This is a genomic window from Wenyingzhuangia sp. IMCC45574 (assembly GCF_054182685.1).
Window position 1 is genome coordinate 3858388 of the sequence record NZ_CM135169.1, and the last position, 115343, is coordinate 3973730.

The 115343-nt window shown below is 32.9% G+C and carries 118 protein-coding genes, 2 tRNA genes and 1 pseudogene (1 of these 121 running past the window's edge); 47 read left to right on the forward strand and 74 right to left on the reverse strand.

Going from position 1 to position 115343, the window contains the following annotated elements; genetic code table 11:
* The 3 genes from ACXHHC_RS16440 to ACXHHC_RS16450 all read left to right on the forward strand — a co-directional run.
* Positions 1 to 333, forward strand: partial view of a DUF349 domain-containing protein gene (locus tag ACXHHC_RS16440; protein WP_458227452.1) — the end only. Its footprint begins 1383 nt before the window's first position; the window shows 333 of its 1716 coding nt (coding positions 1384–1716); its start codon lies beyond the left edge, outside the window; the stop codon is at positions 331 to 333.
* 69 nt (positions 334 to 402) lie between these two features.
* Positions 403 to 912, forward strand: coding sequence for a transposase (locus ACXHHC_RS16445; RefSeq protein WP_458227453.1), 510 nt, complete (start codon positions 403 to 405; stop codon positions 910 to 912).
* Between the two features lie 2 nt (positions 913 to 914).
* Positions 915 to 1745, forward strand: a complete 831-nt coding sequence (locus tag ACXHHC_RS16450) for an IS3 family transposase (protein WP_458229266.1) — start codon at positions 915 to 917, stop codon at positions 1743 to 1745.
* Between the two features lie 57 nt (positions 1746 to 1802).
* On the opposite strand, the gene ACXHHC_RS16455 is transcribed toward ACXHHC_RS16450, so the two are convergent.
* The 10 genes from ACXHHC_RS16455 to ACXHHC_RS16500 all read right to left on the reverse strand — a co-directional run bounded on the left by ACXHHC_RS16455 (position 1803) and on the right by ACXHHC_RS16500 (position 10247).
* A complete protein-coding gene (locus ACXHHC_RS16455) occupies positions 1803 to 2381 on the reverse strand; it encodes a Crp/Fnr family transcriptional regulator (protein ID WP_458227454.1) in 579 nt (192 codons plus the stop codon).
* A 67-nt stretch (positions 2382 to 2448) separates the two neighbouring features.
* Positions 2449 to 2766: a DUF6122 family protein gene (locus ACXHHC_RS16460; RefSeq protein ID WP_458227455.1), complete on the reverse strand. Its 318-nt coding sequence runs from the start codon at positions 2764 to 2766 to the stop codon at positions 2449 to 2451.
* Positions 2753 to 3388, reverse strand: a complete 636-nt coding sequence (locus tag ACXHHC_RS16465; protein WP_458227456.1) for a WbqC family protein — start codon at positions 3386 to 3388, stop codon at positions 2753 to 2755. The genes ACXHHC_RS16460 and ACXHHC_RS16465 overlap by 14 nt, the downstream gene beginning before the upstream one ends.
* Position 3389: 1 nt before the next feature.
* Positions 3390 to 4943, reverse strand: coding sequence for a signal peptidase I (gene lepB, locus ACXHHC_RS16470; RefSeq protein ID WP_458227457.1), 1554 nt, complete (start codon positions 4941 to 4943; stop codon positions 3390 to 3392).
* 23 nt (positions 4944 to 4966) lie between these two features.
* The gene (dapB, locus tag ACXHHC_RS16475) at positions 4967 to 5668 is read right to left on the reverse strand and encodes a 4-hydroxy-tetrahydrodipicolinate reductase (RefSeq protein ID WP_458227458.1); all 702 of its coding nucleotides are present in this window, start codon (positions 5666 to 5668) and stop codon (positions 4967 to 4969) included.
* Positions 5669 to 5670: 2 nt separating this feature from the next.
* On the reverse strand, positions 5671 to 6267 hold the full coding sequence (locus tag ACXHHC_RS16480; RefSeq protein WP_458227459.1) for a DUF5683 domain-containing protein: 597 nt from the start codon (positions 6265 to 6267) through the stop codon (positions 5671 to 5673).
* A complete protein-coding gene (locus ACXHHC_RS16485) occupies positions 6260 to 7156 on the reverse strand; it encodes a ParB/RepB/Spo0J family partition protein (protein ID WP_458227460.1) in 897 nt (298 codons plus the stop codon). The genes ACXHHC_RS16480 and ACXHHC_RS16485 overlap by 8 nt, the downstream gene beginning before the upstream one ends.
* Before the next feature lie 10 nt (positions 7157 to 7166).
* Positions 7167 to 7928 (reverse strand): ParA family protein, encoded by a 762-nt coding sequence (locus ACXHHC_RS16490; RefSeq protein ID WP_458227461.1) that lies wholly within the window; start codon positions 7926 to 7928, stop codon positions 7167 to 7169.
* Positions 7929 to 8062: 134 nt separating this feature from the next.
* Complete coding sequence (locus ACXHHC_RS16495; RefSeq protein WP_458227462.1) at positions 8063 to 9514, reverse strand: aminoacyl-histidine dipeptidase; 1452 nt, start codon at positions 9512 to 9514, stop codon at positions 8063 to 8065.
* Between the two features lie 103 nt (positions 9515 to 9617).
* Entirely contained in the window at positions 9618 to 10247 is a 630-nt protein-coding gene (locus tag ACXHHC_RS16500) for an NAD(P)H-dependent oxidoreductase (protein ID WP_458227463.1), read from the reverse strand.
* 50 nt (positions 10248 to 10297) lie between these two features.
* On the opposite strand from ACXHHC_RS16500, the gene ACXHHC_RS16505 reads away from it, so the two are divergent.
* The 4 genes from ACXHHC_RS16505 to ACXHHC_RS16520 all read left to right on the forward strand — a co-directional run bounded on the left by ACXHHC_RS16505 (position 10298) and on the right by ACXHHC_RS16520 (position 14645).
* On the forward strand, positions 10298 to 11599 hold the full coding sequence (locus ACXHHC_RS16505) for a DUF2851 family protein (RefSeq protein WP_458227464.1): 1302 nt from the start codon (positions 10298 to 10300) through the stop codon (positions 11597 to 11599).
* 74 nt (positions 11600 to 11673) lie between these two features.
* Positions 11674 to 13494 carry a helix-turn-helix domain-containing protein gene (locus tag ACXHHC_RS16510; RefSeq protein WP_458227465.1) on the forward strand — a complete coding sequence of 607 codons (1821 nt, stop codon included), beginning with the start codon at positions 11674 to 11676 and terminating at the stop codon, positions 13492 to 13494.
* 80 nt (positions 13495 to 13574) lie between these two features.
* Entirely contained in the window at positions 13575 to 13997 is a 423-nt protein-coding gene (locus ACXHHC_RS16515) for a hypothetical protein (RefSeq protein ID WP_458227466.1), read from the forward strand.
* A gap of 3 nt (positions 13998 to 14000) precedes the next feature.
* Complete coding sequence (locus ACXHHC_RS16520) at positions 14001 to 14645, forward strand: hypothetical protein (RefSeq protein WP_458227467.1); 645 nt, start codon at positions 14001 to 14003, stop codon at positions 14643 to 14645.
* 56 nt (positions 14646 to 14701) lie between these two features.
* Here the strand turns inward: ACXHHC_RS16520 and ACXHHC_RS16525 are convergent, their stop codons facing one another.
* From ACXHHC_RS16525 to fumC, 9 genes are all read right to left on the reverse strand, one after another.
* On the reverse strand, positions 14702 to 17164 hold the full coding sequence (locus ACXHHC_RS16525) for an alpha-ketoacid dehydrogenase subunit alpha/beta (RefSeq protein WP_458227468.1): 2463 nt from the start codon (positions 17162 to 17164) through the stop codon (positions 14702 to 14704).
* Between the two features lie 80 nt (positions 17165 to 17244).
* Complete coding sequence (locus ACXHHC_RS16530) at positions 17245 to 20049, reverse strand: M1 family aminopeptidase (RefSeq protein ID WP_458227469.1); 2805 nt, start codon at positions 20047 to 20049, stop codon at positions 17245 to 17247.
* Between the two features lie 2 nt (positions 20050 to 20051).
* Positions 20052 to 20777: an LOG family protein gene (locus ACXHHC_RS16535; RefSeq protein WP_458227470.1), complete on the reverse strand. Its 726-nt coding sequence runs from the start codon at positions 20775 to 20777 to the stop codon at positions 20052 to 20054.
* Between the two features lie 61 nt (positions 20778 to 20838).
* Complete coding sequence (locus tag ACXHHC_RS16540) at positions 20839 to 22794, reverse strand: amylo-alpha-1,6-glucosidase (protein ID WP_458227471.1); 1956 nt, start codon at positions 22792 to 22794, stop codon at positions 20839 to 20841.
* Between the two features lie 170 nt (positions 22795 to 22964).
* Positions 22965 to 25784, reverse strand: coding sequence for an excinuclease ABC subunit UvrA (gene uvrA / locus ACXHHC_RS16545; RefSeq protein WP_458227472.1), 2820 nt, complete (start codon positions 25782 to 25784; stop codon positions 22965 to 22967).
* A 140-nt stretch (positions 25785 to 25924) separates the two neighbouring features.
* Positions 25925 to 26224, reverse strand: a complete 300-nt coding sequence (locus ACXHHC_RS16550) for a hypothetical protein (RefSeq protein WP_458227473.1) — start codon at positions 26222 to 26224, stop codon at positions 25925 to 25927.
* 122 nt (positions 26225 to 26346) lie between these two features.
* On the reverse strand, positions 26347 to 27213 hold the full coding sequence (locus ACXHHC_RS16555; protein WP_458227474.1) for a glycosyl hydrolase: 867 nt from the start codon (positions 27211 to 27213) through the stop codon (positions 26347 to 26349).
* Positions 27214 to 27386: 173 nt separating this feature from the next.
* Positions 27387 to 28073, reverse strand: a complete 687-nt coding sequence (locus ACXHHC_RS16560; RefSeq protein WP_458227475.1) for a hypothetical protein — start codon at positions 28071 to 28073, stop codon at positions 27387 to 27389.
* Positions 28074 to 28157: 84 nt separating this feature from the next.
* Complete coding sequence (fumC, locus tag ACXHHC_RS16565; RefSeq protein WP_458227476.1) at positions 28158 to 29555, reverse strand: class II fumarate hydratase; 1398 nt, start codon at positions 29553 to 29555, stop codon at positions 28158 to 28160.
* Between the two features lie 193 nt (positions 29556 to 29748).
* On the opposite strand from fumC, the gene ACXHHC_RS16570 reads away from it, so the two are divergent.
* Complete coding sequence (locus ACXHHC_RS16570; RefSeq protein WP_458227477.1) at positions 29749 to 30417, forward strand: hypothetical protein; 669 nt, start codon at positions 29749 to 29751, stop codon at positions 30415 to 30417.
* A 71-nt stretch (positions 30418 to 30488) separates the two neighbouring features.
* Here ACXHHC_RS16570 and ACXHHC_RS16575 read toward each other — a convergent pair whose 3' ends face one another.
* The 4 genes from ACXHHC_RS16575 to pdhA all read right to left on the reverse strand — a co-directional run bounded on the left by ACXHHC_RS16575 (position 30489) and on the right by pdhA (position 36450).
* Positions 30489 to 31499 carry a TlpA family protein disulfide reductase gene (locus ACXHHC_RS16575; RefSeq protein WP_458227478.1) on the reverse strand — a complete coding sequence of 337 codons (1011 nt, stop codon included), beginning with the start codon at positions 31497 to 31499 and terminating at the stop codon, positions 30489 to 30491.
* Between the two features lie 61 nt (positions 31500 to 31560).
* Positions 31561 to 33669: a hypothetical protein gene (locus ACXHHC_RS16580; protein ID WP_458227479.1), complete on the reverse strand. Its 2109-nt coding sequence runs from the start codon at positions 33667 to 33669 to the stop codon at positions 31561 to 31563.
* A gap of 138 nt (positions 33670 to 33807) precedes the next feature.
* Positions 33808 to 35442, reverse strand: coding sequence for a 2-oxo acid dehydrogenase subunit E2 (locus tag ACXHHC_RS16585; protein WP_458227480.1), 1635 nt, complete (start codon positions 35440 to 35442; stop codon positions 33808 to 33810).
* Between the two features lie 12 nt (positions 35443 to 35454).
* A complete protein-coding gene (gene pdhA, locus ACXHHC_RS16590; protein WP_458227481.1) occupies positions 35455 to 36450 on the reverse strand; it encodes a pyruvate dehydrogenase (acetyl-transferring) E1 component subunit alpha in 996 nt (331 codons plus the stop codon).
* Between the two features lie 331 nt (positions 36451 to 36781).
* Between pdhA and ACXHHC_RS16595 the strand changes: the two genes are divergently transcribed.
* From ACXHHC_RS16595 to ACXHHC_RS16620, 6 genes are read left to right on the forward strand one after another with little or no spacing between them, the layout of a single operon-like run.
* On the forward strand, positions 36782 to 37396 hold the full coding sequence (locus ACXHHC_RS16595; protein WP_458227482.1) for a hypothetical protein: 615 nt from the start codon (positions 36782 to 36784) through the stop codon (positions 37394 to 37396).
* 2 nt (positions 37397 to 37398) lie between these two features.
* Positions 37399 to 37689: a winged helix-turn-helix domain-containing protein gene (locus tag ACXHHC_RS16600; protein WP_458227483.1), complete on the forward strand. Its 291-nt coding sequence runs from the start codon at positions 37399 to 37401 to the stop codon at positions 37687 to 37689.
* Between the two features lie 50 nt (positions 37690 to 37739).
* The gene (locus ACXHHC_RS16605; protein WP_458227484.1) at positions 37740 to 38234 is read left to right on the forward strand and encodes a Coq4 family protein; all 495 of its coding nucleotides are present in this window, start codon (positions 37740 to 37742) and stop codon (positions 38232 to 38234) included.
* Positions 38235 to 38239: 5 nt separating this feature from the next.
* Positions 38240 to 39595, forward strand: a complete 1356-nt coding sequence (gene creD / locus ACXHHC_RS16610) for a cell envelope integrity protein CreD (RefSeq protein ID WP_458227485.1) — start codon at positions 38240 to 38242, stop codon at positions 39593 to 39595.
* Positions 39580 to 39981: a ribosomal maturation YjgA family protein gene (locus ACXHHC_RS16615; protein WP_458227486.1), complete on the forward strand. Its 402-nt coding sequence runs from the start codon at positions 39580 to 39582 to the stop codon at positions 39979 to 39981. Before creD ends, ACXHHC_RS16615 begins: the two co-directional genes overlap by 16 nt.
* Positions 39971 to 40690 carry a hypothetical protein gene (locus tag ACXHHC_RS16620; RefSeq protein ID WP_458227487.1) on the forward strand — a complete coding sequence of 240 codons (720 nt, stop codon included), beginning with the start codon at positions 39971 to 39973 and terminating at the stop codon, positions 40688 to 40690. Before ACXHHC_RS16615 ends, ACXHHC_RS16620 begins: the two co-directional genes overlap by 11 nt.
* An 88-nt stretch (positions 40691 to 40778) precedes the next feature.
* Here the strand turns inward: ACXHHC_RS16620 and gcvP are convergent, their stop codons facing one another.
* Positions 40779 to 43628 (reverse strand): aminomethyl-transferring glycine dehydrogenase, encoded by a 2850-nt coding sequence (gcvP, locus tag ACXHHC_RS16625; protein WP_458227488.1) that lies wholly within the window; start codon positions 43626 to 43628, stop codon positions 40779 to 40781.
* A gap of 122 nt (positions 43629 to 43750) precedes the next feature.
* Between gcvP and ACXHHC_RS16630 the strand changes: the two genes are divergently transcribed.
* A complete protein-coding gene (locus tag ACXHHC_RS16630; RefSeq protein WP_458227489.1) occupies positions 43751 to 44560 on the forward strand; it encodes a hypothetical protein in 810 nt (269 codons plus the stop codon).
* Between the two features lie 24 nt (positions 44561 to 44584).
* Here the strand turns inward: ACXHHC_RS16630 and ACXHHC_RS16635 are convergent, their stop codons facing one another.
* From ACXHHC_RS16635 to rsfS, 11 genes are all read right to left on the reverse strand, one after another.
* Positions 44585 to 44920 carry a hypothetical protein gene (locus ACXHHC_RS16635; protein ID WP_458227490.1) on the reverse strand — a complete coding sequence of 112 codons (336 nt, stop codon included), beginning with the start codon at positions 44918 to 44920 and terminating at the stop codon, positions 44585 to 44587.
* Between the two features lie 426 nt (positions 44921 to 45346).
* The gene (locus ACXHHC_RS16640) at positions 45347 to 46162 is read right to left on the reverse strand and encodes a M23 family metallopeptidase (protein WP_458227491.1); all 816 of its coding nucleotides are present in this window, start codon (positions 46160 to 46162) and stop codon (positions 45347 to 45349) included.
* A gap of 66 nt (positions 46163 to 46228) precedes the next feature.
* The gene (locus ACXHHC_RS16645) at positions 46229 to 46723 is read right to left on the reverse strand and encodes a hypothetical protein (RefSeq protein WP_458227492.1); all 495 of its coding nucleotides are present in this window, start codon (positions 46721 to 46723) and stop codon (positions 46229 to 46231) included.
* A 49-nt stretch (positions 46724 to 46772) separates the two neighbouring features.
* On the reverse strand, positions 46773 to 47351 hold the full coding sequence (locus ACXHHC_RS16650; RefSeq protein WP_458227493.1) for a hypothetical protein: 579 nt from the start codon (positions 47349 to 47351) through the stop codon (positions 46773 to 46775).
* Positions 47352 to 47561: 210 nt separating this feature from the next.
* Positions 47562 to 48164: a YceI family protein gene (locus ACXHHC_RS16655; protein WP_458227494.1), complete on the reverse strand. Its 603-nt coding sequence runs from the start codon at positions 48162 to 48164 to the stop codon at positions 47562 to 47564.
* A gap of 74 nt (positions 48165 to 48238) precedes the next feature.
* A complete protein-coding gene (locus ACXHHC_RS16660) occupies positions 48239 to 48517 on the reverse strand; it encodes an acyl-CoA-binding protein (RefSeq protein ID WP_458227495.1) in 279 nt (92 codons plus the stop codon).
* A 15-nt stretch (positions 48518 to 48532) separates the two neighbouring features.
* Complete coding sequence (locus tag ACXHHC_RS16665) at positions 48533 to 49210, reverse strand: phosphatidylserine decarboxylase family protein (protein WP_458227496.1); 678 nt, start codon at positions 49208 to 49210, stop codon at positions 48533 to 48535.
* Between the two features lie 3 nt (positions 49211 to 49213).
* A complete protein-coding gene (locus tag ACXHHC_RS16670) occupies positions 49214 to 50038 on the reverse strand; it encodes a phosphatidate cytidylyltransferase (protein WP_458227497.1) in 825 nt (274 codons plus the stop codon).
* A 10-nt stretch (positions 50039 to 50048) separates the two neighbouring features.
* Positions 50049 to 50642, reverse strand: coding sequence for a hypothetical protein (locus ACXHHC_RS16675; protein ID WP_458227498.1), 594 nt, complete (start codon positions 50640 to 50642; stop codon positions 50049 to 50051).
* Between the two features lie 26 nt (positions 50643 to 50668).
* On the reverse strand, positions 50669 to 52648 hold the full coding sequence (gene ftsH, locus ACXHHC_RS16680; RefSeq protein WP_458227499.1) for an ATP-dependent zinc metalloprotease FtsH: 1980 nt from the start codon (positions 52646 to 52648) through the stop codon (positions 50669 to 50671).
* A gap of 33 nt (positions 52649 to 52681) precedes the next feature.
* Positions 52682 to 53044, reverse strand: coding sequence for a ribosome silencing factor (rsfS, locus tag ACXHHC_RS16685; RefSeq protein ID WP_458227500.1), 363 nt, complete (start codon positions 53042 to 53044; stop codon positions 52682 to 52684).
* A gap of 77 nt (positions 53045 to 53121) precedes the next feature.
* Here rsfS and ACXHHC_RS16690 point away from each other — a divergent pair, with 77 nt between their 5' ends.
* Positions 53122 to 53862, forward strand: coding sequence for a biotin--[acetyl-CoA-carboxylase] ligase (locus ACXHHC_RS16690; protein WP_458227501.1), 741 nt, complete (start codon positions 53122 to 53124; stop codon positions 53860 to 53862).
* On the opposite strand, the gene ACXHHC_RS16695 is transcribed toward ACXHHC_RS16690, so the two are convergent.
* Together ACXHHC_RS16695 and pyrE are read right to left on the reverse strand one after the other, a co-directional pair.
* The gene (locus tag ACXHHC_RS16695) at positions 53859 to 54248 is read right to left on the reverse strand and encodes an SRPBCC family protein (protein WP_458227502.1); all 390 of its coding nucleotides are present in this window, start codon (positions 54246 to 54248) and stop codon (positions 53859 to 53861) included. The two genes, ACXHHC_RS16690 and ACXHHC_RS16695, sit on opposite strands and share 4 nt — an antisense overlap.
* 85 nt (positions 54249 to 54333) lie before the next feature.
* Complete coding sequence (pyrE, locus tag ACXHHC_RS16700) at positions 54334 to 54984, reverse strand: orotate phosphoribosyltransferase (protein WP_458227503.1); 651 nt, start codon at positions 54982 to 54984, stop codon at positions 54334 to 54336.
* 7 nt (positions 54985 to 54991) lie between these two features.
* Between pyrE and ACXHHC_RS16705 the strand changes: the two genes are divergently transcribed.
* From ACXHHC_RS16705 to ACXHHC_RS16735, 7 genes are all read left to right on the forward strand, one after another.
* A complete protein-coding gene (locus ACXHHC_RS16705) occupies positions 54992 to 55588 on the forward strand; it encodes an NUDIX hydrolase (RefSeq protein WP_458227504.1) in 597 nt (198 codons plus the stop codon).
* A 56-nt stretch (positions 55589 to 55644) separates the two neighbouring features.
* Entirely contained in the window at positions 55645 to 57534 is a 1890-nt protein-coding gene (locus tag ACXHHC_RS16710; RefSeq protein ID WP_458227505.1) for a cytochrome c biogenesis protein CcdA, read from the forward strand.
* 61 nt (positions 57535 to 57595) lie between these two features.
* Entirely contained in the window at positions 57596 to 58249 is a 654-nt protein-coding gene (locus ACXHHC_RS16715; RefSeq protein WP_458227506.1) for a phosphatase PAP2 family protein, read from the forward strand.
* 19 nt (positions 58250 to 58268) lie between these two features.
* Entirely contained in the window at positions 58269 to 59861 is a 1593-nt protein-coding gene (locus ACXHHC_RS16720) for an ArnT family glycosyltransferase (RefSeq protein WP_458227507.1), read from the forward strand.
* A gap of 8 nt (positions 59862 to 59869) precedes the next feature.
* Positions 59870 to 61540, forward strand: coding sequence for an ArnT family glycosyltransferase (locus ACXHHC_RS16725; protein WP_458227508.1), 1671 nt, complete (start codon positions 59870 to 59872; stop codon positions 61538 to 61540).
* A gap of 95 nt (positions 61541 to 61635) precedes the next feature.
* Positions 61636 to 62589 carry a glycosyltransferase family 2 protein gene (locus ACXHHC_RS16730; protein WP_458227509.1) on the forward strand — a complete coding sequence of 318 codons (954 nt, stop codon included), beginning with the start codon at positions 61636 to 61638 and terminating at the stop codon, positions 62587 to 62589.
* Positions 62570 to 63454 (forward strand): lysylphosphatidylglycerol synthase transmembrane domain-containing protein, encoded by an 885-nt coding sequence (locus ACXHHC_RS16735; protein WP_458227510.1) that lies wholly within the window; start codon positions 62570 to 62572, stop codon positions 63452 to 63454. Before ACXHHC_RS16730 ends, ACXHHC_RS16735 begins: the two co-directional genes overlap by 20 nt.
* On the opposite strand, the gene ACXHHC_RS16740 is transcribed toward ACXHHC_RS16735, so the two are convergent.
* Positions 63451 to 64098, reverse strand: coding sequence for a hypothetical protein (locus tag ACXHHC_RS16740; RefSeq protein ID WP_458227511.1), 648 nt, complete (start codon positions 64096 to 64098; stop codon positions 63451 to 63453). The two genes, ACXHHC_RS16735 and ACXHHC_RS16740, sit on opposite strands and share 4 nt — an antisense overlap.
* Before the next feature lie 11 nt (positions 64099 to 64109).
* Positions 64110 to 64712 carry a hypothetical protein gene (locus ACXHHC_RS16745; RefSeq protein ID WP_458227512.1) on the reverse strand — a complete coding sequence of 201 codons (603 nt, stop codon included), beginning with the start codon at positions 64710 to 64712 and terminating at the stop codon, positions 64110 to 64112.
* 276 nt (positions 64713 to 64988) lie between these two features.
* Here ACXHHC_RS16745 and rpsA point away from each other — a divergent pair, with 276 nt between their 5' ends.
* Together rpsA and ACXHHC_RS16755 are read left to right on the forward strand one after the other, a co-directional pair.
* Positions 64989 to 66809 (forward strand): 30S ribosomal protein S1, encoded by a 1821-nt coding sequence (gene rpsA / locus ACXHHC_RS16750; protein WP_458227513.1) that lies wholly within the window; start codon positions 64989 to 64991, stop codon positions 66807 to 66809.
* Positions 66810 to 66924: 115 nt separating this feature from the next.
* A complete protein-coding gene (locus ACXHHC_RS16755; RefSeq protein ID WP_458227514.1) occupies positions 66925 to 67776 on the forward strand; it encodes an N-acetylglucosamine kinase in 852 nt (283 codons plus the stop codon).
* A gap of 38 nt (positions 67777 to 67814) precedes the next feature.
* Here ACXHHC_RS16755 and ACXHHC_RS16760 read toward each other — a convergent pair whose 3' ends face one another.
* From ACXHHC_RS16760 to ACXHHC_RS16775, 4 genes are all read right to left on the reverse strand, one after another.
* Entirely contained in the window at positions 67815 to 68618 is an 804-nt protein-coding gene (locus tag ACXHHC_RS16760) for a hypothetical protein (RefSeq protein WP_458227515.1), read from the reverse strand.
* A gap of 138 nt (positions 68619 to 68756) precedes the next feature.
* Positions 68757 to 70016, reverse strand: coding sequence for a UDP-N-acetylmuramoyl-tripeptide--D-alanyl-D-alanine ligase (locus tag ACXHHC_RS16765; RefSeq protein WP_458227516.1), 1260 nt, complete (start codon positions 70014 to 70016; stop codon positions 68757 to 68759).
* Positions 70017 to 70024: 8 nt separating this feature from the next.
* A complete protein-coding gene (locus ACXHHC_RS16770; RefSeq protein ID WP_458227517.1) occupies positions 70025 to 70732 on the reverse strand; it encodes a 16S rRNA (uracil(1498)-N(3))-methyltransferase in 708 nt (235 codons plus the stop codon).
* Between the two features lie 5 nt (positions 70733 to 70737).
* Positions 70738 to 71934, reverse strand: coding sequence for a hypothetical protein (locus ACXHHC_RS16775; RefSeq protein ID WP_458227518.1), 1197 nt, complete (start codon positions 71932 to 71934; stop codon positions 70738 to 70740).
* 176 nt (positions 71935 to 72110) lie between these two features.
* Between ACXHHC_RS16775 and ACXHHC_RS16780 the strand changes: the two genes are divergently transcribed.
* The 12 genes from ACXHHC_RS16780 (at position 72111) to rplI (ending at position 83787) form a co-directional block, all read left to right on the forward strand.
* Positions 72111 to 72293, forward strand: coding sequence for a DUF4834 family protein (locus ACXHHC_RS16780; protein WP_458227519.1), 183 nt, complete (start codon positions 72111 to 72113; stop codon positions 72291 to 72293).
* A gap of 18 nt (positions 72294 to 72311) precedes the next feature.
* Positions 72312 to 74738 (forward strand): YfhO family protein, encoded by a 2427-nt coding sequence (locus tag ACXHHC_RS16785; RefSeq protein ID WP_458227520.1) that lies wholly within the window; start codon positions 72312 to 72314, stop codon positions 74736 to 74738.
* Positions 74731 to 75249: a methyltransferase gene (locus tag ACXHHC_RS16790; protein ID WP_458227521.1), complete on the forward strand. Its 519-nt coding sequence runs from the start codon at positions 74731 to 74733 to the stop codon at positions 75247 to 75249. The genes ACXHHC_RS16785 and ACXHHC_RS16790 overlap by 8 nt, the downstream gene beginning before the upstream one ends.
* Before the next feature lie 2 nt (positions 75250 to 75251).
* The gene (gene wecB / locus ACXHHC_RS16795; RefSeq protein ID WP_458227522.1) at positions 75252 to 76340 is read left to right on the forward strand and encodes a non-hydrolyzing UDP-N-acetylglucosamine 2-epimerase; all 1089 of its coding nucleotides are present in this window, start codon (positions 75252 to 75254) and stop codon (positions 76338 to 76340) included.
* Complete coding sequence (locus tag ACXHHC_RS16800; RefSeq protein ID WP_458227523.1) at positions 76337 to 77545, forward strand: glycosyltransferase family 4 protein; 1209 nt, start codon at positions 76337 to 76339, stop codon at positions 77543 to 77545. Before wecB (ACXHHC_RS16795) ends, ACXHHC_RS16800 begins: the two co-directional genes overlap by 4 nt.
* Before the next feature lie 59 nt (positions 77546 to 77604).
* Entirely contained in the window at positions 77605 to 78606 is a 1002-nt protein-coding gene (locus ACXHHC_RS16805; RefSeq protein WP_458227524.1) for a LamG domain-containing protein, read from the forward strand.
* Between the two features lie 76 nt (positions 78607 to 78682).
* Positions 78683 to 79936 (forward strand): glycosyltransferase family 4 protein, encoded by a 1254-nt coding sequence (locus ACXHHC_RS16810; protein WP_458227525.1) that lies wholly within the window; start codon positions 78683 to 78685, stop codon positions 79934 to 79936.
* Between the two features lies 1 nt (position 79937).
* A complete protein-coding gene (wecB, locus tag ACXHHC_RS16815) occupies positions 79938 to 81020 on the forward strand; it encodes a non-hydrolyzing UDP-N-acetylglucosamine 2-epimerase (RefSeq protein WP_458227526.1) in 1083 nt (360 codons plus the stop codon).
* Positions 81021 to 81131: 111 nt separating this feature from the next.
* Entirely contained in the window at positions 81132 to 82607 is a 1476-nt protein-coding gene (locus ACXHHC_RS16820) for a lipopolysaccharide biosynthesis protein (protein ID WP_458227527.1), read from the forward strand.
* A gap of 76 nt (positions 82608 to 82683) precedes the next feature.
* On the forward strand, positions 82684 to 83022 hold the full coding sequence (gene rpsF, locus ACXHHC_RS16825; protein WP_458227528.1) for a 30S ribosomal protein S6: 339 nt from the start codon (positions 82684 to 82686) through the stop codon (positions 83020 to 83022).
* A 2-nt stretch (positions 83023 to 83024) separates the two neighbouring features.
* Positions 83025 to 83321, forward strand: coding sequence for a 30S ribosomal protein S18 (gene rpsR, locus ACXHHC_RS16830; protein WP_458227529.1), 297 nt, complete (start codon positions 83025 to 83027; stop codon positions 83319 to 83321).
* Between the two features lie 13 nt (positions 83322 to 83334).
* Positions 83335 to 83787: a 50S ribosomal protein L9 gene (gene rplI, locus ACXHHC_RS16835; RefSeq protein WP_458227530.1), complete on the forward strand. Its 453-nt coding sequence runs from the start codon at positions 83335 to 83337 to the stop codon at positions 83785 to 83787.
* A 50-nt stretch (positions 83788 to 83837) separates the two neighbouring features.
* Here the strand turns inward: rplI and ACXHHC_RS16840 are convergent, their stop codons facing one another.
* On the reverse strand, positions 83838 to 84650 hold the full coding sequence (locus ACXHHC_RS16840) for a transglutaminase domain-containing protein (protein ID WP_458227531.1): 813 nt from the start codon (positions 84648 to 84650) through the stop codon (positions 83838 to 83840).
* Positions 84651 to 84975: 325 nt separating this feature from the next.
* Between ACXHHC_RS16840 and ACXHHC_RS16845 the strand changes: the two genes are divergently transcribed.
* From ACXHHC_RS16845 to ACXHHC_RS16865, 5 genes are all read left to right on the forward strand, one after another.
* Entirely contained in the window at positions 84976 to 85449 is a 474-nt protein-coding gene (locus ACXHHC_RS16845) for a DUF6495 family protein (RefSeq protein WP_458227532.1), read from the forward strand.
* A gap of 110 nt (positions 85450 to 85559) precedes the next feature.
* The gene (locus tag ACXHHC_RS16850; protein ID WP_458227533.1) at positions 85560 to 86231 is read left to right on the forward strand and encodes a TrmH family RNA methyltransferase; all 672 of its coding nucleotides are present in this window, start codon (positions 85560 to 85562) and stop codon (positions 86229 to 86231) included.
* Positions 86232 to 86289: 58 nt separating this feature from the next.
* Positions 86290 to 87129, forward strand: a complete 840-nt coding sequence (locus ACXHHC_RS16855; RefSeq protein WP_458227534.1) for a YHYH protein — start codon at positions 86290 to 86292, stop codon at positions 87127 to 87129.
* 17 nt (positions 87130 to 87146) lie between these two features.
* Entirely contained in the window at positions 87147 to 87728 is a 582-nt protein-coding gene (locus ACXHHC_RS16860; protein ID WP_458227535.1) for a toxin-antitoxin system YwqK family antitoxin, read from the forward strand.
* Positions 87709 to 88371, forward strand: a complete 663-nt coding sequence (locus ACXHHC_RS16865) for an SCO family protein (protein ID WP_458227536.1) — start codon at positions 87709 to 87711, stop codon at positions 88369 to 88371. The genes ACXHHC_RS16860 and ACXHHC_RS16865 overlap by 20 nt, the downstream gene beginning before the upstream one ends.
* A 19-nt stretch (positions 88372 to 88390) precedes the next feature.
* On the opposite strand, the gene ACXHHC_RS16870 is transcribed toward ACXHHC_RS16865, so the two are convergent.
* Genes ACXHHC_RS16870 through ACXHHC_RS16880 form a run of 3 tightly spaced genes read right to left on the reverse strand, consistent with a single transcriptional unit; the run spans position 88391 to position 90013 of the window.
* A complete protein-coding gene (locus ACXHHC_RS16870) occupies positions 88391 to 88687 on the reverse strand; it encodes a hypothetical protein (RefSeq protein ID WP_458227537.1) in 297 nt (98 codons plus the stop codon).
* Between the two features lie 9 nt (positions 88688 to 88696).
* Positions 88697 to 89572, reverse strand: coding sequence for an aldose 1-epimerase family protein (locus ACXHHC_RS16875; RefSeq protein WP_458227538.1), 876 nt, complete (start codon positions 89570 to 89572; stop codon positions 88697 to 88699).
* A 9-nt stretch (positions 89573 to 89581) separates the two neighbouring features.
* Positions 89582 to 90013, reverse strand: a complete 432-nt coding sequence (locus ACXHHC_RS16880) for a DUF4258 domain-containing protein (protein ID WP_458227539.1) — start codon at positions 90011 to 90013, stop codon at positions 89582 to 89584.
* A gap of 242 nt (positions 90014 to 90255) precedes the next feature.
* Here ACXHHC_RS16880 and ACXHHC_RS16885 point away from each other — a divergent pair, with 242 nt between their 5' ends.
* The gene (locus ACXHHC_RS16885) at positions 90256 to 93054 is read left to right on the forward strand and encodes a VPS10 domain-containing protein (protein WP_458227540.1); all 2799 of its coding nucleotides are present in this window, start codon (positions 90256 to 90258) and stop codon (positions 93052 to 93054) included.
* 322 nt (positions 93055 to 93376) lie between these two features.
* On the opposite strand, the gene ACXHHC_RS16890 is transcribed toward ACXHHC_RS16885, so the two are convergent.
* The 3 genes from ACXHHC_RS16890 to ACXHHC_RS16900 form a co-directional block, all read right to left on the reverse strand.
* Complete coding sequence (locus ACXHHC_RS16890; RefSeq protein WP_458227541.1) at positions 93377 to 93751, reverse strand: VOC family protein; 375 nt, start codon at positions 93749 to 93751, stop codon at positions 93377 to 93379.
* An 87-nt stretch (positions 93752 to 93838) separates the two neighbouring features.
* Positions 93839 to 94654, reverse strand: coding sequence for a DUF6597 domain-containing transcriptional factor (locus tag ACXHHC_RS16895; RefSeq protein WP_458227542.1), 816 nt, complete (start codon positions 94652 to 94654; stop codon positions 93839 to 93841).
* A 50-nt stretch (positions 94655 to 94704) separates the two neighbouring features.
* The gene (locus ACXHHC_RS16900) at positions 94705 to 95523 is read right to left on the reverse strand and encodes a sulfurtransferase (RefSeq protein ID WP_458227543.1); all 819 of its coding nucleotides are present in this window, start codon (positions 95521 to 95523) and stop codon (positions 94705 to 94707) included.
* Positions 95524 to 95720: 197 nt separating this feature from the next.
* Between ACXHHC_RS16900 and ACXHHC_RS16905 the strand changes: the two genes are divergently transcribed.
* On the forward strand, positions 95721 to 97277 hold the full coding sequence (locus tag ACXHHC_RS16905) for an IS1182 family transposase (protein WP_458227544.1): 1557 nt from the start codon (positions 95721 to 95723) through the stop codon (positions 97275 to 97277).
* A gap of 297 nt (positions 97278 to 97574) precedes the next feature.
* Here the strand turns inward: ACXHHC_RS16905 and ACXHHC_RS16910 are convergent, their stop codons facing one another.
* The 6 genes from ACXHHC_RS16910 to ACXHHC_RS16935 form a co-directional block, all read right to left on the reverse strand.
* The gene (locus tag ACXHHC_RS16910) at positions 97575 to 98030 is read right to left on the reverse strand and encodes a GNAT family N-acetyltransferase (protein ID WP_458227545.1); all 456 of its coding nucleotides are present in this window, start codon (positions 98028 to 98030) and stop codon (positions 97575 to 97577) included.
* 3 nt (positions 98031 to 98033) lie between these two features.
* Complete coding sequence (locus ACXHHC_RS16915) at positions 98034 to 98510, reverse strand: hypothetical protein (RefSeq protein ID WP_458227546.1); 477 nt, start codon at positions 98508 to 98510, stop codon at positions 98034 to 98036.
* A 36-nt stretch (positions 98511 to 98546) separates the two neighbouring features.
* Entirely contained in the window at positions 98547 to 99209 is a 663-nt protein-coding gene (locus ACXHHC_RS16920) for a hypothetical protein (RefSeq protein WP_458227547.1), read from the reverse strand.
* The gene (locus ACXHHC_RS16925; RefSeq protein ID WP_458227548.1) at positions 99193 to 99687 is read right to left on the reverse strand and encodes an RNA polymerase sigma factor; all 495 of its coding nucleotides are present in this window, start codon (positions 99685 to 99687) and stop codon (positions 99193 to 99195) included. The genes ACXHHC_RS16920 and ACXHHC_RS16925 overlap by 17 nt, the downstream gene beginning before the upstream one ends.
* A gap of 74 nt (positions 99688 to 99761) precedes the next feature.
* Complete coding sequence (locus tag ACXHHC_RS16930) at positions 99762 to 101162, reverse strand: alpha/beta hydrolase family protein (RefSeq protein WP_458227549.1); 1401 nt, start codon at positions 101160 to 101162, stop codon at positions 99762 to 99764.
* Between the two features lie 283 nt (positions 101163 to 101445).
* Positions 101446 to 102090, reverse strand: coding sequence for a hypothetical protein (locus tag ACXHHC_RS16935; RefSeq protein WP_458227550.1), 645 nt, complete (start codon positions 102088 to 102090; stop codon positions 101446 to 101448).
* A gap of 179 nt (positions 102091 to 102269) precedes the next feature.
* On the opposite strand from ACXHHC_RS16935, the gene ACXHHC_RS16940 reads away from it, so the two are divergent.
* Entirely contained in the window at positions 102270 to 103901 is a 1632-nt protein-coding gene (locus tag ACXHHC_RS16940) for a hypothetical protein (protein ID WP_458227551.1), read from the forward strand.
* A 165-nt stretch (positions 103902 to 104066) separates the two neighbouring features.
* On the opposite strand, the gene ACXHHC_RS16945 is transcribed toward ACXHHC_RS16940, so the two are convergent.
* The 16 genes and pseudogenes from ACXHHC_RS16945 to ACXHHC_RS17020 all read right to left on the reverse strand — a co-directional run bounded on the left by ACXHHC_RS16945 (position 104067) and on the right by ACXHHC_RS17020 (position 113026).
* Complete coding sequence (locus ACXHHC_RS16945) at positions 104067 to 104501, reverse strand: DUF1330 domain-containing protein (protein WP_458227552.1); 435 nt, start codon at positions 104499 to 104501, stop codon at positions 104067 to 104069.
* Between the two features lie 327 nt (positions 104502 to 104828).
* Entirely contained in the window at positions 104829 to 105293 is a 465-nt protein-coding gene (locus ACXHHC_RS16950; protein ID WP_458227553.1) for a hypothetical protein, read from the reverse strand.
* Between the two features lie 28 nt (positions 105294 to 105321).
* Complete coding sequence (locus tag ACXHHC_RS16955) at positions 105322 to 105969, reverse strand: class I SAM-dependent methyltransferase (protein WP_458227554.1); 648 nt, start codon at positions 105967 to 105969, stop codon at positions 105322 to 105324.
* Between the two features lie 8 nt (positions 105970 to 105977).
* Complete coding sequence (locus ACXHHC_RS16960) at positions 105978 to 106370, reverse strand: VOC family protein (RefSeq protein ID WP_458227555.1); 393 nt, start codon at positions 106368 to 106370, stop codon at positions 105978 to 105980.
* A gap of 139 nt (positions 106371 to 106509) precedes the next feature.
* Positions 106510 to 107289: an AraC family transcriptional regulator gene (locus tag ACXHHC_RS16965; RefSeq protein WP_458227556.1), complete on the reverse strand. Its 780-nt coding sequence runs from the start codon at positions 107287 to 107289 to the stop codon at positions 106510 to 106512.
* Between the two features lie 39 nt (positions 107290 to 107328).
* The gene (locus ACXHHC_RS16970) at positions 107329 to 107835 is read right to left on the reverse strand and encodes a cupin domain-containing protein (protein ID WP_458227557.1); all 507 of its coding nucleotides are present in this window, start codon (positions 107833 to 107835) and stop codon (positions 107329 to 107331) included.
* A gap of 3 nt (positions 107836 to 107838) precedes the next feature.
* Positions 107839 to 108456 carry an FMN-dependent NADH-azoreductase gene (locus tag ACXHHC_RS16975; protein ID WP_458227558.1) on the reverse strand — a complete coding sequence of 206 codons (618 nt, stop codon included), beginning with the start codon at positions 108454 to 108456 and terminating at the stop codon, positions 107839 to 107841.
* Between the two features lie 58 nt (positions 108457 to 108514).
* Positions 108515 to 109345: a sigma-70 family RNA polymerase sigma factor gene (locus ACXHHC_RS16980; protein ID WP_458227559.1), complete on the reverse strand. Its 831-nt coding sequence runs from the start codon at positions 109343 to 109345 to the stop codon at positions 108515 to 108517.
* A gap of 65 nt (positions 109346 to 109410) precedes the next feature.
* Positions 109411 to 109716, reverse strand: coding sequence for a hypothetical protein (locus tag ACXHHC_RS16985; RefSeq protein ID WP_458227560.1), 306 nt, complete (start codon positions 109714 to 109716; stop codon positions 109411 to 109413).
* Positions 109717 to 109801: 85 nt separating this feature from the next.
* Complete coding sequence (locus ACXHHC_RS16990) at positions 109802 to 110020, reverse strand: hypothetical protein (RefSeq protein WP_458227561.1); 219 nt, start codon at positions 110018 to 110020, stop codon at positions 109802 to 109804.
* An 18-nt stretch (positions 110021 to 110038) separates the two neighbouring features.
* Positions 110039 to 110248: pseudogene (locus ACXHHC_RS16995) on the reverse strand (Crp/Fnr family transcriptional regulator); the annotation flags it as partial.
* A gap of 260 nt (positions 110249 to 110508) precedes the next feature.
* Positions 110509 to 111696 (reverse strand): alanine dehydrogenase, encoded by a 1188-nt coding sequence (locus ACXHHC_RS17000; RefSeq protein WP_458227562.1) that lies wholly within the window; start codon positions 111694 to 111696, stop codon positions 110509 to 110511.
* Between the two features lie 28 nt (positions 111697 to 111724).
* Positions 111725 to 112129, reverse strand: coding sequence for a tRNA (adenosine(37)-N6)-threonylcarbamoyltransferase complex ATPase subunit type 1 TsaE (tsaE, locus tag ACXHHC_RS17005; RefSeq protein ID WP_458227563.1), 405 nt, complete (start codon positions 112127 to 112129; stop codon positions 111725 to 111727).
* An 11-nt stretch (positions 112130 to 112140) separates the two neighbouring features.
* On the reverse strand, positions 112141 to 112539 hold the full coding sequence (locus ACXHHC_RS17010) for a hypothetical protein (RefSeq protein ID WP_458227564.1): 399 nt from the start codon (positions 112537 to 112539) through the stop codon (positions 112141 to 112143).
* 46 nt (positions 112540 to 112585) lie between these two features.
* A tRNA-Leu gene (locus ACXHHC_RS17015) sits at positions 112586 to 112668 on the reverse strand.
* 285 nt (positions 112669 to 112953) lie between these two features.
* Positions 112954 to 113026 (reverse strand) — tRNA-Lys (locus ACXHHC_RS17020).
* A gap of 95 nt (positions 113027 to 113121) precedes the next feature.
* On the opposite strand from ACXHHC_RS17020, the gene ACXHHC_RS17025 reads away from it, so the two are divergent.
* Positions 113122 to 113634 (forward strand): shikimate kinase, encoded by a 513-nt coding sequence (locus tag ACXHHC_RS17025; RefSeq protein ID WP_458227565.1) that lies wholly within the window; start codon positions 113122 to 113124, stop codon positions 113632 to 113634.
* Here the strand turns inward: ACXHHC_RS17025 and ACXHHC_RS17030 are convergent.
* Positions 113631 to 114131 carry a phosphoribosyltransferase family protein gene (locus ACXHHC_RS17030; RefSeq protein ID WP_458227566.1) on the reverse strand — a complete coding sequence of 167 codons (501 nt, stop codon included), beginning with the start codon at positions 114129 to 114131 and terminating at the stop codon, positions 113631 to 113633. The two genes, ACXHHC_RS17025 and ACXHHC_RS17030, sit on opposite strands and share 4 nt — an antisense overlap.
* A gap of 13 nt (positions 114132 to 114144) precedes the next feature.
* Positions 114145 to 114531 (reverse strand): RNA-binding S4 domain-containing protein, encoded by a 387-nt coding sequence (locus ACXHHC_RS17035; protein ID WP_458227567.1) that lies wholly within the window; start codon positions 114529 to 114531, stop codon positions 114145 to 114147.
* Between the two features lie 76 nt (positions 114532 to 114607).
* Here ACXHHC_RS17035 and ACXHHC_RS17040 point away from each other — a divergent pair, with 76 nt between their 5' ends.
* A complete protein-coding gene (locus ACXHHC_RS17040) occupies positions 114608 to 115267 on the forward strand; it encodes a hypothetical protein (RefSeq protein WP_458227568.1) in 660 nt (219 codons plus the stop codon).
* The last annotated feature ends 76 nt before the right edge of the window (positions 115268 to 115343 follow it).

Sequence of the window (115343 nt, forward strand, 5' to 3'; positions counted from 1 at the left end):
AATAAAGTAGATCAAGACATTCAACAAACAATAGCTAAGGCGATAGCGTTACCAGAAGACAAGGTAAAAGCCGGATTCGTAACGTATCAGTTAAAATTAGCTTATTGGAAATCTATTGATAGTAAGAAATTATACGACGAGTATGATAACTTAAGAAAAGAGGTAGATGGTGCTACTAAAGATTTAAAGCAGTTAGAAAACAACTTAGGTTTCTTTTCCAACAGTAAAAAATCGAATCCTTTGTTAGACACCGTAATGAAGTCTATAGAGAGCGAGAAAGTAAAGCTACAATTGGCTAAACAAAAAATGAAATATTTTAGATCTATCCAATAAGGAGCATAAAAAAAGAGAAGTTAAAATAGAGTGCCCCCAAAATGTTAGACACAATTTGGGGGTATTTTTATGTCTAGAAAAGTAAAGTACACATTTGAATTTAAACGTAAATGTGTTTTGTTGTTTTTTAAAGAACATCAATCAGTTATTAGTATTTGTAAAGAATTAAAGATTCATCATTCTATTGTTTACCATTGGTGTCAGCAGTATGAGAAAGATGGTCTACAAGGATTATTACCAAAACAAACAAAGCATTACTCTCCATCTTTTAAACTAAATGTATTACAGACTATAGATAGAGACAATCTCTCTATGGCTGAAGCTAGTTTAATTTTTAATATCGGAGGAGATTCTGTAATACATAATTGGAGGGTACGCTATAATTCTTTAGGTTTGGAGGGTCTACAAGATAAGCCTAAAGGTAGACCTATTGGTATGAAGACTAAACATACAAGAAGTAAATCTAAACCATTAACTAAAGAAGAAGAACTTTTAAAAGAGAATCAATCTTTAAAAGCAGAACTTGATTTGCTAAAAAAGTTACATGCCTTAGCTCAAACCAGAGAGAAAAAGCAATAGCCATAGATGGGTTAAGGCATAAACATGATTTATCACTATTGTTAAAGCATGCGAATATGGCTAGAAGTAGCTTCTATTATCATTTGCAAAAAAGTAGAGAGCCTGACAAATATGAACTTATTAAAAAGTTAATTACTCAGATTTATCATCAAAACAAAGGAAGATATGGTTATAGAAGGATCACCTTAGAGTTAAATAATCAAGGAATAATGATCAATCATAAGACAGTATTTAGACTAATGAAATCTATGAAGTTAAAGTCTCTAGTCAGAATAAAAAAATATCGTTCTTATAGAGGGAGTCAGGGAAAAATAGCTCCTAATATTCTCCAACGAAATTTTAAGGCATTAAAACCTAATCAAAAGTGGGCTACAGATATTACAGAATTTAAAGTTCTGGGTGAAAAACTATATTTATCACCAATTATAGACTTATATAACAGAGAAATTATAAGTTATCATATCTCTAGAAGCCCTAACTTCAAACAAATAACAACCATGCTTGACAAAGCTTTTAAAAAGCATAAGCTTAATAAAACCTTACTGCATTCTGACCAAGGGTGGCAATATCAAATGAAGAGATATCAGACTTTATTGAAAAAAAACAATATCATTCAAAGTATGTCTAGAAAAGGAAATTGTTTAGATAATGCTATTATTGAGAACTTCTTTGGAACTTTGAAATCAGAACTATTTTACCTTAAAAAATGGAACTCAATTAATCAACTGGAAAAGGAAATTAAAGAATATATTAGCTATTATAATGAGCAGAGAATCTCATCGATTTTAAATGGAATGAGCCCGATAAAATATCGAGCTCAGTTCTATAAGTAATTTTTAACCGTCCAACTTTTGGGGGCTAGTCCAAAAACTTCTCTTTTTTTTTTATGGTTATTCTTTTAATAATTTCTTTCTAATTCTACTCAACTGAATAGGTGTAATTCCTAAGTGAGAGGCAATATGATATTGCGGAATTAGCTGATCGATGTTCTTAATTTTCTTTCTTAAATCTAAATATCTTTGTGTAGCATTTTTAGACAACAAATCAATTAAGTTTTCTTCTAGTTTTGTGTATTCTACTTCTAATGTTCTATACATAAACTCGCTAAACTCTCTACTGTCGAGTCTTAGTTTTGCTAAATCATCTTCTTTACACTCAACAATTAACGCATCTGTTAAACATTGACAAGCAATTTTTGCTGGTGATCTGTCTATTGCAGATTTAAGTGAGGTTGCTAAGTTACCGCTAGCACAAATACTTTTGTTAATCTCTAATGATTCAGGGGAGTCTTTCATGTAGGTTCTAGTTACCCCGTCAAGGATAAAGAAAATACGATCGTTAACCGCTCCAAGTTCACAAAGGTGATCTCCTGATTTGTAGGAAACAACTTGAGAAATACTTAGCAGTTTTTGGAAAGTATCATTAGACAGAGGGTATATATCTTTAATGAAATTAATGAGTATTTCCATAAGTTAATAAATGTAATTTTAGTTTTAATTTTCTTTATAAAAGTAAACTAAAGAAACGAAATATTGCTTACATAAGCAAGCAATCTATAAAATCCGTTAACATATGCAATAAAAGTCCAATAGCTATTAACCTCGTTTTTTTAGGAAATAAAAAGATAAAATATAGACAAACAGCAAAGTAGCTATGTAGAGGGTGAAAATTAATACTGCACCTATTTGGAACAAAAATATTTGGATACGCTAACAAATGATCCAAATCTACCAACATTGTAGCCAATAAAATAAGGTAATACTTCTTCCATTGCGCTTTATTGTAAAGGTATGCAATAAAGATAGGAGCAATTAAATGTAAACTATAGTGGAGCGTAAGTTTAAAAAGCTCCATTAGACAGGTCTATTTTTTCTAAATAAATTGCTGCTGCAGGGCCTTCCATAAAAAGCAGGTCAAGAATACTTAAATTGGTCATAAACCCATGTTTGTCATCAAAAACTTGGGTGTATGTAGGGAAGTTTAAAAGCGGTTCTTTTTTGGTGTTGGTAAGCTTTCTAAAATCTGTAATAGTGGAGTATTCTCTGTTGTAGATTTCAGTAGTTGTAGTTTTTTTTGTTTCTAATAAAGCATCCATAACAAAGTTATGACATGCTGTATGGAGTTCTCCTAGAGTTTTGTATTGGGTTGTAAAAATGCTGCTTAAATCATCCTGATAGAATTCAAAGAAAGGAGAAGATCTATAGGCTGATTGTAAACTTTTTAAATGTTGACTTTGCCAGTCTTCTGCATAACTAATTTGGGTTTTAGTTGTTAAAACCTTTGTTCCTTTTTTATGTAGTACGGGTACATTTAATAAAAGTTTTCCGTTTGCTGCAAATACGTAACACCTGCTTCTATAGGTTTGTTTTTCAAAGTTGTCCATTACTTCAAACAAAATAGAATCAGATTGTAAAATAGCTGCATAATGTGCTATAGGAGCAAAGTATGCAGGTATTAAAACTATATTTTTTTGCATTTTACTTATGCTTTCTTTTATCTAAAAATGCTTTTACAATGTAATAAAGAGCCAATGCTATTACAAAGTATAATAAATAAGATCTTGGTTCTCCGCTACCGTGAACAGTAGTAAACATTCTTTCCCAACGAATCTTTTTATTGATAGCTGTTTCATTCTGATCTATACTTAACCATATAAATACAGGTTTTCCAACTACATGGTCAAAAGGAGTGTATCCCCAGTAACGAGCATCTAAAGAACGTTGACGGTTGTCTCCCATCATCCAAAAGTAATCTTGTTTAAATGTATAAGAGTTCGTTTCTACACCGTTAATGTAATATTTTCCATTCTCTTCTTTAAAATTATTTCCTTCATATTCTGCAATAATTCTTTTGTAAAAAGGAAGAGACTTTTCGTTTAATTCTACTACGTCTCCTTCTGCAGGAATATAAATAGGTCCAAAGTTATCTTGGCTCCAAGCGTATTGCGGATCGTGAGGAAAGATTGCAGGATCAAAAATACCTTTAGGATCTATGCTTCTTTTGATAGATACCACCTTAGGATCTTTTTTCATTAACAAGGCATGTTCTTTATCTAAATTGATAAAGTACTTGTTGTTCGCTCTGTCTATAATAGATGCTTCATCAGGATTTACATTATAACCATGAATAATTTCATCGGCTGTAAAAGGTCTGTTGGTATCTACGTAATAATTAAATTGAGGCTTTGCTCTATCTGGTAAAACAGTTTTCTTTCCGTTAATGTAAATGTATCCATTTCTTACTTCTAGGCTATCTCCTGGAATACCTACACAACGTTTTACATAGTTGGTACGTTTGTCTATAGGCTTGTAGGTAAATTTCCCTGAGTTGTCGTTCCACATAGTCGCTAACGAGTCTGATGGCCAAGTAAAAACAACAATTTCATTTCGTTTTACCTTTTGTAGTCCAGGCAATCTAAAGTATGGCAATTCAATTCCCTTTACATAAGATGGAAGCGGAGTTCCTGGAATAGAATCGTGTACCATAGGTAGTGCTACGGGAGAAATAGGAGTTTTAGCCCCGTAATGGAATTTACTAACGAATAAAAAATCACCAATAAGTAACGATTTCTCTAAAGAAGAAGTTGGTATGGTAAACGGTTGCATTACATAGGTATGCACAAGCGTAGCCGCAGCAATAGCAAAAGTAATAGAGCTTACCCATTCACCAGTTTTACTTGGTGGTTTGGTACTTCTGTTTTCGTTGTATTTAAGCTGGTCGAAAATTACATAGTTTAAATAAAAGTTGTAAAAACCTAAAGATAAAATGGCAAGCCATGTATCTTTGGTATCAAATTTTCTAAAACTACGAGCAATCTCTACCCAAATTACCGGAAAGATTAATAAGTTGATAATAGGGATGAATAATAATAAAACCCACCATTTTGGTCTTTTTATAATACTCATTAATATTACAGCGTTGTAAACAGGAATCGCTGCTTCCCATGCTTTTCTTCCTGCTTTTTGATATAGTTTCCAAGTACCTGCAAAATGCAATACTTGAACAATCAAAATAAATACAATCCAGTTCATTTGTAAATTCTTTTATGTAGTAATTAGATTCCTAGTACGTCTCTCATAGAGAAAACACCCTTCTTTCCGATGATCCACTCAGCAGCAATTACAGCTCCTAAAGCAAACCCCTGACGGTTGTGCGCAGTATGTTTAATCTCAATACTGTCAACTTCGGATGTGTAGTCTACAACATGTGTGCCAGGTACTTCTGGGCTACGAATTGCTTTGATAGGAATGTTAACATCCTCGGTAGCTTTGTCTACTTCCCAACCGTTGTATTTTGTATGCTCAATTACACCTTCTGCTAAAGTAATAGCGGTTCCACTAGGTTCGTCTAATTTTTGTTTGTGATGTATTTCTTCCATCGTAACGTTGTACTGAGAAAGATTTTTCATCATTTTCGCCAAGTGCTGATTCAATTCAAAAAAGATATTTACACCCAAACTATAATTAGATGCATAAATAAAAGCACCTTCTTTTTCTTTACTTAAAGCGACCATATTGTCGTATTGGTCTAGCCAACCAGTTGTTCCAGATACAATAGGAACCTGATTGTTTAAACAGTTGGTAATGTTACCAACGGCAGCATTTGGAATACTAAAATCAATAGCTACATCAGCCAAATTAATATCGTACTCTTTTGTGTTTTCATCTACAATAACAGTAATTTCATGCCCTCTACTTACAGCTATTTTTTCAATAGTCTGTCCCATTTTTCCGTATCCTAATAATGCTATTTTCATAATTAAAAATTAAGGTTTAAAGACAACCCTACATAGTTTTGATTGCTAAACTGATCGTTCATCAATTTAGGGTCAAAAGTAATTGTGTCTGATATATTGAATTGCAACAAATGTGCATCTATACTGGCTTCTAATATTTGCAAGGCATACAAACCTACAAATGTTAAAAGGGAAGTATCTCTATTTCTTCTTAAAACTTGTTGTGCGTTTTCTAAACTGGCATCAGAGAATCTTCCTACAAATTCATCTGGTTTTCCAGCTTTTCTTAATTTAAAAGCTCTTCTATATCTTTTGTACGAAGTGTTATTAATAGAATAATAGTAAATACTACTCGCCAAAGCTCCATATACAATAGGAATTTTCCAATAACGTTTGTTATATGCTTGTCCTAACCCTGGAACAACAGCAGAGTAAAAAGCTGCTTTTGCAGGAGATAATGGATTAAAACTATCGGTATCTTCTAGAAAACTATTATTGTCCTCTGCTTCGGTTTTTAATTCTTTCTTTTGCTTCTCTTTTTTATCTTTTTGTTGATCTTGAGCAAAATTAGATTGAAAACTTAGTACAGTTAAGATTAATATAAAAAAACGCTTATTCACCTAGATTAAGTATTGCTTTGATTTGGTTAAACTCTTCTTCCGATGCAAAAGAAATAGCAATTTTACCTTTTCCTTTGTCGTTAGAAGTTATAGCAACTTTCTGGCCAAAAAATTGATTGAAGGCTTGTTGGTTGCTTTTAACAAAATCTGGTGTAACGTTCGCTGGTTTTGCAGGTTCAACTTTATCAGCTTTCATTTGTGCTACTAAAGCTTCTGTTTGCCTTACAGACAATCCGTCTTTAAGGATTCTCTCGTAAACCTCTACTTGTTTGTTGTTGTTTTCTAAGTTAATGATGGCTCTACCGTGTCCCATAGAAACAAAACCATCTCTCATTCCTATCTGAATGATTGGGTCTAGCTTTAACAAACGCAAGTAATTGGTGATGGTAGAACGTTTTTTTCCTACTCTATCTCCTAATTCCTCTTGTGTTAATTGAATCTCGTCAATTAAACGTTGATAAGATAGGGCAACCTCTATAGGGTCTAAGTTTTTACGTTGAATGTTTTCGACCAAGGCCATTTCTAGCATTTCTTGATCGTTTGCAATACGTATATATGCAGGAACAGTTGTATTTCCAATTAATTTAGAAGCACGGAATCTTCGTTCCCCAGAGACTAGTTGAAATTTATCTCCAACTCTACGTACTGTAATAGGCTGAATTACACCTAAAACTTTAATAGAATCGGCTAATTCGTTTAAAGCCTCTTCTCCAAAGTGTGTTCTAGGCTGAAAAGGATTAACCTCTATCTGATCGAGGTTCAGTTCGATTATATTTCCAACAATTTCAGTTGCTTTTTCATCATTGGCAGAGCTAACACTCATATCATTTTCTTTCAGCAATGCCGATAGTCCTCTACCTAAAGCCTGTTTTTTAGTTGCTTTTGCCATATACTATTTTTTAGTTCTTCGTAACTAACTCGTTCGCCAAGTTTAAGTAGTTTAAAGCTCCTTTACTTCTAGCATCATACGCAATAATGCTTTCTCCATAACTTGGTGCTTCACTTAAACGCGTGTTACGTTGTATAATGGTTTTAAAAACCATATCGTTAAAGTGTGTTCTTACTTCTTCTACCACTTGGTTAGACAATCTCAAACGAGAATCGTACATAGTTAATAAAAGTCCTTCAATATCCAAAGCAGGATTATGAATTTTTTGCACACTCTTAATCGTATTTAATAATTTTCCTAGACCTTCTAACGCAAAATATTCACATTGTATAGGAATAATAACCGCATCTGCAGCAGTTAATGCATTTAGGGTAATTAAACCTAAAGAAGGAGCACAATCAATTAAGATATAATCGTAATTCTCTTTTATAGGAGCTAAAATCTCTTTTAGCATGTATTCTCTTCTTACTTTGTCTACCAATTCTATCTCAATAGCAACCAAATCAATATGGGCAGGGATTAAATCAACATTTGGAGAGCTAGTTTCTACAATAGTTTCTTGAGCAGTACATGTATGCTCTAAAATTTCATAAGTTCCTTTTTCTACAGTGTCAATGTCAATTCCTAATCCAGAAGTAGCATTTGCTTGAGGGTCAGCATCAATCAATAATACCTTTTTTTCTAAAACCCCTAAAGAAGCTGCTAAATTTACAGAAGTAGTTGTTTTTCCAACTCCCCCTTTTTGATTAGCAATGGCAATTATTTTTCCCATGAATTTTGCTGTTTGTGATGTGCGTAAAAGTACAATTATTTGTCTGTTAAATAAAGTTAAGATATCAACAATTCTTACGCTTTACTTTAATTCTTTTTTTCAAATTGTTAACAACTTTTGTTGTAGCTGTTTACTTAATTTTTTTCGGGGATGTTTTTTAAAATTTCTACTAAATAAGCCCAGAATTTTTGCGAAGATGATATACTTGCTTTTTCATCGGGAGAATGTGCTCCTCTAATTGTAGGGCCAAAAGAGACCATTTCCATTGCAGGGTACGGTTCGCCTATAATTCCGCATTCTAAACCTGCATGACAGGCATTTACATGTGGGGCTTGGTTAAAGAGTTGCTTGTAAATTTGAGTCATAGTTTGTATGATTTCTGCGGTAGGTTTGGGTTGCCAACCTGGGTATGATCCGCTAGTTTCTACATAAAAACCACCTAATTCAAAAGTACTGGTTAGTTTCTGTACCAAGTCTTTCTTTTCAGTTTCTATAGAAGAACGAGTTAAGCAAGCAATTTCTATAGTTCCGTTTTCTGCTTTTACAGAGGCTAGGTTGTTAGAGGTTGCTACTAAGTCTGTAATATTAGCATCCATAGTATACACTCCGTTATGGCAACTATAGACCGTTTGTAAAAACCTATGTTGGTCTATAGGAGACAAACAGGTTTCTTTTGGAGCTTCTACAGCCAAACCAAATGTAAGGTTTGGTTCTTTAACACTCCATTCGTTTCTAATTTCTTCGGCAATAACCTCACAAGCATCAGAAAACTCCATTTCAATACTTGGAGAAACAATTGCTACTGCTTCCCTTGGGATGGCATTTCTCAAGTTTCCTCCGTTAAAAGAAATCAACTGAAAATTTACTTTCTTTTGTAGTTGGTATAAAAAGCGAGCTAAAATTAAATTGGCATTTCCAAATCCTTTATGAATATCCATTCCAGAATGACCTCCTTGCAGCCCATTTAAGGTTACCTTAAAAAATCCTTGATTGGTTGGAACAGGAAAAGGTGAGTACTGTTTAACTGCAGTAAGGTCTATACCTCCAGCACATCCAATGGTAATTTCATCGTCCTCTTCGGTATCTAAATTCAGTAAAATATCTCCAGAAATAAAGCCTGGTTCTAATTCAAAAGCTCCGGTCATTCCCGTTTCTTCATCAATGGTAAACAACGCTTCAATTTCAGGATGTTCAACCGTTTTACTGGCTAAAACTCCCATAATGGCAGCCACTCCCAAACCGTTATCTGCACCCAAAGTTGTTCCTTTTGCTTTTACCCAGTCACCATCTACGTACATTTCAATTCCTTGTGTTTCGAAATTAAAATTAGTGTCGTTGTTTTTTTGATGTACCATGTCTAAGTGAGCTTGTAAGGTCACTTTTTTACGGTTCTCTAATCCAGCGGTAGCGGGTTTTTTAATTAAAACATTTAACGCTTTGTCTTGTAAGCTTTCTAGGCCTAAATCTTTACCAAACTTGACCATAAAATCAGAAATGGCTTGTTCTTTTTTAGAAGCTCTAGGGATTGCGTTTATCAAACTAAAATGAGCCCAAATTTCTTTAGGCTTAATGTCTTGTAATATCATTTTTTAGGTATCAGGTCTCAGGTATTGGATGCTATGTATAAGATAGAACACCTTGAGGGAATATTGTGTAATGGTCTAATAACTAGTTTGTAAAAACCAAATGCTACATCTCTATAATAGATTCAGACAATGGTTTTCTAACTTTCTTTTCTTTAGACATATAGTCGTCTTCTGCTCTGTAACCAACAGGTAATACTAGAACCGATTTTAATCCTTTTTTGTCGAGTCCTAAAACTTCATCGTACTTGGCAGGAATAAAACCTTCCATAGGACAAGCATCAATTTTTTCTAGAGCACAAACGTTTAGTAAGTTTCCTAATGCTATGTATGCTTGTTTAGAGAACGATTTGTGTTTTTCCTCATCAGATTTGGTATCGAATTCTTTAATTAAAAAGTCTCTAAAAGGCTGAATTACTTCTTCTGGAGTGTTTCTAACCTCTTGTACTAAGTCAAAATATTTTTTCACATCTTTTCCATCAAATTTTACAGGATGACAGATGACTAATAAATGAGAAGCATCTACCACTTGTTTTTGATTAAACGTGTGTGCTACCAATTGTTCTCTTAATTCTTGTGTATTTACAATTACTAAATTTATGGCTTGCAAACCGTAAGATGTAGCGGTTAAATTAAAAGCTTCTTTTAGTAATTGAATTTGTTGTGGGGTTAATTTTTTAGAGGAATCAAATTTTTTAGTCGCATATCGCCACTGTAAACTTTCTATAATATTCATGTTTGTTTCTATATTTCATTACAAAAATAAGTTATTTATTTCTTAACTTAATGAGTTTAAATCTCAGATTCTCAAATGCTATGAAAGAGTCTTTTTTACATTGGGTATGGCAGCAGCAGTTGTTAGAAACTCAAAAGTTAACAACGGTTCATAAAGAAAAATTACAGGTTCTTAATGTAGGAGTTTTAAATACGCTACAAGGACCCGACTTTGGCAATGCGTTAATTAAAATTAATGGTCAAAAGTGGGCAGGAAACATCGAAATTCATGTAAAATCTTCCGATTGGTATGCGCATCAACATCAAAAAGATGAAAATTACCAAAACGTAATTTTACATGTAGTTTATGAAGACGATGTAGAGGTGTATGATAAACATAACAATGTGATTCCAACACTAGAGTTAAAGCATATTATACAGCCTAACGTATTAAACAATTATGAAAGCCTGATGCAAAATACCCGACAATGGATTTTTTGCGAGGATGCTTTAAAAAATATAGACAGCTTCTTGTTAGATAATTGGTTGGAAAGAGTCTATGTAGAACGTTTGGAACGTAAAATAAAAGAAGTAGAGGTTACGTATCAGCAAACAGGTAAAGATTGGGAAGCTACCTTGTTTTTATATTTAGCAAAATACTTTGGAGGAAATTTAAATGGAGAATTATTCTTAGATGCTTTTTCTCAGGTTGATTTTTCTATCCTAAGAAAAGAAATGGCAAACAATACCTTGGATGCAATGTTGTTTGGTTTGGCTGGTTTGTTAGAAGAGGATGGAATAGAGGATGCTTATTATCTGCAGTTAAAAAGAACGTTTGTATATCAAAAACAGAAATATCAATTAGAGGATTTACTAGTTCCTAATGTGCATTTTTATGGATGTCGTCCTCCAAATTTCCCCACTATAAGATTGGCTCAGTTGGTTGCTCTGTATCAGAATAAAAAGAAATTATTTGCCGAGATGTTACAGTTAGGAGCAGAGACAGATCTGTATAAAGATATTTTATCTGTATCTGTTAACGATTACTGGCAAGAACATTATAATTTTTATAAAACATCTAAAAAATCACCAAAGAGGATAAGCAAAGATTTTACCGATTTACTGTTGATAAACGTAATGATCCCAATTCTATTTCTGTACGCTAAAACTTTAGGGACTAAAGAAGCTTATTTGTTAGAGCTAATGTACGATGTAAAACCAGAGAGAAATACCATTGTAACCAAATTTAAAGAACTGGGCGTAAGGGTAACTTCTGCTTTGCACAGCCAATCTTTGCTAACGTTAAAAAAAGAGTACTGCGAAAAAGAACGTTGTGCAGAATGTGCTATTGGAATAGCTTGTTTAAAAGGTTGATTTAATAGGGAGAAAGGCTAGGAGTAGCTAAAAATGAATAAATTTGTTACTATCAATAGTGTAATAAATTTGCAATGCAAGAATATACAGGAAATATAAACTCTCAAAAATCTATTGTAGTACTTCCGTTTGTAAATATGAGTACAGATGCTGATAACGAATATTTTAGCGATGGAATTACAGAGGAAATTATTAATGCATTAACCACCATAAAAGGTCTTAAAGTAATTGCCAGAACTTCTTCTTTTGCTTACAAAGGAAAAAACATTGATGTTCGTGAAATTGGAAAACAACTAAACGTAAGTACTGTTTTAGAGGGAAGTGTTCGTAAATCGGGAGACAGAATTAGAATTACTGCCCAGTTGATACATACTGAGGAGGGCATTCATATTTGGTCTCAGAACTTTGATAGAGTGTTGCAAGATGTTTTTGAATTACAAGATGAGATAAGTTTATTAATTGCCGATAAAATAAGAGAGAATTTTGGGCATTTTGAGATAAAAGAGCATTTAATATCTGCTCCTACTAACAATATAGAGGCTTATAATTTATATTTAAAAGGTAGGTATTATCACTTAAAATGGAATGCCGAGGATTTGTTAAAGGGAGTAGATTACTACGAACAGAGTATTGATTTAGATCCTTCTTTTGCTTTGCCTTATTTTGGAGCGGGATTGTGTTACGGGATTAATGCATCATGGGGCTTTTGTTCCTATGATGAGGGTATTGAAAAAGCTGAGTTTTATCTGCAAAAAGGATTGGAAAAAAACAAAGATTCTTATTTAGGTCACTTTGCACAAGCCACTGTTTATTTATGGGGGAAATGGAATTACAAATTGGCATATGAGCATTTGTCTAGGTCTTTAGTATTAAATCCGTCTTTTACAGAGGCCGAAGAGGCAATGGCAGAGTTGTATACATTTGTAGGTGATTTAGATAGTGCATTAAAACATGCAGATGCTATTATTGGTCAAAGTCCATTATCGCCGAATCATTATTTTACAAAGGCGAATATTTATTACTTAAAAGGTGCATATCAACAAGCTTTAGATATTTTTAAAATAGCCTTGCAGTTAGATCCTACTTTTGCTTTGGCTATTGAAGTATCTTCTTTGTGTTACATACAGTTAGGAAACGATGCTGCTTTTGTGAAGTTTTTATCAGAGAATCCTCAGCTAGAAAAAGTTAAAGAGTGTAGGCGTTTGTATCAACTTCAAAATCCAAACAATCAGATAGATGCGTTGTTGGGTGATAGTTTGGAGGTTTATATTAAAGACGAACATCCTTCTTTAGTTGCTTGGAATTTGTATTTAAATGTTTACCTAGGGAATTATACAGTAGCGTTGGATATGTTAGAGCGTGGTTGTGCAAAAAAAGTAGGACAATTTATAAATTTTAGAAACGATCCTTTTTTAAAACCACTGCATAAGAACAAGCGTTTTAAAAATTTAATACGTACTGTTTTTACTGATGCTATGTTGCCTAAAAATATAATGGTAAAAGAGCTAAGCCCTAAAAGTGGTGCTAAAATTGTGTTCGATCCGTCTGAAGCAAAAGAATATTTACAAAGATTAAAAGTCCTTTTTGAAGAACAAGAGTTGTATTTAAACGCTTCTATTTCGTTAAAAGATGTTGCATCAGAAGTTCGTTTGCATCCTAATAAATTATCGTGGTTGTTAAACGAGTACGTAGGTAAAAACTTTAATGAGTATATCAATTCGTTTAGAGTTGAAGCTTTTAAAACAAGAGCTTTAAATCCGTCCAATAGTCATTTAACCTTATTGGGGCTTGCATACGAGAGTGGTTTCAATTCTAAATCGGTGTTCAATTCTTTTTTTAGCAAAACTCAGGGTACTACTCCAAGTGTATGGTTAAAACTGAATAAAGAAAAATAAAAAGTCCTAGTTTACATTTTAGGACGTTTGCCATGTTGTTAAGATTTATTTTTGATGAATAAAAATGAAATAGAGATGATATGGTACAATGTGCTTTTTTAGGAATGAGTTTGTTAACAGGAGAGTTGATAGCTGCAAAAATCTTGCTGTTTATCTTTTGTTTGTTAGTAGTATTCCATATGCTGGTAATGCTGGGAGTTATTTCGTATAAAATTGTTTGGGGAGGGAGAATAAAGTCCAAAGCCCAGTTATATGTTATGGAGCTGCTGTCTATTTTAGTGTTGCTATTGTGTGTTTTCTTATTGAGTTTAAAGCTAGGAATCTTCGTTTTTAAAGGGAGTGATTTTATTGTGAGTATAGGTTTGTGGAGTCTTTTAGGAATCTTTGTATTAAATACATTTGGGAATTTAATGGCGAAAACGAAATTGGAGAAATATCTATTTGGGAGCTTAACGTTTATGATTAGTGTCTTATTGCTGTGTGTAATTTTTAATTTTTTTTAAGTGATGAATAAAAATAAAATTGGAGGAATTGCTTCTTTAGTAGAGGCTGTCTTATATATTCTTGGCTTTGTGTTTATTTTTTCCATGTTAAAACCAATGGTAGATGGAAGTCTACAAGAACAAGATAGGCTGGTGTTTGTATTGGAGAATAAAATTTTAATTCAGATTTGGAACTTGTTAATTTATGTTGTTTTTGGTTTGGTACTGATACCGTTAACAATAGTCATTAAAGAGCAATTTCAAAACTCAAATTATTATGGACCGAATGTCATTTCTGTATTAGGTTTTATTTGGTCTGGATTGGTGATTGCAAGTGGTATGGTTGCCAATGTGGGATTAAGTTCGGTTGAAGCTATTTTCAATCAGCATGCAGAACAGGCTTTAATTGTATGGAAGACGATTGAAATTATTCAGAATGGTATTGGTGGTGGAGTAGAGGTAGTAGGTGGTTTTTGGGTGTTGTTAATTAGTGTTTTAGGATTTAAGCAACAGGTTTTTTCTAAAGGACTTAATTCTGTAGGATTGGTTGTTGGGCTAGCCGGAGTGCTTACTGCTATTCCCGGATTGCAAGAATTAGGAGCTGTATTTGGACTGACCCAAATAGTATGGTTTATTTGGTTGGGAGTGGTATTCTTAAAAGCTGAATAAAAACAAACAAGCCAGATTCAATAAGAATCTGGCTTGTTTGTTTTTTATAGAGTTTCCTAATATAGTTTTGGAAACTTTTTAGGATTTACTTCATGAAATACATTGTATACACCTTCAAAAACATCGTCGTGAGAAGGTTTTGAGAAATAATCTCCATCACTACCATAAGCCGGCCTGTGTTCTTGTGCCGAAATACAAATAGGTTTGCTATCTAAGTATTTGTATGCATTTTGTTCATCAATTACCTTTTGTAAAATATAAGCCGAAGCTCCTCCAGGTACATCTTCGTCTATTACTACCAAACGATTTGTTTTAGCAACACTTGTACTAATATGATGGTCTAAGTCAAAAGGCATTAAACTTTGCACATCAATTACTTCTGCGCTGATTCCTGCCTGAGCCAATTCTTTTTGTGCTACTTCCATAACAATCTTTAAAGTAGAACCGTAAGAAACTAAAGTAACATCTGTACCTTCTTTAATGGTTTCTGCATATCCTATAGGAGTTAAGAACTCCCCTAAGTTATTAGGTTTTTCTTCTTTTAAACGATAACCATTTAGGTTTTCAATAACCACAGCAGGCTCATCCGTTTGTAGTAAAGTGTTATAGAATCCAGCGGCCTTTGTCATGTTTCTAGGAACCAATAAGTGCATTCCTCTTAAACAGCTTAATATTAAAGCCATTGGAGAACCAGAATGCCATATACCTTCTAGTCTATGACCTCTTGTTCTAACAATTAATGGAGCTGTTTGCTTACCGTAAGTTCTGTAACGTAAACAAGCCAAATCATCACTTAATGTCTGAACAGCATATAGAATATAGTCTAAGTATTGAATTTCGGCTATTGGGCGTAAACCACGCAAAGCCATACCAATTCCTTGTCCCATAATGGTTGCTTCTCTAATTCCAGTATCTGCAACACGTAATTCTCCAAATTTATCTTGTAAACCTTCCAATCCTTGGTTTACATCTCCAATTTTACCAGCATCTTCTCCAAAAATGAATAAGTTAGGATGCTTTTCTAAAAGAGCTTCAAAGTTGTCTCTAATAATAATTCTTGCATCAACAATTTCTTTCTCATCATTGTATGTAGGTAATTTTTCTGCAATAGTAGCTGCACCCTTACCAAAGTCGTTTAATAACTTAGAACTGTATTTTTCCTGAGCTATTGGTAAGTTTACTTGTAGCCATTTTTGCAATAAAGCTTTACTAGGAATATTTTCTTCTCTAATATAGCTTAATACTTTTCTGGCGGTACTGTATATTTCTTTTCGGTGAACCTGAATTTCTTTAAGAGATGCTAAGTCGTTTCTAAGTTTAATGATAAAGTTCTTATTGATACTTTCTTCGCAAACTTTGTCTAACACAGTAATTAAACTGTTTTCTTCCTTTTTTAATGGGGCAATAAACGCTTCCCAGGCAGCTCTTTTTCCTTTTAAAACTTCACTTTTAGCTTTCTTCTCAAGAGCAATTAATTCACTCTCGTTATCTACTAAGCGTAAATCACCATTCTCGCTTTGTAAATCGAAATCTAAAATCCATTCACGCATTTTTTTAACACAGTCAAAGTCTTTTTCCCATTGCAAACGCTCTTTACTCTTGTAACGTTCATGAGAACCAGAAGTTGAGTGCCCCTGAGGTTGAGTTACTTCACTTACGTGAATCATTACAGGTACATGCTCATTACGGGCAATATCAGAAGCTTTAGAATAAGCATCAATTAACCCAGAATAATCCCAACCTTTTACAGCGAAAATTTCTATTCCTTTATTTTGTTGGTCTCTTTGGAATCCTTTTAAAACCTCCGAGATGTTTTCTTTTGTAGTATGGTGTTTTTGGTGTACAGAGATTCCGTATTCATCGTCCCAAATACTTGCAACCATAGGAATTTGTAATACACCCGCAGCATTTATTGCTTCAAAAAAATGCCCTTCACTGGTGCTTGCATTTCCAATAGTTCCCCAAGCAACTTCGTTTCCTTTGATACTAAATTTCTCGTAGCCTTCTTGAACCGTTTTTTCTTGACGGTATAACTTAGAAGCGTAAGCCAAACCTACCAAACGAGGCATTTGTGCAGCTGTACAAGAAACATCAGAAGCTGTATTGTATTGTTTTGTTAAATTTTTCCATTCCCCATTTTCATCTATACTGTGAGAAGCAAAGTGTCCTCCCATTTGTCTTCCAGCCGCAAACGGTTCGTGGTTAATGTCTGTGTGAGCATACAAACCAGCAAAGAATTGTTGCGGAGTAAGTTCTCCTAAAGCAAACATAAAAGTTTGATCTCTATAGTAACCAGAACGCCAATCACCTTTTTCAAAAGCTTTAGCCATGGCTATTTGGGGAAGTTCTTTTCCGTCTCCAAAGATTCCAAATTTAGCTTTACCAGTTAAAACTTCTTTTCTACCTATTAAACTACATTCTCTACTTAGTACAGCAATGTAGTAGTCGTTTAAAATTTCTTTTTTAAACTGTAGAAAAGTTAACTCGTGTTCGTCTTGAGAATCTAATGTCATTGGCATATAGCAAAAATTAGGGTTGCACAAAGTTAACTAATTATAGTGGGAATCTAAAACCATGTTAATTTACTTGGAATTTGAGCCTAGAAAAGTTGCTGTTTTAAAAATCGAATTAAGGGTTGTGGTTTTAAAGTAACTACAAATCTTGTTGATTGCCAGTAGTTTGTGTTTTTGTGTACCCATCCTTCTTTGTTGTAGATTGGTAAGTAAAGTTCAAATAATTCTGGTACAAAACTTAAACGAATTCCTCCTTCGTAATCAAAAAAAGCTGATTTACCTCTGTTTTTAAGCAGCGAAACATTCTGAAAAGTCTCAATCCATCTCCAGATTCCAATACTAGTGTTTATACTTGTTAACCAGTGGTTTGCAAAACCTGGGTCGTTTTGAGTAACAAAACCTCCTTGGGCTTTAAAATATTGTTGACTTAGTATACCACTTGTTTCAGATCTACCTAAGTAAGGTAGTTCAAACAGATAATCGTTAGGCGTGTGTTGGTTGTAACTAAAGTAGTTGCCTTGGGTATTGTTTCTAAGAAAAATACCTCCAAAGAATCTAACATCTATCGGTCTTTTGTTGTCGGTTAAATGCCTGTACCTAAAGTCTAAATTTAACTTGGTGAATTTGGTTGCAATTTCAGTGTTTGCATTCAATTTAAAGTCGTTAATAAGCTTATTTTGTCTGTAGAAATAATCCAATTTAAACAGGTGGTATTTGTTTTCGTCAGAGTTTGTTACATCATCTGGAACTTCTTTGTCAATGGTTACAAAGTTTGCACGTATTTGATTGTTTCCAAGTGCTCTTAAGTCTTTTTGTTTAAAGCTAACAGATACAAAAGGAGAAATTACATTGTAATTTAAGCCTTGGTCGTAATGGTAATTACTACCACTAATACCTATACTAGCCTCGTAGATATTAGACTTTTCTGGATAGATTGTATAGTCAAAAGAAGCTCCCCCAGTTAAACTTTTACTTTGGGTACTAAAAGTAGGTTTAATAGTGTATTCAAAATTCTTATGTATGTAGGCTTTGTTCTGAAAACTAAGCCCTAAAATAACTCCATCGTAATAATTGTACGATCCTTCGGGTTTAAGAAAAAGTTGGTGTTTTCTTGGGTTGTTAAGGTCTTTTAAAAGTTTTACCTGTAAAGGACGTTCGAACAACTTAGCTTCTTTGTTTTTCCAGTTGTTTCTATTGTTAATTTCTGGATACAAACCTTCGTAATTTAAGACCACTTTATCTAAGCTGTCGTTTGCTATTTGTATGGTCTTTTTGTCTTTAAAGCCATCTATCCAAGTTTTGCTTTTAATTTCTTTCCCTTTTAAACCATAGATTAGGACAGGTGTTTTTATGCTTCTGTTATTTTTTATCGTAATGCGGACACTATCTTTTAGGAAATCTGCTTTTACAATTTTGTGATCTATTTTTTTATTGGTTGCTAGCCATTCCTCTTTAAACCATGAAATATCTTTAGCACTATTTTTTTGTAGTAGCTTAAGAAATTCATTAGCAGAGGTCTCTTTGTGAAGGTTGTTGGTTAAAAATTGTGAAACGCTCTCTGCTAGATTTTTTTTACCAACATAAGCTTCTAGATATAAAAAGCCCAATCCGGCTTTGTATGGAGAAATAACTTTTTTGTTAAAATTAGACAAGTTCTCTAGCGGAGTTTTTAAGCTTTGATCTAGGTTTTCTCTTGCTGTGATCTGATGAACGATTGAAAATTTATCGATGAAATCTTTTTTGGCAATATTCATGCTTTTAATTCCCCAAATGTTAGACAATCTCCCTATAATTTTAACTTTAGGGTAGTAGGTTTCCAAATATTTTTTAAATAGATATACTTCTAGTCCTTCTACAAACCAATAATCCTTTCTTTTATTTACAGCTAACGTTTGAGAGATGTACTCTGTAGTTAATGCTTTAAAAAATTCTGCTTCCCATTTAAATTGATCGGAATAGGGGTGTAGCCAATTGGGTAGTAACTTTAATTCGTATATGGGATTTTGATTGTATTTATGTTTTTCTACCAATAGTTGATTTCTTGGAAATACGCCTAAATGCCTTTTTAAGAAAAAAAGCATTTTTTGGGTAGCAATTTTTTGCTGAGAAATCTCAATTTTAGGACTGATAAAATTGGTGTTGATTTCTATAGGGTAAGTAGGAATGCTTAGGTAAGATCTTAGAAACGTAATGGTTAAATCTGCCTGAGTAGCATCCGTAGCTCTTAAAATGTACACGTTATGTGCATCGTGTTCTTCTTTTTTAGAATTTAAGTCGCTGTATATTTTATAACCAATAGGAGTTTTAAAAACAATTTTAAAATCTGTTGGTTTTATGTGTTGATAGTCTAGGTTTTTATGCGTGTTTACTCCTAGGTCTTTCTGATTTTCGGCTGGGGATATGAACCAATCTTTAAGGTAATAATCAATCCCTTTGTATCCGTGCCCAGTAAATTTTTCATTGGGAAGTTTTACGGTGTAATCTATATCTATACGTACACTTTCATTAGGAAGAAGAGGTGTTGTTAATACTGCTAGAATTAGATCTTGTTTTTTCTTTGGAGTTTCAAAAACCGTGGTTTTGTTATTAATAGTAAGATGGTTAATAGTACTAAAACCTTTGTCACTGTCTTTAGAAAAGTAAAAATCAGTTTTATAATCTTCTAACAACCTTTTGGCTAGGGGAGTAGCGTTGTCTTTGTAGCTATTGGACCAGTTTCTTAGTATTATTTTAGATAAGGTATCTTGTGTTTTATTATGGAAAAGAATCTCTTGGTTAATTTTTAAATAATTTCCATCAGGAAACAATTCGGCATTTATGGTCAAATGATTTTTCTGACCATAAACACCCAATGTGCATAGGATTATGATAAACTGAAAATAATTTTTCAAGGTTAAAAGTTAGGCTTAAGTTTATACTTGTTGTAGAAGTTGTTTAAGTGCTCTAGAGCCTCATCTGCGGTATCAACCAACCTAAATAAATTTAAATCCTCTGGACTAACGGTTTTGTACTCTTCTAACAAACGATCTTTAATCCAATCTAATAAGCCAGCCCAATAAGATTTACCAACCAATATAATAGGGAATCGTCCTATCTTTTTTGTTTGAATCAGTGTAATGGCTTCAAATAATTCATCTAACGTACCAAAACCACCAGGCATTACTACAAAACCTTGAGAATATTTTACAAACATAACTTTGCGGACAAAAAAGTAGTCAAAATCTACCGATTTGTCTCTGTCTATCCAAGGGTTGTTGTTTTGTTCAAAAGGTAATTCAATATTTAGTCCCACCGAAGTTCCTCTACCTCTGTTGGCACCTTTATTACCTGCTTCCATAATACCAGGACCTCCTCCTGTAATTACTCCAAAACCACTTTGAGTAAGTTTGTAAGCAATTTCTTCGGCTAGTTTATAGTACTTATGATCTGGTTTTGTTCTTGCTGAACCAAAAATACTAACGCAAGGTCCTATTTTAGCCATGGTTTCAAAACCATTTACCATCTCGGACATTATTTTAAATACTGCCCAAGAGTCATTGGTTTTAATTTCGTTCCAGCCTTTTTGTTTAAACTTATTGTATATTTTTTGCTCTTCTTCATGAAGTTCCTTTTCTGTCATATATCTTAGAGATTGAATAGTTGTTTCTTACATATTCAATATACAAAAATTGTGCAAAAAATTACGATAGTTCGTATAATTTATGGTCGCTATATAATTTAATGATGGCAGCAACCGACCAAGCTTGATGTATACACCCTCTTCCCTCTAATGGATGGTCTCCATCAAAGATTTCGGAGATGGTATGTAAACCATCACGATGGTAAAAATGTTCTTGTAATGGTTTTAGTGTATTTAGTACTTTTTTCTTAGCTCCATCTGTATATTTTTGAGTTTTTAAATAGGCTTCAAAATAATCCATTAAAATAAATGTCCACACCGTTCCCTGGTGATATGCTAAATCTCTTTGCAATTGATCTCCACCATAACTGCCTTTATAGTCCTTGTTGTTTTGATCTAGAGTTTTAAGACCATATGGAGTCAACAGTTTGTCTTTTACCATTTTAACCAGTTTTTTCTCTTCTTTTTGGGTAAGTAGTGAAAAAGGGAGACTTACTACATATATTTGATTCGATCTAAAACTACTGTCAATACCTTTTGTAAGATCAACAACATCGTTTAAATATCCTTCTGCATTGATGAAATATTTTCTAAAGTTGGTTAAAAACTTTCTTTTGGTGATTGTTGCTTCTCGCTTTACTTTTATTTTTAAAACATTGGCAAAAGTCTCGTAAATACATAGTGCATTGTACCATAGCGCATTAATTTCTATAGGGCAACCTCTTCTAGGGGTAACTACATGTCCGTTTACCAAAGCATCCATCCAAGTAAGTTGAACCCCTTCTTGTCCTCCCGATAAAAAACCTTCTGGAGTTACATGAATATGGTAGCGAGTTCCGTTTACATGTTTTAGAATAATTTTCTCTAAGGTTTTAATATATTTTTGAATGAACTCAATATCATCAAATTTTAGGTAATATTCGTACATAGCCACAAATAGCCAAAGTGTTGCATCTATAGTGTTATACTCTACCTCTTGATCTGTAAAATCGGGAAAGCGGTTTGGTAACATTCCCTGATCTACATATTTTAAAAAAGTGGAAAGTAACGATTTAGAAGCTTTTTTGTTTCCAGTAGCTATGGTTAGCCCTCTCATGGCAATCATGGTATCTCTACCCCAGTCTGTAAACCAATGGTACCCTGCTATAATACTCTTAGATTTTGTGGAACCTCTTTTTACTAAAAACTGATCACCAGCAACCAATAAATCGTTGTAAAAGGTGTCTTTAACTTTTTTGTTTTGAATTCCTTTTAAGTGTCTTTTGTTGTTTAGTTCTAAGTTGTCAATATTTTTACCTACCATTTTTTCGTCGGTAGTAAAGCTTATTTTAATTTTTTGCCCAGGAGCCATTATCAATTTGGTGTAGCCAATTCTATACAGGTCTTCTTCACCGTTTTCTCCTCTAAATTTTTCCTTGCGCAATTGAAAGTCTTTATACCAAGATTTTTCTTCTATAAATTCCCCCTCGGACCAATCCCAATAAGCGTTTAAATTGTCATAAAGTTCAACTTTTAGATGCTGGTCTTTTTTTTCGTAGTTAAATTCGTTTTTACTTGCTTTAAAATTACTGTGATAATCTTTACATTCCCACAATGGATGCAGTTCTAGAATAAAAGGAATGTTTCCCGTGTTTTCGTAGGTAAGTACGGTTGTGTTGCTGTTTTGCACCATGAAAAGTTGTTTTTGCAACTTCCAATTTTGATTGGTGTATTGCCAAGTAGCAACAGGTCTACGGGTAAAGTCTGTTAAATACAATTGTCCTTGTGGGTGGATAGAATTGTTTGGGTACTCGTTAACCGATAAATCGGTATAAGTTCCATTTGTAAAAATACGTTCTTCTATTTTTCCTACAATTATTTTTCTGTCTGTAGGAGGGTTTAAAGAAGCAACTAATAAACCATGATATTTTCTAGTATTGGCTCCTGTAATGGTTGAGGATGCATAACCACCAAGTCCATTAGTTTCAATCCATTCAAGATCTAATAATTCATTAATGTCTTTTTCTTTTGGGTTCATAGTCAATGTAATTCGTAGTAATTTTTGTTGATTTTTTTCTTTAGCTAAAAAATATCTTATGTTATTTTTTATGGAGGCTAAATATATTAATTACTTTGACTTATGTTTAACTTTTGTTAATGTTTTTTATTAAGAATTAATGTTGATAACTTAAAATGGGAACTGCTTTTTTACAGTTCTTTTTTCAAAAATCTAGCAGTGTGACTTTTTTTGTTTTTACTAACTTCTTCTGGGGTACCAGTACAAACTATTTTACCTCCATTTTTTCCACCTTCGGGACCTATGTCTATAATGTGGTCTGCTAGTTTAATTACATCCATATTGTGTTCTATAACAAGAACTGAGTTTCCTTTATCTACCAGTTTTTGAATTACTTGCATAAGTACTCTAATGTCTTCAAAGTGCAAACCTGTTGTAGGTTCGTCTAGAATGTAAAAGGTATTTCCGGTATCTCTTTTAGAAAGTTCTGCAGCTAATTTAATTCGTTGTGCTTCACCACCAGACAATGTTGTAGATTGTTGTCCAAGGGTAATATATCCTAAACCAACTTCTTTAATGGTTTTTAATTTTCTGTGGATTTTTGGAATGTTTTCAAAGAAATCAACCGCTTGGTTGATGGTCATTTCTAATACATCTGAAATAGATTTTCCTTTGTAGCGAATTTCTAGAGTTTCTCTGTTAAAACGTTTTCCTTGGCAAGTTTCACATTCTACATGTACATCTGGTAAAAAGTTCATCTCAATTACACGCATTCCACCACCTTCACAGGTTTCACAACGACCTCCTTTTACGTTAAAAGAAAAACGACCAGGTTTGTAACCTCTAATCATTGCTTCGGGAGTTTGGGCAAATAAACTTCTTATTTCATCAAACGTTTTTGTATAAGTAGCAGGGTTAGACCTAGGAGTTCTACCAATTGGAGATTGATCTATGTCTATAATTTTATCTATATGTTCTAAACCTTCAATACTTTTATAAGGTTGAGGTTTTTTGACTCCATTATAAATATGAGCGTTTAGAATAGGGTAGAGGGTACCGTTAATTAAAGTAGATTTTCCACTTCCAGAAACACCACTAACACAAATTAATTTTCCTAAAGGAAAATGTGCTGTTACATTTTTTAAGTTGTTCCCTGTAGCACCTTTTAAAACGAGTTCTTTACCGTTTCCTTCTCTACGTTTTTTAGGAACTGTAATTTCTTTTCTACCGGTTAGGTAGTCTGCAGTTAAGGTTTCTACTTTAGAGAATAAGTCATAAGAGCCTTCACTCACAATTTGTCCTCCATGAATTCCTGCTCCTGGCCCAATATCAATAACATGATCTGCACGCTCCATAATGTCTTTGTCGTGTTCTACCACTAACACAGAGTTTCCAACGTCGCGCAATTGTTCTAAGGATTTAATTAACTTTTCATTGTCTCGTTGGTGTAGTCCAATACTAGGTTCGTCTAATATATACAGTACACCAACCAATTGAGAACCAATTTGTGTTGCCAAACGAATACGTTGAGCTTCTCCACCAGATAGAGACTTAGAAGAACGGTTTAATGTTAAATAATCCAAACCAACGTCTAATAGAAATTGAATACGGGTTCTAATTTCTTTAATAATTTCAGCCCCAATTTGTTTTTGTTTGTTGTCTAGTTTCTCTTCTATAGTTGTAAACCAATGAGCCAATTCATCAATATCCATAGAGATTAATTCTCCTATGTTGATTTCATCAATTTTAAAATACAAAGATTCTTTACGCAAACGAGTTCCATTACACTCTGCACAAATTTGATTGTTCATAAAGTCTTTAGCCCAGCGTTGTATGCTTTTAGAATCGTTGTTTTTGTGTTGATTTTCAATAAAAGCTATAATTCCTTCAAAATCTATTTGATAGGTTTTCGTAACTCCGGCTACTTTTGCTTTTACTTTTATATTTTCTTTTCCTCCGTTTAGAATAATCGCAAGAGCTTCTTTAGGAATCTCTTTTATAGGATCTTCTAATGTAAAATTATAGGCAGCAGCAATGGATTGAATTTGTTTAAAAATCCAACTGTTTTTTTGTGGTCCTAAAGGAATAATACCTCCTTTTTTAATAGAAACGCTATCGTCTGGAATTACTTTTTTTAAGTCGATTTTATCAACAGTTCCAATACCGTTACAAGTAGGACAAGCTCCTTTAGGAGAGTTAAAAGAAAATGAATTAGGTTCTGGTAAAGGATAAGAAATACCAGAAGTAGGACACATTAAGGCTCTACTAAAATAACGAGGTTTGTTTTCGTTGAATTTTAAAACCATTAAAACACCATCACCAGCGTACATGGCCGTTGTAATTGTTTCTTCTAGTCTTTTTTCTTGATCGGCTTTAATTACCAAGCGATCTATTACAATTTCTATGTCATGTGTTTTGTAACGATCCACTTTCATTCCTTTGGTGATATCTAAAATTTCACCATCTACACGAACTTTTCCAAAACCTTGTTTCCCAATTTGTTCAAACAATTCGCGATAATGACCTTTTCTGGATTTAATTACGGGAGCTAGAATCAATGTTTTTTCTCCGTCAAAATCTTTTAAAATCAATTCTTTTATTTGTTCGTCGGAATAGCTAATCATTTTTTCATTCGTGTTGTACGAATAAGCATTGGCTACACGGGCATATAACAAACGAAGAAAATCGTAAATTTCTGTAATGGTTCCTACAGTAGAACGAGGACTTTTATTGGTGGTTTTTTGCTCTATGGCAATTACAGGAGAAAGACCATCAATTTTATCTACATCGGGTCTTTCTAAGCCACCTAAGAACTGACGAGCATATGCAGAGAAAGTTTCTATGTAACGTCTCTGACCTTCTGCATAAATAGTATCGAATGCTAACGAAGATTTACCACTACCACTTAAACCAGTAATTACTACTAGTTTATCTCTGGGAATAGAAACGTCAATGTCTTTTAAATTGTGGGCTCTAGCACCCAATACTTCTATAGATTCGTTTGTTGCCATGTTCTTTTTAGAAAAACACGAAGTTACTATTTTTTGCTAGGAATTTTAATGTGGAGATCTTCTTTGTAAAAAGAAGAATGTGTTTAAATAAAAAGGAGAAACTGATGGTTCAGTTTCTCCTTATAAAATAAGTTTGTGAATTATTTTTTCTTCCAGTATTGGTTTAAAGCTTTTAGTTTTTCTTTACCAACAACTGCTTTAATTTTTTTGTTAGATTCTTGTCTTACAGCTTTTATTTTGGCTTTCTTTTCTTCTTTAGACAAGTCACTCTTCTTTATCTCTTTTAATTTAGCTTGTTTCTCTTTGTTAATAACTAAAGCTTGCGTTTTCTCTTCTTGAGTTAAACCAGCATGTTCCATTGCTCCTTTAAACGTTTTCTTTTCTTGTGCGTTAACAGATACCGCTAATAATAATGCAAAAACAAATAATAATTTTTTCATAAGATTCAGTGTTTATAATTAATAGGGCAATTATATATAAAAAGAACGCGCTTCTGTTGTATTTTTTTTAAGTATTAGTAGCACATATGTTTTTTAATTTGTCCAAACTAGATAATGGAAATCTATTTTAATTTCCAAGTTCTAACCCAGTCGTACTTTGTTGTACGTTGTTCCCAAGTCCCACTTTCAACTAAACCTCCATCGTCGGGTATAGGGTTCCAGTCGTAAGTTTCTATAGCCATTTGTATAAAACCAGGAGTATCCCATTCAACCGTTGGATTTAACGTGTAAACGTGTTTACCGTCTAAAAAGCATAAAATTTCTGTTTTACTTTTCCACCAGGCACCATAAACGTAAAATCGTTCGTGGTTTTTAGTAGGAGTGTAGACCATTTTTTGGTCTCTTTCACTTTCTGGATGACATTTAGTTTTTCTGTGTATTGCATTAGAGTGGAATATTCCATCCCAGTTTTTAGCCCACTTGTGTGTTTTTTCTGTAAGTCTACCAACACATTCTTGTATGTCTAATTCTTCTTTCTTTTCACAATCTGGTCTACTCATTAACCAAAAAGTAGAAGACATTACTGTAGCATTAGCTTTCATTCTAGTTTCGAAATACCAACCTACTTTTCCAGAATTTAGAGAACGAACAATGGCACCTTGGTGGGTGTAAATTTTCCCTCTGTTTTTTACAGGTTTGTCTAACTTGCTAACAGTAACGTTCATTTTTCCGTCTTTTACAACTACGTTTTCTGCTCTAAATAAACCTGGAGCTCTTCCATCCCATACCCAACCATTTTCTAAAGGTTTGCTATGCCATTTTTTAAGGTTTAATTTTTTATTATTAAACTCATCAGACATACTTTTTACTTTAACCCATTCCTTTTTAGTAGCGTTTGGATCTTGTCCTTGTTGAAAGTACGGTGTTTTTTGAGCAAAGTTGTTAAATGTGATTCCTAAGAATAAAAGATATAAAGTAAAATGCCTCATCGTTTTGAATTTATGATGAGGCTAATTTATATGTACCCGTTGAATTTTTTAGTTATTGACGTGCTAGGCTCTAGGACAAATGGTGAAAAATAATAAGAAATATAACTAGATATTCTCTGTAGTTAGTAATTATAGAAAGATATAACTAAAGCTAGATTAAATAGCGAAAGACTTTAAAAGTTAGAGATTGATGGTCTCATTTTAAATTTTCCATTTGTAATTGTAATTACGTCAGAGTTATCAGACTCATTGTATAGTTTAACTGAATATTCACCTTCTACAATTTGAGCTACACTGATAAGTTTATTAAATGAATCAAATTGGTTGTCAGGTGTCGATTTAATTATGGTAACATAACTACCTGTTTGGTCTCCAAGTGTTGTGTATAAGTTATCATTCATGTAGTAAGCAAAAGCTATTGAATTAGAAACACCTTCAATGACACTTCTTTTCAAGGCAATTAAATAATCCCCTATTGGAAATTTTGAGTTGAAAATATGTGTTTGTTCGTATTTCTTCCTTTCCGAACATAGGTAAAATTTTACAAATTCAATTCCAATAACTCCAGAAAACTCATCATCATTTGTATTAATGCCTGAGTAATAGTTAACTCCAGCTTTTTTAGGATTTGCAACACATGGATATGTAGAACTTCTAGAACTAATCAACTTGTATTTACCATCAGATTCACTATCTAACACGCTATATAAAAAGGCTATACCATCAATTTTACCAGACATAAAAAAATCAAAATTAGCAGTATTTTGAGTGTTGATATCTTCAAGGTTTTCCACTTCCGATTCAGAAGAACAGTTCGTTAATACTAAAAGGGTAACAGCGGCGAGTATAAATTTTTTCATCGTTTTTTTTAAACGAAAGTATTAAAAAAACACTATTGTAAATACTTACAATAGTGTTTTTTAGATTTCTATTTAAGAATAAAATTATTTTAATGAACCCGTCATGTCTTCTGGTTTTACCCATTCGTCATATTGTTCTGGTGTAACATACCCTAACCTTACAGCTTCTTCTTTTAAAGTAGTTCCGTTTGCGTGAGCAGTATTTGCAATTTCTGCAGCTTTATAGTAACCAATCTTAGTATTTAAAGCAGTAACTAACATTAAAGAGTTGTTTAATAACTTCTCAATAACAGGGTAGTTAGGCTCAATACCAATAGCACAGTTTACATCAAAAGAAACACATGCATCTCCAATTAAACGAGCAGACTCAATTAAGTTCTTAGCCATTACAGGTTTAAATACGTTTAATTCGTAGTGACCTTGTAATCCTCCAACTCCTACAGCAACATCGTTACCCATTACCTGAGCACATACCATAGTGATAGCTTCTGCTTGCGTAGGGTTTACTTTACCTGGCATAATAGAAGATCCTGGTTCGTTAGCTGGAATAATTAATTCTCCAATACCAGAACGAGGTCCAGAAGCCATTAAACGAATGTCGTTAGCTATTTTGTTTAAAGAAACAGCCAATTGCTTTAATGCTCCATGAGACTCAACAATAGCATCGTGTGCTGCTAAAGCTTCAAATTTATTTTCTGCAGTTACAAATGGTAATCCTGTAAATTCAGCGATTTTTTCAGCAACCAACACATCGTAACCAGCAGGTGTATTTAATCCAGTACCTACGGCAGTTCCTCCTAAAGCCAATTCAGCCAAGTGAGGTAATGTGTTTTTTAATGCTTTTAATCCGTGGTCTAATTGAGAAACGTATCCAGAAAACTCTTGTCCAATAGTTAATGGAGTAGCATCCATTAAGTGTGTACGTCCAATTTTTACTACATCTTTAAAAGCTTCAGATTTTGCTTTTAATGTATTTCTTAATTGTTCTACTCCAGGGATGGTAGTTTCTACAATTACTTTATATGCTGCAATGTGCATTCCTGTAGGGAATGTATCGTTAGATGATTGCGATTTATTTACATCGTCGTTAGGAGTGATTGCTTTTTCTCCTTCTCCAATTACTCCACCTGCTAATTCTTGTGCACGGTTTGCAATTACCTCGTTAGAGTTCATGTTAGATTGTGTACCAGAACCTGTTTGCCAAACTACTAAAGGGAATTGATCATCGTGTTTTCCTTCTAAAATTTCATCACAAACAGCAGAAATTAAGTTTTTCTTTTCTTCTTCTAAAACACCTAAATCAAAGTTTGCATGTGCTGCAGCTTTTTTTAAGTAAGCAAAACCATAAATAATTTCTAAAGGCATGCTCCCAGAAGGACCAATTTTAAAGTTGTTGATAGATCTTTGAGTTTGAGCTCCCCAATACTTGTCAGCAGGTACTTGAACCTCTCCCATAGTATCTTTTTCTATACGATATTTCATTTGAATGCTATTTAAAATTTTGAATTACAAAGCCCAAAGATAGAAGATAATCAAAGTTCTAAATAGGATTATTATCATAAAATTATTTAAATCTCATAGATTTTACGAATTGGAGTTTTTATAGAAAAGATTTAACATATAAAAAACAAATAAATTTTATTTTAGCCTCTTTAATAATTAAAAAAATAGTGTTATGAAAAAAGGAATTAGAGCTTTAGCTCTTAGTATATATTGTGTTTTTGTAAGCTCTTGTAGTTCTGATGATTCTTTAAGTAATGGAATATCAATTGATCCAAATAACATTTCTATCGAAACTTTAAATGGTACATGGGAAATGCTAACTAATATTGATATCCAAGGGGTAGAGCGCACAGTAGGAGAAGGGTGGGATGTTTTAGATGATGAAGTTTGTCCAGAAAAACCAAGTGAAAGATATACTTACATAGAAGATTTAATTGCTGTTGAAAATGGTGAAATGTTTCTAAAAAAACACTTTAAAGATGAAGTATATAGGTATGATGCAAGTGCTAGTCGTTGTGATTTAGCAGGTCAAAGTCTAGAAATTACCAGTGAATATATACGTTATGAAGCAGAGGAAGTTACAAAACTGTTCGTTAGTGGGAATAAATTATATCTAGAAGTTAAAGAAGGTGGTTCTGAGACTGGTTATGATCATTACAGAATAACTTTTGAAGAAAATAGAATTGTATTTTCACTAATTTTTCATTTAGGGAAGCAAGACTCAGAAGAAGATTTAAAAGGTTTGAATTACAGAGATATTGGTATTTATAAAAAAGTATCTAATGATGTGGACTTGTCAAATTTTAATGATGGAAAAGAATTTTATGACCTTATCCAGTAATGGCAGATATACGAATAAAAAAAAGGAATTAGTATTTACTAATTCCTTTTTTATGTTTTAATACAAAATGCTTATTTCAACAACTTAGCCAAGTACTTTTCAAACTCAGGATCCGATGGTCTTGGTGCGTTTGCATTTATAATATTTCCTTTTTTATCTAATAAAATAAAACGAGGAATTCCAGAAACCTGGTAATCATCTACAAAAGAGAGAGGGCCGTTGGCAAAAAGCTGAATTCCCCCCATGTTTTTGTTGGCAATCATTTGTTTCCATTTTCCTTTAGCGTTAGGGTTGTCTATAGAAAGACTTACAAATTTTATTTTCTTACCATGGAATTTCTCTTCTAGTTTCTGTAGATAAGGTATTTGTGCCAAACATGGATTACACCAAGTTGCCCAAATGTCTATATACACATAATTCCCTGCTAAATCTTTTAAAGAAGTTGTTCCTCCTTTGTAGTTCTCTAGGTCATTAAAAACGGGAGATGGAGCTCCAGCTTCCAAAGATGGATATACTTTGTTTGCTTTTTTATATTGCTCTTTAAGCCCATTAACAAATGAAGAAAGACCTTCTTGTTCCATTTCTTTTAAGTGACTATCAATCTGACTGTTTTGAGCTAATAAATCATTTAGTTCCTTTTCAATTTTAGTAGTGTATGCATCAAACGCATCCGTATCCAAACCATTTAGGCTATCTAATATTGGAAATATTTTTCCAGATATTTTTTCTCTTTCGTTGATGTAGCTGTTTTCTTTAGCACCTACTCCAGAATAAGAAATAGTTTTGTTAAAATCGTTGGCATCTGCATTAATGGCTAAATGATAGTCTTTGTCTAAGAATAGCATTTTTCCAAAACTTCCTAATCTTAGAAAAACCAATTCGCTGTTAAAGCTAATAGTGTCTTTAAAAGAACCCTCTTTAATAGCAATGGTTTTTTGTCCGTTTTCAGATTGCAGTGTAATCTCGTTAATATAATCAGGTAAGTTTTTTATGGTACCTTCTATACTTGCTGGTTGAGGTGCTTTGTTACAGCTAAACGCTAAAACTCCTAAAGTAAGAATGGCAATATGTTTAATGTTCATAATGAATTATTGATATTATTTTGGTGATGTAAATATATACTAAAAACTGATTTTTTTTAATTTATTTGTTGGCTTCTTTAGCAGTTAATATGTCCTTTTTAATTGCATTAATCTGTTTCCTAAAAGAAAAAGATTTTCGAAATATATTAGGCACACTTGCATTGTTATAAACGGCTAGTTTTTCGGAATAGTCGATCCAATGTTGTAATCCTTTCTCCAGGTATTCTATGGCTTCTTGTTGTTTTGCTTTGTTTCCTTTTTGCCTATAAGTTTCCAATGCAACCCCTGCTTTTATTTTAGAAGCAAAATACAAGCCAAAGTAGCTCCAAGCTTCAATGTCATTCAATTCAATTTGTAATAGTTTATTGTTAGAATATTTTTCTTTTAGCAATGCAGCTATTTCCAGAGCTTTTACACTTTCTTTTTCAGTAGTTTCTGCTAGTTGTAGAGGAGTAGTTTGTGTTTCGTTACATTTGTTAGCAACAAAATCTTTAATGTTTACATAGCTAGAATCTAAAACAGGGTGTTCAATAAATTCATTGATATTGATGAATTTTCCTTTTGCGAAAAAGCCTTCCGTATAAAGTGTACCATCAGATTTTCCTTGATAGAAAGTAGCAAAACGATTTGCATTCATAGAACTTAATTTCCAGCCCTTAAGTAAGTCTGAAGATTTAGTAATACCAAATTTTTGGTTTAACGCAGCCTCAAAATAAGAATCTGGGGTTTTATTGTTGTATAATAAGTTACCCCAAACTTTATAGAAGAGCCATTGCCTTTCAAAAGCGTAATTCCAAGAACGATGTTCGTCTTTAGTTATAAAATCTTTTGCAGGTATGTAGGTTTCAGAACCAATAATGGCACCTCCAATATAATCTTGACTGTTATGATTTAAATATTCACGAATAAAATCAGGTTGTGCCCATCTTAGCATAAAGAAGTCCTCGTTTCTAACTGTATAAACTCCTTTGTAGTTGGTTGGTTTAGGATCCCAGTAAGTATCAGTTAAAATTCCACCATGTACAATACATAGTTTAGGTGATGAATGACCGTGAGACCAGTTGAATTTAAATCCAAGATGGACATCGTTTTTTAGGTTGATATTTTCGATCGCTTCACGAGTTAAAATTTCAGTAGACTTACTCACAGCACCATGACTTGTTAAACCAGCGGATAGGGGAGCTCTATAGAATAATTTAACCTCTCTATTAGCATCTTTAATGGCTTGCACCATGGTTCTATCAATCCAATCTTTTCTCTGTTCAGAAGTCATTCCCCCCATACGTTCACCTAAAGTGATTCCTATACCGGTTAAATCTTCGTATTCATTAATAGTTTTGGTGACCATTTCACGCGTATATTCTTCTAACATTTGATTGGTTTCCCCAGATCCCCAGAAATTGTGACGTATACTTGTTTTAGCGTTAGTACTAACATTGTAAGCATCACTAAATTCATCAGAAACAAAAATGTTCCAGTTGAATACATATGTTTCAATACCTCTATCTTTAGCCATCTTAAAAAGACTTTTAAAGAAAGATTTCCATGCTGCCATTTCTTCTGCTGTAAATGATCTAGCTTTTGGAAATTTATCAGATTCCACCATATAGATATAGGGATGTAAATTCCATAATGATAGTACATTGAATTTGTTTTCAGACATCATATCTAAGAAAGATTCCCAGAATTTTAAGTCTTTGCAGGTATCATAATGCAGAGAAAGGTGCTTTCCTTTTCTATAAGAATGCCAAGGGAGGTTAAACTTAATGGCTCTAAAACCATAATGAGCCTCTATTTCTTTTTCATCTAAATCATTCCATTCAATTCCCTGTTGTAATTGCTCTGAGATATATTGCAATCCATAGATAAAGCCACGTTGATTGTTGGCTAAAAGATTGGCTTGTTGCTCTTTTTTAAAGAATATATAACCATCATTATCAGCGTTTTTTTCGCTTTTAATGAGTACTAATAGGGCTTCTTTTCTATTTTCGGTAAAAGTCAATTCAATTTCATCCGATTTTAATTGTTCTTTTAACTTTTCAATACCGTATTGCACTTTAGCTATTAATTCAGGAGTTGCGTAAACGGAAATGTTTTTGGGTTTGGAATTACATGAAGTCAAAAAGAGAAAGGAAATACAAAGAAGTATTTTAGTAAGGAACTTAATCATAGTGTAAAAGTTTGTTTTCAGAATAAAAGGAGAGGTAAGATATAAAAAATACTATCTAAATGTAGGGTAGTGTAAGTAACAAAAAAAATGCCTCTGAAAACTCAGAGGCATTTTTATATTATAAATTAATTGAGATGATTAAGCGATCATAGTCACTGGGTTCTCAATAAATTGCTTTAACGTGTTTAAGAATGCAGCACCAACAGCACCGTCAATAGTTCTGTGGTCACAAGATAACGTTAAGTTCATTATGTTACCAACTACAATCTCTCCATTTTTAACAACTGGCTTTTGTTTAATTCCACCAACAGATAAAATAGCCGAGTTAGGCTGGTTAATAATAGAAGTAAAGTTATCTACACCAAACATTCCTAAGTTAGATACAGTGAAAGTACTTCCAGACATTTCTGCAGGAGTTAATTTCTTCTTTTTAGCTTTAATAGCTAAGTCTTTTACTTCAGCACCAATCTGAGTTAAGCTCTTTGTATCTGTAAAAGGAATTACAGGTACTACTAAACCGTCTTCAATAGCAACTGCTACACCAATAGCAATATGCGCGTTGTATATAGTTTTGTCTGCAGTCCACTCAGTATTAATTTGTGGGTGTTGTTTTAATGCCATAGCAGTAGCTTTCACTACCATGTCGTTAAAAGAAACTTTAGTATCTGGTAAATCGTTAATAATTTTACGAGATGCCATTGCGTTGCTCATATCAACATCCATACTGATTGTAAAGTTTACATTTTCAGTCTGAGATTTATCTAAAGCTTTAGCAATTGCTTTACGCATGCTAGAGTTTTTAACTTCCGATTGGCTTACTTCTCCAACAGGAGCAGCAGCAACTGGTGCAGCAGCAGGAGCAGCTTCAACAGCAGGAACGTAGTTTTCAATATCTACTTTTACAATTCTTCCTCCTTCTCCAGTTCCTACAACTTTTGCTAAATTAATTCCTTTTTCTTCAGCCAATGCTTTCGCTAAAGGAGAAGCAACAATACGTCCGTTTTCAGAATTGATAGCACTTACTTTTTTAGTAGCAGTAGGAGCAGCAGCCTTTGGAGCCTCTGCTTTTGGTGCAGGAGCAGCAGCTTTTGGTTCTTCTTTTGCAGGTGCAGGAGCTTCTGCAGCAGCAGGAGCAGCACTAAAGTTAGCAGCAACAGCAGAAACATCAGTTCCAGCTTCACCAATAATTGCAATTAAAGAATCTACAGGAGCAGAAGCACCAGCTTCTAAACCTATGTGTAATAAAGTACCAGCGTTGAAAGATTCAAACTCCATAGTAGCTTTATCTGTTTCAATTTCAGCTAAAATATCTCCTTCTTCAACAGTATCTCCTACGTTCTTTAACCAAGAAGCAATAGTACCGTCTGTCATTGTATCACTTAAACGAGGCATTGTAACCACAATTACTCCCTCAGGAATAGCAGCAGCAGCTGGTGCTGCAGGAGCAGCTTCCTCAACTGGAGCTTCTGTAGGTGCAGCCTCAGCAGCTGGTGCAGCAGGAGCTTCACCACCTAATAATCCAGAAATATCTTCACCTTCTTCACCAATAATAGCGATTAAAGAATCTACAGGGGCAGTTTCACCTTCTGGTAAACCTATGTGTAATAATGTCCCTTCGTTAAACGATTCAAATTCCATAGTAGCCTTATCTGTTTCGATTTCAGCTAAAATGTCACCTTCTTCAATTTTATCTCCAACTTTTTTAAGCCATTGAGCAATTACACCTTCTTCCATGGTGTCGCTCAAACGAGGCATATTAATTATAGTAGCCATTATATATATGGATTATTTATGTTTAACAAATGGGTAATTTTCTTGCTCGTATACCATATCGTACAATTGTTGTTTGTCTGGGAATGGAGATTCCTCAGCAAATTTTTCGCACTCAGCAACTTTAGCTTTAACTTCCTTATCAATTGTTTTGATTTCGTCTTCTGTTAAATACTCTTGTTCCTTAATTACATCTAAAACTTGTGTAATAGGGTCAATTTTTTTGTATTCAGCAACTTCGTCTTTTGTACGGTAGTGTTGTGCATCAGACATAGAGTGACCTCTATAACGGTAAGTTTTCATTTCTAAGAAAGTAGGTCCGTCTCCTCTACGAGCTCTATCAATAGCTTCTTCCATTGCCTCAGCAACTTTAATAGGATCCATTCCATCTACAGGTCCACAAGGCATTTCATATCCTAAACCTAACTTCCAAATTTCTTCGTGGTTGGCAGTACGTTCTACAGAAGTACCCATTGCATATCCGTTGTTTTCACAAACAAATACTACAGGTAATTTCCAGTTCATGGCCATGTTAAAAGTTTCATGTAAAGATCCCTGACGTACAGCACCATCTCCCATAAAACATAAAGTAACACCAGGAACTCCGTGGTATTTATCACCAAATGCCATACCAGCTCCTAATGGAATTTGTCCTCCTACAATACCATGTCCTCCATAAAAACCGTGTTCTTTAGAGAAAATGTGCATAGAACCTCCCATACCTTTAGAAGTACCAGTTACTTTTCCATACAATTCAGCCATTACTTTTTTAGGATCTACTCCCATTCCAATAGGTTGAACGTGGTTACGGTAAGCAGTAATCATTTTGTCGTGCTCTAAGTCCATAACGTGTAAACAACCTGCTAAAATAGCTTCTTGACCGTTGTAAAGGTGTAAGAATCCTCTTACTTTTTGTTGAATGTAAACGGCAGCTAATTTGTCTTCAAATTTTCTCCAGAAAAGCATTTCTCTATACCAGTTGATATAGGTTTCTTTGGTGATTTCTTTCATGATTAATAATAATATTTATACTAAAAACTACGTATTTAAACGTAATTTAACTTCGTAATTTCAAGCAAAAATAAGACTTTAGGGATAAGTAAAAAACTTTTTTAAATGCTTGGAATAAAGATTTTAACGGATTTTAAAAATGTGCTGACTGAATTTCATGGCAGGCGTAAAACGTTTTTGTGTTAATGTTCTGTTATCTATGGTTTTATGTTGTTTTTTTAGCTGTATTTTCCTTGTTGAATATCGGGTTTTATTTTTTTAATTTTTTTTCAAAAAAAAATTTGTTCCATTACGTAAAAATATTTTACTTTGTATTTCAAAGTTCTTTATTATGACAAGAGAAAGTAGTTTAAAAGACATTCAAGACATAAAAGAGATGATGAGTAAATCATCTAAATTCAAATCAATTAGCGGGTTCTCAGGGATTTTCGCGGGTTGTTATTTGTTGATTGGTGCATTTATATATTGGTATTTAAACACAAAAGAGATTACTTTTGGTTTTACCTTACCAAGATTGGGTGTAATTAGTACAAAGGCTATTTGCATCTTATTTGTGGTGTTTGTATTAAGTGTAGGAACTTTATTATTGCTAACAATTAAAAAAGCTAAAAAGAGTAATGAGTCTGTGTGGAATAGTACTTCTAAAAGGTTACTAGTCAACTTTTGCATTCCGTTTCTTTCTGGTGGTTTATTCTTGTTTTTAACTTTTCACAGAATGGAGCATAGTTTAACAAGTGCATTAATGTTATTGTTTTACGGATTGACCTTAATTAATGGATCTAAATACACTTTGGGAGACATAAGAACTTTGGGATTGTTAGAGATTCTAACTGCTTTTGTGAATTTACTACTACCAGATTATAGTTTTTGGATTTTTATATTCGGTTTTGGTGTGTTAAATATAGTTTATGGTTTTATTTTGCATTTTAAATACGATAAGCAATAGAAGTGGGGTTAATTAATAACATAAATAAGATTTTTGATCACAGAATTCGTTTAGGGATGATGTCTGTATTAGTAGTAAATGACTTTGCAGATTTTAAAACTCTAAAAGAGTTGTTGGAGGTTACGGACGGAAATTTAGCCAGTCATTCTAAGGCATTAGAAGGAGCAGGTTATATTACTGTAGAAAAGTCTTTTGTTGGGAGAAAACCAAATACCAAGTATAGAGCTACAAAAGAAGGAAGATTGGCATTTGAAAAGCACATACATGCATTGGAGAAATTAATAGGGAAATAAATTTTTTTACACTTTAACTTTGAAATTCAAAGTTCTTTTAAAATTGAAATATGAGTTTAGAATTTAGGAAAAAAGTAATTACAGTGGGGGTTAAGTTTACAGCTGATTTTTTTACAGAAGTATTAAGATCAAAAAGAAGACCTTGGGGATTTACTAAAGAGAAACTTAGATGTATGCCAGAAGGTAGCTTGGGTAATTGTTTAAGTAAATTCTTAGATGAAAACGGACTAGATATAATTCCAAGTGCGGAAAGACACGATTGTTTTCATGTATTGTGTAATTACAATACAGAAGTAGAAAGTGAAATAGCCTTACAGTATTTGAGACTAGGTAATGGGGGGAAGAATTTTTTTACAATTGGAGCTGTTGTGATTGGAACGATTCTTTTACCTGAGTATTACGATTATTACATGGAATCTTTCTTATTAGGAAAAAAATCTAAGTGCTTTCAAAAATTAGACTTCAAAGTTCATCTAACTACTTCGTTAGAAGCACTAAGGATACAGCATTTCGAACAAATTCAATTTATCAATCCAATACTATAAATTTTATGGAAGAGCAAAATCAAAAAGACAGTTTTAAGAATAGCATTACGGCTAAAATGCTATTAACAGGGGCTTTAATCATAGGGTTAATGATTCCCCTACGTTTTGTAAACGACTTGGTTAAGGAGCGTAAGCATAGGAGTGAAGATGTGGTAAAAGACATTAACAGTAGGTGGGGAGAGGAGGTCTTAATTTACGGGCCTATTTTAGAGTTGGAATATTCCCATTTTGAGGAAATAGAAAGATATGATATAGAGAAAAAAGAGAGAGTAAAGGTTGTGAACGAAATCATTAGGAAAGCGTATGCCTTTCCTGATGATTTAACAATCAATGCCAATGCAGATTCCAGAGCAAGGAGTATTGGTAATTACGAGTCGGTGGTTTTCTCTTCTGCAATAGATATTAAGGGAGCTTTTAAAAACTTGGATTTTTCTGATAAGGGAATAGAGGCTAAAAACATTCATTGGGAGAAATCAAGGATTATTATAAAAACGACCAATTTAAGAGGGATTAAGAGCGAAATGGCGATTGGAATTAATCAGGAAAAATTTCCTTTTGAAGCCAATGCTACTAATGTGGCAAAGTTTAAAGGGAAGCAGTTGGTAGAAATGAATACTGCTATGTTAGGATGTACAGCAGAAGAGGTGAGCAAAGGACTTAATTTTGAAATGCAAGTAGCGTATAATGGTAGTGAGCAAATCAACTTTATTCCTATTGGTAAAACCACTAAGGTTGCCATGAAATCTAATTGGCATAGTCCAAGTTTTGTGGGGGAATTTTTACCTAAAGACGATAGAAAAATAACTGATGAAGGTTTTACTGCTGAGTGGCTGGTCTTAGACATCAACCGTCCTTTTTCTCAAAAGTACCTAGCCAGTTTTCCAAGCCTATATGAATTTGCTTTTGGAACGAGGTTAATTGTTCCTGTGGATGAATATCAGCAAACGCAAAGAACCACGAAATACGGAATCTTAATTATTGGATTGACCTTTTTGGCCTTCTTTCTAATTCAGACCCTAAGTAAAATTCACATACATGTATTCCAATATTTAATGATTGGAGTAGCCTTGGTGATGTTCTATACACTACTGCTATCGATCTCAGAACACAGTAATTTCAATCTGGCTTACGGGGTTTCATCTTTGGCTGTTTTTACCATGATTACACTCTATGCCACCTCCATTTTTAAAAACTTTAGATTTCCATTGTTAGTGGGAGGTTCTTTGGCAGGTTTGTATGGTTTTGTGTATGTAATTATTCAGTTAGAGAACTATGCTTTGTTGTTTGGAAGTATTGGTTTGTTTGTGATTTTAGGAATTGTAATGTTTGTTTCAAGAAAAGTAAGATGGGAAGAATTGTAAAATTTAAAAAGAGAGGAGTTTATTTAGTGTTAGCCGTTATTTTGTTAACAGTAGAGTTTTTAATAGAACGAAATTTAAACTCAGGTTTTATACGTTTTTATGTAGGCGATTATTTAGCAGCTGTATTGATATACACATTTGTAATGTTTGTTTTTAAGCCCTATTATTTTTCTGGAGCCATGGCGGTGTTGTTTTTCTGCTATGTAATAGAAGTCTGTCAGTGGGTAGATGTACTCAGTATCTTACGCATTGGGAAATCTAGAATGACCGATGTACTGGTGGGGAATACCTTTTCTTGGTTGGATGTGTTGTGTTATACTTTGGGGATTGCAACTGTTTTTATGGTAGAATTTCAATTTGACAAAGGCATTAGTTATGAAAAATAATATTTCTAGTGTTTTAAGAAAGCTTTTTTTTGAGTTAAAAGGAATTATGATTTTAGCAGGGTTGACATTATTAATATTGATTCTTAGCTTTATTCTGAGGATTGAATTTTTATTATTATTCAGTGCTTTTTTAATGTCTCTTACACTTTTTTTAATATTTATTTTATTCTTTATCGAGATATATAGACGAAACTGGCATGCTGTTTTAGTTTGTTTTTTATTTGGGTTTTTTCTGTTTTTTATATCGTTTGTAGTTTCTTTTTCAGACCCTGATTTTTATGCTGTTCGTTTAGAAATACCTGAAAATATTGAGTTTAAAAAACCACTAGAATTAAAAACAAAAGAAGAATATGAAGATTTAAAGAAATCGAGTTTTTCAGATTTAAGATTCGAACTAATAAATTCTTTTCAACCAGGTATATATGAATATATGTTTTGGTATACCCCAAAGCAAGATGGAAGTGTATATTTAAAAGTGTTTGAGATTACCCAGAATGATCCGCTATCTGTACCAAGGTTAACAGATCGATCTAAGATGAAAGTTGCTAAAGGTGAATCTACGTTAGTGAATAAGGATTTTACTATCTATGAAGGAGATTGGGGACAGTACTATGTTGCTAGAATAGAGGTTTGGTTTGCTCCTGAAAATAATCGAGAAGAGTATAAACTAATTGAAAAAAACTATATAGTAGAAGGTTGGATGCGATAGGTTAGATAACAAGTTTAAATACCATTAAAACGAAAGGCAGCTTGAATAAACAAGCTGCCTTTTCTAAAGCATAAAAAAGTGGGAGTTTTTACGCCTCTATATAGCTCTCAATAGGTTCACAAGAACATATTAAGTTTCTGTCTCCAAACGCATCGTCTACTCTTCTAACCGATGGCCAGAATTTATTTTCAACGATATTATCCATAGGATAAGCGGCTTTTTTTCTTGAGTAAGAAAAATTCCAAGCGTCCGAAGTTAATAAATTTTGTGTATGCGGTGCATTTTTTAACACAGAAGTTTCGTTGTGTAGTTCTAGTTCGTCAATTTCTTCTCTAATGCTTAGTAGTGCATTTATAAATTGATCTAGTTCTTCTTTGTTTTCGCTTTCCGTAGGTTCAATCATAATAGTACCCGCTACAGGGAAAGATACCGTAGGAGCATGGAAACCATAATCCATCAATCTTTTGGCAATATCTGTAACTTCTATTCCTTTGGTTTTAAACTGTCTAAAGTCCACAATCATTTCGTGTGCACAAAAACCATTTTCACCTGTGTATAAAATATCAAAAGCAGGTTCTAATTTGTTTTTAATGTAGTTGGCATTTAAAATGGCATTTTCTGTAGCGGCTTTCAATCCATCAGCCCCTAACATTTTAATATATCCATAAGAAATTAAACAAACTAATGCAGAACCCCAAGGAGCCGCAGACACAGCTTTAATAGCGGTATCTCCTCCAGTTTCTATTACTGGGTTGGATGGTAAGAAAGGAGCTAAGTGCTCTACCACACAAATAGGACCTACACCAGGACCTCCACCTCCGTGAGGAATGGCAAAAGTTTTATGTAGGTTTAAGTGACAAACATCAGCACCAATAACCGCAGGATTTGTCAATCCAACTTGTGCATTCATATTAGCACCGTCCATGTATACTTGTCCTCCGTTATCGTGAATAATCTGAGTAACTTCTTGTATACCTCTTTCAAATACTCCATGTGTAGAAGGATAGGTTACCATTAAACAAGATAAATTGTCTTTGTGTAACAAGGCCTTTTCTCTTAGGTCATCAATGTCTATATTTCCTTCTTCGGTAGCTTTGGTAACCACTACTTTCATTCCAGCCATTACAGCAGAAGCAGGGTTGGTACCATGTGCAGAAGATGGAATTAAACAGATGTTTCTATGGTGATCTCCTCTAGATTCGTGATATGCTTTAATCACCAATAAACCAGCATATTCTCCTTGTGCTCCTGAATTTGGTTGTAAAGAAGTAGCGTAGAAACCAGTAATCTCGTTTAAGTCCTTTTCTAGACCCTTTAACATTTCTTGGTATCCTTGCGCTTGCTCTACAGGAACAAAAGGGTGAATATTCCCCCAGTTTGGCCAACTTAACGGTAGCATTTCACTTGCAGCATTTAGTTTCATGGTACAAGATCCTAAAGAAATCATAGAGTGGTTTAAAGACAAGTCTTTACGCTCTAATTTCTTAATATAACGCATCATAGCCGTTTCTGAGTGATGCTTGTTAAATACCTCGTGACTTAAATAGTCGCTAGTACGGTTAAATTCGGGTTTTACTTCTATAGGTAGGATTGCATCTAACACAATTGTTTCTTTACCAATAGCATTGGCAAAAATTTCTATAATCTGGTTGATGTCTTCTAAGTTGGTAGTTTCGTTAATAGAAACACTAACAGACGATTCAGAATTGTATAAGAAGTTTACCTTTTGATTCTCTGCCAATACCTTTACTTTACTAGCAGATGGTACGGTAATATTTAACGTATCAAAGAAGATAGGGTTTACTTGTTCTAAACCTAATTCTTTAATAGCTAGGTTTAGGGTGTATGCTTTGTTTAAAATATTCTGAGCAATGTATTTTAATCCTTTTGGACCATGGAAAACACCGTACATACCTGCCATTACTGCTAATAAAACTTGTGCAGTACAAATGTTAGATGTGGCTTTTTCTCTTTTAATATGTTGCTCTCTGGTTTGCAAAGCCATACGTAGAGCTCTGTTTCCATCAATATCTTTGGTTACCCCAATAATACGTCCCGGAATAGATCTTTTATAAGCTTCTTTCGTTGCAAAGTAAGCCGCATGAGGCCCTCCGTATCCCATTGGAATACCAAAACGCTGTGTAGTTCCTACTACAACATCGGCACCCCATTCTCCAGGAGGTGTTAATAGTGTTAAACTTAATAAGTCTGCAGCAACAGCAACTCTAGCTTCTACTTGGTTTGCATTTGCTACAAAACTAGTGTAGTCTACTACTTTACCATTTTTACCAGGGTATTGTACCAAGGCTCCAAATACTTCCGTAGTAAACTCAAAAGTGTCGTGATCTCCAATAATCAATTCTATGTTTAATGGAGTGGCACGTGTTTCTAGAATATCTAATGTTTGTGGCAATACATTCTCCGATACAAAGAACTGTAACGCGTTGCTCTTTTTCTGGTTTCTACTTCTTGTATTGAACAAAAGAAGCATGGCTTCGGCAGCCGCAGTTCCTTCGTCTAATAAAGAAGCATTGGCAATCTCCATCCCTGTTAAATCGGTTACCATGGTTTGGTAGTTTAGCAAAGCCTCTAATCTACCTTGTGCAATTTCTGCTTGGTAAGGAGTGTAGGCAGTGTACCAACCTGGATTTTCCAAAATATTTCTCTGGATAACACCAGGAGTGATGGTAGGGTGGTATCCCAATCCAATATAATTTCTAAACAGCTGATTTTTTACCGAGAGTTGTTGAATATGATTTAAGTATTCATATTCACTCATCGGAGCATCCAATTGTAAATTTCTTTCCAATCGAATATTTTCTGGGATGGTTAAGTTGATTAACTCATCAATAGTGTTTAGTTTTAAGGCTTCTAAAAGTTGATTTTGTTCCAACTCGCTAGAACCTATGTGTCTTTGTGAAAAAACATCCGTTTTCATACTCAGTAGTAGTCGTATTTTAGCGAGTACAAAAATACGCAATGAAATGTTTTTTGCGCTAAATGTTAAGAAAATGTTATTATCAATTTTTAGCGCTATTTTGTTGATAACTATTGTTTTAAATGAGTTGGTTGAAAAAAATAACAGAGTTTTACATCTACAGTAACCTGCATGTGTCTTTTGCGGTGGCTTGTTTTGCCTTAGTAACAGGAAAATTGTTTCATGTTAATGTTAGGCTAGAAGCTTTATTTTTAGCTTGTGCTACGTTTATTGCGTATCACTTTATTCGGTTTATGAATCGTACCAAATATGGTAAAGCTCACTTGTTAGACCACTTTAGTAATACTTATAAAAAACTGATACAGTTGTTGTTACTTGTTAGTACAGGCGTTAATTTGTACTTGTTAACCTACTTAGAACTAGCTCAGATTTTACGATTGCTTCCTTTTGGAGTTTTAACACTTTTATATGCCGTTAGTTTTATAAAAATAAAAGGGAGTAGCTACTCTATTCGCTACCTACCCGGACTTAAAATATTTATTATAGCTACAGTGTGGGCTGGGGTAGTGGTGTTCTTTCCTTTAGAGGTACACAAGCAATCTTTGTGGTTTTTTCTAGAGTTGTTACTATTTGTAGTAGTCCTTACCCTTCCTTTTGATATTAGAGATGTAGATTTTGATAAAGAAAGTGTGAAAACAATCCCTATGGTATTGGGCTTACAGAAAACAAAGCTCTTAGGTCTTGTGTTAAGCCTAGTTTCTGTAGGAGTCCATTATTGTACTTTTACCACACAAGGGCTGTGGGAGTATGTAATAACAACCCTAGTATTGTTATTATTGCTATGGAAAAGTACCAGCCAGCAATCTAAGTATTATGCTTCTTTTTGGGTAGAGGGAATTCCTATATTGTGGTTTTTGTTGATGGTTTTATAAGGTATTAAGGTTGTATGTATTTTACTATTTTCGTCTGATAGTGTAGGAATTAAATGTCTTAATAGCTCTTTGTTCTTGTTGCGAAAACAAAACAGGAATTAACCCACTCAATGTACTGATATATCCATATCTCCAAAGTGCAATTGTAGCAATAAGACCTAAAAGTATTCCTATTCCAATAATTATATAATTGACTTCAGCTACAACTTCGTTGACATGTATTTTCTGGTTTGTGGCACAATACTTACAGTTTAGCACAAACTCTTCTCCTTTTTCCATCTCTAAATCGGGTCTGGTTTGTGCCCAAGATTTTATGCCGATACTTTTTTTACATGATGGACAAGAGGTTTGTAGTTTCATTGGAATTTTTTAAACAAAGATATAAGTATAATAATTTTATACAATAAATGCCGTTAATTAGAGTTCAAACTTAAATTAAGGATTCTATATCAAAAGTATTTTTGTAGTCCTTACCCTTCCTTTTGATATTAGAGATGTAGATTTTGATAAAGAAAGTGTGAAAACAATCCCTATGGTGTTGGGCTTGCAGAAAACAAAGCTCTTAGGTCTTGTGTTAAGCCTAGTTTCTGTAGGAGTCCATTATTGTACTTTTACCACACAAGGGCTGTGGGAGCATGTAATAACAATCCTAGTATTGTTATTATTGCTATGGAAAAGTACCAGCCAGCAATCTAAGTATTATGCTTCTTTTTGGGTAGAGGGAATTCCTATATTGTGGTTTTTGTTGATGGTTTTATGTTAGCTAAGATTCATCTCTTTTAAGAATTAATAATTCTTACTATAATGTTCCCCTTCTTTTAAATACACCGCTTTTTTACCATCATTAATAAGAAACTTAGTTTTTAAGCTGATGGATTTTTCTAAAGGTCTTCTATATACAATAAAATGCAAGTGCGGACCAGAACTAAAGCCTGTGTTCCCACTAAGTCCTAGTAGCTCTCCTTTTTTAATAATGGCTCCTTCTTTAACCCAAGCCCCATATTGTTTTATGTGGGTGTATTCTGCAAAGGTTCCGTCTGAATGATATATGGTAATGTAATTGTTGAATTCCTCACAACCTTTTTCTGTACAGTGTTTCTTATTGTTTTCTACCACTCTAATAACAATTCCCTCTCTAGCAGCTAAAATTTGGGTTCCTGTTTTTAAACCAAAATCCAATGCATTTTTGTTTTTATGAGAAAAAGCTCCGTTGTACCCTTGGTTGATTTTAATCCTCATTCCTTTTTTAAAAGGTAGTGAATACAGGTAATCTTTATCGTAGTCTGTTTTAAAGTGATCTCCCCAGTTGGAATTGGTATTGTAATGAAAACTGTTTTTTTTATCAGGGTCTTTAATTTTAAGACGTAGGATTAAAAAACGATCTACTCTAGCGGGAACCACAAAAATTTGAGGGTTCTTGGCAGAAGATTGCAGGTTTATGAGTTTATCAAAATGAAGTTTAATGCTCCCCGGACAGTACTCATCGTTATTCACAAAAAAATTGTAACCTCCTTTTGTTTTTTCGAAATAGACTTTTATTTTGTTCTCTGCAAAAGTTGTTAAGCTTATAAAGAATAGCAACGAAAGGAATTTGGTTTTCATTTTAGGACAAACAGTTTTGAAGAGTTTAAAAATAGGAATAAAATATAGGAGTTTGGTGATAAGTGATTACTTGATTTTTGGAAGGTTGATTTCAATGATTTTTTTTCTCTCTTTCATTTCTTTGAGGTAGTTTACTTTATTCTTAGATGTGTTTTTACATTTTTGTAAGTGTATTTTGTCATCCACAAAATAATACTCTGACTTCCATAGTAGTTCTTGTCCTTTCCAAAGGTTTTTCCGGATGCTACAAAAAACTAATTTACCCTTTAGATAATAATATTTCTCTATAAAGTAATTTTTACGAATTCCATCGTTTTGTTTTACCAAAGTCAATTCGTTTTCTTTGTTAGAGAAAGCTTGAAGGTAGCTGCCTCCTATATTTACAATCTTAGAATTGTTGTTATTGGTAGTAGGTTTTCGTTTGTTGTCTGTAATAGAATCAAGTACCTCTTTTTTTATTTCTAGAATGTTGTGTTCAAAATGGCCATGATACATTTCTTTTAGATTTTCTTCTTTAATTGATGCTACATAGTTTTTTATTTCCTCAATTTTAGTATTCAATGCATTTTGAGAAAATAAAAAATTAACAAAAAAGAAAAGTAGGAGTGTATTATAGTATTTTAACATTATTCAGTTTTTCAATTAATCTATATTTTATTTCCAAATCATTTTTCATTTCTTTTATTCCATTTCTAGCCATTATATAGGGGTGTACACATAGAAAATAGATAAATAAGGTAATGATAATAGGTGGTAAGTAATAGTTCATTTCAATTTTATCATCTGAAATAGCTATCAAAAAAGATTCAATGATTAATAACAATATTGTCAGTAAGTAGATAAAAAATACGACAAGCCTAATAACAAGTTGTAAGCTTCCCATTCCTTGAATAAGTGTTTTGATATTTAAAGTATTATTCTCTTGTTCAAATTCAGCTTTTGCAATAGTGAAAAAATTGGAAAGTAATTTATCTATATTGTAATTTTCTCTAATTTTAAAACTATTAGGTTTAATATCTCCTACATAGTGTTTTTTAGAGTTTGAGATAATATCAAGGATTATAAGTAAAGGTGAGTAATAACCTTTTGAGGTAATTTTTTCAAATTCGTAAACGAAAGTTTCTTTTTGAATTTTCAATTCACAATCGAAAGTTTCCAGCATTTTAAATTTTTCAAGAAGCTTTTTCATTTTAGCTAATTTATTTATGAGTATAGATTCTTTGTGTTTTCTAGGATACATACCTTCCTAATAATTAAAATCTATCATTCTTAATTAGTGATAAATGTACCATTTTAACAGCAAAAATATTTGCCTAAACAAACAGAATTAGCCACTGTTTTTTCCATAAAAAAAGCTTCACAAAATGTGAAGCTTTTTTATCTAATTATGTGTGTAGAATTATCTAAAATTCAATACTGCATCTATGTCTACTAAGTTCCAAGTTTTACTAACACCATCTTCTCCAGTATGCAATAATTCGCATGCTTTGTGTAAAGAAGCCAAGGCTGTTTCTGCATGCCAAGCATTAATATCTAACGTAGCTTTTAAGTAAGATGTTTTTCCCTGAGTTTCTAAAGTAAATGGTAAGTCGTGTGTTTCGTTGTTCATTGTTAACGATACAATTCCACCAGTAGCAGAAGCAGAAGTTACTTTACCAGATAACAATGCTGTATTGTCCATAAGACCAAAGAATAAAGATTTTAACTTAGCATCTCTAACTCCGTTGTTACTAAAAATACTACTTACAGGTATAGAGAATTCAACACCGTTTAAAGCTTCTGTTAAAGTTGCTGCAGGTTTATTACCAGTAACGTTAACTTTTTGGAATTGTCCTTTAACTCCTGTTTTGTTGGTAAATTTGTAACCTACCCAGTTTACAATTACAGTTTCTGCATCTAGCTGAACCGTGTTAGGATCGGTAGTTGTTGTAGCTTCTTTTTTTTGGTCTTTACAAGCTGTTAAGGTTACAACAGCTAATAAAATAAGAGCGATTTTTTTCATGTTGTTAATTTATAATTTGTTCTTAAAATTAATTTAAAATAAGGTTAGACACTTTATAAATAAAAGTAATTTGATTAGTCTATCTTTTGGTTGGTGTATTTCTCTACCAATTTAATGTATTCTTCTTGAGCTTCTTCTGGAGAAATTCCCCTTAACTGCATCCAAGCATTAAACTTAAAAGTGTTTCTTACATCACTTTGTATGTTGGCATTAAAACTAAAGTTATCTCCTTTGGTGGCTTGTTTAAAATAGGCGTAAAACTCTAACATTACGTCTGGTGGTAATGGTTCCATATCTAAAGCTATATGCACAGCTTTGTTAAAACGTTTTTTTAATGCTGAATCGTTTTCCATAAACTAAGCGGACTCTTATAAAGTAGCAATTATATTTTCTGCTCCTTTTACTTTCTGATCTAAAGATACATTTATTTTAGCATCTAAAGGAAGGAAAATATCTACACGAGATCCAAATTTAATAAAACCTGCATCTGTTCCTTGTGTTACTTTTTCTCCTTCTTTTGCGTAGTTAACAATTCTTTTTGCCAATGCACCAGCTATTTGTCGGTACAATACAGGTCCAAAAGTTTCGTTTTCTACAACAATAGTAGTTCTTTCGTTTTCTTCTGATGCTTTAGGGTGCCATGCTACTAAAAATTTACCAGGATGGTACTTGCTAAATTTTACCAATCCGCTTAAAGGGTAACGCGTAACGTGTACATTTAAGGGACTCATAAAAATAGAAACCTGAATTCTTTTGTCTTTAAAGTATTCGTTTTCTTCTACCTCTTCAATTACTACTACTTTACCATCTACAGGTGCTACAATATGACTGTCTGATAATTTGGTAGGTCTTTTAGGGTTTCTAAAGAACTGTAATACAATTACAACAAAGAAAAGTAGAATCGCATAAATTGGGTACTGAATCCAAGGTAATACATTGCCAGGAATGTCTGGGAAAATAAAGTACAAGAAATAAGTAAAATCTGCTAGAATAAATGCGGATACAAGCGTGGCTATAATAATTAATTTTCCTTCTTTATGAAACATAGTTTAATACATTAAGTGTAAATAATAATAAATAAAAGGTGATGCAAATATAAGACTATCAAAACGATCTAGTATACCTCCGTGCCCAGGAATAATGTTTCCAGAGTCTTTAATTTTAACGGCTCTTTTAAACATAGATTCTATTAAATCTCCAATACTTCCCATAACACTTACTACTATACTTAAGCCCATCCAAGCCCACATACTGTGCTGTGTAAAATAAAGCGATAAAATATACGCAGTTACCAAGGTCATAATAACTCCACCTATAGAACCTTCTATTGTTTTTTTAGGAGATATTCGTTTAAATAGTTTGTGTTTTCCTATAGCTCTACCAGTTAAATAAGCAAAGGTGTCTGTAGACCATATTAAAATTAAACAGCCTAAGATTACTTGCCCATCGTATTGGGTGTTGCTATTAATGTATGGAATGGTGGCTATAATAGTAAATGGTAAAATAGCGTAGATATAGGTAATAAAAATTTTACCCAAATACTTAAAAGGTTTTTTAATGTCTTTAGAAAACAAGCTAATTAAGAAAAAGCTAAATAATATAAAGTATTGAGCACTGTGTTGGTATTTTCCAATATAAAATTCAAAAAACTCAGATTTTCCTTGTGCTAAATAGAGCGATCCTTCTGAAAATAGAAAGTATACACTTGCTAATACATAGAGTAGTGGAGAATTAATTTTAGCCATTTTCTGAAATTCATAGACTGCCAATAAACAGAATATAAAAAACAAGATATGAAAGGTAAAAGGGCTGTATAATATAGCTCCTATTAATAGGGCTATAAACACAATTCCCGATAGTGCTCTTTGTAACATAGTCTTTTAGTTATAAGTCTTCTACTAAGATTAGGTAAAGGTTTTTTGAGTTTGACAAACCGTAATTCATAAAATTTTTGTCTGTATTTTCTACAGCGTAGTTTTTTATTTCACTAATGTTTGTTGGTAATTTTCCTGTAGAGTTCGCTTTAATTCCAGTTAAGCCTTCGCCAGTGTTTTTTACAATCTGACTCGCGTAAGCCATCACAATAAAGTTTTCGTTCAAGTCACGCAACTTCATTTCTCCCAGTTGATTAGAGGAAAGCAAAATATTTCCAGATCCTGCAATTAAATGTTCGCAGCTTGTAAAAAAAGGAAATTCCTGTTTAGAACTAGCAATGTTTATATTTAATTGTTTACAGGTGTTAAGCATATTGTCTTTTAAACAAGAAAGTTGTTCCCATTGATTTTCTTTTAGAATATCTGTAAGCGTAATCAGGGCTTCTTCTTGAGAAACACAGTAAATAAATTTCCCTCCTTTTTCAATAAAGTTGTGTACAAACAAATCATCTAAAGATGAAATCTCCTGTTTTTCTGGAGTTGTTTCTTCTTTAGATGACTCATTATTCTCTGAAATGTTAAATAGTTTTTTAAAAAAATTCATTTCATATAGTAGGGATGCTTCGTTAACTATTGAGTTACTTCAGCATCGCTTTGTTCTTCAGTTTGTTTTTCTTCTACTCTAGGTGCTATTATTCTTTCTTCTTTAAACGGTCTTTCGCCAAAGATTTTCACCAAGTCATCTTTAAAGATAACTTCTTTTTCTAACAACCTTTGTGCTAGTTTGGTTAAATTCTCTTTGTTTTCCGTTAAAATATCAATAGCACGTTGGTACTGAGCTTCAATAATTTGGTTGATTTCTTTGTCAATCAATTCAGCAGTAGCTTCAGAATATGGTTTGGTAAAACCATTGTCTGTTTGTGGATCGTAAAAAGTAATATTTCCTACTTTATCACTCATACCATAAACGCTAACCATTGCTTTTGCTTTACGAGTTACCATTTGTAAATCTCCATAAGCACCACTAGAAATCTCATCAAAAATAATTTTCTCTGCAGCTCTACCAGCCATTGTTGCACAAATTTCGTCCAAGAATTTTTGTCTTTTGGTTAAGCTGCTTTCTTCTGGTAAATACCATGCTGCTCCTAAAGATTGTCCTCTAGGTACAATAGTTACTTTAACCAAAGGATCTGCATACTTTAAAAACCAACTAGCTGTAGCGTGTCCTGCTTCGTGAAAAGCAATTGTTTCTTTCTCTAACTTAGAGATAATTTTATTTTTCTTTTCTAAACCTCCTACAATTCTATCTACAGAGTCTAAAAAGTCTTGATTTTCTATTTCTTGTTTTCCTTTACGTGCGGCCATTAATGCAGCTTCGTTACACAAGTTGGCAATATCTGCACCAGAAAAACCAGGTGTTTGTTGAGATAAAAAGTCAACCTTTACACCATCAGATAACTTTAATGGCTTTAAGTGTACTTTAAATATTGCCTGACGCTCGTTAATATCTGGTAAGTCAACATAAATTTGTCTGTCGAATCTACCTGCACGCATTAAGGCTTTGTCTAACACGTCTGCACGATTGGTAGCAGCAATAACAATTACATTGGTATCGGTACCAAAACCATCCATTTCTGTTAACAATTGGTTCAAGGTGTTTTCTCTTTCATCGTTACCACCTGTCATGTTGTTTTTTCCACGTGCACGACCAATGGCATCAATCTCGTCAATGAATATGATAGAAGGAGATTTTTGAGCAGCTTGCTTAAATAAGTCACGTACTCTAGAAGCACCAACCCCAACAAACATTTCTACAAAGTCAGAACCAGATAAAGAGAAGAACGGTACTCCAGCTTCTCCAGCTACTGCTTTTGCTAATAAAGTTTTACCTGTACCAGGAGGTCCTACAAGTAAGGCTCCTTTAGGTATTTTACCTCCTAAGTTGGTGTATTTTTGAGGGCTTTTTAAGAAGTCTACAATTTCTTGTACCTCTTCTTTAGCACCTTCTAAACCAGCAACGTCTTTAAAAGAGATTTTAATTTTTTGGTTTTCATCAAATAATTTAGCCTTAGACTTACCAATGCTAAAAATTTGACCACCACCGCCACCAGCACCACCGCCACCAGACATTCTACGCATAAAAAATATCCACAATCCTAGGATAATAATGAATGGTAAAAAACCAAGTAATGAATCAAAAAGGTTGGTTCTAGGTTCGTTTATTACATCTAAAGATAAACCGTATTCTTTGGTACTCTTTGTAAGGTAGTTTTCAAAATTTTCTAAGCTACCAAAGTTGTACGTTAATTTTGGTTTAGACGGCAACCAAGGTAAACTTTCCTCCGCATCTTTAGGAGTTAATTTTTTTTGTGCTTCTTCTGTTAAATAGATTTCAGCAAAATCATTATTAACAATGGTAATTTGTTCAATACTATTGTTTCTTAAAAACTCTTGGAATTTATTTTTACTAATATCCGATGAGCTAGAAGAACTATCAAAAATATTAAAAGAAATTATAAGCGCAATAATAGCAGCATAAATCCAGTATGAGTTGAATTTAGACTTCATACCGTTAGGCTTTTGCTGCTGATTTTTGTTTTCGTTTTTCATTTTCTAATCTTGTTTGTGCTTTAATAATTGCAACTACGAAATTTGGGTAATCTTAGCATCTCCCCATAAACCTTCTATATCGTATAACTCTCTAGTTGGTTTTTGGAAAACATGTACTACCACATTAATATAGTCCATTAAAATCCAATTAGCTTCTGCTTCTCCCTCTACGTGGAAAGCTTTCTCTTTGGCTTCTTTACCTACAATTTTTTGGACAGATCCAGCAATTGCTTTGACATGTGTATTGGAGGTTCCAGAACATATAACGAAATAATCACAAATAGTATTATCTATTTCACGTAAATCTAACAGTTGAATATCTTCACCCTTAATTTCGTCAATTCCTTTTAAAATTGTGCTGATTAGTACATCAGCACTCACGTGTTTCTTCGACATTAAAAAATCTTTAGCTTTGCAACAAAGTTATCTAAATTTTAAGAGATAACTCTATGAATATAATTATAATTTATTAAGTGAATATAATCAAACTTAATGCCATCGATTCTACCAGTCGTTTTTTGAAGGATTTGTCAAAAAAGGAAGTCTTAGAAAATTTTACGGTAGTGGTGGCAGAGGCTCAAACTCAGGGTAGAGGGCAAAGAAACACAGTATGGCATTCGGAGCCAAAGAAGAATTTGTTATTTACTTTGTATGTTGATTTGCAGGGGGTTGACATGAGTCTTGCTCCTGTGTTAAATTTTTTGGTAGCAGAAAAGCTACGAGAAGTTCTAGATAACTATGTAAATGGAAAAGGCAAAATAAAAATAAAGTGGCCTAACGACATATTGTCATACCATCAAAAGATAGCAGGTGTTTTGGTAGAGAATACTGTTAAAGGAACTAAGATTAATTCTTCTTTGGTAGGGGTTGGTTTAAATGTGAATCAGATAATATTTCCAGAAAACCTTCCTAAAGCAACTTCACTTATCGCAATTACCAAAAAAGAAATAGCAAAGGATGATTTGTTGTTTAAGATTGTTGAGTCTTTTAAGTCTGTGCTAACCAAAGAGTATATTTTAAACAATAAAGAACAAATAAAACAGTCATACCTAAAGCACTTGTATAGATTGCAGACACCTGCAATGTTTAAAGATGTTTTAGGTACGGTATTTATGGGCAAGATTATAGATGTTTCTAATCTTGGCAAGCTTGTCTTAGAAAAAGAAGACGAAAAACAATACGAGTTTGATATTAAAGAAATTAGTTTTCTTTAAATAGTTTGTAAATTGTTACTTAAGTCGTTAATAAAATTGGTTAATGGCTTTTTAACCATCATGGCTACCATCGGATTAAAGTTCCCTTCGAACAAAAGTTGTGAAGTTGCTAAGTTGTTTTGTTCCTCTGCAATGTTTATAGTTAAAGTAAAGTCTATTTTACTAGATGCAGCACTTAAAACTACTTTGCTGTAAGGAGCTTTTTCGCTAATAATCATTCTAATGTCAGGTACCCCGTACAAGCCAACGATAAAAGAGTCTCCTTCTACTTCAAATTTCTCTTTATTACTCGGCATTATTTTTTCGAAGTTATTCAGATCTAAAAGATATTCGTAAACTTCTTGGGGCGATTTTTTAAGAGTTGTAATAGGTGTTTCTAATTTCATGGGTCTTAAGTATAGTTTGGTCTATAAAATTAAAACACCCTAATTTGTTAAAGTCAGGGCGTTTTAATCTATTTTTTTGTTCTGTTTAATCTTCCTCGTTAGACCATTCGGATGGGTTTTTTCTCCATGTTTGGATCAACCCTAGTTCTTTAGAGGTGATATAATTGTCTTTTTCTGCTTGCTCTATCAAGGTTTTGTAGTCGCTTAAAGTAGTTAAATCTACATTTGCTTCTTCAAAATTTTGAGTGGCAACAGGGAAACCATATGTAAATATAGCCATCATCCCTTTAATGTTAACATCTTCGGTTCTTAAAGCTTCTACTGCTTGCAAGCTACTTTTACCTGTACTAATTAAGTCTTCTACCACAACTACATTAGAACCTTTTTCTAAATGCCCTTCAATTTGGTTTTTTCTACCGTGCTTTTTAGGTTCTGGTCTAACGTATACAAAAGGAATTCCTAATTCTTGTGCTACCAAAACACCAATTGCAATTGCTCCTGTAGCAACACCAGCTATTACGTCTGGTTTACCATATTTCTCCTCTATAGCTTTGGCCATATTGGTTCTTAAGAAGTTTCTTACTGTAGTGTATGAAAGTGTAATTCTATTATCACAATAAATAGGAGATTTCCACCCAGCAGCCCATGTAAAAGGCTCGTTGGGTTGTAACTTAATTGCTTTTATTCTTAAAAGCTGTTCTGCGGTGTTATTTGCTGTATCTTTGTCAAAAATCATAATGCAAATGTATAAAGTTTTTTTCAATGAGAATCTAGTAGTTTTTACAGAAGAAAACACAATTTTACAAGGCTTTCATACTGAAAAGTTTACCACTCTCGATTTACAATTTTTTATTGATGAACTCTATCTGAGCCACGGGGCTAAAATACAGGTTATTTGCGAGAATTTAGCGAATGACTGGTCAAGATTTACTCAAAAGTTTCAAGTACGTAGTGCGGCTGGGGGTGTTGTAAAAAATGAAGAAAACGAGATCTTGTGGATACGCAGGTTTGATAAATGGGACTTACCTAAAGGACACATAGAAAAAGGTGAGACTAAGCAGGTTTCTGCCATAAGAGAGGTAGAGGAGGAGTGCAATGTATTTGGCTTAGAAATTGATGAAGAGTTAGAGACTACCTATCATGTTTTTAAGCACAAAGGTATAGATGTTTTAAAGATAAGTTATTGGTTTTTAATGCATGTGCAGGGTAAACAAGAATTGGTTCCTCAGGTTGAAGAAGGAATTACAGAGGTTTGTTTTAAAAACAGGGTGGAATCTTTAAATTGCCTGTCCAATACATATGGTAATATAAAGTTGTTGCTAAAAGACGTTTTAAATTAGTTTTGTAAACTTAAACAAGATAATACGTCTTAAGAAATCAAAGAATAGTAAAGATTATGAGGTTAAAGGCTTTTTTAGTTAAAGTATTTACGGTTTTAGTAGTGTTTGGAGCAAAAGCTCAATTGTTTGATCCTGTTTCGTGGACTACCTCTGTAGAACAAACAGAAGAAGGCGAGGTGTTTTTGGTTAGTACTGCAACTATTGATGAGGGTTGGCATGTATACAGTCAGTTTGTAGACGAAGGAGGGCCGATACCTACCACATTTAAGTACCCAAATGCTGTGAAATTAATTGGTAAAACTACCGAAGGAGAAGGAATAGAGGTAGACGATCCTAATTTTATGATGCGTGTAAAATACTTTGGCAATACAGCGGTCTTTAAACAACAAATTCAATTACAAACAAAAACAAAAGAGTTAAAGGCTACTGTAGAGTTTATGGTTTGTAATGATGAAATGTGTTTGCCTCCTAATGAAGCTGATCTGGTTTTTGATGTAAAGGATATTACAGAAGAAAAAGAGTCTAAAAGTTATTGGGGAATATTTATTATAAGTTTCCTAGCAGGATTGACCGCTTTAATAACTCCCTGTGTATTTCCTATGATTCCAATGACGGTAAGCTTTTTTACCAAACAAAGTGGGAGTAGAGCAAAAGGAATAAGCAATGCAGTTTTCTATGGTATTTCTATAGTGGTTATATATGTGTTACTTGGAACTATAATCGTTACGGTTTTTGGAGCCAATGCTCTGAATGAACTTTCTACAAGTGTTACTTTTAATATTATCTTTTTTGTCATTTTAGTTGTATTTGCTTTTGCATTTTTAGGAGCGTACGAGTTGGTGTTACCTAGTTCATGGGGAACCAAATTGGATGAAAAAGCCGATAAGGGAGGGTTGATTGGTATCTTTTTTATGGCCATGGCTTTGGCAGTTGTGTCTTTTTCTTGTACCGGACCAATAGTAGGTACTGCTTTGGTAGAGTCTGCATCGCAAGGGGGAATAGGACCTATTATTTCTATGTTAGGATTTTCTGCGGCCATTGCAATTCCTTTTACATTGTTTGCCGTTTTCCCTGGGTTGTTAAATTCATTACCAAAGTCAGGAGGTTGGTTAAATGCGGTAAAGGTGACTTTAGGTTTCTTAGAATTAGCACTAGCTTTTAAGTTTTTATCAAATGCTGATTTAGTCTCACAAGCACATTTGTTAGAGCGTGAATTGTTTATTGCTATTTGGGTTGGTGTTTTCTTGTTGTTAACATTGTATTTATTAGGAACTTTTAGATTGCCTCACGATTATCAGCCTGTAGAGAAGTTAACAGTTACAAGAACTATGTTTGCTACCGTTGCTTTAGTCTTTACCTTATATCTAATACCAGGGATATTTGGTGCACCAGTTAAATTGGTGGGTGCTTTTGTGCCTCCTTTAGATTACAGTGAGTCTATAGCAGGTTTTACAAAGAGAGCAAATGCTACATCTTCTTTGCATGATAATGATGTACCAGATGGAGCTCATATCTTACAACCGTATAATATTTTAAGCTTTAACGATTACGATAAAGGTTTAGCTTATGCGCAAAAAGTAAACAAACCTGTTTTGCTAGATTTTACAGGTAGAGCTTGTGTTAACTGTAGGAAAATGGAGCAGAATGTATGGGTAGAACCAGAAATTTTAAATATTTTACAAAACAAAGTGGTGTTAATTTCTTTGTACGTAGATGAAAGAACATCGTTTGACAAAACAGAAGTTTCTCCATTAACAGGGAAACCATATCGTTATAAAGGACAAAAGTGGGCACACTTTCAGGAAATAAGATATAAAACGAATGCACAACCTTATTATGCTGTTTTAACCTCAGAAGGAGAGGATGTATCTAGCCCTGTGGGATATACACCCAATGCGAAAGCATATTTAACGTGGTTGCAACAAGGGATAGAAAACGCGCAGTAGCTTAAGAATATTTTAAAATAAAAGTATTGTGAGTCTCTAGGGAGAAATCTATTTTAGCTCTATGAAAAATCAGACTTTTTTTACAAGATATAGTAACTTAATCCCTTTTTTGGTGCTTTGGTTACTTGCTATTTACTTTTTTCAATACCCTAAAGGCGAGGTGGTATTGTTGCTAAATAGAATGCATTCTCCTGCTTTAGATTTTGTGTTTACTAAATTAAGTAGTATTGGGAATGCGTTGAGTATCTTTTTCTTTTTAGCAATTGTACTTTGGAAATATGAGTTAAAGTTTTTGTACTTCTTTGTGTTGGCTTTTCTGTTAGAGTCGTTGGTAATTATTGTTTGTAAGAATGTGTTTTTTAGTCACGAACCAAGACCTTATTTGTTTTTCGAGGCTCAGGGTATTTTAGATCAAGTAGATTTGGTAGAGGGAGTAAAAATAAATAAAAGAAGGTCGTTCCCATCGGGACATACAGCTTATTCTTTTTGCATGGCAACGTTCTTTGCTTTAAAATTCAATAAAAAATACATTGCTTTCTTTTTAGCTATTTTTGCAGCGTTTGTTGGAATGTCTAGAATGTACTTGGTGCAACATTTCTTTGTAGATGTGTTTACGGGTGCTTTTGTAGGAACAGTAGCTACGGCTATTGCATACTTTTTAGTGTTTAGAACAGAGAAGGATTGGTACAACAAACGAGTTTTTACAAAAAAGTAATCATAAGATACATTCGAATATGAATTTTTTTAATTCTAAGTACGCATACCTATGGGTGTTTTTAATTGCTTTTCTATTGTGTGGATTTGGAATAGGAAGTTCTATAATTTACATTTTAGACGAAGCTAAAAATAGCGAAGCAGCCAGAGAGATGTTGGTGTATGGAAACGTTTTTAAACCCACATTTAACGATATTGTAAGAACAGACAAACCACCATTTCATTATTTCTTTATGATGTTGGGGTATAAGTTGTTTGGAGTAAATGCTTTTGGTGCACGTTTCTTTTCTGCTGTTTTTGGTGGGTTTACAGTATTGTCGACTTATATTTTTACGAAAAGACATTTAGGGCAGGAGGTTGCTAAAATTACATTTTGGATTCTATTTGCCTCTTTTTATTTTGTACAAGAGTTCCATTTAGCAGTGCCAGACCCTTATTTAATTTTTTGGGTAAGTTTAACGTTTTTCTCCTATGTGGACTTTTTTGTTAAAAGAGAAAAAAAAGTGCTTTGGGTTTTGTACTTGGCCGTTGGTTTTGGAATGTTAACCAAAGGACCTGTAGCCTTGGTGTTGCCTTGTTTAATTGCTTTTGTTCACTTGTTACTTACAAAAGAGCTTTCTATTAAAACTATTTTAGAGTTTAAGTTTATTCCCGGAATTGTATTGGCTTTGTTAATTGCTACTCCATGGTTTTACTTTGCGCATCAAGCTACAGAAGGGGTGTTTACAGAAGGTTTTTTCTTTAAACACAATATCAATCGCTTTAGTAATAAAATGGAAGGTCATGGAGGAATCTTTTTAATTACCATTGGTTTTGTGGTGTTGGGTATGTTCCCTTTTTCGTTTTGGTTGTTTAGAGCTTTGTTTCAATCGTTAAAACAAAAAAAGGAAAATGCGTTTATCTTTTATGGAGGTTTAGCGGTGTTTATTTTCATCAGCTTTTTTGCCATATCATCTACCAAGTTGCCCAATTATACAATGCCTTGTTATCCTTTTATAGCGGTTTTATTAGGGTGGTATTTTAAAGAAAAATTAATGCCAAAAGTACAGCAAGGAGCTTTTAAACTAAAGTCTGTTGAATGGATGTTTTTACTGGTAATATCTATTGCGTTGCCAATTGCAGGTTATATTGGAGTGTCTTTAGAAAAGCAATTAGGCAATAAGGGCTGGGTTGGTTTTTTAATAGCCTTTGTACCGGTAGGAGTGGTTATTGCGTATAGAAAGTTTTTAAAGCAAAAAGTAAAAGAAAGTTTTAAGATTTTAGTAATAACGTTTACATTATTAAGTATTGTGTTGTTTGGATTGGCTTTTCCTATTTTAACGCTAGGGACTCCTGTAGAAAAATATAGAGAGGTGATAGGGGCTGAGAGACCTGTAATTGTTTATAAAAGATTTGATGCGGCTTTTCCAATTAATTTTGATAGAACTTATGAGATAGCAGAAACGATAGAAGAGCTAGAAGCGTTTTTTGATAAATATCCCCATGGAGTCGTAATGACCAAGCTTAGGAAAAAAGAAGAGCTAGAGAAGTTAAAAATCTACGAGGAGATTTTAGCTCAAAAAAGTTTGTTCGAAAATCATACAACACGAGTGTACCAAAAAGGAGCTCAATAAATCCCAAGATGATGGTGTTAACAAAAAGAGATATTTATATTCTATACGGGTTTTTATGCTTGGTATACATATGTGGTTTGTTTATTCCTGTTATGGAAAACGACTCTGCGCAACATGCGACCATGGCAATGCGTATGTATGTAGAAAATGATTTTTGGAATATTTACAAAGGAGCTAATGATTATTTAGATAAGCCTCATGTGCATTTTTGGTTGGCTGCTTTGTCTTTTAAGATATTTGGAATTCACCACTGGGCATATAGAATACCAGCATTGTTATTTACTCTAATGGGGGCAATTTGCAGTAATAAATTAGCCATCAATTTTTATGGAAAAAAAGTAAACCACATTGCTTCCCTTGTTTTTTTATCGGTGCAGGCGGTAATTTTAGCAAATCACGATGTTAGAACAGATGCAGTATTAACTGGGGCAACAATTTTAGCCATTTACAATTTTGTAAAGTATTTAGATACAGGGGCCATTAAAAATGTGTTGTTAGGCTTTTTAGGAGTTGCTATAGGTTTTGGAACCAAAGGGCAATTAGCTGTTTTTGTATGTGGAGTAATTATGTTAGTTCACGTAGTATTTGCCAGCAAGTGGAAGTATGTTTTTTCTTGGAAGTTGTTATTGGGAGTAGGGGCTTATGCGGTGTTTATAGCACCTATTATATACGCTTATTACCTTCAGTTCGATTTGCATCCGGAGAAAGTAATAAAAGGACAAACAAATATTTCTGGAGTAAAATTTATTTTATGGGACCAGAGCTTTAATAGGTTGAATGCTACTGGACGAAAAGCAACAAGTCCGGATTACCTTTTCTTTTTTCATACCATTCTTTGGGCTTTTTTACCTTGGCCAATGCTGTTTTATGCAGGTTTGTTTAAAAATATTAAAAAAGCGATTCAGCAAAAGTTTAAAACCTTGCACTCTTTTGAGTTGATGAGCTCTTTAGGTGTTTTATTGGTGCTGTTGGTAATTAGTACTTCTAAATTTAAACTGCCGCATTACCTAAATAGTTTATTTCCTTTAATGGCTGTTCTAATTGTTAGTTACCTATATCAGTTAGAAGAGGCAGGGAAAGAAAAAATGTTAAAGAGGTGGGCAAATTTTCAAATAGGATTGTTTACTATTTTGTCAATTTTTGTACTGCTTTTATCGTTTTGGGCATTTGAGTTAAAGAACGTGTTTGTAGTTATAGGATTGGTGATTATTATTGCATTATTATTGATGTTTTTAATAAAAGAAAAAGCAACAGCTTTTAGAAAACTGGTTGTTGCGAGTGTTGGGTTTATGATACTCATCAATTTTACAATGAATACACAGTTTTATCCTAATTTGTTAGAGTACCAATCTGGAATACCTGCTTCTAAAATTATAAAAGAAAACAAGGTGGCTACAGAAGATTTGTTTTTGCAAGAAGAGCAATGGTGTTGGTCGTTAAATTTTTATGCAGGAAAGATGTTAAAAACAATTCCTGCTAAAGAAATAGGAACGAAATTACAACCAGGACAGTGGATTTATGTAAATGAACAAGCGTATCAAGAGCTTAAGGAGCAAGGTGTGGAGTTCACCAAAGAATATCCTTTAGACTATTATAGAATTACCATGTTAAAACCTAAGTTTTTAAATCCTAAAACAAGAGAACAAAAGTTAGGGAAGAGGTATTTACTAGTAAAGTAAGAAAAGAAATTAATTTACAAGCCTTATAAAATTACGTAGTTGTTGTTCGTATTCTGTGTTTTATCAGTAAGTTTGTCACACCGAAAATTTAAGAAATGAGTAAGACTAATTTATTATCTATTGTTGTTCCTGTATTTAACGAAGAAGGGAATGTAACATTGCTAACTGAAAAGATTGATGAAGGTTTAGCTGGGTATCAGTATGAGATTATTTATATAGATGATTGTTCTACAGATAATACAAGGAAAGAGATTAAAGACTTAAATCATGATAAATTAGTACTGGTAGAGTTGCGTAAGAACTATGGACAGAGTTCTGCAATTGCTGCGGGTATAGATGTTGCTAAAGGTGATTATATAATTACAATGGACGGGGATTTACAAAACGATCCGTCTGATTTACCTGCAATGTTAGATAAAATGATTGCTGAGGATTTAGATATGATTACTGGAATTCGTCAGAAGAGACAAGACAGTTTTGTTAGAACCTTACCTTCTAAAATTGCGAATTTTATTATTAGAAAAACAACAGGCTTACATATTACAGATCACGGATGTGCCATTAAAATCTTTACTGCTGAAACAGCAAAAGGATTAAATTTATATGGAGAAATGCACCGTTTTATTTCTTTGGTAACATTTATGAATGGAGCTAGGATTTCTGAAATGCCTGTAAAGCACCATGCACGTCAGTTTGGAGTTTCTAAATACGGTTTGGGAAGAACGTTTAAAGTAATAAACGACCTATTATTGATTTTATTCCAACGTAAATATTTACAAAAGCCAATTTATTTATTCGGAAACATAGGGTTAGTTTTTGCAGGTATTGGTATGGTAATAAATATGTACCTATTGGTGTTAAAATTAATGGGAGAAGATATTTGGGGGAGACCTTTATTAATATTAGGTGTTTTAATGGTAGTAATGGGAATTCAATTCTTTACAGTAGGGATCATTATAGATTTATTAATGAAAACGTACTACGAATCTCAAAAGAAACGTCCGTATAACTTAAGAAAAGTATCAACGTTTGGAAACAAAGAAGCTTAAAAAAACAGCAATAACGATATTAAAAATAGGAGTCAGTGTACTCCTATTTTACTTTGTAGCAACTAAAATTGATTTCTTAGAAGTATTTAAAAATATTAAAGAGAGCAATGTAGTTTTGTTGGTTTTAAGTGGTGTTTTCTTATTGTTGTCTCAGTTGGTGTCTTCTTATCGATTGAATGTTTTTTTTCATGCATTGGATTATAAGCTATCGCACAAGAGCAATCATATATTGTATTTAATAGGGATGTTTTATAACTTTTTTATTCCAGGAGGAATAGGAGGAGATGCCTATAAGATTTTTGTATTGAATAAGGAGTTTAATTGGAAAGTAAAAAAACTATCTGCTGCTGCTTTTGTAGATCGTTTTTCTGGATTAACAGCTATTGGAATGTTGTTGGTGGTTTTAATTATTCCTTTTGTGCAAAACATAGGTTGGGTAAACTCTAACGTAGTGCTGTATGCTTTAGGTGTTTTAATTTTTGTATTGGTGCCAATGTTGTCTTTTGTTTTTGTGCAAAAGCTGTTTAGTGCTTTTAAAGGAGTATTTTTTAAAACATTAGCTTATTCTTTGGTAGTTCAAATATTACAGTTGGCTTCTATAGCTTGTTTGGTAGCAAATTTTGACGTAGTACAAGACATGCTATCTTATTTATTGGTATTTCTAGTATCTGTTGTACTGTCTATTGTGTCCTTTGCGGGAATAGGAGTAAGGGAGTTTATATTTTATCAAGCAGCAGACCTACTGCAATATGACAAGGATGTATCTGTTGCAATAGGTCTGTTGTTTACTTTTTTAACCGCTATTATTTCTTTGGGAGGTGTTATTTTCCAGATAAAGAAGTTTACATTAAAAACTACGGATTAGTTGTTAATGATGATTTCTTTTGAGTGGTCATCTAAAATTGAAACTACAGGAATATTGATAGTAATATTTTTAGGATTCGTAGCATTAACAAGGTGAGATGCTATTTGAATATTTTTTGTTTCTACAATAGTTGCTTTGGTAAGTACAATACCAATAGAACTCTCATATTCTCGTGTTTCTTCATTATATGTAACTTTTAATTCTTCATTTCTTAAAAATAGATTTTTGTATTTAGGAGATGTCTGAATTTCGATGTCAGTTAATTTGTTACTTATAATTTCTGGATATTTTTCAAGAAGTTTAAGGTCGATTATTTTTTGTAGGTTGTAATCAAAAAAATGAATACTATACATAAAGTTTTCTGCTCCTGTACTTTTATAGATGTCATAAAAGTCCGTTTCAGTTTCTTGGTAAACACTATTAAATTTTAATGCTAGTTTTAAGGTGTCACCAAGGCTATAGTTAATAGTATTGTTTTCAAATTCTTTGTCTATTAGTTTTAATTCCGTTGGTGTGCTCAATAAGAAATTGCTTTCGTCACTAATGTCTTTTGTAAAGTCTGTTCCTTGTTCGGGAGCAAAAGAATTATTATCGTCTGTACAACTAAAGAGTGTTACTAATAGTATTGTTATTATTTTTTTCATAATAGTATTTTTTAAAATTGATATCCAAGTCCTGTGTTAAGATAACCACCAAAATCTAAGTCCCTTTGCTTTGGTAGATATTTGCTCAGTCCTATATTAAATTGAAAATTCAATCTTTTATTAAAAAGGAATTTTTTACCAATACCCAAATTTATTGAGACAGCATTGTTTTTTAGTTTCACTCTCTCAATTACGTACACATTATATGTTATCGTATTTCTTTGGGTTTCATATCTTTCAGAAGAAACGTATTCAACAAAAAATTCTGCATGTAATCTTTTAGCAACGTTATAAACACCTAAGTTTTCAAAGAAGCTAGAAGTTCTATATTCATTTAGATAAAACCTAGTTTTTATTCCAAATCCAAAATCTTCTAACTCGTAGGATTCATTAGGGTTGATATTGAGGGTATTCCTTTTAGCAAAAAGTCCAACCCCAACAGATGAATTGATCATTCTTTCGTATTCAATAGAAAAGTGAGGACCTCCAGTATTAGCGATTAATAGTGTTCTAATTTCGTTTTTAGAGTCAATTTTAGGATTCTCATTTACATAGGATTGAGAATAGGCTTGTATACTTGTTATTAGTAACAAGAGAAACAGCTTTTTTTTCATTTCAATTTAGATTAAATATTAATTATGTTTTAAAGATGTATTAGGACTGATTTGGTTGCGCGAAAATTATGAAAATAACTTAAGTTAATTGTAAATAGGGTGTTAAAAAACTGAAAATCTTATAGGTTAGCTCTGGAAATATTTTGTATATTTGCAGTCCTTTTTGCGAGCTGGGTTTTAGAAAGGAATTGAAAAATTATTATTTATAACATCTTTAGTTGTTGTTACTCGCCTTAAAAACTAATTATCAACTAAATACAAATAAATTTTCGACAGATGTCTGAAGAAAATAAACAAGCTGCTGAAGCTACTGAGCAAGAAGCAGTACAAACAACTCCAGAAGTTGTAGAGGTAAATCCACAAGAATTTTTAGAAAACTTTAACTGGCACAAGTACGAGCAAGGTATTGATGAAGTTGATGAGAACAAATTAAAAGAGTTCGATGCAGCTTTAGAAGGAACTGTAGGTTTCGTAAATGAGCGTGATGTTATTGAAGGAACTGTGGTACGTATTACTGACCGTGATGCAATTATCGACATTAACTCTAAATCTGAAGGAGTTATTTCTTTAAACGAATTCCGTTACAACCCTAACTTAGCTGTTGAGGATAAAGTAGAGGTATTAGTTGACAGAAGAGAAGATAGTACTGGACAGTTAGTATTATCTCACAAGAAAGCAAGAGTAATTAAAGCTTGGGATAGAGTTATCGCTGCTCAAGAATCTGGTGAAGTGGTTAACGGATACGTTAAGTGTAGAACTAGAGGAGGTATGATTGTAGATGTATTCGGAATTGAAGCATTCTTACCAGGATCTCAAATTGACGTTAAGCCAATTAGAGATTACGATCAGTACGTAGATAAAACAATGGAATTCAAAGTTGTTAAGATCAACCACGAATTTAAGAACGTTGTAGTATCTCACAAAGCGTTAATCGAAGCTGATATCGAAGTTCAGAAGAAAGAAATTATCTCTGGATTAGAGAAAGGACAAGTATTAGAAGGAGTTGTTAAGAACGTAACTTCTTACGGAGTATTTGTTGATTTAGGAGGTGTTGATGGATTAATCCACATTACTGACTTATCTTGGTCTAGAATTAACCACCCATCTGAGGTATTAGAATTAGATCAAAAATTAAACGTTGTAATCTTAGATTTTGACGATAAGAAAACAAGAATCCAATTAGGATTAAAGCAATTATCTCAACACCCTTGGGATGCTTTAGATACTAACTTAGCTGTTGGAGATAAAGTAAAAGGTAAAGTAGTTGTTTTAGCTGACTACGGTGCGTTTATCGAAGTTGCTGAAGGAGTTGAAGGATTGATTCACGTTTCTGAAATGTCTTGGTCTACTCACTTAAGATCTGCACAAGATTTTGTTAAGATTGGAGATGAGGTTGAAGCACAAGTTTTAACTTTAGATAGAGAAGAGCGTAAGATGTCATTAGGTATCAAGCAATTACACCCAGATCCATGGGCAGATATTACTACTAAATACCCTATCGGTTCTACTCACAATGGAGTTGTACGTAACTACACTAACTTTGGTGTATTCGTAGAATTAGAAGAAGGAATTGATGGATTAGTTTACATTTCTGACTTATCTTGGACTAAGAAAATTAAGCACCCATCAGACTTTGTTGCTGTAGGTGATAAATTAGATGTTCAAGTATTAGAATTAGATACTGAAAACAGAAAATTAAACTTAGGACACAAGCAAACTCAAACTAACCCTTGGGATGCTTACGAAGCTAAGTACGCTTTAAATACAGATCACGAGGCTACTATCAAAGATAAAAACGATAAAGGAGCTGTTGTTGATTTAGAAGAAGGTGTTGAGGCATTTATTCCTTCTCGTTTATTAGAGAAAGAAGATGGTTCTAAATTAAACAAAGGAGAAACTGCAGTATTCAAAGTAATCGAGTTCTCTAAAGAATTTAGAAGAATTGTAGCTTCTCACACTGCTACTTTTAAAGATTCTGAAGCTAAGAATGTAAAAGCTCAAGCTAAAAAAGCTGAAGCTAGTGCAGATAGCAAGTCTACATTTGGAGACATTGCTGGTTTAGCTGACTTAAAGAAGAAAATGGAAGAAGGAAAATAATTTTCCCAATTTCTTAATATAAATTAAGCTGTTTTGGTTCGCCAAAACAGCTTTTTTTTATACCATACTTTGTATATTTACCCAACCAGTATGTATAACTAAAAACTAACTAATTATGATATTAATTGCCGATGGAGGTTCTACTAAGGTAGACTGGTTTGCCCTAAATTCGGATAAAACAGATAAATTTAAAACAAGAACTGAAGGTTTAAATCCAGCGATTGTTGATGAAGATATTTTAAAACAAAGAGTTTTAGATAATATAAACTTAGAAGAAGCAAGAGAAGAAGTAACACATGTATTCTTTTATGGAGCTGGATGTGGAACTGATAAGGCTATTGCTGCTTTAGAAAAGGTATTTCAAGAAATTTTTGTGAATGCGAATGTACTTGTTGCAGAAGATATGCTAGGAGCGGTGTATGCTGCTTCTGAAGCAGAACCAGCAATTGTGTGTATTCTTGGAACTGGTTCTAATAGCTGTTATTTTGATGGGAAAGAGGCAAAATCGAGTGCTGTTTCTTTAGGATGGGCAATTATGGACGAAGCTAGTGGTAATTATTTTGGTAAAAAGTTAATAAGAGATTATTACTATAAAATAATGCCTGAAGAGATTCGCGCTAAGTTTGAAAAGGATTATAATTTAGAAGACGACTTTATTAAAAGTAATTTGTACAAAGGAGATGCTCCTAATACCTATTTAGCAACACATGCTGCTTTTATGTTTGAGTTTAAGGATCATGAATACATGACTACTTTAATAGAGGATGGAGTTGATGAGTTTTTTAGATATAGAGTTTTACCTTATGGTAAAGGAAAAGAAACCCCTGTTTATTTTATAGGTTCGGTTGCCTACTACTTTTCTCATATTGTAGATAAAGTAGCCAACAAATACAATTTAAATTTTGCGGGTTCTATACAAAGACCCATAGACAATATGATTGCTTATCATAAAAAGCATTTGATTTAAATTAAAAAAGCTAGCCGAAAGGCTAGCTTTTTTGTTTCTTATCTTCTGTAACTATTGCTGTTAGACCTTTTGGTGTAGGTAACAGTGTTGTAATTATCCTTGTTTTTCCTGTTATTACTTCTGGTACTTGTATTCGTTTTTTTTAGGTTTCTTTTTTGTTCTACCTGTTGCTTTTGCCTGGTATTTGCTTTGTTTCTAGATCTGTCTTTAGATTTTTGCTGTACCCTTGGTCTATAATCGTAACGTTTAGAAGAGTATTTAGGTCTGTTGGTTCTAGGCGTGTAAGAGTATTTTCTATTATAATAACGAGTTGTACTATTGTAGTTGGCTCTGTTTCTTATAATTTTTCTTTGCGCTCTAGGGTGTATATAGGTATTGCAGTAAGGCTTGTAATGTCTATTTCTAACATTAACATATCCATTGCACCTGTTGTAAACTCCTCTATTGTTGTAGTAGATTTGCAAACTACCAATAGAGTTTACAAAACCGTAGCTGTTGTAGTTAACCCTTACATTTCCTATTTGATTTACTCTACCTCTGTAGTCATAATAAATAGGTGTTCGGTTAATTTGTATAATTTCCCCAAAGCTATTTCTGGCAATGTAGGGAGTGTAGTTGTGACCTGTGTTGAAACTAAAGCTTATGCAAGAAGTATTTACACTTACATTAGAACTTCTAGGTGTTATCACGTTAAAATCAAAATCTCCATTTTTAAAGACCGCATACTCAACATTATTTTCTATAAAAACGAATGGTTTGTCTGTGTTGTGATGATTTGTTGTAGCGTATGTAGAGCCAATGGCTAAAAAACAAATAGCGAATAATACATATATTTTTCTCATGGTGTGCTGTTTTTAGTGAAACAATATTTCTGTATTTCAAGAAACTTAACACAAGTTAGAATCCAAAGAGCGTGCCATAAAAAAAACTCACCTTTAAAAAGATGAGTTTTTAGGCTGTATTAAGCTGATCGTTTTTGTTTAAATTAGTTCTAACGTTCTTTCTAAAGCCATTCCTCTAGAACCTTTAATTAACAATGTATGGTCGTTAAAACTAAAAGAAAAGCTTTCTTTTAGTTCGTTAAAAGATTTAAAAAAGAATGCACCTTCTGTTTTTTGCTGATAAAAGTGTTCTCCAACAAAAATAGTTACATCAAAGTTGTTGTTAATTACTTTGGCAACAAGTTCTTTGTGTTCCTTTTTACTAGTATCTCCTAGTTCAAACATGTCTCCTAAAATAACTGCTTTTTTAGGTGTGTTTAATGCTTCTAAGTTTTCTAAAGCAGCAGACATGCTTGTAGGGTTGGCATTGTAGGCATCCAGAATTATTTGTACACCGTCCTTTTTAATAATTTGCGAACGATTGTTTTCTGGAGTGTAGTTTTCAATGGCTTTTTTGATATTTTCATCAGAAACCTTAAAGTAGTGACCAATATTTATGGCCGCAACTATGTTGTTGTAATTGTATTTACCTATTAGGTTGCTTTGTATGGCAAGGTCGTTATAAGCTAATTTAACATATGGAGTTAAGTCTATTAGAGGTGTGTCCATTGGAGAAAAGTACTCACATGTGCAAAATTCAGAGCGTTCCACATGTCTTTCGTCTTCTTTGTTTACAAAAGCAATTCCGTCTGCTCCTGCTAAATAATCGTACATTTCAGATTTTCCTTGCACAATCCCTTCTTCAGAACCAAATCCTTCTATGTGAGCTTTTCCAAAGTTTGTGATGTATCCGTAGTTTGGAGCGGCTATAAAGCATAGAAGCTGAATTTCTTTAAGGTGATTGGCACCCATTTCTACAATTCCAATTTCTGTTTCAGTAGTCATGCTTAACAAAGTCAAAGGAACTCCAATATGATTGTTTAGGTTTCCTAGCGTTGCTTTAACGTTGTATTGCGTAGCTAGTACTTCTCTAATTAATTCTTTGGTGGTTGTTTTTCCGTTACTTCCTGTTAAAGATACAATGGGTATACCTAGGTGTTCTCTGTGGTAAAATGCTAGTCTTTGTAAAGTTTCAAGAACATTTTTAACCACAATAGTTTGTTTGTTAATATAGTATTCTTGTTCGTCTATAATAACATAAGAAGCTCCTTGTTCTAGTGCTTGTTTGGCAAAGGTGTTGGCGTTAAAACGATCTCCTTTTAATGCAAAAAAAAGGGCTCCTTCTTTTATTTTTCTTGTGTCTGTTGTAAAGTTTTGTTTTTGTTGTAAAAACAATTGGTGTAGTTCATCAATCTTCATAAAGCTGTCTATACTAAGGTTGTCAATGCGGTGGTAATGTAAATTCCAGCAGTTTCGGTTCTTAATCTATTTTGTCCTAGTGTAATGGGGGTAAATCCACTTTTTAGTGCTTTTTCTATCTCTTTTGGGGTAAAGTCTCCTTCGGGTCCTACTAAGGTTAAAATATCTCCTTTAGGTTTTGCTATATTTTGTAAGAATTGTTTGTTGTTTTCATCTTCACAATGTGCAATAAACTTTTGATTGGCTTCTTGTTCTTGTATAAAAGTATCAAAAGCTACAGGTTCGTTTAAAATAGGAATGTGGCATTGCAAAGATTGTTTTACAGCAGAATGAATTATTTTTTTCATTCGATCTGTTTTTAAAACTTTTCGCTCAGAGTTTTTACAAATAATAGGTGTAATTTCATCAATACCAATTTCTACGGCTTTTTCTAGAAACCACTCGTACCTATCGTTTAGTTTGGTAGGAGCTATGGCAATGTGTAAATAGTAGGGTCTGTTATTATCTATCGTTTCAACTTTTAGTATAGATACAGTACATTTTTTCTCATTAGCTATGGTAATAGCGGTTGTGTAGAAGTTTCCTTTACCATCGGTAATAAAAACAGAGTCACCTTCTTTTTTACGTAATACCTTTACCAAATGTCTACTTTCATCTTTGTCAAAAATAAAAGTGCTATCTGTAGAGGTTATGTGTTCACTAATAGATAATATCATAAATATTAATAGTCGGTTAAAAAGTCACTTTTCTTCTTTTTGTCTTTCTTCTTCTTCTTCTTCTTCTTCTTTGTCTTTTTCTCTTTTTTAGGATCTACCAGACTATCTGTTTCAGAGGTTTCTTTAGACTCTTCATCCTTAGGAGCTTTTTTATCTTTCTTAGGGAAGTTAAAAATGCTATTTAAGGTTTTTTTCTTTTCCTTTTTCTCCACTTTTTTATCTTTCTTTTTGCGGTTAAAAAAGTTTCCGAAAATACTCTTTTTGGTACTGTCTTTTTCTGCTTCTAAAATTTCTTTATCCCTTTCTTTTTCTAACTCCTCAGCTCTTTTAATTTTCTCTATTTCTTCGTTTATTTTTTTGTATTCCCACTTGTCTTCATGCCAATCAAAACGATAAGATATATTTCCTCCTATTTCTACACCCAATATATTTTTACCAAAAGAAGTATCCATATAAGCGGAAATCAAAAAGTTTTCGTTGATTAAATAGGGAGTACCAAAACCAAAATTAATAGTGGTGTGTTCTTGAGTCTTTTTATAAGCCAATTCAACAAAAGGGTTAAGTTTAGGCTGAATTATATATGCAGACGAAACGGTATATATAAATTCAGGAATATCTCCGCCTAAGTAGTTAAATTCGAATTGGTTATTAACACGTAATCTTCTATTGATGTTGTTTTGGGTAATTAAACTAAGAGAAAAAGATGTTTTACCTGTGTTTGGGAAGTTTCTATTAGAAAAGGGAGTGTTTAAGTAACCTGCTACTGCTACAGAAGGAATAATTCCGTTGCTCCAGAATCCATATCGTTTTTTCCAGCTTTTGTATTTTTCTGGAGTGTCTTCGTCTTTTTTTTCAAAAACTAAATATTTGGCACCAAGAGCAAATCTTTGGGTTCCCTTCTTTTGTGTGAAGATTTTAGTATTAAATCTGTTTTTGTAGTGATGGATTAAGCTAACTTCAAATCTTTCTTTCCAAACACCATATCTAATATTTAATAGTTGGTTTAGGGTGTTGTTGTTAAATCCGTTGGTTTTAACAGATTTATAGGAAAAAGAGTTCTCTAACTGCAAAACATCTGTGCCTAAAGCGTAAGGAGTTTCGGTTCTACCAGGTCTATTGGAGTTAATGACACTTGTGTACTGCGCATTAGAAATATAACTAAACAGCAAACAGTAAACAATGCTAAGCAGGTTCCTTTTCATATTTTTAATAGAAAATTACTGCTGTAAATATAATATTTTAAACTGTGAGAGTGGGGTTCGTTTACAAATTATTATTTTTGGAAATCGAATATAAATTATGAAGTAATTTTAAGGTTATGCAGTTATTGAGGACAATTCTATTTATTATCGCATTTTACTATATTTCTAAGTTTTTTATGAAGTATATTGCTCCTGTGTTTTTAATGAAATATGTAGAGAAAAAGACAGGTCAAAAGATGAATAGGACCCAAGAAAAAGCACAAAAAGAAGGAACCGTAACTATTGATAAAAAGCCGCAACATTCTCAAATAGTAAAAGATGATGTTGGGGAGTATGTGGATTACGAAGAAGTCGATTAATTTTCTAAAAACGAAACATTGAAAGAAAAGATTAACGTTAAACAGTTAGGAATTTATTTAGGAGTAATCATTACGTTCTGTGTGGTGGCTCTTTTTTATTTTAAACCAGTTCTTAAAGGGGATAAAATTTTTCAAAGTGATATTGCTCAGTTTAGAGGAATGTCTAAAGAGTTGAACGATTTTAGAGAAAAAAAAGGAGAAGAAGCTTATTGGACAGATGCAGCTTTTGGAGGGATGCCTTCGTATCAGTTAAGTACATATTACCCTAATGATTATATAAAAAAGTTAGACAGTCTAATTCGATTTTTACCAAGACCCGCAGATTATTTGTTTTTATATTTTATTGGTTTCTTTGTGTTGTTAACGGTCTTAAAGTTCGATTGGAAGTTAGCTGCTATTGGTTCTTTAGCCTTTGGTTTTTCTACATATTTAATTATTATTCTAGGAGTAGGACACAATGCAAAAGCACATGCTATTGGATATATTCCTCTAGTTTTATCTGGTGTTTTATTGCTTTTTCAACAAAAATATTTATTAGGGTTTTTGTTAACTACAGTTGCTACTGCTTTAGAAATACATACAAGTCACCCACAAATGACTTATTACATGGGATTCATGTTATTGTTTATAGGAGTTTGTTATGTGGTAGAACAATTTAGAAAAGGTGTATTACAGAAAACGTTTAAACCAATAGGACTGGTATTGGTAGCAATGTTTATAGGGTTAGTTATAAATGCTCAAAGTTTGTTGGCTACCAAAGAATATGCTTCTAATAGTACGCGTAGTAAAAGTGAACTGACCATAACACCAGATGGTAATACCAAAGAGCCAACTTCTGGATTGTCTAAAACGTACATTACTGAATATAGTTATGGGGCATTAGAGTTAATGAATTTAATGGTGCCTGGTTTTATGGGAGGTGGTAATAATGAGAATGTAGGAGAAGATTCCTACACCTATAAGTTTTTAGCTTCTAAAATTGGAGCCAGACAGGCAGCAAGGTTTTCAGAAAATGCACCTACTTATTGGGGAGATCAACCTATAGTAGCCGCACCTGCATATATAGGAGCAATTTTTGTTTTTCTATTTTTTGTAGGGCTATTTTTAGTAAAAGGATGGATGAAACAAGGTTTGTTTGTCGCTGTAGTTTTTTCTTTACTTATGAGTATGGGGAAAAACAATAGTATTTTAACAAACTTTTTTATTGATTACATTCCATTGTATAACAAATTTAGAGCCATTACCTCTATACAAGTTATAGCAGAATTGTGTATTCCTTTGTTAGGGATGTTGGCTTTAAAAGAATTATTATCAAAAGAAGTTACAAAAGAAACAAAACTCCAAGCTTTAAAATTAGGAGGAGGAATCACGTTGGTGTTGCTTGTTCTTTTTGTATTTGTAGGAGGAATGAGTTATTCTTTTATCGGCGGGAACGATGCTTATTGGGATTCTCAAATAGAAGGTTTTTCTGGAGCTTTACAAGCGGATAGAAGCAATATGTTATATGCAGACGGAACACGTTCTTTACTATATATATTGATTGTTGGAGGTGTTGTTTGGGCTTTAATCAATGAGAAATTGAAAAAAGAATATGGAATTGCTATTATAGGTTTTGCTTTATTGTTCGATACCATGGGAGTGGCAAGAAGATATGTAAACGATGATGATTTTTTACCTGCGATACAAGTGGAAAAGCCTTTCCAAAAATCAGCTATCGATAAGCAAATATTAGAAGATAAAGGACATTATAGGGTAGCAAACTTTGCTGCTAACTTTATGAATGATGGAGCTACCTCTTATTATCATAAATCTATTGGGGGCTATCATGCTGCTAAATTAAGAAGGTATCAGGAATTGGTAGATTTTCAGATTTCTAAAAACAATATGGAGGTGTTAAATATGTTAAACGCTAAATATTTTATTCTACCATCAGAAAAAGGAGGCAAAGGAGTGCAAATGAATCCAAGGGCCAATGGAAATGCTTGGTTTGTAGATAATATCATCAAAGTAAATTCTGCAAATGAAGAGATTTTAGCATTAACGGACTTTAGATCTAAAGAAGATGTAGTTATTAATACAAGTGAATTTAGTGTGTCTGCTGTTGAAAAAGATTCGTTGGCAACCATTCAACTAACAAAATATGAACCCAATCATCTAAGGTATGATTACAGTGCTACAAAATCACAATTGGCTGTGTTTTCAGAAGTTTATTACCAACCAGGATGGAATGCTTATGTAGATGGAACACTAACAGAGCATGTAAGAGCCAACTATGTGTTAAGAGCAATGAATGTACCTAAAGGAAAACATGCCATAGAGTTTAAGTTTGAACCAACGGTGATTAAGCAAGGAGCTGTTACAAGTTTAGCAGGATATGGAACTTTTGCTATAATTTTGTGTTTGTTGGTTTATGTTAATTACAACAAAAGAAAAGAAGATGTATAAAAAAATGCCAAATAGGAGATATGAGCATACCTTATCTTTTCTACAAAAGGTTTTACCTGCACCAGCTACAATTTTAGATATAGGAGTTAGAAATCCTTTTTCGGAAATTATGGAGGAAAATGGCTATACTGTGTACAATACCACAGGAGAAGATTTAGATGAGTTTCCAGAGGTTGTAAATAAATACAATGTAGATGCGGTAACGTCTTTTGAGGTATTTGAGCATTTATTATCTCCATATGAGTTGTTAAAATTAGTTGAGGCTAAGAAATTAATTACAACAATACCTCTAAGGTTATGGTTTGCTACTGCTTACAGGAGCAAAACAGATAAGTGGGATAGACATTATCATGAGTTTGAAGATTGGCAATTTGATTGGCTCTTGGAAAAAACAAATTGGGAGATTAAAATTAGAGAAAAATGGACTAGCCCAATTAAACAAATTGGTTTTAGACCTTTGTTAAGAACATTTACTCCCAGATATTATGCAGTTTATGCCGAAAGAAAATAGATATGAAGAAAAAAATCTTGATTATAGTTGGTACGAGACCCAATTTTGTGAAAATTACTCAGTTTAAAAAACAAGCTGCAATTCAGAATATAGACTTAAGAATTGTTCATACAGGGCAACATTACGACGAGAAAATGTCGGATATTTTCTTAAAACAATTCAATATAGAAGTAGATTATTTTTTAAACATTAGTGGAAAAACACCAAATAGTTTAATAGGAGAAATTATAATCAAATTAGAAGAGGTAATTAATGAATTCCAACCAGATATGTTGTTGTCTGTGGGAGATGTAAATTCTACCTTGGCAGCTTCTTTAACGGCCAATAAGCTTGGAGTTACATTGGGACATGTGGAGAGTGGATTAAGGAGTTTAGATAGAGAAATGCCAGAGGAGATTAATAGAATATTAACAGATGAGATTTCGGATGTATGTTTTGTTACTGAAGAGAGTGGTGTAATCAACCTTAAAAAGGCAGGAAAAACTGATGCTCAGATAGCTTTAGTTGGAAATACGATGATTGATACTCTCGTTCATTTTAAAGAAGAGATAGAAGCTTCTCCTGTTTTAGATAAGTTTGATTTTGAAAAATATATTTTGGTTACTATGCACAGACCAAGAAATGTTGATACAAAAGAAAGTTTAGATAAAATTGTTAGCTTGTTTCGAGAAATTACTCAAAAAACTCAAATTGTTTTTTCACTGCACCCTAGAACCCAAAACAGTTTTGTAAAACATAATTTATTCCATGTTTTAGAAACAATGGAAGGTTTAAAAATAGTGCCTCCTCAAAATTATTTTGCTTTTCAAAAATTAATTAAATACGCATTTTGTGTAATTACAGATAGTGGTGGAATACAAGAAGAAACAACTTTTCAAAAAATACCTTGTATTACATTAAGAAATAATACAGAAAGACCAATTACCATTACCAAGGGCACCAATAAATTAATGTCTTTTGATACTAAAAAAATAATAGAACATTTAAATACAATCGAGAACGGAACTTTTCCTAAAGGAGAAGTCCCTTTTTTATGGGATGGAAATGCTACCGAACGTATATTAGAAAAATGTAACGAATTTTTAGCATGAAATACATAGCAATGGTGGTAGATGCACCATATCCAAATGATATTAGAGTACGAAAAGAAGCGGAGTCTTTAGTAGAAGCAGGAAAAAAAGTAGTTGTAATCTGTCCTCGTAAAAAAGAAGATGTTAAGGAAGAGGTTGTTAATGGAGTTGCTATTTATAGAATAGGGCAAAATTACGCTACTACTAAAAAAGGCTTGCACGATATTTTTGAAAGTTTTTTTAATGTGAATTTGCTGTTCTATAAAGGAATAAAAGAGGCTATGACTCACTTTGATGTTGAGTTTCTTCATATTCATGATTTACCACTAGCGAGTACAGGAATTAAGTTTAAACCTAAGGTAAAAAAGGTGATTCTAGATATGCATGAGAATTATCCCGAGGCTTTAAAAACTTGGTTCGCATGGAAAAAAAATCCGATAATTAAGTTGAAGAATTGGATTTTTATGAACCCTAAGTTATGGTCGTACAAAGAGCAGAAGTATTGTAAAAAGTATGATGTTGTTGTTTGTGTAGTAGAGGAAATGAAGCAAAAATTAATTGCTAATTTTAAGATAGATCCAGATAAACTTATTGTAATTTCTAACTATGAAAAAAAAGAATTTGCTTCAAATTTTTTAAATTCTGTTTCACAAAGTATTATAACTCCTAATGATTTTTCTATAACTTATGTTGGTGGTTTTGGCCCTCATAGAGGTTTAGATACAGCTATAAAAGCAATGCCAAAAATTGTAGAGAAAATACCCAATGCTACTCTTTTTCTAATTGGTAAAGGAAGCACAAGTGTAGAAGAAAGATTAAGGTATTTAGTGCAAGAGTATAAAGTAGAAAAAAATGTAAAATTTATAGGTTATAGACCTTTTCAGGAAGTATCTACTATTATGCAAGAATCTAATATTAATATTATTCCTCATAAATCGAACGGTCATACAGACAACACAATTCCTCATAAACTATTTCAAATTATGATGAGTAAGAGTTTGTTATTGGTAAGCTCGTGCAAACCACTAAAAAGAATTGTTGAAACCTATGATTGTGGGTTTGTCTTTAAAGCCGATGATGTGAATGATTTCTTTAAAAAAGTAGAAATGATATATAAGGAAGGGGACTTATTAGATTTTAAAAAAGAAAATGCTTTTAATGCGGTAATGCATCAAGAAGAAAATTGGGATAAGGAAAGTTTAAAGCTGAATAACTTATACATTTAAATTTTAAAAAAAAAAGATAGATTATTTGCAGAAAAAAAAGAGATTTGTAAAAAAAAGAGATGAAAAAGATTACCTGTTTACTTTTGGTTTTCTTAGTTGGTTCTATTTCAAGTAAGGCTCAACAAGAAGAAGTGGTTAATTTAAATGAAAGCTTGTTATTGCATTACAAGTTCGATTCCAATACAAATGATTCTAGTGGTAATGATTATCATGGTACTGCATTTGGTTCAGGTCAGTATACAGAAGGTAGAGCTACAGGTTCTACAGCGTTAAGGTTTGATGGTTTGGATGATTATGTTGCCTTTCCAAATATTTCAACGTTAAAACCGAATCTTCCAGTAACTATTTCTTTTGATATTAAATACGAAAGTAGCGTAGCTACAAAAAGAGTAGTGTTTAATACTTCTTATGAAGAAGATTATAATTCAGGTGTATTTTTTACAACTCAATCTTCAACAGGTAAATATGCTTTAGGTTTTGGAGACGGAGATTACAATTATACTTCTTCTTCTATACAAAGTTTCATAGGGAATGAAGTTGTAGAAAATGATACCTGGCATTTTCTTACGATTGTTGTAAGGGGAGCTCAAGACATGAGTATTTATGAGGATGGGGTAAAACTTACAGGAAGCTATGGAGGGTCAGGAGGTAATTTAAGTTATGGAAGTCTTTCTGGAGTAATTGGAAAGCATGATCAGTCTAATGTGAGTGGAGCTTATTATTTTAAAGGAGTAATAGATGAATTTTCATATTGGGATAAAGCACTTTCAGAGATTGAGGTTGCTTATTTGTATAATCAGTATATCAATGGAGGGAGTTTAAGTATAGATCAACATATTAATCTTAGTGATACTATTAAAATAAAGGTTGAAAACTCAATTTTATCTATAGAGTCTAAAGAAAAGAGAGGCGTATTGGAGATGTATAATATTTTAGGAGAGAGAGTATATAAGGCTACTTCTTTTGATGATGTTAATTTGACCGATTTCTCTTCTAAAATACTAATTTTAAAACTTCAAGACAGTAAAGGAAACTTTTTTGTGAAAAAAATAATCAGATAAGTTTTGTTTTTAGTTCAATTCTCGTTTTATTGGTGTTTTTTTGTCTCATAAAAGATTAAAACTTAGTAGAACGAAATTGAAAGTCTTAATTATTACATATTATTGGCCTCCTGCCGGAGGTTCTGGAGTACAACGCTGGCTTAAGTTTGTAAAGTATTTACAAGACTTTGGTGTAACTCCGGTTATTTATACAGTGGAGAATCCAGACTATCCAATTTTAGACGAGACTTTACAAGCAGATATTCCCCAAGGAGTTGAAGTTCTAAAACAACCTATTTGGGAGCCTTATCAATTGGCATCTGTGTTTTCTAAAAAGAAAAAGGTAAAGACAAGTGCCGGTTTTTTAGGAAAGCAAAAAGGAATTACCTCTAAAATAGCAACTTATATACGTGCCAATTATTTTATTCCAGATGCACGTATGTTTTGGATCAAACCTTCTATTCAGTTTTTAGATGAATACCTATCAAAGCATACAATAGATGCCATTATTTCTACTGGACCACCACATACAACTCATATGATTGGTTTGGGCTTAAAAGAAAAACGAAATATAAAATGGGTAGCAGATTTTAGGGACCCATGGACAGATATAGATTACTTTCATCAATTGCCATTAACTCATAAGGCTATTAGAAAACACCACGAGTTAGAACAAAAAGTAGTAAAAAATGCAGATGAGGTTCTAGTGGTTGGTGATACGATGAAAGAGGTGTACGATGTTTATTCTAAGAATGTACATGTAATTACCAATGGATATGATGGTGAACTAAGTGAAGAAACAAGTTTAGATAAAGAGTTTACCTTAACTCATATTGGAATGTTAAATGCTGATAGAAATCCGATGATTTTATGGGAGGCGTTAAACGAGCTAAAAGATAGGGTAAATGTAAAAGTTCAGTTAATAGGTAAAGTAGCTGTTGAGGTTAAAGAAAGTATAAAAGAGTTAGGTTTAATAGACAAGGTAACTTTTATAGACTATTTACCTCATGACGAAGTACGCACGTACCAACAAAAATCTCAAGTATTGTTATTGGCAATCAATCAAGTGCCAAGTGCTAAGGGAATAGTTACAGGGAAAATATTTGAGTATTTACAAGCACAAAGACCTATTTTAGCCATCGCTCCAAAGAATGGAGATTTGGCCAGTATCTTAGAAAAAAGCAATGCTGGTACTGTAGTAGGTTTTAACAATGTAGAAGAGTTGATGAATGCACTTTTAGAAATGTATGAAACCTTTGAAAAAGGAGAATTAAAAGTAACATCGGTAGGAGTAGAACAATATCATCGCAAAGCGTTGACCAAAGAACTCGTTAAAATTTTAAAAAAGTAAGTTGAAAAAAATAGTAACAATATTAGGAGCAAGACCTCAGTTTGTAAAAGCAGCTGTGTTAAGTAGAGTCATTACGTCGTATCAAGAAATAGAAGAGGTAATTGTACATACGGGTCAACATTATGATGCGAATATGAGTGCTGTTTTTTTTGATGAAATGAACATTCCACATCCTAAATACAATTTAGATATTAATGGTCTTGGGCACGGAGCTATGACCGGACAGATGCTGGAAAGAATAGAAGAGGTTTTGGTAAATGAAAAGCCAGATGGAGTTGTTATTTACGGAGATACCAATTCTACGTTGGCAGGAGCTTTGGCTGCACAAAAACTTGGCATTAAGGTGGTTCATATAGAGGCAGGTTTGCGTTCTTATAATATGAGTATGCCAGAGGAGGTAAACAGAATTTTAACAGATAGAATATCTAGTTTGTTGGTTTGTCCTACAGATACGGCTATTACCAATCTTAAAAAAGAAGGATTTGAACATCATGATATCAAAATTGTAAAAAGTGGAGATATTATGAAAGATGCTGTAACCTATTATAGTGAACTGTCTAAAGAGAAAGCAACAGTGCTGCAAGATTACAACTTAACAAAGGGTGAATTTGTACTGGGTACCATACACCGTCAAGAAAATACGGATGACCTAGCAGTTTTAGAAGGAATTTTTGATGGATTAAGCCAAATTCATCAAGAGAAACAAGTGGTAATGCCATTACACCCTAGAACCAAAGCCGTGTTAGAGAAGCAAAACTTAAGCTACCCAATTACATTTATAGATCCTGTGGGGTATTTTGATATGTTAGCCTTGTTAAAAAACTGTGAGTTGGTAGTAACAGATAGTGGAGGTTTACAAAAAGAAGCATTCTTTAATCAGAAGCCATGTTTAATTGCTCGTAAAGAAACCGAGTGGGTAGAGTTGGTTACCAACGGATATGCAGCATTGGTAGGGGGAGATGCTAAAAAGATGTTAACCTTATACAAGGAATTTACGACAAAAGAGTTAGATTTTTCATTGCCTTTGTACGGAAACGAGGTTGGGGAAGAGATTTATAAAGAGATTAAAATTTTACTTAATTAGCATAAGGTATTCTAGCGGAGTGGAGAACTAATGTGTTTCTACTCCGTTCGATGACTATAATTAAGGATCGTGTTCTAGTGTCTAAAATCTAGAAACTCAATAGTAAAAGAAATGGGAATTGTTCTAAAAGAATCATATAAAAACACATTAACACTAACAATAGCCATTGGTCTTGGTGCTATTAATACGTTGTTTTTATACGTGTATTATTTAGATACTGCATATTATGGCTTAATTTCTTTTTTACTATCTACCTCGTTAATTGTAAAACCTTTAGTGGCTTTGGGAGCCAACTATAGTATTGTTAAATTTTTTTCCTCTATTAAAGAAAAAGAAGAGAAGGATCGGTTTTTAAGTACCATGCTTTGGTTGCCTTTAATAGCAATAATTCCGTTAGGTGTTATAGGAGTTGTTTGTTTTGAACAAATTAGCAAGTGGTTTTTTGGGAAGAGCGATTTAACCCAGCAATACGGACATTTAATTTATTGGGTAACGATAAGCATTACCTATTTTGATGTGTTTTATGCATGGGCAAGAGTACATTTAAAGTCTGTGGTTGGGAATGTTTTTAAAGAATTGTTTGTAAGAGTAGTGGTGTTTGTTTTGCTATTCTTAGTGGGGTTTAATTTGATTACAGAAGCACAATTTGTATACGCAGTTGTTGGAGCTTATTTTGTGCAGATGTTGTTAATTATGGGCTATGCGTTGAAACAATACACCCCTAAATTTTCATTTAAGCTACCTTCTAATTTTAAAGAAATAATTCAGTATTGTCTTTACATATTACTAGCGGGGTCTGCCGCAAGTATTTTACTAGATATAGATAAGTTTATGATTCCGCAACATGAAGAAGCGATAGAACAAGTAGCTTTTTATGCTGTAGCGGTCTATATAGGAACAATTATAGAAATACCTGGTAGAGCAATGGCTCAAATAGTACAGCCGTTAACTGCAAAAGCATTAAACGAGCAGAATGATAAATTGGTGTTAGAGTTGTATAAAAAAACATCCATCAATTTATTAATTGCCTCTGGTGCTATTTTTATTTTAGTAATTGGAAACATAGATGCTTTATACTTATTATTGCCTGCAAAATACACAGGAGGTTTTTGGATTGTAGTAATGATCTCCATAGCAAAACTGTACCATATGTTTTTAGGAAACAACGGAGCTATTATTTCTAACTCTAAGTATTACAAGATACTATTGCCCTATGGGGTGTTTATGGCGGTGTTGGTCATTGTGCTAAATCATATTTTTATTAGCGATTACGGTATTAATGGAGCAGCATTGTCTACCATGTTGGTTGTGTTACTTTTTAACACGATTAAACTATTCTACGTAAAAAGAAAATTTGGGATACAGCCCACAACATTTAAAACTTGGATAGCCTTGTTCTTTATTTTTGGACTTACAATTTTAAGTTATTATGTAAATTTTAAACTCCATCCTGTTTTAAATATTTTACTAGAGTCTACGTTGGTTATAGGAATTTATTTGTGGGTGGTTGTAGGTTTAAAATTGTCAGAAAACATTACGTTACTCTACAAACAACTGATTTCGAGGTTGAAAAAAACAAAGGTTTAGCAGGGTTCAAATTTTGTGAAACGATTTTGAATTGCTATATTTGCAGCCGATTTAAAATTAATTTAATACAATCATTATGAATCATTACGAAACTGTTTTCATTTTGAATCCCGTTTTATCTGAAACTCAGGTAAAGGAAACAGTACAAAAGTTCGAGGACTATTTGGTTTCTAAAGGTGCCGAAATGTTGCATAAGGAAGATTGGGGGCTAAAGAAGTTAGCTTACACAATCCAAAAGAAAAAAAGTGGATTTTACCACTTATTCGAATTCAAAGCTTCAGGAGAAATTATCTCTCCATTTGAATTAGAATTTAGACGTGACGATAGCGTTATGCGTTACTTAACTGTAAAGTTAGATAAGCACGCTGCTGCATGGGCTGAGAAAAGAAAGTCTAACTTAAAATCTGCAAAGTAATTATGGCATCAATCGATCAACAAGCATCAGGAGGTTCTAAAGGAGATGTAAGATACTTAACTCCATTAGACATTGAAACTAAGAAAGAAGCTAAATACTGTAGATTTAAGAAAAAAGGAATCAAGTACATCGACTATAAAGATGCAGATTTCTTAATGTATTTAGTAAACGAGCAAGGTAAAATTTTACCAAGACGTTTAACTGGAACTTCTTTAAAATATCAACGTAAAGTGGCTCAAGCGATCAAGAGATCTCGTCACTTGGCATTAATGCCATATGTTGGTGATTTATTAAAATAATAAGTAGACAATCATGCAAGTAATATTAAAACAAGACGTTGAGAACTTAGGGTTCGCAGACGATATCGTAGAGGTAAGAAATGGTTACGGACGTAACTTTTTGATTCCTGCTGGAAAAGCTGTTTTAGCAACTGAGTCTGCTAAAAAAGTATTAGCTGAAACTTTAAAGCAACGTGCTTATAAAGAAGCTAAATTAGTAGAAGAAGCAACTGCAACTGCAGAAGCTATTAAAGGTTTAGAGATTAAAATTTCATCTAAAGTTGGTCAAGGAACTAAATTATTTGGTTCTATCAACAACATCGATGTTGCTGAGTCTTTAGAAAAAGCTGGACATTCAATTGATAGAAAATTCATCAAAATTGCTGGAGGATCTATTAAAAGAACTGGAAAATACACTGCTGCTATCCGTTTACACAGAACTGTAACTGCAGATTTAGATTTCGAAATTGTTGGAGAACAGAAATAATCTAAATTCCAAAATATAATAAAAGCTCACTAATACTAGTGAGCTTTTTTTTATGTCCAATAATTACCTGGAGAAGGAGAAGAAAAAAATTCTACATTAAACTTTTGTTCGGTAGGAAAAACGGAAAGCCCAAACTGGTTGAATACAGCTACATCGGCTGCATCTTTTCCGTAGCCTAGAGCTACATATCCTGCAGCGGTATTCATTTGTGTAGCATCAAAAGTATACCATCTATTTCCTACATAAGCTTCAAACCAAGCATGCATATCCATAGGTTCTAGCCCGTGTAAATACCCTACTACAATCCTTGCCGGAATGCTTAAACTTCTGCAAAGAGCAATGCCCAAATGAGCCAAATCTTTACAGACTCCAAATTCCCTGTTTTTAACCTGTATGGCAGATAAAGGTTCGTTATTACTGCCCGGTATGTATTGAATGTTGTTGCGCAACCATTCTGTTATAGCATGTACTTGATTGTAACCAGCATAGTGATTGTTGGTAATAGAATAGGCCATTTCGTTAAAAAAATCAGATTCACAATAACGGCTAGGCAACAAATAACAAAGCACAGACTCTGGTAGGTTCTGAATTTCAACAAACGGAGCATCAAAAGCTTGGTCAGTAATGTCAGATGTAATTACGTCGGCAGTAGTGGTAATAGAAAACAATCCTGGTTGGGCAATTAAACGTTGACATAGATTTCCGTAATGGTCTGTAAATTCAAAAACAGGAGTGCTAGGAGTAATTTTATATTCGTCTTTTTCCACCCATTGTTGTCCCCCGCTTCGGGGTCTTAGCATTAAAATAAATGGAGTTGGCATTGCAATGTCAAAACTTAAATAGCAACTAATACGTAAATGCATTTATTTTAAATTTAGGAGTAAAACTGTTTGAAAAACAGTTGGTTAAATACCTACTAATATATTCTATTTAAGGAGATTGAAAGATGAGTTTATGAAAGGATTTATAGAGGAACAGTAATAAAACAGATATGCTAATAAAAGTTGATGTATACCTTGTAAAAAGGAATTACAAGCGTTTTTCTTGTTGATTTCTGAATGGATAGCAAGGGATAGTATATGATAAAACATGTTCTTTGATACTATATGATTGCCATCTTCCTTATTTTCATATTTTTGCAGCCTGATTAGAGATATAAATAACAACAGAAAGTAGTAGTTAGTAATCATGAAATACATTCAACTTACCAAAGAGCAATTAGAAGAGTTACACGAAGAGTTTGCTAAATTTTTAGCGAGTCAGCAAATAGATGTAAAAGAGTGGAACGATATCAAGGAAAATAAACCAGCAATGGCAGACGAAGAATTGAATATTTTTAGCGATATGGTTTGGGAAGATGTTTTGACAAAAGCAAAGTATATTGAGCACTTTTCTAAGGCGAGTATCAATTTGTTTTGTTGTTCAGATGGGGTAATTCAAAGAATAATGATCAAGTCTAATAGTGAAGCGATAGACTTAACTTCTCAAGAAGGGATTCAGACCTTGTTAAATAATCCTAAGAGCGAACAGTTTGAATTGTTTAAGGGAGCTAAAAAGTACGCTAAAGAACGCAACTTAGAAATATTCGATTTGATTTTAAAAGGAGCTAGTATTAATAAAGAAGGAGCCTTGTATCAGAATTTTGAAAAATTGGTGAACTAAATATTGATTTGTCTATTGGTTAAGTCTGATTAGATTGATATTTAGTACAAGTACGTGGATTGACAAATTATTGAATAAACGATTCCACAAAAAACGAATCAACAATAAAAATGGATAAAGATTTATTAGCATATTTAGAAGAGTTTGTTACCGAAGAGCGTAAGGAGAACTTTAAAAAAGTATTGGACCAACGTACCAGACATTTTGCAGTGGTGTTAGAAGATTTATTTCAAAAACACAATTGGAGTGCTGTGGTTCGTAGTTGTGATGTGTTTGGGGTTCAGGATGTGTATACCATAGAAAACAAATACCGAGCGTATATTTCTAATGGAGTAGGTAAGGGAGCGCAAAAATGGGTTAACTTTCATCGTTTTAAGAATCATGAAAACAATACAGAGGACTGTGTAGCTGCTTTGCGCAAGAATGGATATCAGATTATTGTAACCACTCCTCATGAAGAGTCTTCTTTTATTTCTGATTTTGATATTACCAAAAAATCTGCTTTTGTTTTTGGAGTAGAAGGCACCGGAGTTTCCGATTCTTTAATGGAGATGGCAGACGGTTATTTAAAAATACCCATGGTAGGTTTTACAGAAAGTTTAAATGTTTCTGTAGCTGCAGCTATTACCTTACAAAACACTACAGATAGGCTAAGACAGTCTGATTTAGATTGGAAATTATCTGAAGAGGAAAAAGAAGAATTGTACGGAGAATGGATAGAGAAATCTATTGGTTCTGTAAAGCAAATTAAAGAAAGGTATTACAAAGATTTAGAAGCCTAGGGTAGGGTTTGTAGTTATTTAACGGTTTTAGTTATATAGAACCTTAAAAATCACTACAATGAAAAAATATATATCTTATATCTTACTCTCTTTTTTATTCGTTTTTACCGCTTGTAGTAACGATGACACTTTATCGTCTGTAGACACAGAGAACACCGATAATACTGATAATACCGATAATACAGAAGAAACTGATGAAGGTACTGTGGATGCAAGTCTGCACAAAGCTTTTTCTGAATTTTCATCAAATGTAGATATTGTACTTTTAAACAATACAACTGTTTCTATAGAGACAAACGGTTTGCCAGACCATACGTCTCCTTATTGGTCTCCTACACATCGTTTATATGTAAATCCAACAGTAGCAACAAGAGCGAATATGTCTCCTGGCTATATAGATAATTTTGAAGGTACTTTTGAATTACAAGTTGCTGCTACTCCAGTAAAAGCTGCCCAAACAACGGCTACTAGTTTAGGTGCCATTGGTATTGCTAAAAGTGGAGCGGTAATTTACAATCAGAATGAGGCTGGTAATGTGCAGATAACAGAAAACGTTTCTTCTGGGTTAGATTATAACGGTGCACATACAGGTCCAAGTAGTTATCATTATCATTTTGAACCTACTGCTTTTACAGATAACGATACGAACTTAGTTGGAGTAATTGCAGATGGTTTTTTCTTGTACGGGAGAAAATGTCATGCTACAGGAACTTATCCTACAGATTTAGATAGTTCTAACGGACATGTGGCTATTACGCAACATACTACAGAAGCAGAATACCACTATCACATAGGGAATACCACCATATATGGAGCGTATTATGTAAATTTCACTGGAGATTATCAAGGAACACCTTACCGTATTTCTGGAGGGAATACACCAGGTATGAGACCATAACTTTTTAAAGCTTGTGTATGAAATTTTATCTTAAAATAGTAGCACTGTGTTGTTTGTGGTTTGCCGCTTGTCAAACAAAAGAAGTACGTAAAGAGCAGGATTTGGTAGAGGTTGCGTTTTCTGAATTGAAAAGAAACCCTAAAAATGGTTTTATGCTGTATAAAGGTATTTTGTTTACTGGGGTTGCAAAGTCGTACTTAGCAAATGGAAAGCGTGTAAAAGCTTTGGTGAGTTATCAGCAGGGTATAAAACATGGACCTGCTGTGCGATGGTACGACAATGGTAAGGTAAATTACAAGACTCAGTACATTCATGGAAGAAAACAAGGACTAACTAAAATATGGTACAAAAGTGGCCAGCTGCAAAGTGAAGCTACTTATTTTAAAGGAGTTATTCATGGTAAGCAGCATATTTGGTACGGAACAGGAGAAAAACAAAAAGAAAGAAATTTGCGTTATGGGCAAGAATACGGAATCCAAAAAGCTTGGAGAAAAACAGGGATACTGTATGCAAATTACGAGGCTGTAAACGGAAGAATTTTTGGCCTTTTAGGGGCTAACATGTGTTACAAAGTAGAAAATGAGAAAGTACAGAAATAATATAATCTTAGGTGTATTGTTATTCATTATTGCGTGTAAGCAATCGCCTAACAATGGAGGTAGTAGGGTGTCTAAGTTGCCTTATTATAAGGAAGCTAGTTTTACTCCCAATTGGAATGTATCAGAAAAAGAGTTGGCCTCTTACCATAAAATCCCTAACTTTTATTTAATAGATCAGAATGGGAAAGAGCTAACGGAGAAAACTTTTAAGGATAAGATTTATGTGGTGGATTTTTTCTTTACTACTTGTCCTGGAATATGCCCTAGAATGACTTCTAATATGGGAATGATACAAGATGCTTTTTTACAAGACAACGAAGTTAAGTTGCTGTCTCATTCTGTAACTCCAACATTAGATTCTGTTCCTGCCCTTAAGAGCTATGCAGAGCTAAAGGGAGTTGTTTCGGGTAAGTGGTATTTGGCTACAGGGAGTAGAAAACAAATTTATAACTTAGGAAGAAAAGCTTATTTTGTTGAAGAAGATTTTGGAGTAAAAGCGACAGACGATGATTTTTTACACACAGAAAATTTTGTTTTGATAGATAAGAACAGACATATTAGAGGAATATACAATGGTTTGAATAAAACGGCTGTAAATCAGCTAATAGCAGATATTAAAACACTAAAACAAGAGCGCTATTAATGCGTATAGCGTTCTTGTTCTACTTAAATTTTAGGATTGCGTTGTTAGGATTTCCTTTTTCGTACAAAACCTGAAAGGTCTTATTTAAAACATGCTTGCTGGCTTGTTTTTGTAGTTCTTGTTTTTTAGTGTAGGTAATGTTGTCTACACTGTACTTAAATGTGCAAAAAGGGAGTTTTCCTCTATTAAATACTTCAATTACCACCCCTGTAGTAGTAGCTTGGTTGTTTTTAATGCTAGTAGTATTTCCTTTTTTAAAAAAGAACATTACCGCAGCAAAAAGAATGACTAAGACAATTATTGCAATCATTTTCATAGTTACAAGTTAGGCAATAGTCACCAAATACTCACAAGTAAATTCTTCTTTAGCAGCTAAAGAAATCATCCCTTCTTTGTCTTTTAGTTCTTGGTTATGGTCAATATGGTCTGCAATTCCATGCCAAGGTTCTATACAAATAAAAGGTGCTTCTGCATTGGCCGACCAAATTCCTAGATAAGGGAAATCTTTAAAAGTTACACTCATGTAGGTTTTTCCTGTAGGTTCGTGCACAAAAGATACTTCTTGGAATGGATTTGGATTTAACACAAGAGCATCGTGGTCAAAAATGGTTTTAGGCAAATCTAACAGACCTCCTTGGTTAAATACTTCTAAGGTAGATCCGTCTCTACTTCCGTCAATCAATAATTGAGATTCTGGAGCAGCATCGTTGTCAAAAACTAACATGTATTCTTCTCTGGTCTGACCTTCTTCAAATGGACAGGTATATGCAGGGTGTGCACCAATAGAGAAAATTAATTCTTTGTTGGCTGGGTTCTTAACAGTGTACTTGGTGTTTAAACCTTTACTACTTAGTGTGTACTCTAAGTGTAATACAAAGTCAAAAGGATATAGTTTTAGGGTTTCACTGTTCGCAGTCAACTCAAAAGTTAGGCTGTCTTCTGTCTGAGAAATTACGTTGAATTCACTATTTCTGGCAAATCCATGTTGTTTCATTTCAAACTTTTCTCCTTCTACAAAAAAGGTATTGTCTTTTAAGCCTCCAACTATAGGAAATAAAACAGGAGTGTGTCTTCCCCAGTGGGTAGCATCACCGTTCCATATATATTCAATTCCTTGGTTGCTCTTTAAGCTGATTAATTCTGCACCAGCAGTTGTAAAAGTAGCTTTTAAGAAGTCGTTTTCTAAAGTGTAGTTGGCCATCTCTATGTATTATTCAATTACTTTAATTTCTTTTAAGGTTGCAATAGAGTCACATCTTTCAAAAATAAAGGCAAAGTCGTTTGTAACTACTTTTTCATTTTCTTTTTTTCCAATAGTGATATCAATCCAATAATCTGGACAAGGTTTTACTCTAGGGTTGCTCTTAGAAAAATCTACATCTCCTTTGTGTAAGGCATATTGAATATCCATAGAGTCTAAATGATAAGCATCTAAAGTGCTTTGTGCAGCATTGTTAATTACTAAAGTTTTACGCAGTCGTAATTGCTTTAATGTTCTAGCATTTGGACCGTAATCAAACGTAGTTCCTTTCTGATCGTTAATATAGCTTAGTGCAACAAAACCCAAAGCAACTCCTCCTAAGAAATAACCAAATCGTCTTAATAATTTGGCATCTATTTTACTTAATAATTCTTTCAACATGATATTCAAATTCTAGGTTCAAAAGTACGCAAGTAAACTGACTAATTCTCATCAAATAAAATTAAAAAATCAACAACTTAGGGCTAAATAATTCGGTTGTCTATGCTTTAACGTATAGGTATTTCTATTAAATAAAGTAAAAAACTAATTGCTAGTACTACAGAGTTGGCGATTTGTATCCCAAGTGGAGACTTGGAAAAATTAAATTTGTTACAGAATCATTTTACATACCTATAGGACAAATGCAACATTTAGTTACAAGGTTATGGGTTTTGTTTGTTTTGGTAACAAGCACTTCTATAACAGCACAAAACAAGTTTTTTAGAAAATTAGCAACAGAAAAGGTAAGCTCTACCAATGGAGTTGTTTGGAAACAGGTATCGCCAGGAAATGCTGGATTTACCAATTTAATGAGGTACCATCCTACCATTCCTAAATTAATTACCCAATGTCCAGATATGTGGAATGCCTATCAGTCCCAAGACAATGGTAAGAGTTGGTATGGTATAACAGACCCCGATGGAGATGCTTCTTTTTATCACCTAAGAGATTTGGAGTATGCCAATACCAATGCAAAATTTGGTTTGGCCTTAACATCATCTCAGTTATGGCAAACACGCGATTTGGGAAAAACTTGGAACATTGTAAAATATTGTCCTTGGTACAAACAAGATACAGATGGTACTGATAAGGATGGTTGGAGACGAAAAGTAGCTGCGGTAACTATAGATCCTACCAACGAAAAGGTTTGGTATGTAGCTGGGGGAGGAAATGTCCGTCAGCAAGATTGGATGTCTTCTTTAAAAGAAATTACAGCAAAAAATCCAAGGGGTGCAGCCGGAGGAAAATTTATGCACGTTGGTAAGTTGTGGAAAACAAAAAATGGAGGAAAAACGTGGAGTTTAATAACAAATGGACTACCTGCTAACGTACAAGTGTGTAGAATTATTGTAAACCCTAAAAATGCCAAACAATTGTTTGCAGCTTCTAATTACGGTTTGTTTAAATCGGAGAATGGAGGTAAAAAGTGGAAGCAAATTACGGGAACCTTTGACAATAATATTATTATGGACATGGACTTCTATTACAACGCTAAAACAGGTATGTTTCAGTTGTTTGTGGTAGACCAAACGCAATACGTACCTAATGGTAAAACCACAAAATGTACAGGGGGAATTTTCTTTTCTAATGACGAAGGAGTGTCTTGGAAAAACATTACAGGAGATTTGTATTTAGACATTAACCAATTGTCTGGAGGAGTACCTGCCAATTATTACTTGTACTTGTCTAAATGGCTTGGTATTTCTAAGAACAAAGCAAGAAACTTATACCCTGAATTGCCAAAAAATGCATTGCAACGTTTTAACATGATTAGTGCAGACCCAAGTAAAGAAGGAGTTGTGTATTTAGGTTTTGCAGATCCGCAAATAGGGAAATCTATTATGCCCGGGCGTTTGTGGAAAACAGAAAATTTTGGGCAGAAATGGGTAAGTACAGCTCGTTTGTATCAGGAGGCATGGGAAAAGGACAAAGCTTATTGGGATGCTAGGGGGAATCCTACGCACCAAAATATGAAAGTAGGACATTCTTCTCCGCACATGCGTTTTGGTAAAAATTATGCCTTGCGCTCTATGCGTGGTTTAGATGTAGGAGTAGACGGAAGTGTTATGATAATTTCGGATCATAGTACAATGTTGAGTACCAATAGGGGAGAGTCTTGGACTCAGGTAGACGAGAATGTAACTCCAACAGGTGGAATTATAGGAACAGGAAATAGTAATTTACCTGCTTTAACCATTGCACAAGACAAACGATTTGAAACTACTTTGCTAGGTTCTGGAGAACACAATCTTTGGATACCAGAAAAGGAAAAATACCAAGGAGAAATTGCTTTAAAATTTATAGAGAGTGCGCAAGAAACGGTAAGTAATTTGGTGTTTGATCCTTACGATGCCAAAACAGTTTATGCAACTTCTAACAGACAAGCAAAGAAACAATACTTATTTAAAAGTACCGATGGAGGATTGCATTGGGAAAGACATGGAGTTGCAACTCCTGCAACCAATAAGTGGTTGGACGATTTTTATACCAATGGTTTGTTGATAGATCCTATAGATCCATCTTACCTATATTTTGGAATCACCATTATTGTAAACCCTAAAAAAGGACATCAAGGAGGTTTCTTTATGTCTAAAGACAATGGAAAAACGTTTCAGCAGTGCAACAAAGGATTGCCATCGCCAGCAAGAATTAACGATGTACAGTTTGATCCTAGAGATCCGTCTAGAAAATCGTTGTTTGTAGCGGCACAAAAAAACATACACAATTATAGAATGCCCTTGTCTAATGGCGGTCTGTATCATTCTACAGATAGAGGACAAACATGGCAAGAAGTAAAAACTCCAAGCCAGGTAGAAGGGGTACAGTTTGTAACTTTTGATCATACCAACCGTATGTATATTACCACGGGTTACCGTGGAGGTGGAGCAGGAGTTTGGTATTCTGATGATTTTGGAAAACACTGGGAACAGGTATTTAAGTATCCGGCAACAGAATGTTTTGCTGTTTCTCCTTACGATCATAATTTATTGGTGGTTACTACCAAGTTTTTAGCTAAAAACCCAGGAGTGTTTTTAAGTAGAGACAGAGGGCTAACATGGGAAAAAGTAAACAAGAACATTGTCATTCCACATCAAATAGAAGACGTAAAGTTCGATTTACACAACCCTGCAGAAATGTGGTTGGCTACCAAAGGAGGAGGTTTTTACAAAGGAAAGATTGCAAAAGGAGACCAAATTCAGGTTGTAAAAGTTAGTAAACCGGTGCTAGAAATTAAGCCGGGTGAAATAAGTGAGTTACAAGCGACTATTGTAAATAATACTTACAAAGATGCACCACTTGTTTGGAAATCAGAAAACAAAGCAGTTGTAACCATTAGTAAGGAAGGAAAACTAAGTGCTGTAGCTAAAGGAAATACAAAAGTTTGGGTTACTACCAAAGATGGACGTTTTAGTGATTATACCGTAGTAACAGTAAAGTAAACAAGTTGCCTAAGTGATACCAAGAGTGCTAATAATTAAGATTTAATTGTTGGCACTTTTGTTTTTGCCAAAGAGCAGCGTGTTTTTTGTGAAATTGGTGTACACCATTTAAGTATTTGGTGCACACCCTTTGTTTGTTTTGTGTAGGCCATTTGTTTGCTTGGTGTACACCAATTATTTGTGTGGTGTATGCAAGTATAGGGAAAGTAACTTTGTGCTATTACCAGAGCAAGGTGTACTACTTAGGCAAACTGTTTAACAGGCTTTAAATCCAACGAGTGGGCTTGGAAGTTTTCCCATAGTCCACTCGTTGTTATTAGACTTATTTTCTGGAATGTAATCCAATAGTATTTCCATCTCTATCCATTAAAATAGATACAAATCCAAATTCTCCAATAGACATTTTAGGTTTTATAATTTTTCCTCCCGCTTTAGCTGCTAAATGTTCTTCGGTCGTACAATCTTTAGACTCAAAGTAAACCACAGTGTTGTTGCTGTTGGGAATAAAGTTTTCTTTTTCTACCAATGCCCCTGTAATGTTTAGGCCTTTAGGATCAAAAGGGAAACCAGATTGTTTTCCAAATTCAATGGGAAAATCTACAAGTTTTATGTTAAAAACAGTTTCGTAGAATTCTTTTGCGTTGTTTAAGTTAGAGACATGGATGTCGAACCAATTTACAGGATTTACGTTTTTCATTTTTAGTTGCTTTATGAATTTTGTTGCTGTATTGCAATGCAAATATGCTGAGAGTTTTAAGTGTAAAATTGTAAAAAAGGGACACGGCTATGTTTCGTTGTCAAAAATCAACGACATTTTTAAATCGTCTCCGTAAAATTCTTTAGGGGTTAAGCCAGTAAATTCTTTAAAGTCTTTAATAAAGTGTGCTTGGTCAAAATATTCGTTTTCATAGGCCAAGTCTGTTAGGCTAGTAACTTCTTTTTTTAATAGTGTTTTTAATGCATTTTGAATTCTAACGGTTTTTGAAAGTTGTTTAGGGCTTAAACCAATAGTAGACGAAAATTTACGAGTGAGCTGCCTACGGCTGGTGTTGTTTTGTTCCGACAGTGTGTGTATGGAACATTGTCCGTTGGCTTCTAAAATGGTATCTACAGTTGTTTTTATAATAAGATCTATGGTTGCCTTATTGGTTAATCGGTTTATTAAAAATTCCTCTATCAATTCAATTCTCTCAGCAGTAGAAGTTGCCGTTAAAATTTGTTCCCCAATGCGTATTCCATCGTTTCCAAACAGTGTTTTTAAAGGAACGGCAGTGTTTTGAATTTCTTTGATGGGAATATTGGCAAACGGCGAAAATCCGTTGGGTTGAAAACGGACAACAAAAGAACCTGTAACACCAAGTGGTTCTACAACATACGGTTTTGTTAATTGCCCAATTAAAAAACATTTAGGAAGAATTATACTTTCTTGGTTGTTTGGATGATGCCTGTAGGTGTCTCCGTAATGAAAAATTAATTTCATTGTCCCATCTGGAATAATGGTGTTTTTTAGAGGTGTGTTTTTATAAGCACTTTCCAAGTTCCAATAACATTTAACCCACTCTTTTAAGCTTTCTTGTGGTAGAAATGTTTGGTGATTCATGCTGTGTTTTTTTAGTTTTTGGGACTTGTGCAACGGTTACTGGTGTTGTACTATGTTTTTTTTCTTTCACCCCATTCAGTCCAAGAACCGTCATAGACAGCTTTAAAATTGTCTAAAATATTGTAAGAAGCTAAATAAACAACACAAGCAGTAATCCCAGAGCCACAACTAAAAATAATATTTTTTTTCTCGTTTACTAAAAATTTAAAAATCTGTTTTAATTCTTTTTCATTTTTGAATTTTCCATTTTCAAGAACATTAGTATATGGTAAATTTATAGAGTTTTCTATTTTTCCACTTCTTAATCCTTTTCTAGGTTCAGGAACTATTCCATTAAATCGATCTTCAGAACGAACGTCAATGATCAATTCTTTTTGAGAAGATAGGTTTTTCAAAATATCATCAAATTTTCTAACAATATTTTCAGTCGCTTTAACTTTAAAATTTCCTTTAAGATATTTCTTTTCAGATTTGACCTCAGTTTTAAAGTCATTTTTCAACCATTCAGGAAGACCTCCATTTAAAACATATATTTCTTTATGTCCCATTGATTTAAATAACCACCAAGCTCTAGGACTTGAATAGATTCCATTTGAATCATAAACAACTATAAAACTAGTATCATTTATTCCTAATTTTTGAGCTTCATTCTCAAATTGAGTTATGGAAGGGTATGCACTAGGAAATTCATTTTCAGTATCACTAAACTTATTCTTGATATCAAAAAAACGTGCATTTTTAATTTGAATATTTTGAATTTCAGTAGGTTGTTTCAATAATTGATTTATTAATGTACAATCTAAAATTATTAAGTTATCATTACTCAAATTATCATTTAGCCATTCAGCTGAAACTATAGATTTATTCATTTTTTTTAAATGTAGTACAATGGGTTTAATGAGTTGGATTTTTGGTAGAATAGCTGCGAAACTATCGGCCGTGAACAACCCAGTTTAAAAGTAGTGAACCGAAAGTTAGAAACAAAGCCAAAAATCGAACTTATTTGTTGTGCCTGTTGCACAAGATTTTGATTTGTAAAGTTAAATATGAAGTTTTATCTTTATATATGCAAGGCCATAAGACATATCAAGAAAAATTATTTCAACAATTTCAGTTGAGTAGTCGGGTTCCACCAGAGAACTTTTACAGACGTTTAAAAGAAGCTTTAGAGCTTAACTTTCTATATTCTATAACTCTTCCTTATTACGGAACCAGTGGTCAAAAGAGTGTAGACCCTGTTGTTTTCTTTAAACTTTGTTTGATAGGGTATTTAGAAAATCTTAACAGCGATCGTAAGTTAATCAACCATTGTAGCATGCGTTTGGATCTGTTGTATTTTTTAGGATACGATATAGACGAGGAACTTCCTTGGCATAGCACTATAAGTAGAACCCGTCAGCTGTTACCAGCATCCGTTTTTGAAACCTTTTTTACCCGTGTATTTAAGTTGTGTGTAGATACAGGTATGGTTAGCGGTCATACTCAAACAATAGATTCTGCTCCAGTAAAGGCAAATGCTTCTATGGATAGTTTGGAGTTGAAAGTTCCAGCAGAAGAATTGGATTCCTATTTACGAGAGGTAAGACATATTAGCAAACGAGACAAAGAAAAGCCTCTGCGTAAATCCAAAGAAAATAGGGCAAGTAAAAGTGAACAAACTATAACAGCTAGCGACCAAGAACTACAAGCAATCTCAAGTAGAACAAAAAATTGGTCCAGCAATCAAGACCAACGTCCAGGAGCAGGGAATAAAGGCTCTCGTTATACGAGTAATAAGACTCATTATAGTCCTACAGATCCCGATGCACGTATCAGTGTAAAGCCAGGCAAGGCTAGAAAGTTAAATTACCTATCACAATTAACTGTAGACACAGATCATCATGTGATAAGCGATATTCAAGCTTATCATGCCGATGGCAAAGACAATCAACAATTGGAAGACATTGTAAACAGAGTCCGAAAACGCTTATGGAAGGTAGGGTTGTTATGGGAGAATTGTGTAGCAGATACAGGTTATAGTAGTGGCGAAAATTATGCTTTTTTAGAGCGTAGCAACCTAAAAAGTTTTATCCCACCACATGGAACTTACAAAGGAGGCCCTTCAGGATTTACCTACGATAAAGAAAATGACCATTATCTCTGTCCTCAAGGAAAAATGATTCCTTATAAGAAAACGTTTGTTGAAAAGAAAAACCGTACAAAAAAGAAATCTTATCGAGCTTCCAAAAAGATATGTATTGATTGTCCAATAAAGGAAAGCTGCTTAGGAAAGGCGAAAGAGAAGAGTTTTTCGGTTACTTATTACCGAGAGGAATATGAGAGGAACAATACTCGAGTCAATAGTTCACAAGGGAGGTATATGAAAGCTAAGAGACAGAGTACAGTAGAACCCGTTTTTGGCACCTTGACACAATTTTTAGGCATGCGAAAAGTAAACACCAAAGGATTAGAACAAGCCAACAAGTGTATGCACATGGCTGCTATTGCTTATAATGTAAAGAAATACCTAAAATTTATAGAAAAAAGAGCCCAAAGTAAAGCCAAAGCCTTGGCAGCTTCTTTTTTTACATTTATGTTGTCTCCAAACTTGTTTTTAGTTTGTCTAAAGCCTTGTAGAAATTAGTTTTTAGTAACTAGTTAAAAAACACAAAGCCCTTAAAGGGGCTCTATAGTGTAGTTGTTTTCTTGTTTTTTGGGACTTGTGCAGCGGTTACCGGTGTTAGCATTTCGTTTTCTTTCAAGTTTTTTTATCCTTAGCTAAACAATATACCTTTCTATATTCTACAAGAATTATTTGAAAATGAATTTTTATTGTACTCAAACAATTCTATATTTTTGATTATTGAATTGCTCATTATCTGTGAAACGTTTTTTTGAGTTAAAATTTATGAGTTTGATTTTAATTCTCATAAGTTATTAGCTATTGTTTCATTTTTTCAAGGAATACTAATTCTAGATTTTCGCTGATTCTTTGTTTACGAAATTCAGAATACCCAAGCTTTTTATACAAAGACAAATTTCTAATACTTTTGTGTCCGGTAAACAATTCAAAACGATTTACATTATCAAACTCACTTTCAATCTGATTCATCAGTTTAGTGCCTAATCCTTTATTTCGATAATTGGTATGAACTATTAATCTACCAATTTTACAAGTGTTTAGTTCCAAAATCCCCCTTACAGAGCCAACTAATTTTCCATCACATTCAATTTTTAATATTTTTTCATTTTTATAATTTTGTTCAATAGACTCTAAAGTATCAGTAAGTGGTGGGATTGTATAATCATTATACAATACAGCTTCTTCCATATAGCAAGCTTTTTGTAATGCCAATATTGCTTTGAGGTCTTTTTTTTCTGCTATTGATATTTTCATGTTTTAATATTTATTACTGATGGGAGAGCAATGGTATTTAGATCTTATTAGCATTTTTTTTTCTATGAATGCTTCTAAATCATTATTAAAAATATCAAAATCGGCAAATCCTTTTTGAAGTTTTGACCAGATTAAATTAATTAGAATTCCATTTCCTGTCCAAGTTTGTATAAATTCTGTTTTGTTTTTTTCTAGCTGTTTAAATTCGAATAGATGAGTTACTTCAGCTATTTTCTTTGATAGAATTGTTTTGGATAATAAAAAACTGTGCTTCTCATTTATGGATATAACTGTTGGATTAAAATTTGTTGTTTTCCCATTAATATTCATTAACAAGTCTAACTGTTCATCATTTTTTAAAGTTCCTTTGGCTTTTGGGATAATAGTATTCCAATTTTTATAGTTTTCAAATTCAGACACAATTCTGAAAAGTGTTTGAGAGTCAGAGTTTATTATTCTAGAGATAGAGAAGGTTTTCATTTGTTTTCTAGTTTTATGGTATTAGTTAATTGTTGTTTAACTTCTAAGTTCTTCCATATCAGAAAGAATTTCATCTAGCTTATTATGTATACTTCCATAGGTTATCTTCATATCCCAGTCATAAATTTTTCCTCCAAAGTAGGCAATTATTAAAGTGAGAAAAGTAAATAAAGATATTAAGATCATTTTTGCTCTAAATATGATATTCGGATTATTACGAACTATTTCGTCATACCAATCCTCTCCTAATATTTCGCGTGCACCACCTATAGTGATAATTGTATACCAATTTATAAGTACTGCAAATAGAAATACCAAAGGATAAAAAAACACGGCTATTTTTCTATTCAATCTAGCTGATTTCTTTAACCAATTATAAAAAGCTTTAATGTAGTTGTAGCTATTCTCAACCATATCAATTTTAACCAATTCTTTTAATAATCGTTTATTAACGATTACTATTCCTGTTATTGTTAAAAATGCGAGGATTCCAATTATAGGGATACCTATAAAAAAGGTCGCTATTAAAGCAATTGATGCACTAGCCATAAGAAAGATCATCGTTGTTTTGATCCTGATTATGTATCGATCTACAATATGTACTGATTTCTGATTGTATAAATTATTCAATTTTGGAGCAATGAGTTTATTACTTTTTGAAAAGCTGTCCTTCCAAATATTTTCAATTGATTTTTCCATCTAATATTTTTTTTAATCGTTTTTTAATTCTATTTATTCTAACATTTATGTTGTTATGTTTTGTTCCTAAAATCTCTGCAATCTCTTTATTTGGTCTTTCTTCCAAATAAAGTAATATTACTGCTCTATCAATTTCAGAAAGTTGTTTAATTGCTTTATACAATACAGTCAAATCTTTGTCTAAAGAGGTAGAATTGTTTTCATTTTCTATGATGTCACTTATTGTGTCCGTGGTAAAAAAATGATTTGTTTTTTTTCTGTCCCTTGTTAAAGTTAAACACACATTAAGAGATAATCGATATATCCATGTAGACCATTTTGAATCTCCACGAAATTTGTTTCTACTTTTCCAAATCTGTAGACAGACTTCTTGGTAATAGTCTTCAAAATCTTCCTGAGAATCTGTATAAGCTCTGCAAATTTTTATGATTATTCCTGAATATGGTATAATTGAAGAGGTATAAAAATCGTTACTCAAAATAATGTTTTATTAGGTTAGTGTCTGAAATAGAAAAGAATTACACATTATATTAATTCTTTTTATTTGTTTACTTATACTCTTTTTAAAATCCAGCTTGAAATTTGTTCCAAAGCTAAGGGTGAAAAAGTTTGTTTAATTTTTCTGTACTCTTTTACTTCTCCAGTTTTACATTCTTGAAAGAAGTGATTCAAATTTTCTAATTCCATTATTTTAAAATCTTTATTACCCGCTTTTATCAAGGCGTTTTTAATTGCTTCTTGATTTAATTTTGCATTTACTTGAGTATCTTTACTGCCATTTAATGATAATACAGGTATTTGTAATTTTTCAATTTCATCGGCTGGATTGTATTGAACAAAAAAGCGCAACCAAGGCTGTAGGTTTGTTTTTACTAAATTTTCTATATAGATGTTGATATTCTTTTCATCTGTGTTTAGAGAGCTTAAAATAGGTCTCAGGTATTGGTTGTAATGCTGAGTCAACTCTTCTTTAATTTCGGTTTGACTTTTATCCGAAGTTATAATTTCTATTGCCTTTCTGGTATTTTTCTCATAAGCAATTTCATCATTAACAGGAAATGGTCTTAATGTTCTGGATTGAATAACAGATAGTTCCGCTCCCAATATTCCTGTTGAGGCTAATAATACAATAAAAGCTACATCCTTAGAATTGTTTGCAGCTAAGGGAGCAATGATGCCACCTTCACTATGACCAATCAAACCTATTTTTTTAGAATCTATATTTTTCCTGGTCTTTAAATAAGAGATGGCACTTAAAACATCTTTAGAAAAATCTTCTGTTGTTGCCGCTTCAAAATTTCCAGTAGATTTCCCAACACCTCTATCATCGTAGCGTAATACTGCTATTCCTTGTTTTGTTAAATGGTCTGCCAACACAAGAAAAGGTTTATGTCCCATTAAGCTTTCATTTCTATCTTGAGGACCACTACCACTAATTAAGATAACTACTGGGAATTTACCTTTTTTACTCGGTAATGTTAATGTTCCCGCTATTGATACTCCTGCTGATTTATTTTCGAATAAAACTTCTTCTTCATAGTAAGGATAAGGTTTTATAGGGTCTTGTGGCTTTCTAAAATTCTCGTTTTTTACAATTCCTTTTGCTAAATTCAATGCAAATTTCAATTTCCCTTCTTTAAAAGTTCCTTCAAATAGTTGCTTCTCTTTATTGAAAATACCGACATATTGAATTCCCATACTCGAATTTTCAATCATTAATTTCCCATTGCTATATGTTGTATTTGTGGCTTTTATCCCAGAAATTCCGTAGAAAGGAATATCTAAAGTAGCATCATAATTTGCCTTCTCCTGTTTTATTTTAAAAATAAAAGTAACGGATTCATTGCCTTTTTTAACTTTTCCATTCCAATCTCCAAGAATCTGTTGTGAAAATACAGCTACGATTGGTATAATGAATAATGTGATAAAAGATACTCGTTTTTTTAGTGTCATAATTTCTATTTTCTTGGTTAGTAACTAGAAATAAAAATTATTACATCTTTTTTATATAAAATTGTATTATTTAACCTTATTTCAGGACGGGTCAAAATGAATGCTAACTTGTTATATCTGCTAAAAACCTGCGGTTATTCCCCGATTCAAGGGGGATAACCGTGACTTTTAGTTATGCTTATTAGAATATAAATATATTGATTTTTATCAATTAAAGTTGTTGTGTTGTAAGGGTTTTTCTTAGCTGTAGGTATTGGTAAAAGTACTGGTGGCAGTACAAGTTTTATTCTACTAATTTTTCAAGTTCAGCACGGTTTATTAATTCAGGATGCATTTTGGTTACAAAGCCATATTGAATAAAGTTTTTTTTCATCTTTAGGCTGTCTGCAATCATATTGTTGTCGTTAGAATTGTAAGATTCAACCACACCTTCTTCATCCATCATTTTAAATATAGAAGCAGGGGTAATCCATTGGTCTTCTAGGTATTTTACCAATTTTAGATGTTTGTATTGAACTTTAGAGTGGGTTGAGGTTATATCGTACAAGCGTATTTTTCCTGAATAAGAGGTACAGTCCGAGCAAACTAATAGTTTAGAACTAGGTACCATTTTATATTCTATATCAATTTCTTGGTTGCTCAATTTTTCAAATCCAGACATGTCTAAGAAAACAAGTGTGTCGTTTTCTTCTGTTTTTAAAGTCATTGCGGTTGTTAAATAGTCACTAGGCATTATTAAAGTTTCCTCTACAGAGAGCACCAGTGCTTTTTGTCTGCGAGTATCTTTCTTTTGTGTAGGAATAGTATTTACAATAGCTACTTGTGTGGTGTCTGTTGTAGTCTTGTTAGTGGTTTTTTTCTTCCCATTCTTTTCTTGACATGAAAAGCAGATGAGGATACATATCAAGGTTTTTATAAAGTTGTTCATAGAGTTTTTGCGAACGGAGTTTAAGATGAAAAGTTGTTAGATAACCTTTAGGTAAAACAGTTTTTTAAGTTAAAAGTAGCAAACTTAGTGCTTGGAACAAAGCCTAATTCCTAGTGTTTTTTTTACTTTTTAAAGAATTTAATTTCAAAACATTATTTTCGCTGAAATAATTAATTACTATGAAATTCTTAAACCAAATAGTGTTACTAGTTCTGATATGTTTTAGTCTTAAATGTATTGGACAATCTAATAATCCGTATAATAAACTAGAACAGGCTATAGATGCTATTTTTGTACTTGCAGAAAACCAGGCCCCAATGATTACTACTGATGCACCCAAGCATGAAATAGTTTGTAGTGAAGTTGCTTTGGTAAAGGAATTAGTCTTAAAAATGAAAGAACAGGTTGTTGAATTGGATTTTAAGAATGCCATAAAGAAAGTAAAGGATGAAGAAGATGTGAAAAAGTTAACAGAATACTATAAAGAATTATACGATTATATTGAAGAGATTAAACAGCACAATAAGCTTACAGAGGGGCTGTGTTCTAAAATAGGAGCTCACAATGTCTTTAAAAATCAAGAGGAAATTAGGTATGTTATGGAGCTTTATTATGATCTAGAAGAGCTAATAGATATACGCGAAAAAGTAGAAAATAAAATTAAGGGATTAGAAAAGGGCTTGCTAAACGAACAAATAAAACCGAGTGAATGTGAGAAGACTTCTAGATATTTAAAAAAGTATATATATCAAATAAAAGAAGGTAAAGGCAAGTTTAGTGATTTAGAAAACAAGGCTAAAGAGAAATATTTGGCTTTGTCGACAAAACAAAAAAACGTTTCTATTAGTACATTAAGTGAAGGTGGAGTGTCTATTTTTGAAAAATTTAAATCGTCATTGCTAAAAGAAAAAGGAGTCTATACTGTTCTTATGGAGGGAGAAAAGAGCAACGATTTTAATACATCTAAGCTAGAAAGACTTATGGAAACTAAATTGGATTGTGACAAAACGGATTCAGATGAACAAATGTCTACTACTAATGAAGTAAAGAAAAACACAGCCTGTATAAAAGGAGATTGTGAGAATGGTTATGGAGTCTATATATATTCTGGAGGTGAAAAATATGTTGGCTTTTTTAAAGAATCATTAAGAGATGGAGAAGGTATTATGTACTATAGCAAAGAATCTTTTTTTGAAGGTACTTTTAAGAATGATGAGCTAATTTCTGGAAAAAAAGTATACAAGGATGGAAGCATACAAGAAGGTGTTTTTGTTAATGGACGTTTAAATGGAGAAGGTATAATTATCATAAAAAATGGAGATCGTTACGAGGGTAGTTTTATTAACGGTTTGTACCATGGTCATGGTGTACTTAAATACAGAGACGGGGCTAAATATATAGGAGAGTTTTCTAAAGGACTAAGAGATGGTAATGGTGTATTTTATCAAAAAGATGGAATTAAATGTAGATGCACATATGAAAGAGGAAATATTTATAGTGGGAAACTATACAACTCTAATGGAAACTTAATTTACAATGGTACTTTTGAAGATAACAATACGTTCTCTTTAGGAACTTTATATTATAGTGATGGAGGAAGATATAAAGGTCCATTTGAAAATAATAAACCACATGGTTATGGAAAATTGTATGATAAAAATGGGAAGTTACTATATTCAGGTTCTTTTAAAAATGGTAGGGTAGTGAACCAAAAGAAAAATAATAGCTACAAGATCGTTCCTAAAAACCCTAACCAGAGAGGTCAAAATTTATTAAGTCCTTCTGTTCAAAGACAATTGAATCGTTATTAATTTTTGAAAGTACTTACACCGTTGGGAATAAATTCTATTTTTAATAGTAGTGTGTAACATAAATAATTCTTAAAAGCAGTGGTGTTTAAGAATTTGTAAAGATTAAACAGCAAAGAGTCCTTTGTTTAAAAGGACTTTTTGCTGTTTTTTTATTTTGTATAGCGTTTACTGTTCGTTGTAGTTGTTTATTTGGGTAGAAGGTAATAGTCGAGAATCTTCTAAAGCAGCTGTTCTATGGCCGGCATTCTTTAGGTATTCTTTGTTCTGGGCAAACTCCATAAATTTTACTACAGATTCATGTTCAACCACTAAAATAGCATTCCACTTTTCAGATTCAGGGCCAATTAGAAAATGATTACTTTTTCCGTAATATATAATTCTGCTTCCTGCTTTTTCTAATTCGGGTAAGGTCTTTTTTAGATACAATTGGTAGGCTTCTTCGCCACTAATTTCTTGGTTGGGTTTTAGCAGCTCTAGGTTAGTATAGTCTGCTGTTGGTTTAAATTTTAGCAAATTTAACATTACAATCTTCCCTTTATTGTGAAAGTCTAGGTAGAATTTCTTTCCCAATTCTGGGCTTGCATCTATATAATTTTTCATAGGTTGGTGTTTATTGTGCAGAAAAGATTTGCATACACTCAGTTTGAAGTAAATTTATTAAAAACGTATTAGCTTATAAACTAAACTGGTATAAAATTATTGAAGCAGGAGATGAAACAAAAGTTTAAGAATTAGTGTCTTAAGTGTTGGAAGTTACTTGTGTTTAACTTTTTTATTTTAAAGAATTATTTTTAAGGCTAAAGGGGAATTTTCTATAAGTTGACGAAAATGAAATTTGTTTAAGAGTCTAAAAAACTCTTAATAATGCATAGGGTGATTTGTTGGAGAAATAAATGATGTTAGTTTCAAGTATATCTAAGGGTGTGTTTAGTTTTGATATAGTTGTATGTTACCATTGCAAGTATTTGGTTGTGCACAGAAATTGTTTTCTAAAGTTTGATTCCAAAGGTAATCACCGTCAAATGAAGTGCCATTAAACACACCGTCAAAATTTAAGGTTATAGTTTTTATATTTTGTTGAGTGTTTTCACAATTAAAATTCAATTTTGAAATGACTAGAAAAGATAAATTATTTCCTTTTAATGAATAATTACTATCGCTTACAGGAAGGTTTGTTCCATCTGATGCAGATAAAGCCACTTTATTTGTGTTTTTATTAAACTCAATTATTAGGGTTCCGAAAGCATTTCCTTGAGAACAAGAAATTGTATTATCGTCCATAATCCATTGGTTAGATAAATCAATTTCCTTTTCTTCTTTAGACAAGACATCAGTATTATCACAACTTTGAAGTAAAAAAACAGAAAGTATTATTAGAATACTTTTTTTCATGGTTAAGTCTTTTTGTTGATTATTATGTTTAGTATTTTTTTATCACAAAATATTGAGATAACAAATGATGTTTTTGACCATTAAACTCCTTTTCCGGTTCAGTTTTCTCAATTTTTTTAACTATTCTAAAGGCTGTTTGTTGAATTAAAGATTCAAAATCTTCGGCTCGGTATTCTTTAAATCCGTACTTAGTAAAGTCGAGTGTTTGATTTTTAATAAAGGGTCTAAACGAAACAATTAATATTCCATCTCGTTTTAATACCCTATAAACCTCGTTTAACGCAAGAGATGGGTTTTTCCAAAAGTAGATGGTGTTAACGGTACAAACTTTGTCAAATGTTTCATTCCATACAGGTATTTTTTCAATATCTGCTTTAAATAAATCTACAGCTCCTGTTTCTATTAAAGTACCATTATTGTTTTTAGCTTCAGCTATCATGGTTTCTGAAATATCAATTCCAGTAAAGGATATTCTTGAACCATAGTTTAGAATATCCTCTATAAATTTGCCATTTCCCAATCCAATCTCTAAAACAGATTCATTGTCTTTTATTTTTAGCAATTCATATGTAGTTTTACTTATAAATTCATTCAAGGTATTCATACCTAAAGCAACATCAATTCCAAGTTTACCAGAGGGGTTCGCTAACTGTTTTGCAATTTTTTCAAACTTCATTTAGCAATTTATTCTGGTGTTTCGGAAAATGTTAAAATAAAACCGTTTAAATCCATTATAGCAAATTCATTAGTACCATAAAAAGTTCTATTCATAGGCTTTATGATGTTAATATCTTTGCTTAGTTCATCGTAATAACTATCAATATCATTTATTCTAATATAAAAAGTTAAAGCACCTCCAATTTTTAAAGGTTCCATTTCTTTATATTCAGTTTTTAATGATTTTTCCTCTTGAAACATCATTCCTACACTATCTAGCATTACATAACCCCATTCAAATTGACCAGATTCAGGATTTGTATCTATTAATTTAAAGCCTAAACAGTCTATGTAATAATTTAAGGTTGCGTTTACGTCTTTTACCATTATGTTGGGTGTAAGAGATTCTAATTTTGCCATATTGATGTTTTTAGTTTGTGAATTAAGATGATGAGACAAACCAATAAACAGAAGTATTAAAAAGTGTCTTTTCATCTTTTTATTTTATTACAAAAGTAAAAACAACGGAAGTTCTATACTTTGTAAAAAAACGACAATATTAAAGTTCTGAAGGGGTTAATCCAGACATTCTATGAATCTCTTTGGCAAGGTGAGAGTGGTCAAAATAACCATTGTCAAAAGCGATGTTTAATAAACTTAAGTTTGGGTTTTCTATAATGCTATTTTTGGCTTTGTTAAAGCGAATTATAGAATGATATTCTTTCATCGTAATTCCAACAATTGTTTTAAAACGTCTTTCCAATTGTCTTAAACTTATACAATGATTTTTAGCAATTAAACTCAAATCGAGTTCTCTATAGTTAGCACATATAGATTCACAAACCGAGTGCTCTAATTTGTTAAAATCTTTAGTAGTCCAATTTATTTCGGATGTTAAAAAACTCCGAATTAGTTGTACTTTTTCAGAATGACACTTTTTTTCAATAAGCTCTTCTAAAAATGAATTGTTAAGTTTAGGGAATAGATTTGATGCACTTATAGCCGTGTTTTTTATTTCTGAAAGTGGAATATTCGAGATGGAATTAAATTGACCAGTTTTAAATCTAACCCCTAGAGTTTCGGAGTTTTTCTTAGAAACTACTCTTTTAAATTTAGTCATCATTCCAGAAACTCTTATTTCATTTCTAGAGTTGAACTGCGTTTGTTTGTCTAGATCAAAAACAATATCAACACATCCATCTGGTAAAATTATCGATTCTGTTTCCTTTCCATTGTTTGTTGCTATCCAAATAGTATCAACAATTGAATTTAAATTTTTAGATGGTATGTATTCTTTATAGCTCAATACTTCAAAGTTATAACTAATATATAAAAGCAACTTTCGTAATTTGTAAAAGTTGCTTTATTTTTAAATTATTTATTTTCTAATGGGTATCATATTAGAAGTATCAATAGGAAAACTGTCATATTTATTATATAGCTTTAAATATTTTTCTGGGTTAATTGGTACTTCATTTAAGGTTTCATATAAACCTTTAAAAAAGCCTTCTCGTTTTTGAGATGGATTAAAAATTAATGTCAGTTTTACAGTTTTATCTGTGTCATTTTTAAACCCGTGAGTTGTAAATCTGGGTACATAAGCTACAGTTCCAGGTTTGGCTTTGTACTCTTCTTGGCCAACTTGCATGGTTAGTTCTCCTTCATTTACAATGAAAGTTTCGTCCATAAATCTGTGGTAATGCAATTTTGCTCCAATTGCCATTGGCGGAAGCGTAATTTCATAAACACCTAATTGGTCATTAGACATTTCACTAGTAACTTTAAAAGTGATAGAGATTGTATTTAACTCTAATTTTTCTCCTTGATTGGGCTGTATAATAGAAGCTTTATTTTCAAGCTTGTCATTAAAATAATCTGGTTTCATTGATTAAATATTTTGTAGGTTCATTAAAATATTTTCCTGTTGTATTTTAGTATTCTTTTCTAGAAGCTCTGGATGAGCTGTTCCTTCAAGAGAAAAAATAGCTTTAAGCTCTAAATTAATAAAACCGAAAATTGTTTTTAAGTAAGGTTCTTGAAAATCAAGTGAAGCCATTGCTGTACCTTTGTATGTCTCACCTTTAGTTGTAATTATATATGCTTTAGTGTTTTTTAGTAAACCTTGATAACTACCATCTTTATTTACTTTAAATGTATGTCCAGATCTAATGATGTGATCTAAGTACGATTTTAAAGTTGATGGTATATTTAAATTATACAAAGGACTACTAATGAGTACGTAGTCTGCAGTTTTTAGTTCTGAAATAAGTTTGTCAGATAATTTTGTAGCTTGTTTGTTAATCTTGTTCTGCTCTTTCAGAGGAATATGGAATGCTTCTACTGTTTCATTTTGCAAGTGCGGTATTTCGGTTTTTGTCAAGTCTTTGTAAATCACTGTTCCTGTCGGATGGGCTTTTAACCAATTCTTTTCAAAATAATCAGCTAATTGTCTTGAGTGAGAACCTTCTTTTCTTAAGCTGGCATCTATTCGTAATAATTTTTTCATCTATTGATATGTTATGTTCAATAGTATGACAAAACAAAAAGAGAAAGTGTGACAAACTTTATAGGGAAAGTGATTTTAGTTTATTTGGATCAACAATAGAGTAGATGTTTACAATCTTATTTTTTTCTATTTCAAAAATTTGACAATTCTTAAGTTCATCATTTTGATAAAATAGAATAGCGGGTTGGTGATTTATGGTGGTGTTTTTAATTTCCATACCAGTTAAAAAAGCTCTATAAACATAAAGTAAAAGCTTTGATGTGTTGGTTATACCACTTGTTAATTCTCTAACTACTTTAATATTTTTTCCTCCATCTGCAGCCAGTAGTATGTCTTTAGATAATAGTTTTTCTAAAGCAGACAAATTTCCATGTTGCATTGCCTCAATGTATTGCTTCAATTTTTGGGTTTCATTTTTGGGAATACTATTGTTTTTTGTTTTGCTATTATTCAATTTAATTTTTGCTCTGCTTAATAGTTTACGTGAATTATCAATTGTAACACCAATGGTTTTAGCTATGTCTTTGTGAGAATACTCAAACGCTTCTTTTAAAATAAAAATAGCACGCTCTTTTGCAGTTAATTTTTCCAGAAGCGTAAGTATTGAATAAGATAGTATTTCTTCTCTATTAATTACATCCTCGGTATTCTCTGTAGAAATTGGCTCTGGAAGCCAAAGATTATTTAAAGATATTGCTTTTTTCTTCTTTTTTAAGTTGATAGATTGATTGATGACAGATTTGATTAAATAACCAATTTCATTTTCAATATGCTTTTTGTCAATTATTAAATATTTTACTAAAATCTCTTGAATTATATCTTTAGCATCTTCAGAAGAGCCAAGAATATTATAAGCGTATGGAAACAGTATGTCGTGGTAGTTTTTCAAATCTAAATTTTATATCCTGATGATATGACAATTTAAAATATTAAAACGTGACATTTCATAAAAAATTAATTATTAAAACTAACGGTTTCTAAAACCTCATAGTTTTTTATTGTTAAGCTACTTGGGTCTGTTAAACTGGCAAATTTCACAGCATCTTTGTTTTGCATAAATGTTTTTTGAACTTGTTCAACAGCTGTTTTACTTTTCCAAACAAAAATATCCATATAACCATTTTCTGTTTTTAAAAATTGTCTAGTAATTAAACCTTTGCATTTAGAACAATAGTCTTGGTTAAATGATTTTGATGCTATTAGTAGCTCTTCGTGAGTTACATTTTTTGTTGTTTTGTAAGTGGTAATTTCTACGATCATTTTAAATTAGTTATTGCTTATATCTATAACAAAACTACTTTGAAAGTTTTGTGTAAAACAATAAGATAGTTTAAGAAAATGAACTTTAAATAGTTGTTTTTTTTCTAATAGCACTTAAAAATTCAGGAGTTACACCTATATATGATGCAATTTGGATGTTAGAAATACGGTTTGAAATATTTGGATATTTCTTTAGAAAGTAAAGATATCTTTCATGTGCTGTGGAACTTATATGTTGAAGAACTCTTTCTTGTTGTTCAATAAATGCATTCTCTGTAATAATTCTCATATTCCTATCAAACATTGGGGAATTTTCGTATAAATTAAAAAGGTCTTCTTTCTTTATTTGTAGGATAATAGAAGCTTCTAAAGCTTCTATGTTAAGTTTGCTAGGAATGTTGTTGTATAAACTGTTAAAATCGGTTAACCATTTGTTTTCAGAAGTAAAGTGAAGGTTGTGTTGATTACCTCTTTGATCGGTATGATAAGTTTTTAAAATTCCTTTAATTACAAAAGTTAAATAGTTACAGTTTTCACCTTCACTAAGATTTTTTCTTTTCTTTTAAGTGTTCTTTCTACAACACATTCAAAAAGTTTTTTGGTTGTTGAGTCTTCAACAGTCCAAAATTTCTCAAAATAATTTAAAAGGTGTTGTATTTTTGAAGATGTCAATTTTTTTTTGTTTTGAAGAGTAGCAATAACATTTAGTAGAACAAAGCAAAATATTTAAATTATAAAGGGATGAAAATATCTATTAAAATTTATATTAGTCGCTAGTTTCTAACCAAAAGCTTAAAGAATTAGTAAATTGATATCTGTAAAAGGAATGTCAAACCAATCGCCTACGGCTTTTTTAGTTAAAATACCTCTATACATATACATTCCGGTACGTATTACTTTATCGTATTTCATAGCGGTTTCAAAACCACCTTCATCACCAACGGTTAGTAGGTAAGGAGTAATAATATTACTAATAGAAATAGTAGCCGTTTTGGCATAACGAGACGGAATATTTGGTACTCCATAGTGTACCACTCCATGTTTAATAAAAGTAGGTCTGCTATGCGAGGTAAGTTCAGAAGTTTCAAAACAACCACCACGGTCTATACTTACATCTATAATAACGGCACCTTCTTTCATAATAGAAACCATGTCTTCGGATACAATTACAGGAGCTCTAAACTTTCCTTTCATGGCACCAATAACAACATCGGCTCTACGAATTGCTTTTTCTAGTGCTTTGTGGTGAATGGTAGACGTAAATACAGGCGTATTTAGGTTTTGTTGTAGCTTTCTTAAACGTGTAATAGAGTTGTCAAAGACTTTAACACCTGCACCCAATGCATTTGCAGATTTAGCGGCAAACAAACCAACGGTTCCGGCTCCTAAGATAACTACTTCGCAAGGAGGTACTCCACTAATATTTCCCAACAATCTACCAGAGCCTCCATTTTCGGCATTCATTAATTCAGAAGCTATTAAGATAGAAGCTGTTCCTGCAATTTCGCTTAAAGACTGTACTACAGGGTAGCTGTTGTGTTCGTCTTGAATAAAATCAAAAGCGATGGCAGAAATACGTTTGTGGGCTAAGGCTTTAAAGTATTCTTTGGATTGTGTTTTTAGTTGTAACGAAGAAACCAAAATTGCTTGAGGTTTGATAAGGTTGATTTCGTCTAACGATGGGGGAGATACCTTTAGAATAATGTTACATTCGAACACCTCTTTTGCGGTGTAAGCTATTTTAGCCCCCGATTCTGAATATTCTTTATCAGAAAAATTAGAAGCATCACCAGCACCTGTTTCTATTACAATTTTATGACCTTGTATGGTAAGTGCAGCAACTGCATCTGGAGTTAAACAGACCCTTTTTTCTTCGTGGCATGTTTCTTTAGGCACTCCTATCAATAAATCACCTTTCCTAGGTTTTATTGCCAAACGTTCTTCTTGAACGTGAATTTCAATTTTCCCAAATGCATTCATAAGCTTTCCCAATTAGCGGAAGATAATTTTATTTTAAAGTTAGTGTTCTAGTGGTGTCACTATTCACTTTAATTTCTATTACCTGTGCATCTAAAGGTAGTAAATTTTCTACATTTTCTGGCCATTCTACAAAACACCATGTATTGTTGGCAAAGTATTCTTCTATACCAATGTCGTAAGCTTCTTCTTCGTCTTCAATTCTATAAAAATCAAAGTGATATAGAATTTCACAACTGGTTGTTTCGTACTCGTTTACCAATGCAAATGTAGGCGAAGAGCTAATATGACATCCTAACTGGCTAGCCAATTCTTTGATAAGAGTGGTTTTACCCGTTCCCATAGTTGCATAAAACAGTATGGTTTTGTTTTTAGTCTGTTCTAAAATTTGCTTGGCAACTTTAGGCAGATCGTTTAATGAGTAGTTAATTTGCATGTAAAATCTACTTATTTCTTGTGGAATGTATAAGCTATATAATATACTTTAGCTTGTTTTTTGCTTAACTCATAACCTCTTTTGCTCATATAGTCTAACAAATGAGAGTGTCCTTTAAACAATACTTTTTTTTCGGAGCTGTCTACAATATATATATAGGCATCTTTAACTCCTTCATTTCGTTCTTCTTTTTCCAGTTGCCTTTGTGCAGAAAAACCGTTCGCATCACTTACAGGATGTAACTCTATTTGTAATGTGTCCGATGCTAGTGGTTCTATTGTTTTAACAAGGTCTTTAGTTTTAAAATCTTTGATACCAACTGTTTGAATAAGAATGCGGTTGTCGTTTTCCTTAGAATTAAAACACGATAGTAATAATAGTACGGTAAGGACAGAAAGGAATTTTGTCATAATTAAATATTCTTAAAAAAAAATGTAGTAAATCAATTAAATAAAGTGCACCTAACTGGATTCGAACCAGCACGTCCATAGGACACCACCCCCTCAAGGTGGCACGTCTACCAATTTCGCCATAGGTGCTTTGAATGAAAGCAAATATAAAAAAAGTCCTGAAATAAACTAAGATAAGCTTTTAGAGTAGGTTAGGGCAGTGCTTTTTTCTTTTTGGTCAGCTTGCTTATTAATTTCTCGCCCCATTAGACATAAAAAAAGCTCCTCTTTACAGAGAAGCTTTAAGTGACCGGGCTGGGGCTTACTTCGCCTTTATTATATATAATAGACTGTCTTAAGTTTGTTGAAAGGCTCTGCATGAACTTCTCGCCCCATTAGATATAAAAAAAGCTCCTCTTTACAGAGAAGCTTAAGTGACCGGGCTGGGGCTCGAACCCAGGACCCTCTCCTTAAAAGGGAGATGCTCTACCAACTGAGCTACCAGGTCAATGTGGCTGCAAATATAATAGTTTTTTTTAGTTGTGATGTTTTTTTAAACTGGTTTTTTCTAGCATATTTGTACTGATACTTTTTAACAGACAAATGAAGATAGTTTTACTAGGTTATATGGGGTGTGGTAAGTCCGCCATTTCTAAATCGTTAAGTCGTTTATTAAACCTTAAAAGGGTAGATTTAGACGATTATATTGAAGAGAAAGAAGGGATGAAAATTTCTGAAATTTTTTCAAAAAAAGGAGAAATTTACTTTAGAAAGTTAGAAACAGCTTGTCTTAAAGAAGTGTTGGCTCAAGAAAAAAGTCTTATTTTATCTTTAGGAGGTGGAACACCTTGTTTTGGAACCAATATGGAATTGGTTAATAAAGACAGTACTTCTGTATATTTAAGTGCCAAAGTGCCTACACTGGTAACACGTTTGTTGCCAGAAAAAGCCAAACGACCATTAATTGCAAGAATAGAAGATGATGAGTTAGCTACGTTTATTGGAAAGCATCTTTTTGAGCGCAATCAGTTTTACGCACAAGCTAAAATTGTACAAAGTGTAGACGATAAATCGGTTGAAGAAATCGTTATGGAAATAAAAACAAAGGTGTACTAATACAAGTACGCCTTTGTTTGTTCTTTATTTGTAAAATCTACTTCTACTTTTTCTTGCATAGATGTAGAAAGAGAAATTCCTTTAAAATCGGCTTTTACAGGATATTTTTTATGGTTTCTGTCTACCAAAACGGCAGTTCTAAAAGAGGCCAATGGAACTTCTAAAAAATGTTTAACACCATAGATTAAAGTTCTTCCAGAGTCTAGTACATCATCAATTAATACAATGTCCTTATTTTCATAGGTTTCCTTAGAAATACTAGTGTTGATACCAGAAATAGGATTCTTTTTGTCTATAATTACTTTACAAATTTGAATCTTAATATCGCAAATTTGTTCTAGTTGCTCTTTTATACTTTCGGAGAAAATGTACCCATTTCCATTAATTCCAGCTATGATAATTTCGTTTACTTCACAGTTGCTTTCTAAAATTTGAAAAGCAATTCTTCTTGTTTTTTGAGTAATTGTTTGGTGGTCTAATATGATAGATTTTTCCATGTATGTGCTGAAATTAGTTTTCGTTGTCAAAAATATGAGTTTCTTGGAACTCATCTAAATCTCTACGGTCTTTTTTACTAGGTCTACCAACACCTTTTTGTCTATAGTAGTCTTTAGAGAGCTTTAGAAGTTCTAAATGTTCAAAAGCTTCTTTTGGAGTTGTATCTTTTCTATATAAATCTACCAATTTAGCTCCTACGCGGTTGGGTGGAATGTCTAAAACTTCTAATTTATAGTTGATTTGGTTTTTACGAACTTCAATTTTTTCACCTACATACACATCTTTAGAAGGTTTGGCATTACTATTGTTGAGTTTTACATGACCTTTTCTACAAGCTTCGGTAGCAATAGAACGGGTCTTAAACATTCTAATAGCCCATAAATATTTATCAATTCGCATTCTTTAAAGTAATTTGTAGTAGTTTCTTTTTGCTAAGATAGGAAAATTGTAAATTGCGGGTTTAAAACAAGAGAGTATGAATTTTAAAAAGGTATGTTTTTACGTGCTGACGACGGTTGCATTCATAGGATGTGAGCCAGATAGTGGGTTAAATTATAACCATCAAGGTAAATATGATACTGAAAAAGGTGTTGTAGAAGAGTTCTTAAAGAGCCATACTTACGATGCCGAAACAGGTGAGTTGGTTGATTTAGAAGCAGGGGATGTTTCTTTATTTGATGATACTGCAAATTTGGAAAAGCATGAAAAGACGTTTAATGATGTTGATTATACAATGTATAGCTACATTACAAATCAAGGTGTTGGTAATAATCCGGATGATAATGATATTATTAATGTTGAATATAGAGTGCATCGTTTGTCTAAAAATTCTGAAACAGGGGAGTTAGAGGAAAGTGATACGATAGATGAAAGATATGTAAGCGATAACTTTTTTGATTTAGCTTCTACGAATTTATACGTTGGATGGAAATTAGGATTTCAGTCATTTAAAGAAGGTACTGTAGACGAATCTTCACCAGAATTGCCTAGACAATTCTCTAATGAAGGAAGAGGTTTTATTATTTTACCTTCTGGACTTACACATGCTGTAGAGGGAAGACCGGTAGATGATAGTAATACAATTTTAATTTTTAAAGTTGCGTTAAGAACCGTAACTCAAGTTGCAAACGAGTAGTTTCTAGTTACTTATAAAATAAATAAAAGCCTTGGTAAAACCAAGGCTTTTGTGTTTTTTTACAAAAGGGTAACAA

Bases quoted from the DNA above. Each gene is read 5' to 3' on its own strand.
- dapB (WP_458227458.1), bottom strand. From the start codon at position 5,668: ATGAAAATAGCATTATTAGGATACGGAAAAATGGGACAGACTATTGAA.
- ACXHHC_RS16845 (WP_458227532.1), top strand. From the start codon at position 84,976: ATGAAATACATTCAACTTACCAAAGAGCAATTAGAAGAGTTACACGAA.
- rpsR (WP_458227529.1), top strand. From the start codon at position 83,025: ATGGCATCAATCGATCAACAAGCATCAGGAGGTTCTAAAGGAGATGTA.
- ACXHHC_RS16720 (WP_458227507.1), top strand. From the start codon at position 58,269: ATGAATTTTTTTAATTCTAAGTACGCATACCTATGGGTGTTTTTAATT.
- ACXHHC_RS16660 (WP_458227495.1), bottom strand. From the start codon at position 48,517: ATGGAAAACGATTCAGCATTAAAAAAACGTTTTAACAAAGCTGTGCAT.
- ACXHHC_RS16975 (WP_458227558.1), bottom strand. From the start codon at position 108,456: ATGAAAAAATTATTACGAATAGATGCCAGCTTAAGAAAAGAAGGTTCT.
- ACXHHC_RS16990 (WP_458227561.1), bottom strand. From the start codon at position 110,020: ATGTTTGATAGGAATATGAGAATTATTACAGAGAATGCATTTATTGAA.
- ACXHHC_RS16655 (WP_458227494.1), bottom strand. From the start codon at position 48,164: ATGAAAAAAATCGCTCTTATTTTATTAGCTGTTGTAACCTTAACAGCT.
- ACXHHC_RS16780 (WP_458227519.1), top strand. From the start codon at position 72,111: ATGAAGTATATTGCTCCTGTGTTTTTAATGAAATATGTAGAGAAAAAG.
- ACXHHC_RS16695 (WP_458227502.1), bottom strand. From the start codon at position 54,248: ATGAAATTAGAAACACCTATTACAACTCTTAAAAAATCGCCCCAAGAA.
- ACXHHC_RS16865 (WP_458227536.1), top strand. From the start codon at position 87,709: ATGAGAAAGTACAGAAATAATATAATCTTAGGTGTATTGTTATTCATT.
- ACXHHC_RS16910 (WP_458227545.1), bottom strand. From the start codon at position 98,030: ATGAAAATATCAATAGCAGAAAAAAAAGACCTCAAAGCAATATTGGCA.
- ACXHHC_RS16460 (WP_458227455.1), bottom strand. From the start codon at position 2,766: ATGGAGCTTTTTAAACTTACGCTCCACTATAGTTTACATTTAATTGCT.
- ACXHHC_RS16495 (WP_458227462.1), bottom strand. From the start codon at position 9,514: ATGATATTACAAGACATTAAGCCTAAAGAAATTTGGGCTCATTTTAGT.
- ACXHHC_RS16675 (WP_458227498.1), bottom strand. From the start codon at position 50,642: ATGAATTTTTTTAAAAAACTATTTAACATTTCAGAGAATAATGAGTCA.
- ACXHHC_RS16775 (WP_458227518.1), bottom strand. From the start codon at position 71,934: ATGAAAAGGAACCTGCTTAGCATTGTTTACTGTTTGCTGTTTAGTTAT.
- rsfS (WP_458227500.1), bottom strand. From the start codon at position 53,044: ATGTCGAAGAAACACGTGAGTGCTGATGTACTAATCAGCACAATTTTA.
- ACXHHC_RS16770 (WP_458227517.1), bottom strand. From the start codon at position 70,732: ATGATATTATCTATTAGTGAACACATAACCTCTACAGATAGCACTTTT.
- ACXHHC_RS16760 (WP_458227515.1), bottom strand. From the start codon at position 68,618: ATGAGAAAAATATATGTATTATTCGCTATTTGTTTTTTAGCCATTGGC.
- ACXHHC_RS16580 (WP_458227479.1), bottom strand. From the start codon at position 33,669: ATGATTAAGTTCCTTACTAAAATACTTCTTTGTATTTCCTTTCTCTTT.
- ACXHHC_RS16955 (WP_458227554.1), bottom strand. From the start codon at position 105,969: ATGAAGTTTGAAAAAATTGCAAAACAGTTAGCGAACCCCTCTGGTAAA.
- ACXHHC_RS16615 (WP_458227486.1), top strand. From the start codon at position 39,580: ATGGGAAGAATTGTAAAATTTAAAAAGAGAGGAGTTTATTTAGTGTTA.
- pyrE (WP_458227503.1), bottom strand. From the start codon at position 54,984: ATGATTTTTGACAAAGATACAGCAAATAACACCGCAGAACAGCTTTTA.
- ACXHHC_RS16650 (WP_458227493.1), bottom strand. From the start codon at position 47,351: ATGAAAAAGCTTCTTGAAAAATTTAAAATGCTGGAAACTTTCGATTGT.
- ACXHHC_RS16510 (WP_458227465.1), top strand. From the start codon at position 11,674: ATGCAAGAATATACAGGAAATATAAACTCTCAAAAATCTATTGTAGTA.
- ACXHHC_RS16740 (WP_458227511.1), bottom strand. From the start codon at position 64,098: ATGAAAAAAATAATAACAATACTATTAGTAACACTCTTTAGTTGTACA.
- ACXHHC_RS16465 (WP_458227456.1), bottom strand. From the start codon at position 3,388: ATGCAAAAAAATATAGTTTTAATACCTGCATACTTTGCTCCTATAGCA.
- ACXHHC_RS16930 (WP_458227549.1), bottom strand. From the start codon at position 101,162: ATGACACTAAAAAAACGAGTATCTTTTATCACATTATTCATTATACCA.
- ACXHHC_RS16585 (WP_458227480.1), bottom strand. From the start codon at position 35,442: ATGGCTACTATAATTAATATGCCTCGTTTGAGCGACACCATGGAAGAA.
- ACXHHC_RS16570 (WP_458227477.1), top strand. From the start codon at position 29,749: ATGAAAAAAGGAATTAGAGCTTTAGCTCTTAGTATATATTGTGTTTTT.
- ACXHHC_RS16525 (WP_458227468.1), bottom strand. From the start codon at position 17,164: ATGCCAATGACATTAGATTCTCAAGACGAACACGAGTTAACTTTTCTA.
- ACXHHC_RS17025 (WP_458227565.1), top strand. From the start codon at position 113,122: ATGAAGATAGTTTTACTAGGTTATATGGGGTGTGGTAAGTCCGCCATT.
- ACXHHC_RS16725 (WP_458227508.1), top strand. From the start codon at position 59,870: ATGATGGTGTTAACAAAAAGAGATATTTATATTCTATACGGGTTTTTA.
- uvrA (WP_458227472.1), bottom strand. From the start codon at position 25,784: ATGGCAACAAACGAATCTATAGAAGTATTGGGTGCTAGAGCCCACAAT.
- creD (WP_458227485.1), top strand. From the start codon at position 38,240: ATGGAAGAGCAAAATCAAAAAGACAGTTTTAAGAATAGCATTACGGCT.
- ACXHHC_RS16915 (WP_458227546.1), bottom strand. From the start codon at position 98,510: ATGAAAACCTTCTCTATCTCTAGAATAATAAACTCTGACTCTCAAACA.
- ACXHHC_RS16640 (WP_458227491.1), bottom strand. From the start codon at position 46,162: ATGAAAACCAAATTCCTTTCGTTGCTATTCTTTATAAGCTTAACAACT.
- ACXHHC_RS16705 (WP_458227504.1), top strand. From the start codon at position 54,992: ATGTATAAAGTTTTTTTCAATGAGAATCTAGTAGTTTTTACAGAAGAA.
- ACXHHC_RS16960 (WP_458227555.1), bottom strand. From the start codon at position 106,370: ATGGCAAAATTAGAATCTCTTACACCCAACATAATGGTAAAAGACGTA.
- ACXHHC_RS16455 (WP_458227454.1), bottom strand. From the start codon at position 2,381: ATGGAAATACTCATTAATTTCATTAAAGATATATACCCTCTGTCTAAT.
- ACXHHC_RS16765 (WP_458227516.1), bottom strand. From the start codon at position 70,016: ATGAAGATTGATGAACTACACCAATTGTTTTTACAACAAAAACAAAAC.
- ACXHHC_RS16535 (WP_458227470.1), bottom strand. From the start codon at position 20,777: ATGACAGAAAAGGAACTTCATGAAGAAGAGCAAAAAATATACAATAAG.
- ACXHHC_RS16745 (WP_458227512.1), bottom strand. From the start codon at position 64,712: ATGAAAAAAAAGCTGTTTCTCTTGTTACTAATAACAAGTATACAAGCC.
- ACXHHC_RS16895 (WP_458227542.1), bottom strand. From the start codon at position 94,654: ATGAATCACCAAACATTTCTACCACAAGAAAGCTTAAAAGAGTGGGTT.
- rpsF (WP_458227528.1), top strand. From the start codon at position 82,684: ATGAATCATTACGAAACTGTTTTCATTTTGAATCCCGTTTTATCTGAA.
- ACXHHC_RS16870 (WP_458227537.1), bottom strand. From the start codon at position 88,687: ATGAAAATGATTGCAATAATTGTCTTAGTCATTCTTTTTGCTGCGGTA.
- ACXHHC_RS16500 (WP_458227463.1), bottom strand. From the start codon at position 10,247: ATGAATATTATAGAAAGTTTACAGTGGCGATATGCGACTAAAAAATTT.
- ACXHHC_RS16520 (WP_458227467.1), top strand. From the start codon at position 14,001: ATGAATAAAAATAAAATTGGAGGAATTGCTTCTTTAGTAGAGGCTGTC.
- ACXHHC_RS16540 (WP_458227471.1), bottom strand. From the start codon at position 22,794: ATGAACCCAAAAGAAAAAGACATTAATGAATTATTAGATCTTGAATGG.
- ACXHHC_RS16855 (WP_458227534.1), top strand. From the start codon at position 86,290: ATGAAAAAATATATATCTTATATCTTACTCTCTTTTTTATTCGTTTTT.
- ACXHHC_RS16755 (WP_458227514.1), top strand. From the start codon at position 66,925: ATGATATTAATTGCCGATGGAGGTTCTACTAAGGTAGACTGGTTTGCC.
- ACXHHC_RS16665 (WP_458227496.1), bottom strand. From the start codon at position 49,210: ATGTTTCATAAAGAAGGAAAATTAATTATTATAGCCACGCTTGTATCC.
- ACXHHC_RS16850 (WP_458227533.1), top strand. From the start codon at position 85,560: ATGGATAAAGATTTATTAGCATATTTAGAAGAGTTTGTTACCGAAGAG.
- ACXHHC_RS16860 (WP_458227535.1), top strand. From the start codon at position 87,147: ATGAAATTTTATCTTAAAATAGTAGCACTGTGTTGTTTGTGGTTTGCC.
- ACXHHC_RS16985 (WP_458227560.1), bottom strand. From the start codon at position 109,716: ATGATCGTAGAAATTACCACTTACAAAACAACAAAAAATGTAACTCAC.
- ACXHHC_RS16900 (WP_458227543.1), bottom strand. From the start codon at position 95,523: ATGAATAAATCTATAGTTTCAGCTGAATGGCTAAATGATAATTTGAGT.
- ACXHHC_RS16730 (WP_458227509.1), top strand. From the start codon at position 61,636: ATGAGTAAGACTAATTTATTATCTATTGTTGTTCCTGTATTTAACGAA.
- fumC (WP_458227476.1), bottom strand. From the start codon at position 29,555: ATGAAATATCGTATAGAAAAAGATACTATGGGAGAGGTTCAAGTACCT.
- ACXHHC_RS17010 (WP_458227564.1), bottom strand. From the start codon at position 112,539: ATGACAAAATTCCTTTCTGTCCTTACCGTACTATTATTACTATCGTGT.
- ACXHHC_RS16630 (WP_458227489.1), top strand. From the start codon at position 43,751: ATGAGTTGGTTGAAAAAAATAACAGAGTTTTACATCTACAGTAACCTG.
- rplI (WP_458227530.1), top strand. From the start codon at position 83,335: ATGCAAGTAATATTAAAACAAGACGTTGAGAACTTAGGGTTCGCAGAC.
- ACXHHC_RS16875 (WP_458227538.1), bottom strand. From the start codon at position 89,572: ATGGCCAACTACACTTTAGAAAACGACTTCTTAAAAGCTACTTTTACA.
- ACXHHC_RS17040 (WP_458227568.1), top strand. From the start codon at position 114,608: ATGAATTTTAAAAAGGTATGTTTTTACGTGCTGACGACGGTTGCATTC.
- ACXHHC_RS17030 (WP_458227566.1), bottom strand. From the start codon at position 114,131: ATGGAAAAATCTATCATATTAGACCACCAAACAATTACTCAAAAAACA.
- ACXHHC_RS16805 (WP_458227524.1), top strand. From the start codon at position 77,605: ATGAAAAAGATTACCTGTTTACTTTTGGTTTTCTTAGTTGGTTCTATT.
- ACXHHC_RS16670 (WP_458227497.1), bottom strand. From the start codon at position 50,038: ATGTTACAAAGAGCACTATCGGGAATTGTGTTTATAGCCCTATTAATA.
- ACXHHC_RS16880 (WP_458227539.1), bottom strand. From the start codon at position 90,013: ATGTTGAAAGAATTATTAAGTAAAATAGATGCCAAATTATTAAGACGA.
- wecB (WP_458227522.1), top strand. From the start codon at position 75,252: ATGAAGAAAAAAATCTTGATTATAGTTGGTACGAGACCCAATTTTGTG.
- ACXHHC_RS16715 (WP_458227506.1), top strand. From the start codon at position 57,596: ATGAAAAATCAGACTTTTTTTACAAGATATAGTAACTTAATCCCTTTT.
- ACXHHC_RS17035 (WP_458227567.1), bottom strand. From the start codon at position 114,531: ATGCGAATTGATAAATATTTATGGGCTATTAGAATGTTTAAGACCCGT.
- ACXHHC_RS16605 (WP_458227484.1), top strand. From the start codon at position 37,740: ATGAGTTTAGAATTTAGGAAAAAAGTAATTACAGTGGGGGTTAAGTTT.
- rpsA (WP_458227513.1), top strand. From the start codon at position 64,989: ATGTCTGAAGAAAATAAACAAGCTGCTGAAGCTACTGAGCAAGAAGCA.
- ACXHHC_RS16905 (WP_458227544.1), top strand. From the start codon at position 95,721: ATGCAAGGCCATAAGACATATCAAGAAAAATTATTTCAACAATTTCAG.
- ACXHHC_RS16485 (WP_458227460.1), bottom strand. From the start codon at position 7,156: ATGGCAAAAGCAACTAAAAAACAGGCTTTAGGTAGAGGACTATCGGCA.
- ACXHHC_RS16505 (WP_458227464.1), top strand. From the start codon at position 10,298: ATGAGTTTAAATCTCAGATTCTCAAATGCTATGAAAGAGTCTTTTTTA.
- ACXHHC_RS16560 (WP_458227475.1), bottom strand. From the start codon at position 28,073: ATGAAAAAATTTATACTCGCCGCTGTTACCCTTTTAGTATTAACGAAC.
- ACXHHC_RS16790 (WP_458227521.1), top strand. From the start codon at position 74,731: ATGTATAAAAAAATGCCAAATAGGAGATATGAGCATACCTTATCTTTT.
- ACXHHC_RS16550 (WP_458227473.1), bottom strand. From the start codon at position 26,224: ATGAAAAAATTATTATTTGTTTTTGCATTATTATTAGCGGTATCTGTT.
- ACXHHC_RS16635 (WP_458227490.1), bottom strand. From the start codon at position 44,920: ATGAAACTACAAACCTCTTGTCCATCATGTAAAAAAAGTATCGGCATA.
- ACXHHC_RS16940 (WP_458227551.1), top strand. From the start codon at position 102,270: ATGAAATTCTTAAACCAAATAGTGTTACTAGTTCTGATATGTTTTAGT.
- ACXHHC_RS16555 (WP_458227474.1), bottom strand. From the start codon at position 27,213: ATGAGGCATTTTACTTTATATCTTTTATTCTTAGGAATCACATTTAAC.
- ACXHHC_RS16885 (WP_458227540.1), top strand. From the start codon at position 90,256: ATGCAACATTTAGTTACAAGGTTATGGGTTTTGTTTGTTTTGGTAACA.
- ACXHHC_RS16970 (WP_458227557.1), bottom strand. From the start codon at position 107,835: ATGAAACCAGATTATTTTAATGACAAGCTTGAAAATAAAGCTTCTATT.
- ACXHHC_RS16710 (WP_458227505.1), top strand. From the start codon at position 55,645: ATGAGGTTAAAGGCTTTTTTAGTTAAAGTATTTACGGTTTTAGTAGTG.
- ACXHHC_RS16950 (WP_458227553.1), bottom strand. From the start codon at position 105,293: ATGAAAAAAAGTATTCTAATAATACTTTCTGTTTTTTTACTTCAAAGT.
- ACXHHC_RS16490 (WP_458227461.1), bottom strand. From the start codon at position 7,928: ATGGGAAAAATAATTGCCATTGCTAATCAAAAAGGGGGAGTTGGAAAA.
- ACXHHC_RS16575 (WP_458227478.1), bottom strand. From the start codon at position 31,499: ATGAACATTAAACATATTGCCATTCTTACTTTAGGAGTTTTAGCGTTT.
- gcvP (WP_458227488.1), bottom strand. From the start codon at position 43,628: ATGAAAACGGATGTTTTTTCACAAAGACACATAGGTTCTAGCGAGTTG.
- ACXHHC_RS16445 (WP_458227453.1), top strand. From the start codon at position 403: ATGTCTAGAAAAGTAAAGTACACATTTGAATTTAAACGTAAATGTGTT.
- ACXHHC_RS16920 (WP_458227547.1), bottom strand. From the start codon at position 99,209: ATGGAAAAATCAATTGAAAATATTTGGAAGGACAGCTTTTCAAAAAGT.
- ACXHHC_RS16935 (WP_458227550.1), bottom strand. From the start codon at position 102,090: ATGAACAACTTTATAAAAACCTTGATATGTATCCTCATCTGCTTTTCA.
- ACXHHC_RS16620 (WP_458227487.1), top strand. From the start codon at position 39,971: ATGAAAAATAATATTTCTAGTGTTTTAAGAAAGCTTTTTTTTGAGTTA.
- pdhA (WP_458227481.1), bottom strand. From the start codon at position 36,450: ATGAAAGAAATCACCAAAGAAACCTATATCAACTGGTATAGAGAAATG.
- ACXHHC_RS16595 (WP_458227482.1), top strand. From the start codon at position 36,782: ATGACAAGAGAAAGTAGTTTAAAAGACATTCAAGACATAAAAGAGATG.
- ACXHHC_RS17000 (WP_458227562.1), bottom strand. From the start codon at position 111,696: ATGAATGCATTTGGGAAAATTGAAATTCACGTTCAAGAAGAACGTTTG.
- ACXHHC_RS16890 (WP_458227541.1), bottom strand. From the start codon at position 93,751: ATGAAAAACGTAAATCCTGTAAATTGGTTCGACATCCATGTCTCTAAC.
- lepB (WP_458227457.1), bottom strand. From the start codon at position 4,943: ATGAACTGGATTGTATTTATTTTGATTGTTCAAGTATTGCATTTTGCA.
- ftsH (WP_458227499.1), bottom strand. From the start codon at position 52,648: ATGAAAAACGAAAACAAAAATCAGCAGCAAAAGCCTAACGGTATGAAG.
- ACXHHC_RS16840 (WP_458227531.1), bottom strand. From the start codon at position 84,650: ATGCATTTACGTATTAGTTGCTATTTAAGTTTTGACATTGCAATGCCA.
- ACXHHC_RS16515 (WP_458227466.1), top strand. From the start codon at position 13,575: ATGGTACAATGTGCTTTTTTAGGAATGAGTTTGTTAACAGGAGAGTTG.
- ACXHHC_RS16945 (WP_458227552.1), bottom strand. From the start codon at position 104,501: ATGAAAAATTATATAGATGCAAGCCCAGAATTGGGAAAGAAATTCTAC.
- tsaE (WP_458227563.1), bottom strand. From the start codon at position 112,129: ATGCAAATTAACTACTCATTAAACGATCTGCCTAAAGTTGCCAAGCAA.
- ACXHHC_RS16800 (WP_458227523.1), top strand. From the start codon at position 76,337: ATGAAATACATAGCAATGGTGGTAGATGCACCATATCCAAATGATATT.
- ACXHHC_RS16820 (WP_458227527.1), top strand. From the start codon at position 81,132: ATGGGAATTGTTCTAAAAGAATCATATAAAAACACATTAACACTAACA.